The following is a 99027-nucleotide window of genomic DNA, read 5'->3' on the forward strand; positions in this document are numbered from 1 at the left end:
CCAGCGTGGTAGGAGTCCGTTAACTTGTTCCGAGTTGAATGCACCAATTAAGCTAAAAGCTTCGGCCATAAATGCAGAAAATCCGGGTAATCCAAGCGAGGCAAAAAAGGCAATCATCACAAAAGCAGTGAACTGAGGCATTATTTCAGCCAAGCCACTAAAATTTGCAATTTCACGATCATGCACACGCTCATAGATCATTCCTACTAAAAAGAAAAGCATGGCTGATAAAGCACCGTGGCTAATCATTTGAAGCATCGCACCACTAATCCCTTCGCTGGTAGATGATGCGATACCTAAAAGTACAAAGCCCATGTGAGATACCGAAGAATAAGCGATTAAGCGCTTTAAGTCAGTCTGAGCTAAGGCATTTAAAGCTCCATAAAGTATCGAAATCACACCAATTAGTCCGATCCACCATGCCGATTGCATAGCTGCATCCGGGAAAATACTAAAGCAAATTCTAATAATTCCGTAGCCACCAACCTTTAATAATAATCCAGCAAGAATAATAGAAACAGGTGTAGGTGCTTCCACGTGAGCATCGGGTAGCCAAGTGTGGAGGGGAACAATCGGAACCTTTATAGAAAAGGCAATAAATAAAACGATGAAAGCTAATAAACGAGCTGACATGCCAAATAGATTATTATCAGCTAGAGCAGAGAAAATGGAGCCATCTGCGTAATTTGCAGGATCCATCATCAAAATCATGTTAAAGGTATGATTTCCATTAACAGGGTCAGAAACTGAAAAATAAAGGCCTATAATGACCAATAGCATGAATACAGATCCAAAAAGCGTATATAAAAAGAATTTTATAGCAGCATATTCTCTTTTAACACCACCCCAAATCCCGATAAGGAAATACAGAGGCAGCAGCATTAATTCATAAAAAATATAGAAAAGGAAGAAATCCAAGGCACAGAAAACACCAATAACAGCGGTATTTAAAAGAAGAAATAATGAAAAATACGCTTTTAATTTAGTTTTTATTTCCCAAGAGGCTAGCGTTGCAACGAAGGTAACAAGTGCTGAAAGAATTAAAAATGGCATCGAAATACCATCAATCCCTAGAAAATAATCTATCTCTAACTTACCGATGGTGCCGAGATCTAAACGAATCCACGATAGCTTTTCTACCCATTGGAATTGAGACTCCTTATTTATTCCTGCATTTATGGGAGAACTATTAAAGTTAAAATAGATAAAAAGGCTTAATATAAACTGAATCAAACTTACTCCGAGAGTAATATATTTAAACTGATTTTGAATCCGATTGGGAAGTATCAAAATCAGCAATGCAGCTATAAGCGGTAAAAAAATCAAAAATGATAACATATCTAATTGTTCCCCCCCGAAAAAGCTATAGCAGTGATTAATAATTTGCTTAAGGTCATAAAAAATAAGTTAAAATGAAAAATGAGATCAATAGCAAGAGCATTGTTGTTAAATACTGTTGCAATTTACCGCTTTGAGTCTTTTTTGCTAGTCGGCCGATAAGCTTAGCCAGACTTCCTGTAGCATTTACTAAGCCATCAATTAGGTTTTTATCAATCCATGAACTAATTAATGACAGCAATCTGACCAAAAAAGCTGATTTTAAAACTAAGGCGTCAATAACCTTTTGATCAAACCAATAAGATATTTTTGAAAGTTTTTCAACATTTGCGATGAAAACCAAACTATATAATTCATTTAGATACCATTCACGCTTTGAAAAACGATAAAAAATACCTTTTCCAAAACCGTTAAAATTATCCCTCTTTACATAAAGTGAATAGGATAAAACTATTAAAACAAGCGTTCCAAATGTTAAAATAATTGGAATAATCGAATGAAAAAGCTCATTTTTTTGAATATTAAAGCTCGGAAATACATTCATAATCCAAGAATTTTCTGAAGAAAAAGGATTAACCGAAAAAACTAAAAACAAACAAAAAAATGCAAGGACCACTAAAACGTAGGTCATTTTTTTAGAAGGATCTTTTATTTCCTGAACTTGTTCTAAACTTAATAAGTTAGATTTTACAAAAAATACTTTAAAGAGCAATCTGCTAATATAAAAAACTGTTAGCCAGCTGGTTAATACCATTAAATATGGCAATATTTGGGATAAAGCATTTCTGTTTTCTGCCCATTCAAATGCAGAAACAATGATAGCATCTTTTGAAAGATAAGCAGAAGTAAATGGGAGTCCGATAAGTGCTGCAGATGCCAAACACATAGCCCAAAAAGTAAGGGGCATACTTTTTCGGAGTCCGCCCATCATTCGAATATCCTGATAATCAAAATCTAAGCCTATTTTATCGCGGTAATGATGAAGCTGATGAATTATTGATCCAGCTGCCAAAAATAAGAGGCACTTAAAGAAAGCATGAGTTGTTAAATGAAAAATGCTTTGAGAATAAGCACCAATGCCCATTGCCATGACCATAAATCCTAATTGAGAGATGGTAGAATAAGCTAAAATACGTTTGATGTTGTTTTGAGTTAGAGCAATAGTTGCAGCCATAAATGCCGTAATAGCACCTATAAACACCATCATATTTAAAACAAAGGGATCGAAAACTGGATAAACTCTAGCAATTAAAAATACACCTGCGGCAACCATAGTGGCAGCATGAATGAGTGAGGAGACAGACGTTGGGCCTTCCATTGCATCCGGTAGCCAAGTATGAAGAGGGAATTGAGCAGATTTAGCCATGGCCCCCATAAAAAAACCTATTCCTGCAATAGTAAGCCATATTTCAGAGATTTGCTGCGTACCAAATATCCAAAGATTATCCTTAATTACTGAGGCATTAAATAGTCCATCTTCACCAAAAAGAATAGAGATATCAAGAGTATGAAATTGACTGAAAATGATCATTATCCCGAGCAAGAAGCCAATATCCCCTATTCGGTTCATTACAAAGGCCTTTTTTGCCGCTTGAGATGCTTCATGTTTAGTAAACCAAAATCCTATCAATAAAAATGAGGAAAAACCAACAAGCTCCCAAAATAAATAAATCAACAAGAGATTATCTGAAATGGAGAGGGCGAGCATTGAAAAACAAAAAAGACCCAAATAAGCCCAATATCGGTGAATATTGGGATCGTTTTTCATGTATGAGCGAGAATAAATATGTACTAAGACAGAAATTCCTGAAACTAGACTGATCATCAGCAAGGAAAGATTATTCAGCAAAACACCAGCTGTAAACTGAATTTCGCCAATTAAAAACCAATTTAATTGATAATGAACTGGTGCCTTATTCCAAATTAAGGAAACTAAATAAATAGAAAGTATAAAAGCAATAGAAATATTAGCAAGAGCTAGATTTCCTCCCCCACCCTTTTTTCCGAAAATTATTATGATGAAGGATAACAAGGGCAATAAAATCAATACAATTGAAAGTAAAGCAGCAAATCCTGAAAACTCTAGTCCAGCCATCTTAATTTCTCAGATTATCAATTTTTGAAGGATCAATTGTTTTAAAGTGTTTATACACATTTAAAATAATTGCTAAAGCCACTGCCACACCTGCGGCGGCTAGAACTATTGCGAATAGTGCGAACATTTGTCCACCACCATTTATTTTATCATACTTTCCAAAAGCTACAAAATTCAAAATAGCGGCATTTATCATAAATTCAATGCCAATTAGCACTTGAATTGCATTCTTTTTGGTTAATACAGCATATAAACCAATAGAAAAGAGGCAGGCACCAATGATTAAAAAGTGTGATAATGGTATCATATCTTTTTATCCTTTCTAGCCAAATGCGCGGCTCCAACGAGTGCCATCATTAAAAAAACCGACAATATTTCAAAAGGAAGTAAGTAAAAAGTCATACTTTGAATACCGATTAAATGAATCGTATTTTCATTTTTAGAAATCGGGCTGCCTGATTTAATCCATTCCAATTGAGAAAAATCTCGCTCCGTAAATATTTGAAGCAAAATAAATAAGAATGCTAGCGAAATAAAAATTCCGACATAATGCTTGACTTTAAATACCCTTTTTGCTGGCTCCATGGCATTTAAAAGTTCTTTATTGGAGAGCATAAATGCAAATAGCATTAATACCAAGACACCTCCTGCATAAAGTACTACTTGCGTTAATGCAATAAAATCAGCTAGTGCAAACACGTAAATTGCTGCCAGTGAAAATAGAGTAACGAAAAACAAAAATATACTCCTAACTAAATTCCGACTTGTCACTACGATGAGTGCTGAAAGTAGCAATAAAGCAGCAAAAAAATAGAATATCACTTGTTCAGCGTTCATTTCTAATTGTTTTTAGGAGTGATGATTGCCTGTTTTGCAGCAAGTCGTTCAGCATTGAGTTTTTCAAGTGCTAATCTCTTTTCATTAGCTTCTTCAGCAGTCATATCCGAAAATTTATAAGTCATTTCACTGAGATCGGTCATACTTCTATCATAAGTATCGGTCATAACAATACATTCTGTGGGACAAACGACGGTGCACAAACCACAGTACATACATTTTGCCATATCGATATCAAACTTCGCAGCATATAATCTTTTGGTAGTACCATCAGAGGTTTTGCCAATTGCTTCGGTAGATTTAATACTTTTAATATCAATACAATCAACAGGGCAGACTTTTGCGCAGAGGTCACAAACAATACAGTCGTCCATTTCTACATCCAATTGATAGCGTCCAACATCTGGTACTGGCAATTTTACATGCGGATATTGAATGGTGTTTATACCAGAATTTTGAGCAAAGTAATTAGGATCAGAGATAGCCTTCACATTTCTGCTTTCTGTAGCAGCAAAGATATGACCTAGCGTTAATCTTAAGCCTTTAATAACTGTTTTAAATACATTAATTACTGTTTCTACCATTCTCTTTGGCTTAAAATTAAAGCCTTTATAATTAATTATTTCAATCCTTTTACATCATTGTTAATCGCCAAATACCGGAGATGAACAAACACAAAAAAGCGAGTGGGGTTAATACTTTCCAACAAAAACTCATCAATTGATCCACTCGAAGGCGTGGTAGAGTCCATCTTAACCAGATTTGAACTGCTACAACAGTTAATGTCTTTAGCAAAATCCAAAAAATGCCCCAAGCCATACCTGTTGTCCAACTTGCTAAAGGTAACTTATAAATATTGGGCAGCGGACTATTCCAACCGCCAAGGAAGAGTACTACGCCTATCATCCCGACTAAAAACATCATGGAATATTCGGCTAAGAATATAAAGGCAAATCTCAACCCTGAATATTCAATATGAAAGCCACCAACAAGTTCCGATTCAGCTTCAGGGATATCAAATGGTGCGCGATTACATTCAGCTAGAGATGCAATGAAATAAATGATGTAGGCTAAAATAAGATGTGGAGCTTGAAAAATATTCCAAGCTAAAAATCCGCCAAGCTCCTTCACCTCCCAAATACCGAAAAATTTAACAGATTCTAATGATAAAATACCTTGTTTAATCGTGATTTCTTGAAGATTTAACGATTGAGAGATCATAACAACCGATAAAAGAGATATGCCTGCAGGGATTTCATAAGAAACCATTTGGGCTACCGAACGCATAGAACCAAGCAAAGCATATTTATTGTTTGAACCCCAACCTGCCATTAAAATACCAAGTGTTTCAACAGATAGAATGGCAAAAATATAGAAAAGTCCGAGGTTTAATGACGCAGGTACAAGTCCCGGAGCCCATGGCAATGCCGCAAAGCCTAAATAAACCGAGACAAAAATAATGATTGGAGCTAGTACAAAGAGAAATTTATCAGCTGCTTTAGGGATAATAAATTCCTTTTGAAGCATTTTAAGAATATCTGCAAATGACTGGAGTGAGCCATATTTACCTACTTCCATTGGACCCAAACGATCTTGAATAAAAGCAGATATTTTACGCTCTGAATAGACAGCAAACAAGGTAAATAGGGCAGTAAACACAAATAATGCACTAGCAACCAAGATGTATGTCAGGTAGAAATTCAATTTGTAGCTTTTGTATATGCAAACTTACATAATCTGCGTAAAAATGCAGTGTATTTCATATATAAAACTTAATCCCAGATAGGTTTATAAGACAAATGTATTTTTTCACCAAAAAACAAGCGTGTACTACTTGCAAAAGAAGGGGTATAATCTGAAATATAAAATTGATGTTTCTTTACTGGGCCAGCATTTAAAAGTTCAAGGGCAGTTAAACGTTCTTTTAAATGTTCTGCAACAATTTCAGCTGTATTAATTATTTCAACCTTTCCTTTATAGAAAGCCTTTATTTCTGGCTTAATTAGAGGATAATGTGTACAAGCTAAAATCAGGCTATCAATCTTTTTTAATTTTGATGATGATAGATATGAGTTAATTACCGTATTACTGATGGTATTATTAAAAAATCCTTCCTCAATCATTGGTGCCAATAAAGGTGTGGCTAGGGAAGAAACTTGAATTTCAGGATTTATAGCTTTAAACTTTTTTGCGTAAATATCAGAACGAATGGTTGATTTTGTTCCAATTACACCAATTCGACCATGATTAGGTGAATTTGCGAGTAAATTAACTACAGGATCAATTACATTCACAATTGGAACTTTATCTCCCAAAAAGTGAACAAGTTCATGATAAGCATGCGCAGAAGCCGTGTTGCAGGCGATTAAAATCAGTTTGCAGTTTTTATCAAGCAAAAATTTAGCAATTTTAAGGCTATAGAATTTAATTGCTTCTGGCGACTTATCCCCATAAGGCATGTGGGCTGTATCTCCAAAGTAAATTAATTGCTCTTTGGGAAGAATCTTACGAATGGCATTAGCCACTGTTAATCCCCCGATGCCAGAATCAAAAATCCCAATAGGTAGTGCTGAACTCATATTTCAAAATTAAGATAATATTTTAAACCTAACACGAATAGAATTAGAATTAGCACAATCAAAATTCGGACAAAAAAAATGCGAAGCTAAAAGCTTCGCATTTTAATTAGAATCATTCTAATTATTTTGCTGCAGGTGTAGCTGCAATACCCAATTTAGTTTTAACAATAGCAATGATATCTTCACCACCGTCAAAGTAAATAACTCCTGGCTGTGATACATCAAATATGTATGCGAAACCCTTTTCTTTTGCAACAACTTTAACCGCATCTTCTGCTTTCTTAAAAACGGGCTGATAAAGTTCTGTACGTTTAGCAGTCAATTCTTCTTGAGCCTTTTCTTGAGCGTCAGTTATACGTTTCTCAAGATCTTGAATTGTACCACCAAGCGTTGTTAATTCTTTCTCAAGAACAGCTCTATTAGCCTCACTTAGAGTTTTGTATTTCTCTTCATAAGTAGTAACTAATTTTTGACGCTCTGCTCCCATCAACTCAAGAGATGTTTGCTTAGCTTTCGCATATGTTTGAAAACTTGCATCTGCAGCCTTCATTTCTGGCATTGCTTGTAATAAATCCGCAGAATTAATATGACCAAATTTTTGCTGTGCATTTGCCGCATTTACTGAAAGTATCATTCCTACTGCAAGCACTCCTATTTTTAATAGATTTTTCATTGTTTTTTTATAGTCTGTTTTTGTTTATGATTAGTGAGATCTTATTTATTTGCACCCGGCTTATAACCAAGTTTTGTTATTACTTCATTACTTTTATCTAAACGCGGATTTGCATACAATAGCGTAATCTCGCTGTTTTTATCAAATACCATATCCAATTGTTGTGCATCGGCAATTGCTTGTATTGCTTTTGAAACACGATCTTGAATAGGTTTAATCAATTTTGATCGGACTTGAAAAAGTTCACCTTCAAAACCAAACTTTAATCGTTGGTATTCTTTTGCTTCTTGTTCTTTCTGTACTATTTCATCTTCGCGTTTTTTACGCATTTCAGGGTTTAGTAATACTTGATCAGCCTGGTAGGCTTTAAACATGTCTTCAATATTAGCAAATTTTATATCAATCTCTTTCTGCCATTGCTCAGATAATGCATCAAGCTGCTTTTGTGCAGAATTATACTCTGGAATATGTTTCAAAATATAGTCACTATCAACATAAGCGAACCGTTGTGCATATCCTCCTAAACTTGAAAGAACCAATAATAATGCGATTATAACGATTTTTTTCATTTGTATATAATTATTTTGCTAAACCTAGAATTTTTGAACTCAAAATCCAAAAAAGGCTTGAGCAATTTAAGATTTATTTTTCTGATTTTCTATTTGTCGCAATTAGATAAATTAATTGAAACCTCCATTAATCGCTTGAGATATACTAAACGTAAAAGGATTTCTTCCATTGTCTGGTAAGCCAGGAATTTTATCAAAGGCAAAGCCATAATCAATTCCTAGTAATCCGAATATAGGAAGGAATACCCTAGCACCAACACCAGCGGTTCTTCGAATATTAAATGGTGCAAAATCTCTAAATCTATTCCATGTATTTCCACCTTCAGCAAAAGCAAGAACAAAAATTGTTGCACTCTGGCTAGCCGTAATTGGGTGTCTTAACTCTAATACATATTTATTAAAAATCGGACTACCTGAACCTTGTGCAATTCTAGGATCTGCACCAGCAGGAATAACTGAATTATTAGCATATCCACGCATAGCAATAATCTCAGAACCTTGTAGGAAGTCAAAGCCCTGCATTCCATCACCACCAAGCTTAAATCGCTCGAATGCCGACTGACCAACAGCTTGATTATAAACACCAAGGAATCCAAATTGAGCTTGTGCTTTTAATATTAATTTACCATAAATTCTTTGGAACCATTGAGATTCAAACTTCCATTTATGATATTCAGTAAAACGATATTTTTCTTTGTCGGTAGCAATAGCATAATTTGTTTTGTTAAACAAAGAATAAGGAGGAGTAGCCTGAATTGTTAATTTTAAATTGGAACCTGAAGTTGGAAAAATTGGAACATCCACTGAACTTCTACTAATCTCTTGAGTTAAATTGAAGTTATATGAGTTACCTGTTGAAAATATAAACTGATTATAATTATTTAAAACATATTGCTGCAAGTTGATTGATGTATTAGCTTGAAAATAATCATCAGGCCATTTTAAACGTTGTCCGCGTGAAAAAGTCAAACCATTTAATCTAATCTTCTGCTGATTTATATCATTATTTCTTAAGCCATTAGACTGAAGTGATGTAAATGCACTAATTCCGAAATAGATAGGTTTTTTACCTCCTAACCAAGGTTCAGAAAATGAAAAACTATAAGATTGATAAAATTTACCGTTGGTTTGACCTCTAATACTCAATTTTTGTCCATCTCCTTTAGGAAGTGGCTTCCATGCACTCTTGTTGAACAAATTCCTTGCCGAAAAATTATTAAAAGTTAATCCGAGTGTACCAACCACTCGACCACCACCAAATCCACCTGATAATTCAATCTGATCGGATGGCTTTTCTACCACATTATATTCAATATCTACCGTACCATCACTTGGATTTATATTAATAGGCTTTGGATCTGTCTTAGTATCATCAAAATTACCTAATTGGGCAATTTCACGGGTACTTCTAACAATTAATTCTTTAGAAAACTTCTGTCCTGGCTTGGTACGAATCTCTCTAAGAATAACCTTATCATTGGTTAATTCGTTACCCTTAACCATAATCTTATTAATAGTGTACTGCGGACCTTCGTACAAACGAATTTCAAGATCTATGGTGTCACCATAAATTTTAGTTTGCACCGGATCAATATTAAAGGTAAGATAACCATCATTCAAATAAAGAGAAGAAACATCATCCCCCCCAGGACTACTTGATAATTTCTTATCTAATTTCTTTTCACTAAAAACCTCTCCTTTTTTAATGGAAAGAATGGCATCTAATATTTTAGTTGAATATTTAGCATTTCCCGCCCAAGTAACATTTCCGAAATAATATTTAGGACCTTCGTATAGGTCGATCTTTATACCAATGGTATTATCACCAGTTCTAAAGGTCGTATCTTTTAATATTTCAGCGTCGCGATAGCCTTTCTCATGCATTTTTGAAATCATGGACAACTTATCTTCATCATATTTATTTTGAAGAAACTTTCCTGATCCAAATACTTTATAAATGGCCTTTTGCTTAGTCTTTTTTAGATATTTTTTAAGAGCGGCACTTTTAAAGTCCTTGTTCCCTGTAAAAGTAATATCACTGATTTTTACACGATCATTTTTATCAACTTTGATATCCAAAATCATGTTATTTGCTTCAGAAGTGTCTTTTCGTTGGGTAATAGTTACGTCTGTAAATAAAAAGCCCTTTTCATTAAAATGCTTTTTAATGATATCCGTTGTAGTTTTTAAAAGGTTTTCATTTACAACTTTACCGGTTTTATCATTTAATTTCTCGTTTACATCTGTTACTTCACCCTTTTTTAATCCTAAAAGTTCAATTTTAGTTAATCGAGGACGTTCTACTACAGCAATTTCAAAAAATACGGTATCCGACCTTATTTCGGCGATATTTAATTTTACATCATCAAAAAGACCTTGAGCCCATAAATTTTTAACTGCATTAGAAGTAGCATCACCTGGAACTGTAATACGATCACCTTTTGTAAGTTTTGAAATGGTAATCAATACATCCTTGTCCAAGAATTCAGTACCAATTACGCTTGTACCTCCGATAACCAATTCTTGAGGGTTAAGGTAACTTAATTCGGAATTTGACGTAGTTCTAGTAGGTGTTGGTGTTCCAGTTCGCCCAAACTGAGCCATTGCAGAAGTACCAGATATTAGTAGGAAAAATAATATTAGAATGCGGTTCATTTGTTGTATTTAACGGTGCTAAAATAAGCTAATCGCTTGTTAAAAAGTGTTAAAAGTGAAATTAATTCAACTGCTCACTAATCATTCCAAAGCGTCGTTCACGTTTTTGAAAGTCAATAACAGCCTCAAAGAGGTCCTCCCGCCTGAAATCAGGCCATAATTTTGAAGTGAAATATAATTCAGAATAAGCTATTTGCCATAACATATAATTACTAATTCGGTGTTCACCACTAGTTCGAATCATCAATTCAGGATCTGGCATGTCTCCCGTATTTAAATGAGTCGAAAAAAGCTCTTCGGTGATGTCATCTGCGTTTAATTCACCATCCCTTACCTTAATTGCAATCGTCTTGGCTGCTTCGGTAATTTCCCACCTCGAGCTATAACTTAAAGCTAATGTTAAGGTACAATTGGTATTTCCCGAGGTTTTTTCGATTGCCTCTTGTAGTTGACGAAAACATCTTTCTGGTAATGAACTTAAATTCCCAATAGCATTTAATCGAACACCATTTTCCATTAATGTTTTTGTCTCCTTACTAATAGTAGAAACCAATAATTCCATAAGAGCCATTACTTCAAGCTTAGGACGGTTCCAATTTTCAGTGGAAAAAGCATAAAGAGTTAGATATTTAATTCCAAGCTGAACAGCCCCCTCAACGGTATCGCGAACAGCTAAAACACCATTTTGATGCCCAAAAACACGCAACTTTCCCTTCTCCTTGGCCCAACGTCCATTTCCATCCATTATCACTGCCAAATGCTTTGGCAAACGGTTTTTATCTATCTGATCAAGTAAACTCATCGAATCATTTTAACGTAAAAAATGGAATAATTTTACAAAACAAAAACAATTTGATTTGTAAAAATTAAAAGCCTTGAAAGAAAATTGTTCCAAAATTTCGAAATGCAAAGTTATGACTAAATTATGTTATTCCACTACAAGAAATTAAAAGAGAATGATAGTTAGTAAATGAACAATATTTTTCCCACAATAATAAACCCATCCATAAAAAACGTTCTATTTTAAATTTATTATCTCAAATTAAAAAGTAGGACATTGAATCGGCACAAAAGTAAAGCTAAGAGTTATTCCAGCAAACATGTAGGTGTCGCGTGGTCTAAAATCGCCTCTTTGCGTTCCTGGAACACCAATTTTTGGGAAATATGATCGATCAGACAATGCTTGAGATATCGGAGTCTTAATAGGTATAACGCTAAAATCAGGATATCTACCACTAATATCATCCAAATAATCAGTAAATGCCGTACGATAGCCAATTTCTCCTATAATATTAAAATTACCTGCAATATTATACTTTACACCCAAACCATAAGGAATACTAATAGTCCTATTTTTATAGGTATAGTTTTCAGTTTCTGCTAGTCTAAGCGATACCTCTTCACCAGAATGTTTAGTCATGGGTTCAAAAGAAAGTGTGGCTATACCTGTAAATACATAGGGACTAAATCTCTTATTCCCGTAACTATACATATCTCCGGCCAAATATTTAAAGAAATTAAATTCAACTTGCATAGATAACTCTGAAACCTTAGAATAAAAATTTAAATTCCGGTCTCTTTGATAGGGATTTGTTGATTTAGCATCATCACCTTGAATCTTTCCACTCATGTAAGCAAGCTTTGCCGACCAATAGCCGTCAAAATTTCTTTTAAACTGAGCTCCATGGGCAAAATCAGTAAATTTTTGCGGCCGAATAGGATTTATATCTCCCATATAACCGGAACTACCCACAAAAGCACCTACTTCCCATGTTTGTGCTGATGCAGAAGTGCTTATTAAAAAAAAGAAAACAATAAATATCAATCTATGCATGTATTACAAGCTAGCATTAGTAATTTCTGGTATCAATTCCCCAAAGTAATTTATTCCTTAACGTAGATAAATAATTTTCATTATTTAGCCTAATTAAATTGATTCCAAAGTCGGCCTTTCTTACACTAACTTTTATAGAAGTATCAATTACTTCAGTTCTAGAATCACATGTAAGTAGATATTTAGAACTTCTACCTTCTATTTCAAAGGAAAGCACATTAGTATCCGATAAAACAATTGGTCTAACATTAAGATTATGTGGCGAAATTGGGGTCACCACCATATTGCCAGATCTAGGAAAAACAATTGGTCCGCCACAACTTAAAGAATAGGCAGTAGAGCCCGTTGGAGTTGCCACAATTAGTCCATCTGCCCAGTAGGAGTTTAAAAAATCACCATTCAAATAGGCATGTACAATCATCATTGCAGAAGTATCTCGCTTATGAATAGTAACATCATTTAATGCGAAATTTTCATTGCCAAATAAATTGAGTTCCGATTCAATGCAAAGCTGTACACGTTTGTCTAATGTAAACTCCTTGTTTATCAAACTTTTAATCGCAGAAGCGATTTCATCTTTGTTGATACTCGCCAAAAAGCCTAATCTGCCAAAATTAATACCAATTACAGGAATATTTGAATCACGAATGAGAGTAACTGTATCGAGTAATGTACCATCACCACCGAGACTAATCATAACATCGACTTTAGATGAAATAAGATCTTGATAATTTTGATACAGGTGAAGTTTTTGGGCTGAATGTATTTTACCTGTGATAAACTGATTGTATTTATCATGTACATAGACTTCAATATCATTATCTGCTAGGATATTGAAAATCTGTTGAACATGTGGTAAAACAGTGTTATTGAATTGCCTGCCGTAAATTGCAATCTTCATATTGAATTATTAAATATCGAGGTAATTCATTAACTGATCATACCTATCGGATGTACCATCGTGAGATTTGATATCGTTAAAAGTAGCCTTAACCACATAATTATACCTTAAAAAAGAAGCGATAATAGATGATATTTCAGTCCTATTCAGCTTTAGAGTAATTTCAAGCCTTGTAGAATCAGGGAATGACTCAACAAAAGAACTTAAAATTTGGGCATTATCAGATTCTACAATTTGGGCAATATGAGATAATGAATTGTTTCTATTATCAACCTCAAGTACAATTATTCCCCCGGGCTCCTTTGCAGAAGTAAGGGTAGCGAAATGCTCTATGATTGTATTGATAGATATTACTCCTTTGTAATTTTTATTCGCATCAAGAACAGGCAATAAACTTAATTTTTGTTCATAAAAAAGGCGAATTACATCATAAATATGCTGCTCTTCATATACAAAGGGACTGTAAAGAGACAAACTAAGCGCAGCTACAGGAAGAGCATGATCATGAACTTCAAGGATATCATGATCAGATACAAGACCCATATATTGCTTATTATCAACTATAGGCATATGGTTTACACGAAACTCGGCCATCTTATCAATAAGGTTCTGAATAGAATCAGAAGACCTTACTGGTGTAATAGCTACAGATATGAGTTCGTGAGCATACATAGTATTAATTTAATAAATACGATCCAAAAACTTTTTTAAGTACGCATTAAATTCAATTGGTCTTTCCATCATAGGAGCATGACCGCATTTTTCAACCCAATTTAGTTCTGAATCAGGCAAAAGTTGATTAAATTCTACCGCCACTTCCGGTGGTGTAATTCTATCGTCTTTACCCCAAATTAAACAGACTGGGACTTTAATTTTGTGAATATCATTAGACATATTATGTCTAATCGCTGATTTGGCCATAGCCAAAATCTTAATTACTTTAATCCTATCATTTACCGTTTTATAAACTTCATCAACAAGTTCCTTTGTTGCAATTGCCGGATCATAAAAGGTAAATTCAACTTTGCTTTTAATAAAATCATAATCCTCTCTTTTTGGAAAAGATCCGCCAAAAGCATTCTCGTACAAACCTGAGCTTCCTGTTAAAACCAAAGATTTTACCTCTTCTGGATGATTTAAGGTATAAATTAAACCTACATGTCCTCCCAATGAATTACCTAAAACGGTGATATTCTTTAGTTTTTTATATTTTACAAATTTATGAACAAATTTTGCCAGCGATTTAACCCCTGTGCTTATAAGTGGTAAGTCATACAATGGTAATAATGGAATAATTACGCGGTAATCTTTCTTAAATTCATTAACCACATCGGTCCAATTGCTAAGTGCACCCATCAAACCATGAAGTAGTATTAGCACTTCGCCCTCACCCTCATCAATATATTTAAACCCGTTTTCTTCTTTTATCGAGAATTCCATAGAATTATTAAGTACATGTTTGATGCTAAGATATAAGTCTATATCTTAATTTTGCATAAAATTAAATTTTATACTAAAAACAGATTTAATTTAATTAATTACCTAATAGTTCTTTTACAACTTCAGAAATTGTTTTTCCGTCTGCTTTACCTGCTAATTCCTTGTTAACCAAGCCCATTACCCTGCCCATATCCTTCATACTTGTAGCTCCTGTACGGGTTACAACCTCCTTAATATAGAAAATTATAGCATCACGATCCATTTGCTTTGGAAGGTAGGCCTCAATGACCTGCAATTCCTCATTTTCGATTTCAAAGAGATCGGGACGATTTTGCGCTTGATAAATATCTGCCGACTCCTTACGTTGCTTTACAAGCTTTTGAAGAACTTTAATTTCCATTTCTTCAGAAACCCCTTCTTCTGCACCTTTTTCTGTTTTTGCAAGCAATAAGGCCGCTTTAATGGCTCTTAATCCACGAAGCTTAGCACTGTCCTTATTCAGCATCGCTGCCTTTATATCTTGATCAATTGTTTGTTGAAGAGACATTAAATAAATGATTTAATAATTGGTTAGTTTTTTTTCAAAATTACACAATCCTATTTACATGACTACATAATATACAAATTTACCGATATTATTGTAGTATAAATGTAAAATCGGTTATTATTCCCTCAATAGATGTGCTGTATTAGCTTGTGCTGTAGGCATAACCAGCATATCGTTGATATTTACATGTGGTGGCCTAGAGGCTACAAACCAAATCGTTTCTGCTATATCTTGCGCATGAAGGGGTTCAAAACCTTCATAAACCTTCTTTGCACGTTCTTTATCGCCATGGAACCTAACTTCAGAAAACTCAGTCTCAACTGCTCCAGGATGAATTGCTGTTACCTTAATTTTGTAAGGTAAAAGGTCTATACGCATAGCCTTATTCAATGAATCAACCGCATGCTTAGTTGCACAATAAACATTACCATTTTGATAAGTCTCTTTACCTGCAATTGACCCAATATTAATGATATGCCCCGATCCATTTTTTATCATCCAATTAGAAACTATTTTGGTGACGAATAATAATCCCTTAATATTAGTATCTATCATTATCTCCCAATCTCTTGTGCTTCCTGAATTAATTGGATCTAAACCTTGGGATAAACCGGCATTATTGATCAAAACATCTACTTTTTTCCAATCATCCGTTAAGCTTTCAAGCTTAGCTACATCTTCCTTAATTTGAACATCCATGGTAATGGTATTTACACGGATTCCAAATTCGGACACTAACTGCCTAGCTAATGCGTCTAAACGCTCAGTTCTTCTTCCCGTGAGAATAAGATCATATTTTTTATCGGCAAAAAGACGAGCACAAGCCTCGCCGATTCCAGCAGTTGCACCAGTGATTAAAGCTATTTTTGACATAATATTTAAAATTCTAAATTAACAATTTCCATCAAAAGCTATTCAAAAAACAAACTGAACTGAATATTTCTTATAAAAAGCTTATCAATGGGAGCAACATATGGGTTCGCCAATCTATCTGAGTCCAATAAAACACTTTTCCTTGTCTGAGAGAATTTTATTTCAGGCGACATTTTAAAGAATTCAAAATATAAATCAAAGCCGATACCTACTTCGTACCAAAGATTATTTTTAGTGTTTTTCAGAAATTTTGCTTCAGCAATTAAGTTGGAGTCATCTCTTTTCTTTTTAGAGATAATATCTAAACTGTACTTAGCCCCACCAATTACGTAGGCTCTAAAATTTCTTCTACGGTCGGATTTTAATTTTATACCCAAGGGAAGGTCAATCATTGTGCCCTGAACAATACGCTGAGTAGAAAAATCAGAGTTTTCATACTCATAATTTACAACAGCATCCGAAAAAATCATTCCTGGAGTAAATCGTAAATTCGCATTTGTACCTAATTTAAGATCAGAAACAAAGCCTAAACCAAAGCCCTGTGTGGGGGTAGAGCTTAAGCTAACAAGGGGACTAGCAATTAATGGATTTACAGGATTGGGTAATAGATCTCGCCATTCAGATAACTTCTGAATTTTAAACTCAGATGATACATATTTAAAATGGAATCCAAAATTCACTCTTTGTAAATCTACTCCCCCTCCATATGCTTCTTGGGCAGATAATTTAAAAGACGAAAGAAAGAAAAAAAACAGAAAAAGTACCTTTATTTTCATTTAACACCCGTATAAATTGAACAGATACCAAACGTTAAAGGACGAAATTTGGTATTTTGATAGCCAACTTTCTGCATGAGCATATTGAAATTTTCTCCATCTGGAAAGGATGCTACCGATTCTGGAAGATAAGTATATGCGCTGCTATCTTTGGAAAAAATCCGCCCAATAGTTGGCGTAACATATTTAAAATAGAAATTATAGGCCTGCTTCACCGGAAAAACCTTGGGTTTTGAGAATTCAAGAATTACTACTTTACCTCCCGGCTTCAATACCCGTAGCATATCGCTTAAGCCCTTTTCTAAATTTTCAAAATTTCGAACTCCAAAAGCAACTGTCACCGCATCAAAAGTATCATTATCAAATAATAACTTCTCAGAATCGCCTAAACGAACCTCAAACTTTTCATGCATTTTACGCTTTTTGATTTTATCTCTAGCGATACTGAGCATGCCATCCGAAATATCAACCCCAATTATTTTTTCAGGATTAAGTGTTTTTATTGCCTCAAAAGCCAAATCACCAGTCCCCGTAGCTACATCAAGAATCAATGCAGGTTTGTTTGTTAAAAGCTCTTTAATGGCTATTTTTCTCCAGATCATATCGATTCCTAGAGACAAAAAATGGTTCAGAAAATCATAAGTTCCTGAAATATTATTGAACATGCTTGCTACTTGCTCTTTTTTAGTAGCATCAGAATCCTGATAAGGCCGTACAGTTTTAGACATGCACAAAGATAATGGATTCAAGCTTGAGATAATAAAGCTATTATACCTTTTCGGAAGAAAACAAATAAAAATGACCTGCAAACGATTGAATTACAGCTTCAGACTTTAAACATTGCTTCATTATTCTAACTTTGCACTATGATCATAAAAAGCGCAGAATTTCAATGCAGTAATACTAGGACAGATAAGTTACCACCTCCTGAATTACCGGAATATGCCTTTATTGGCCGCTCAAACGTAGGAAAATCTTCCCTAATAAATATGCTTGTCCAGAAAAAAGGCCTTGCAAAAACATCCCAAACACCCGGCAAAACGCAATTAATTAATCATTTTTTAATTAACGATAATTGGCAATTAGTCGATCTTCCGGGATATGGTTATGCAAAAACCTCTAGAAGTAATCGTGGTGAATGGCAAAAATTCATAAGTTATTACCTCAGAAACAGAGAAAATTTGCAATGCGTATTTGTTTTGGTTGATAGCCGACTAGATCCTCAAAAAATTGATATTGAATTTTGTTCTTGGCTTGGCGAGAATGGATTACCTTTTCAGATAATTTTTACAAAATCCGACAAGCAATCCAAAGTTAAGACAGATCAAAGTGTAGCAAAATTCAGAAAATCACTCTTAGAGATATTTGAAGAGGTTCCTACACACTATGTCACTTCCTCAGAAACTCAACAAGGACGTGATGAAATATTAAGTTTTATTAGCGATTTAAATAAGTCCTTTACCCGTTAAAAGCTTTAAAAAGCCCAAATCAATTCATTAATTTTGCCTTCCAGATCAATTAAACACTGAATTGTTGATGAAAAAATATTTTTCTTTAGTATTGTTTGCACATACCATTTTTGCGATGCCATTTGCATTTATTGGGTTTTTTCTTGCTATTTCTAGTACTGAGCAGGAATTTAACTGGTTAAAACTCCTTTTGATGGTATTATGCATGGTTTTTGCACGAAATGCAGCCATGGCTTATAATCGCTACTTGGATAAAGACATTGATGCTCAAAATCCTAGAACTGCTATTCGCGATATCCCATCTGGAAAAATTAAACCAAATGAAGCCCTGATTTTTACCATTATTAATAGCATACTTTTTATTCTTACAACACTATTCATAAACAAAATCTGCTTTTATTTGTCGCCCGTAGCACTTGCAGTAGTACTTGGCTATAGTTATACCAAACGATTTACACCATTATGCCACCTTGTATTAGGTTTAGGACTCGCACTGGCACCAATCGGAGCTTATTTAGTTGTTGCAGGCGAATTTGCTATGCTACCCATTTATTTTTCTCTTGCAGTTTTGTGTTGGGTAAGTGGGTTTGACATCATTTATGCACTTCAGGATGAGGAGTTTGACCGTAAAAATAATCTAAACTCCATCCCCGCATGGCTAGGCAAAGAAAAAGCCTTAAAGGTCTCATCTATTCTTCATGTTCTTGCGGTTGTATTTGTAGCCCTACCCTATTTCAATTCAAATTTATCATGGTTTTACCTTGCTGGAGTATTGTTTTTTGCCCTTTTATTAATTTATCAACACAGCTTGGTTAAACCTAACGACCTTTCGAAAGTAGACCGTGCATTTTTTACAAGCAATGGCATTGCATCTGTGATTTTTGCAAGCTTCTTTTTATTAGACACTTACCTTCGTAATCAATTTTAATATGAACGATCTAAAGATTTCCAAAAAAACAAGAAACTATATCCCTGATGGCCTAACAATTGATTGGGATAGTCTTGAACCCATATTCAATGAATTACAGACAAGAAATATCCAGTCTGTAACCGAGCTTGAGCAATGGCTATTAGACCGGAGTGAACTTGAGGCAGCTTTAGAAGAAGATTTTGCTTGGAGGTACATCCGCATGACCTGCGATACAACCGATGAAAAACTATTAAATGATTTCCAATACTTTGCAACTGAAATTGAGCCTAAAATTGCTCCAATTAACAATGAGTTGAATAAGAAATTCATTAATTGCGCGCATACTGCCGAATTAGATCAAAAAAAGTACTTTGTTTATACTCGTGGGATAAAAAAAGCCCTTGAATTATTTAGGGAGGAAAACATTCCCCTTCTGACACAAATCCAAGTAGAGCAGCAAAAATATCAAGGAATTACGGGCTCCATGTCTGTAACACTTAATAATCAAGAGTACACATTAGAACAAGCTGCTGTTTTCTTAAAAGATACGGATAGATCGGTGCGACAATCGGCATGGGAGGCCATTACAGCCCGCAGGTTGAAAGATAAGGTCCAATTGGATGAATTATTCAACAGTTTACTAAAGCTGCGTCACCAAGTCGCGCTCAATGCTGGCTTCGAAAATTTTAGAGATTATATGTTTCAGGCTTTAGGCCGCTTCGATTATAATCCCAAAGATTGCTTTAATTTTCATGAAGCTATTGAAAAAGAAATTGTTCCAATTTTAAAGGAGCAAGCTGAAAATCGGCGACAAGCCTTAGGATTAAGCAGCTTAAAGCCTTGGGATATGGAGGTTGACACATCCGGTAAGGCTGCTCTAAAACCATTTAAAAATGGCGATGAACTGATTGATAAATCAATTAAATGTTTCCAAGGATTGAGTCAATATATTGGCGAAAGACTCGAAATAATGAAAGCAAATGGCTTTTTCGATGTAGATAGCCGTAAAGGAAAAGCACCAGGTGGATATAATTATCCATTGGCAGAAAGTGGAGCTCCTTTTATTTTCATGAATTCTGCAGGTACTTTCCGCGATTTAACCACCATGGTGCATGAGGGCGGCCATGCCATTCATACTTTTATAACTGCTGATCTTGAGTTAAATGATTTTAAACATACGCCTTCTGAGGTTGCAGAATTAGCTTCAATGAGTATGGAGTTAATCTCTATGGATAATTGGGATGTTTATTTCGAAAAGCCTGAGGATTTAAAAAGAGCAAAGAAAGATCAATTAAAAGATGTGTTAAAAACACTTCCTTGGGTTGCCGTGGTTGATCAGTTCCAGCATTGGATTTATACCCATCCAGAGCATAGTAATGAAGAACGCGAGCAAGCATGGACAAATATATTTGAAACCTTCGGCAAAAATTTTAGCGATTGGTCTGAACATCCCGAAGCTCTCGAAAACCTATGGCAAAAACAACTCCATATTTTTGAGGTCCCATTTTACTATATAGAATATGGAATCGCTCAACTTGGAGCTATTGCTGTTTGGAAAAACTATAAAGAAGATCCTGCTAAAGGACTTTCCATGTATTTAGATGCCTTAAAATTAGGTTATACCAAAACGATAAAAGAAATTTACGAAACTGCAGGAATTGAATTTAATTTTAGTGCAGATTATGTAAAAGAATTAGCCGATTTTGTAAAATCTGAGCTTAAAAAGTTAGAATAAAGATAAATCAAACAAAATAAAAGAAGAATCCATCAATCAATATTTCTCAGAATGTACATTCCAAAAAAATATTTTTTATGTTTGGTTCTCTAAACGAACAATTTCAATAAATTATGGCATTAAACCTGTTTCGCAAAAAATCTATTGAGCTAATCATGAGAGACCGTAAAGCCGGTTTTTCGGATGCAGAAACTGAAGCAGATGGATTAAAACGGGTTCTTAACGTAAAGGATCTTACTTTAATGGGTATTGCCGCTGTAATTGGGGCGGGAATTTTCTCTACAATTGGTAATGCGGCCTTTCAGGGCGGACCAGGAGTTAGTATTTTATTCATTGTTACGGCTATAACCTGTGGCTTTTCTGCGCTTTGCTATGCAGAGTTTGCATCTAGAATTCCGGTTGCTGGTAGTGCCTATACCTATGCTTATGCATCCTTCGGCGAACTTATTGCCTGGATTATTGGCTGGGATCTTTTAATGGAATATGCCATTGGAAATATCGCTGTAGCGATATCATGGAGTGAATATTTTACAAATTTACTTAAAGGATTTAACATTCATATTCCGGCCTACTTAACCATGGATTATTTGTCGGCTTCAAAAGCCCATGCAGAATTTGTGGCAGCGGGATCAAACCTCAGCGGGATGAGTGAAAAAGCAAGATTTGCGGTTCAAGCTTGGGCAGATGCTCCTGGTAGTGGAAGTTTTAAGTTCATCGCTGATATTCCTGCACTTGCCATTGTCTTTTTCATTACTTACCTCGTTTATATTGGAATCAAAGAGACTAAAAGAGCAACAAATGCCATGGTAATTCTTAAAGTAGGAGTTGTTATTGCTGTTATTCTATTAGGATTTTTCTATGTAAAACCTGCCAATTGGGATCCTTTTATGCCAAATGGATTTGCAGGTATGATGAAAGGTGTTTCTGGAGTATTTTTTGCCTATATCGGTTTCGATGCCATCTCAACCACAGCCGAAGAATGTAAAAACCCACAACGCGATCTTCCAAAAGGGATGATTTACTCCCTCATTATCTGTACAGTACTCTATATCCTAGTGGCATTAGTCTTAACAGGAATGGTAAGTTATAAAGAATTGCAAGTGGAAGATCCATTAGCTTTTGTATTCCAAAATGTAGGTCTAGAAAACATCAGTTATATCATTTCCATTAGCGCAGTTATTGCTACAGCGAGTGTATTGTTGATTTTCCAAATGGGGCAACCTCGTATCTGGATGGCAATGAGTCGCGATGGTTTATTACCTAAAAAATTCTCAAGCATTCACCCAAAATATAAAACACCTTGGTTTGCAACACTTGTAACCGGTGCCGTTGTGGCTATTCCAGCCTTGTTTATGAATTTAACAGAGGTAACTGATTTAACTAGCATTGGAACCCTATTTGCCTTTGTTTTGGTATGTGCAGGGGTGCTTTTACTTCCCAAAGAAGATGCCGAAGAATCAAAGCATAAACGTTTCAGAATTCCTTATATTAATTCAAAATTAATAGTCCCAGCCTTATTTATTGCGCTATTCATTACCTTTAGAAATGATATTTTTGCCTTATTTGAATATAATGGTGATTGGCATGTTTACAAAGATAAACTACCTTATTTCTTATTCATTCTGGCAGCAATAATCATGTCTGTGCTGTCATTTACTAAAAACTTATCTCTAATTCCTGTTTTGGGGATGTTAAGTTGCTTATATCTCATGACAGAATTAGGTTATACCAATTGGCTGAGATTTTTATTGTGGCTGGGATTAGGATTGGTAATTTACTTCTCTTACTCTTACCATAAAAGCAATCTGAATAAAAAAGAGGTTTAATTATTGATAATTTACTAAAGAAAAAAGACGATTCCGTATTGGAGATCGTCTTTTTTGTTTTAGCATCGAGCTTCAGAATAATTAAATAGTGTATCTTTAACAGATACAATTTTAAATACATTTAACTTAATAAAAATATAATTTCTTTTAAAATAATTTTACAATCCCTTGCATGAAAAAAATTACTTTCGCAATACTTCTGTTTTTAACTTCCATATCCGCTTTTACCCAAAATAAGTACTCGATTAAAGGATCTGTCCTAGATACAGCTTCTGGAGTACCTTTGGTAAACACGAGTATTGCAGTTTTAAATGCTAAGGATTCTACACTTATAAAATTTGCACGTGCTACATCAAACGGCAGTTTTACTTTAAACAACCTTAAATCTGGACAGTTTATTCTTTTAGTAACTTATCCTGATTATGCAGATTATGTAGAAAGTTTTAAGTTAGACAGCATCAAACCTGAAAAAGATTTCGGTAAGCTAAAAATGATTTTGAAAGCCAGGCTTTTAGAAGAAGTAATTGTTAAAGGTAAAGCAGCGCAAATGACTATTAAAGGAGACACAACCGAATTTAATGCGGCAGCTTTCAATATTGAAGCTAACTCGAAGGTTGAAGACTTACTTAAGCAATTACCTGGAATACAAGTAGATAGAGATGGAAAGATTACCGCACACGGTCAGAAGATAAATAAGGTATTGGTTGATGGTGAAGAATTTTTTGGTGATGACCCTACCCTAGTTACGAAAAATATTCGTGGCGACATGGTAGATAAAGTGCAGTTATTTGATAAGAAAAGCGATCAAGCTACATTTACTGGAATAGATGATGGTGAACGTACTAAAACAATCAATATCAAATTAAAAGAAGGTAAAAATCAGGGATATTTTGGGAAAGTGGATGTTGGATCAGGAAGCGATAAATTTTATCAAGGGCAGGCAATGCTCAATGTTTTCAAAGAAAAACAGAAATTTTCTGCCTATGGCACACTTGCAAATACGGCAAAAACAGGATTAGGCTGGGAAGAAAATAGCAAATTGGGTAATCCAAACATACAGGTAACTGAGGGTGCAATTATGTTTACTTCTAGTGAAGATGATTTCCTCGAATCATTTGATGGAAGATTTAATGGGGAAGGAATTCCTGTAACACGTAGTGGCGGACTTCATTATGATAACAAATGGAAAGATGATAAATATTCAATCAACTTAAACTACAAAACTGGATCAATTAATATTTCGGGAGATAAAAATTCATTAAATCAAAATAACCTACCAACGGGCATTATCAATAATAATTCGAATCAAGATTTTGATAATTCTATGTTCAGGCAAAAACTGGATGCGATATTTACAGTAAAGCTAGATACCACTTCTGATTTAAAAATAACAATGGATGGCACCATAAAAAACAGTCAAACCAATAATAATTATCTTTCTTCAGGTTTTAGAGACAATGGCATATCAATCAATAATAGTAATAGGACATTAAGCAATGATACGGATCAAAAACTATTCAAAAGCAGTTTTTTATGGACTAAAAAACTAAAAAAGAAGGGACGTACCTTATCACTTTCGTTTGGTCAAAATTATGATGAAGACGATGCCACTGGCTTTTTATACTCCAAAAACAATTTCTTCAATAGTCTTGGCGCAATTGATAGCACTCAGATAGTCGACCAATACAAAACAAATTTCAGTAAAAACTCGGGCTTTAATTCTAATATTACTTACTCAGAACCACTTTCGAAATCATTATCTATTGTTTTTAATTATGGATTAAACTTAAACAATAGCATTTCGGATAGAAAATCGTTCAATAAATCACAAAATGGGAAATTTGATATTTTAGATACTGAATTTAGTAATGACTTTAAGCTCGATCAAAAATCTAATCTTGCAGGAGCAATCTTCAATTTAAAAAAGGGTAAAAGCATAGTCAATTTCGGCACTCGCTTAAGTGCTGTAGATTTTAAACAAACAGACCAAAGTACTGGAAACATTTTCCAACGAGATTTTATTAATTGGTTGCCCCAAGCATCTTTCAAACATAATTTTTCAAGCCAAAAATCTTTTGAACTTCGATATAATGGCTCAACAAATCAACCAACACTTAATCAAATACAGCCCATTAAGGTAAATACAGATCCATTAAATATAAGGATTGGTAATCCTAATTTAAAACCTTCATTTAGAAATAGTATTAACATAAATTACTATTCATACAAGGTACTTAGCGACCAATCAATTTTCATTAGCGGAAACTATTCCTTTATTAATCAAGATATTGTAAATAATACAATTACTGATGCTGCTGGAAAAAGTACATTTCAGGCAAGTAATTTGAAAGGTAAAAATCCTGGAAATTTAAGTTTATATGCAGATTACAATCAAAAAATTCCAGGGACAGAGTTTAATGTTGGAGTAAATTTAAATTCCAATTTTAACACTTATTTCAATTTTATTAATGATGTTTTAAATAAAACAAGATCCAATACTATCAATCCTGGACTTTCATTATCGAGACGAACCGAGAAAAAAATAGAGTTTTACTTTAATATTGGTCCAGAATATATTACCAATGAATCATCATTACAAAAACAAATTAATAATAGTGGTTGGGGTGCTAATTCATGGTTTGAGCTCACTGTTTTTTTGCCTAACAAATTCAAAATCAATTCTCACGCAGAATATAAGTATCAGCAAAAAACTCAAACCTTCACCCAAGACTTTAATCGCTTAATTTGGAATACAGATATTTCTAGAAGCTTTTTAAAAGATGAAAGTTTAAAATTAACGCTAAGTGCCAACGATTTATTGAATCAAAACACTGGATTTGACCGATTTGCAAATGGCAATATGTTTGGCCAGAATAGCTTTACCACAATAAAAAGATTTTTCATGTTTTCACTCTCCTATGATTTAAATCAAATGGGTGGTGGTTCTAAAAATTAAAAGATGATGAAAAAAAACACTCTATTTTCAATCCTTATTCTGATGCTAGTTCTAGCAAACTCAGTATTTGCTCAACATGCACGATTTACCACTGAAGGTTCAATAGAATTTGAAAAGAGCGTCAATATGCACGCTTTAATCAAAAAAAACATGAATAAGGATAATGAGTTTTATTATGTGCCTGCTTTTGAAGAATACAAAAAAACTCAAACTCAATTCAAGATTTTAAAAAGTACACTCGTCTTTAATAAAGACAAAACTCTATTTAGTCCTGAACCTGTAGATCTAAATACACGTACCTGGTTTAGTGACATTCCTGCATCAACTCAAAATAATATCATTTACACTGACCTTATTTCAGGTACCAGTATTGTTCAAAAAACTGTTTTTGAAGAGACTTTCTTGGTTTCAGATAGCACACGGAAAATTAACTGGAAAATCACTTCAGAAACACGCGAAATTGCAGGTTATAATTGCCGCAGAGCTAATGCAATAATTATGGATTCAATTTATGTTGTTGCTTTTTATACGGATGAAATTCCTGTATCTGGCGGACCAGAATCATTTACAGGACTGCCTGGAATGATTTTAGGGGTGGCTATGCCTTATGAAAATATAAGTTGGTTTGCTAAACAAGTATTTGATAAACCCATGGCAGCAAGTGCTATTATAGCACCCAAAAAAGGCAAACCTATTGATAATAAAGGACTTCTATCAACACTAAACAAAGTACTGAAAAGCTGGGGCACCTATGCCCAAAATTCACTGAAATCCTTTTTGCTTTAAATTTTATAAAATAGAAACTTATAAGATGTTTATAAATGCAAAAAGACGCTTTAAGCGTCTTTTTGCATTTGATACCAATAATTTAAGTCAATCGAGTTAACTCACTCGTATCTTGACTGGAAATCATTAAAGGTACTCTTTCAATAGTTACAAAGCTGATATCTAATCCAAATCCACGTTCTTCAGAAAGCGAGAACTTCTTTAAAATAAAATAATAATCCATTATAAACTTATCCCAAAAGCTCAACACATTTGATTTGGATAAGACTTTCTCTAGTACAACGAACCTGAAATCGCCAATAATTTTATATTTATTTAGAGAGGTATATTTACTTGTGATATCCACCTCGCCATTTTTAACGAGATCTTCAACCACTTTTCTAAACAATACATTTATCTGCTGCTCCACACGGAAACCTAGCTTAAAATCAATTCTAATGAGCTTATTTGGAATCAATGCCTCCACTTTATAATCTCTTGTAAAAGGCTCATCGGTAACATCAACGTGTACTATCCAATAAACATCCGCTCTTTTGGGCTGTTTCTGAAGAATAGAATACATTATTTTCGATTCTATTTCAGAATTAAAGTTTGAGCTAGTTAAGTAAACTAGTTGAGATGCATATTTAGGTACTGTTTCATCCTCACTCAATTCGGTAAGAATTGGGTAGTAGGAGTCAATCTCAACAAATTTCACGAAACGGTTTTTAATTTTCCTTGCTGAATACCAAGCCCACATCACAGAAAGCAATAATGAAGCTAACAGAAGTGTAAACCATCCTCCATGAAGGAATTTAGCCATATTAGCCACTAAAAATGCTAATTCAATTATTCCATAAATGGAAACAAAAATTACAATGAGGTAATTTGGAAACTTCTTACGATGGAGAAATGTTGCAACAAGTATAGTGGTCATTAAAAAGGTAAGATTTATGGCTAAACCATAAGCACCTTCCATATTTTGAGATTCGCGGAAGATTAAAACAACAATAATACATCCTATCCATAATAAAATATTGATGGAAGGAACATATAATTGACCCTTTTGATTACTAGGATAATTAATTTTAACCTTTGGCCATAGGTTAAGTCGTACAGCCTCAGAAATAAGGGTAAATGAACCGGAAATCATGGCCTGACTAGCGATAATCGCTGCAGCGGTAGCAATACTAATTCCGGCGATAAGGAACCATTCTGGCATAATGCTGAAAAATGGATTATCTCCAGGACTAAGCGTACTTCCCTGATGCTGCCATAGCCATACACCCTGACCGAAATAGTTCAAAAGCAGACATAGCTTAACATAAATCCAACTAATTCGAATATTGGGACGGCCACAATGACCTAAATCGGAATATAAAGCTTCTGCTCCTGTTGTACATAAAAATACAGCACCGAGAATAAATAAAGCACTTGGGTTAGTTGATAATAAAGCATAAGCATAATAGGGACTTACCGCTTTTAATATCTCAGGAAACTGAATAAGGTAGAAACTTCCTAAAACAGCCATCATGGTAAACCAAACGAACATAATGGGTCCGAATGCTTTTCCAACTATAAAAGTTCCAAACTGCTGTATTAAAAACAACAAGGAAATAATGGCGATAACAATAGGAACGGTTGGGATGTCTTTATAAAAAATTCGCAAACCCTCAATGGCTGCAGAAACAGTAATTGGTGGGGTAATCATGCCATCTGCCAGCAAAGCGGAACCTCCAATCATGGCCGGAATTACTAGCCATTTACCCTTTTTCTTAACCAAAGAATAAAGTGATAGAATACCTCCCTCACCTTTATTATCTGCACGTAATGTTATAATTACATATTTTATTGTGGTTTGCAGAGTTAATGTCCAAAATATACAAGACAAACCGCCTAAAATCAGGTCGGTAGTAATGATTCGATCAGAAATAATTGCTTTAAATACATATAATGGTGAGGTTCCAATATCACCATAAATAATACCTAAACTAATTAATAAACCTGCTGCAGATAGCTTGTGGAGATTTTTATTATTCGACACTACAATTCAATTTTGGGTACAAAAGTAATTTTTTTAAATAATTTTACAACTGTATGAATAATACATTGATTTTCAATCTTTTTTTTTATAATTTTAAAGGACTGTTAATTCTTTGGAAGAAACAGAATTATTACGTTAAAAATTGTTAAAAAAGGGCTAATTACTCGCAAAAAAGCTAAAAATGGATTACCTTTACACTTTCAAACATTCTTGCGTATGATAAACGTCTACTTGCGATCTTTTGTTGCATCAATTGTACTAAGCCTTATGCTTGGTATGAATGCTTATGCTAACAACTTTTCACAAGTTCCTAGACCAGATTCTACAAAAGTTAAACAAAAGGTATCCACAAAAATCACAGATACCCGACTTAACAAACCTGCTTACCTAAAAAATGGTGTAAAAGTTAATTTTATTCCATTTAAACCGGCTAAGGATAGCTTTTTTATGAACAATAAGTTCATGGGCACACCAAAAGCTAGCCTCAACGACAAGGTTTTAAATAATGTTAAGGTCTACCCCAACCCAATTTCTGATCAATTAAATTTAAGCTTTAATGTCAGCAAAGAGGCAACAGTGACCGTAAAAATCATGGATGTACTTGGAAATGAGATCACTACACTCCTTTCCGAACGTATCGCAGCTGGCGATCAAAATAAACCATTTCAAATTGCTTCGCGAATTACAAGTGGATTCTATTTCATACGCGTAAGTGTAGGCTCAGAAGTAATCACGAAAAGAATCTCTGTACTTTAATATTTTTTACCTTCTTTTTGCTCCGTATTTCTATATTCGCTGTATGAAAATAATTGCTATTGGTCGTAATTACGCCGAACATGCCAAAGAATTAAATAATCCTGTTCCAACAGTGCCGGTAATCTTCATGAAACCCGACACAGCAATTTTAAAGGATAATAAACCATTTTACCATCCTGAATTTTCAAGCGATATTCATCATGAAATTGAGCTTGTTCTAAAAATATCAAAAGAAGGTAAACACATTGCCGAAAAATTTGCAGGAAATTATTTCGAGGAAATTGGTCTAGGTATTGATTTTACTGCTCGTGATATTCAACAAAAGCATAAAGAAAAAGGACTACCTTGGGAACTAGCTAAAGCATTTGATCATTCTGCGCCTATTAGCAAATTTATTCCGAAATCAAATTTCAAAGACCTAAACCAATTAAATATCAGGCTCGACCTAAATGGCAAGACTGTCCAAAATGGGAATACTAGAGATTTACTTTTTTCGTATGAATATATCATTTCCTTTGTTTCTAAATATTTCACATTAAAAAAAGGCGACCTCATATTTACAGGAACTCCACAAGGTGTTGGGAAAGTTAATATCGGCGATCATTTGGCAGGTTATTTGGAAGATGAAAAATTATTGGATTTTGATATCCGATAAGATTAAATAATGATAAGACGATCCCTAGGCATTTTACTTTTACTCATAAGCAATCTCGCATTTAGTCAGGTTGAGCAGAATAAATACCCTTTAAACTATTTTAGAGCGCCTCTTGATCTTATTCCTATAATTTCTGGGAACTTTGGTGAAATACGATCAAATCATTTTCACTCAGGATTAGATTTCAAAACAAATCAGCGAGAAGGTTATCCAGTTTACGCAGTTTCGGATGGATTTATCTCTAGAATTAGAGTACAAATTGGTGGCGGCGGGAATGCTGTTTATATCAATCACCCAAATGGTTTTACATCCGTTTATATGCATTTACGCAATTATAACGAACGAATAAGCCAAGTTTTAAAATCTTACCAGTATAAAGTTGAAAAATTCGATGTTGATTTTCCACTTCTGCCGCTAGAAATTCCAGTTAAAAAAGGTGAAATAATTGCCTATTCAGGAAATACAGGTGGATCTAGCGGTCCGCACCTTCATTTTGAACTTCGCAATACTAAAACCGAAGAAACAATAAATCCCCAATTATTTGGAATGCGCATACCTGATAAAGTAAAACCTAGCATTTCGGGGCTTTACCTTTATCATACCAATGAAAAAGCATTTAGTGAGCATACTCCGAAGCAATATTTTCCAGTATTGGGAAGTGCGGGAAAATATCAGCTTTCAGGACAAAATATCATTAAAATAAGTGGCGAATCTGGCTTCGGAATAGTAACAAATGATAAAAACTCGGCCTCAGAAAATATTAATGGCCCCTATTCCATCGAACTTTTTGTAGATGAAAAATTAATCTACTCCTCTGTTTGGGAAAAGTTTTCGTTTGATCATTCACGTGGCATAAATTCACATATTGACTACCCTGAAATTATTTTAACTGGAAGGAAAATACAAAAAAGTTTTGTCGAGCCCGGAAATGAATTAACTATTTACAAAACATTGATTAATGGAGGGTTAATAAAAATAAATGACCAAAATATTCATACTGGGAAATATATAGTTCGGGATATTGCAGGCAATGAAAGTGAATTAAACTTTAAATTCCAATCCGACCCTAGCTTGAAAAAGATAGAAAAACCAATTTCAGGCAAGAAAATGGCTTTTAACCAAATAAATAAATTTGACACAACAGGTTTGAGCATTTCAATGCCTTTAAAAACATTGTTCAATGATCTCAATTTTGTTTATAAAACTTCTGCCAAGCCATTAGGTGCCTACTCACCGATTCATCATGTTCATAATCGATTAATTCCGATAAATGGATCATATCAACTATCAATAAAAGTAGATGATAGTTTGCCTCCACATTTAAGAAGTAAAGCTTTAATTGTAAATACGCGTAAAAGCTCTGTGGGCGGAAATTATATAAATGGTTTTATTAAGGCAGAACTAAAAAATTTCGATAGTTTTTATGTAAGTATAGATACCATTTCACCTAAAATTATCCCATTAAATATCAGCAATGGGGCTAATTTAGCAGGTACTTCAAAAATACAATTCAAAATATCCGATAATTTATCGGGAGTAGACAGCTTTAGTGCATTATTAGACGGACGCTGGGTTTTAATGGAATACGACTCTAAAACAGGCTCATTATGGCATCGTTTTGATGACTCAATTGTTAAGGGAAAGCATGATTTTCAGCTTATAGTGAGCGACAAGAAAAATAATACGGCCATGTTTCATGCTGTATTTTATAAGTAGTAGAAATATTCCCAAGACAATATTTATTTTACTAATTTTATCCCAACAAAAGCACAGCAAAATGAGTGAATTAATCGAAGGTCAAAAAGCACCAGATTTTTCAGCAAAAGACCAAAACGGCAATAAAATTAGCCTGAGCGACTTTGCAGGTAAAAACATCATTCTATACTTCTATCCTAAGGATGACACTCCAGGTTGTACGGCCGAAGCATGCAGCTTCAGAGATAACTATGAATCTTTACTTTCCCAAGGGTTCGTTGTCTTAGGGGTAAGTACTGACGATGAAAAATCGCATACAAAATTTATTAATAAACATAATTTACCTTTCTCATTAATTGCAGATACTGAAAAAGAAATTGTTGAAGCTTATGGTGTTTGGGTAGAGAAGAACATGTATGGAAAAAAATACATGGGTATTGCTCGTAAAACATTTATTATCGACAAAAACGGATTAATCTTAAAAATCATTGATAAGGTTGATACCAAAAATTCATCTGCCCAAGTTTTAGAGCTGGTAAAATAAATTATTCCAATAAATAGAAAATACAAATATCAAGGCTAATCAAAAAGCCAATAATCAATAAATATGACTCCAGACATTGATAAATTAACAAAAGTTGCCTCACAAGTTCGTAGAGATATCGTTAGAATGGTACATGCCTGCCAATCAGGACATCCAGGTGGTTCACTTGGTTGTGCCGATTATTTGGTAGCTCTTTATTTCCATACCCTAAAGCACAATACTAAATTCAGCATGGATGGACATGATGAAGACCTTTTCTTTTTATCTAATGGTCATATTTCTCCTGTTTGGTATAGCGTTCTTGCCCGTTCTGGATATTTTGAAGTTTCTGAATTGGCAACATTTAGAAAACTAAATACTAGATTACAAGGTCATCCAACAACTCATGAAAAACTACCAGGAGTCCGCGTTGCTTCGGGTTCATTAGGACAGGGCATGTCGGTTGCTATTGGTGCTGCACTTGCAAAAAAGGCAAATAATGACAGCCGATTGGTATTTTCATTACATGGTGATGGCGAACTACAAGAAGGTCAAATCTGGGAGTCGGCAATGTATGCAAGTCACAATAAAGTAGATAACCTAATTTCAACAATTGATGTTAACGGACAGCAAATTGATGGTCCGACAGATAAAATCTTATCGCTAGGCAATTTAAGAGAAAAATGGGAAGCTTTTGGCTGGGAAGTTTTAGAAATGAGTGGAAATGATATGTCGGATGTGATTCGTGTGCTCGACTTGGCTATTTCAAAAACTTCAAAAGGAAAGCCAATCATGATTTTAATGCAAACGATGATGGGTAATGGCGTAGACTTTATGATGCACACACACAAATGGCATGGAAGTGCGCCAAATGATGCGCAATTAGCAAGTGCCTTAGCTCAGTTAGAAGAAACTTTAGGCGATTATTAATATCCCACAAAAAAGATCAAAAGAAATTAAATTTATTTATGCCTGATTTTGATCAGGAAATGTTTTTTATATGAAAAAATACACGTACACCGAGAAAAAAGATACACGTTCAGGTTTTGGAGCAGGCTTATTAGAAGCTGGTAAAAAGAATGATCAAGTTGTTGCCCTATGTGCAGATTTGATTGGCTCATTAAAAATGGATGCTTTTATCGCGGAATTTCCTGATCGCTTTTATCAAGTGGGTATTGCTGAAGCAAACATGATGGGTATTGCTGCGGGTTTAACTATTGGTGGCAAAATTCCATTTACAGGAACATTTGCCAATTTCTCAACAGGACGCGTGTACGATCAAATAAGACAATCTATTGCCTATTCTGATAAAAACGTTAAAATTTGTGCTTCGCATGCTGGATTAACGCTAGGTGAAGATGGTGCTACTCATCAGATTTTAGAAGATATTGGCATGATGAAAATGCTTCCTGGAATGGTTGTTATCAATCCATGTGATTATAACCAAACCAAAGCAGCAACCATGGCAATTGCTGATTATCACGGACCTGTTTACTTAAGATTTGGACGGCCAGCCGTTCCTGTTTTCACTGATCCCGATCAAAAATTTGAAATCGGTAAAGCATGGATGGTTAATGAAGGTACAGATGTGAGCATTTTTGCAACTGGGCACCTTGTGTGGTCGGCAATTGAAGCCGGAGAAAAACTTGCTGAAGAAGGAATTAATGTTGAAATAATAAATATTCATACCATTAAACCTTTGGATGCAGAAGCAGTCTTAAAGTCGGTAGCCAAAACAGGATGTGTAGTTAGTGCTGAAGAGCATAACCGCATTGGTGGATTAGGAGACAGTATTGCACAGCTTTTAGCGACAAACAATCCGGTGCCTCAAGAATATGTAGCTGTAAACGACAGCTTCGGTGAGAGTGGAACACCAGATCAGCTCATGAAAAAGTATGGTCTAGATACTGAAGATATCATCAAAGCGGTTAAAAAAGTTATCAAACGTAAGTAAGATAATTCTACATGAGTCCGGGCCATAATTAAAGATATGCAGGTTGAGGATTCAGAAATCTTAGATAAATTCGCTCGAGAAAGCTCTCGTAATGAAGCTTTTTCCTTGTTACTTAAGAAGTATCAAGAAAAAATTTATTGGCATATCCGTAGGATGGTTTTAGACCATGATGATGCCGATGATCTCGTGCAAGATGTTTTTATTAAAGTTTGGAAAAACCTTGCCAATTTTCGTAGTGATTCTCAACTTTATACCTGGATTTACCGCATAGCAAGTAATGAATGTATTACTTTCTTGAATCGTAAAAAATTAAGAAATAGCATTTCTCTTGAAGATTCTGAAGGACAATACCTACTTGAGACATTAGCTGAAAGCCCTTATTTTGACGGCGACAAAGCCCAAATGAAGCTCCAAAAAGCGTTGCTTAGTCTGCCCGAAAAGCAAAGATTAGTATTTAACATGAAATACTTTGACGACTTAAAATATGATGAAATTTCTGATATTTTAGGAACAAGTGTAGGTGCTCTAAAAGCTTCCTTTCACATTGCAGTAAAAAAAATCGAACATATTTTATTAAACTCAGATTAAACCTTTCTAAGTAAAAAGTATCAAATGGATATGAAGTTATATGATTCAGACAGAGAATGGGAAAAGGAAGCTCCTACACTTGCCGTAATGGAAAAAGTGAACCCTTTTACTGTTCCTTCAAAATATTTTGATTCTCTATCTGAAACATTGCATTCAAAAAACCTTATCGAATCAGTTCGATTTGAAAATGAAGAAGAGTTTAGCACTCCGAAAGGATATTTTAAAGAATTAGAAAAACACATAAAAACAAAAAAAGCTCTTGAAAACAGTCTAAATTTGCTTAAAACAAGTGGTTTAAACACTCCAAAAGATTATTTCTCTGATTTGAGTCAGAAAATTGAAGCTAAAATCAAGCAGCAGGATATATCTAGAAAGAAAAGCATTTTCAAATCATGGATAAGTTATTCAGCAGCTGCTTGTATTACCATGATCATAGGATCTGTAGTTTATTTTAATCTTAAATCAGATAGCATTGCTAGAGATTTATCAAATATTCCAGATCAAGAGATCATCAACTACCTTCAAATTCACAGTACGGTAAGCGATAATCAATTTATCATTGAAAATTTAAGCGATGATGGACTACAACAAGTATCAAACGATGTTTCAGCCGAAGAAATAGAACAATACATAAATAATAACACACTATGAACGCGAGAATTATGAAAAGATTAAGTGTTATCATTTTCATTTTAATGCTAAGTACTTCCCTATTTGCTCAATCAAAAAGTGAACGTTATGAGCAAATAGAAACAATTAAAGTGGCCTTTATAACCAAAAAACTAGATTTAAGTTCTGAAGAAGCTCAAAAATTTTGGCCTATTTACAATAATTACCAAAAGGAATTAATGCTCTTGATGAAGAAAAGAAGAGAAGAAAGGCTGCGAACAGACATTGAACCTAACGATAAAATCAATTTAGACCTATCTTACGAAAGTAAAATGCTTGATCTAAAGAAAAAATATAAAAAACTTTATTCAAAGGCCATTCCTGCAGAAAAAATATTACTTCTTTACCAAGCAGAACGTGAGTTTAGAGAGCATTTAATTAAACAATTAAATCATCGACGAAAACCGACGAGCAAATAAATACACAAATCAGCTAAATATTAAAGCCGAATTCCAAGATGCTTTAAAATTGTGTATTTTTGCATATGCTTAGTCCGCGACAGCTTTTCCTACTCAATACTGCACAAACATCTCCTTCGCCACGCCTTTTAGAAATTGAGCGAGCAGAGGGCATGTATCTATATGATTTCAAGGGTAAAAGCTATATGGATCTTGTTTCAGGATTTGCAGTTAGTAATACTGGGCACAGGCATCCAAAGGTTATTCAAGCCATTAAAGATCAAGCGGATAAATACCTGCACCTCACCGTATATGGCGAATATATCCAATCGCCGCAGATTAAATTTGCAAGTAAATTAGCTTCTATCCTACCCAGTACTCTTAGCTCTATTTATTTCGTAAATTCTGGAGCAGAAGCTACCGAGGGAGCCATGAAGCTGGCAAAACGATATACAGGGAGAGCTGAGATTATTGCTTGTAAAAATTCTTATCACGGAAGTACACAAGGCGCGCTTAGCGTGATGGGTAATGAAGAATATAAACAAGCTTACAGGCCACTATTACCGGGTATCCGATTCATAGAATTCAATAGTTTGATTGATCTCGCAAGCATTAACACAGATACAGCGGCTGTAATTATGGAGACCATTCAAGGTGAAGCTGGGGTAATTGTTCCCGATGTAAATTATATGCAAAGTTTAAGAAAGCGATGCGATGAGACTGGAACATTACTGATTTTAGATGAAATTCAATCTGGATTTGGCCGTACCGGGAAATTATTCGCCTTTGAACATTATGACATAAAACCTGACATTTTACTTTTAGCCAAAGGAATGGGCGGAGGAATGCCTATAGGAGCTTTTGTTTCAAGCATTGAGATAATGAGCGTTCTGAAGGAAAATCCAATCCTAGGTCATATAACCACCTTTGGAGGGCATCCAGTTAGCTGTGCAGCCGGATTGGCCAATTTAGAGGTAATTTTAGAGGAAAAACTTTTTGAAGATGTAGCTAGAAAAGAGTCCCTTTTCAAAAAACACTTACAGCACCCTGAAATTAAGGAAATTAGAGGCAAGGGACTTATGTTAAGCATTCAGCTAACAAGCTTTAAACAAGTGGAAAAAGTAAGCAGAAAATGTGTTGAAAATGGGATCATTATTGATTGGTTTTTACATTGCGATACGGCTATGCGCATAGCACCACCCTTAATAATCACTGATAATGAGATTATTAAAGCATGCGAAACTATCATCGAAGCGATAGAATATTATCAGTCGAATTAAGCCTGATTTTCATCAATCCCTACATTAATATTAAAATCCGTACCTTTGCAGAAATATAAAATTGCTGGCATATTTAGCAGCAATGTAAAATCAATACATGTCATTCGAAGAATTAAACCTAATTGAGCCCATTTTAAAGGCTTTAAAAACAGAGGGTTATACAAACCCCACTCCCATTCAGGAACAATCAATACCCATCATATTAGAACGTAAAGACCTATTAGGCTGTGCTCAAACCGGTACTGGGAAAACTGCCGCATTTGCAATTCCTATCCTACAAATTTTAGAAGGAGGAAAAATATATGATAAAGGACCAAGAGCAATTAAATGTTTAATTTTAACTCCAACGCGCGAGCTAGCTATACAAATTGGCGATAGCTTTACAGCTTATGGTCGGCATACAGGCATGAAACATGCCGTTATTTTTGGTGGTGTTTCACAAGGGTCGCAGGTGGCTGCCTTAAAATCAGGAGTTGATATCCTTATTGCTACTCCAGGTAGATTATTGGACTTGATCAATCAAAAATTTGTTCAATTGCATTATCTCAAAATTTTTGTGTTAGATGAAGCCGACCGCATGCTAGACATGGGTTTTATTCATGATGTTAAAAAGCTGATCACAAAGATTCCACAGAAACGGCAAACTTTGTTTTTCTCGGCAACCATGCCCGATGAAATACAAAAACTAGCAAACACCATTTTAGTGAACCCCGAAAAAGTGGAGGTTACACCTGTTTCAAGTACTGCCGATACTATTGATCAATCTCTGTTTTTTGTCGAGAAAAACGATAAGAAAAAACTATTGATCCATATCCTTAATGATAAAAACATTAAGTCTGCACTAATTTTTAGCAGAACTAAACATGGTGCCGATAAAATAACCAAAGACCTAGTAAAGGCAGGAATTAAAACTGAAGCGATACACGGTAATAAATCACAAAATGCCCGCCAGAAGGCATTATCGAACTTTAAAAGCGGACAAATAAAGGCATTAATTGCCACGGATATTGCAGCGAGGGGAATTGATATCGATGAACTTTCACACGTAATCAATTATGAATTACCCAATGTACCTGAAACCTATGTTCACCGTATTGGACGTACCGGACGTGCGGGATCAAGTGGTATTGCCTATTCTTTTTGCGATGAAGAGGAAATGGAATATTTAAAAGATATCCAGAAATTAATCGGTAAAGAGATACCAGTAATTGATGATCAACCCTATCACATGCGTGGAGCTGCATATATCATGAGTCAATCTACCAAGAAAAAAGGTGGTTCGGCAAAAAAAGGTAAGGCATCATCAGGAGCTGCACCCATGAGTGGAAGTCCGAATAGAAGATTCGGTAATAAAAGAAGATAAAATCTTAAAAATGCCCCGAATAATTCGGGGCATTTTTTATTTTGAAAGGCCCTTAAACATGAGTTCAGCAAGCATTTGATTCCCTGCTTGGTTTAAATGAACACGATCTGATGTTAAAATACCCGACTCCTTATTTTGAGGATTATTAGCTAGGTTATACTCTAAAAAAGACTTACGGATATCAATTAAGCCGCATCCATAAGATTTTGCCAATTTACGTATCATCTCGCTATAGCGATTTAAATCGCCATCCAATTGATTAGTAAAATCTGTTTTCTCACCAATAACTGCCGGAGTACAAACAATAACTTTAATACCTGAACTTTGCAGCTTTTTGATAATTGCTGAATAAAAAGCAACAAATTTATCTGGATCGGTACCTGTCTGACTGCTTTGTTTATGCCATACATCATTCACACCGATATAAATAACAACAATATCTGGTTTCTTATCTAAAACATCCTCTTGTAATCGCAAATAAAGATCATAAATCTTATTACCACCAATTCCAGAACCAATAAGCTCATAATTAGGTGCAGCAGCTTGCTTTATTTTTTCTTGCATGATAGAGATATAACCGCCTGGCTTAACACCAGCCTCCGTAATGGAATCTCCAAAGAAAATTACTTTAGGAGCTTTTTGAATTTGCATGCTAGTCAACAAAATCAGGATTGAGATTGAAAGAATTATTTTTTTCATACTGTTAATTTTAATGTTTGAAAATACAAAAAATGAAATTTAAAGGCTCTATTTTTATCAAATTATCAATTTTGAAATTTATATCATTTTAGCACGCTTTATTAAATAAGAGTGTAAAATCTGATAAAATCCAGAGTGAATATCCGCATCAATAAAATCAATTTTATATTGTGCACATTTCAATTTAATCTCTTTATGATAAGAATTTACTACATCAAGGTATGATTCACGAACAGTACTAGGATTAATTTTGAGTTCCTCACCACTTTCAATATCTATAAAATTATAAGGACGATTTTCAAAATTAAAATCGAGTTCCATTTTATGATCTAGCACATTGAACAAGATTATTTCATGTTTATTATGCTTTAAATGCTGTAATGAATCAAAAATCTTATTGAGCCCATCTTCAGATTCCCCATCGAGCATATCACTAAAAATAATGACGAGCGAACGCTTATGAATTTGTTCTGCTATTTGATGTAATGCAGAAGCTACATCTGTTTTACTACCATTTTCATTTCGATTCATCAGCTTTTCCAATTCAGAAAATAGATATTTTTGATGTGCTGTGGTCGATTTAGCAGTGCTTGTAAGCTCCAAATGATCAGAAAAATAACTTAGCCCAAATGCATCTCTTTGCTTCTTTAACAGATACATTAGGGAGGCTGAAGCATAAACAGAGAACAAAAGTTTATTGAATTTCTTGTCGGGATAAAACATGGAGGAGGAAACATCCAACACAATCTGACATCTCAAATTGGTCTCTTCTTCAAAACGTTTCACAAATAGTTTATCTGTTCTTCCAAACAATTTCCAATCAATATTTTTTACTGAATCACCAGCATTATAAAGTCGATGCTCAGCAAATTCAACAGAGAAACCATGAAAAGGACTTTTATGCAAACCTGTGATAAAGCCCTCTACAACCTGCTGAGAAAGCAATTCTAAATTGCCAAAATCTTGAAGTTCTTTATAATTTGAGAGTTGGGATTGCATGTTCTAAAATAATACAAATTCAGATCAAAATGGCTTTAATATTTCAACAATAAATGAATAAATAATTAAAAACAGAATAAATATTCTTTATTTACTACTGATTTATTAAAAAAGATTTAACTTCGAATTTAGACTTTGCTAAAAAAGAGTTCAATCTACAAAACAATTATACAACAACATTAAATAATCAAAATATGATTAATAAATTTAGTGCTACATTATTTACGGCCCTCGTAATACTATCGTTTTCGTCAAGTGCCCAATTAAAAGACTTAAACTTTGAAGAAGTTTTTAATAAACCTGTTAAAGACATTCTTAATCCCATGCCTATTTATAGAGGTTGGGCAGATAATACCAATTATATTGAGTATAGAATGGAAGGCCAACAAAGCAAGCCATATACTGTTGATGTTCGCACTGGCGCGGCGGTTCAATCGGCACCAGCTCAAGTAAATGAGGCCACTGTAAGAATTAAAAACAATGATATTTTTTATAAGGATGCACTCGGTAATGAAAAACAATTAACGAGAGATAGCGTTTTGGAGAAAAACCCAACACTATCTCCCGACGGAAGCCAAGTAGCCTTTACAAAAAGAAATGATCTTTACTCGATAAATATCAACTCTGGAGTAGAAACTAGATATACAAATGATGGATCAGACTTAATTTACAATGGATGGGCCTCATGGGTTTACTATGAAGAAATCCTTGGTCGCTCAACACGTTATAAAGCATTTTGGTGGAGTCCGGATAGTAAGCGCATTGCATTTATGCGTTTCGATGATTCTAAAGTCCCAGTTTTCCCAATTTATAATTCAAGCGGGCAACAGGGTTTCCTTGAAAACACGAGGTATCCAAAAGCAGGAGATAAAAATCCTGAAGTTAAAATGGGATTGGTTAATTTAGGATCTCAGGGTATAGTTTGGGCAGATTTCGATGAGAAAAACGATCAATATTTTGGAACTCCATTTTGGATGGCCGATAGCAAAACTTTATGGATGCAATGGATGAATCGCGATCAAAATAAGTTGATTATTTACAGTGTGAATCCTGTTGATGGTGCTAAAAGAATAATCCATGAAGAAACCCAAAAAACATGGGTAGATTGGTTTGATGGAATGTATTTCTTAAAAAATGGTAGTGGCTTCATCTTAAAAAGCGACAAAAGTGGCTGGGGGCATTTTTACTATTATGACTTAGAGGGAAAATTAAAGAAGCAATTGACCTCTGGTTTTTGGCGTGTCGCACAATTATTATTAGTTGATGAGAAGGCTCAGGAAATCTATTTTACAGCTAGACAAGAGAGTTCGGCGAGACATGATCTTTACAGGGTAAGTTTAAAAGGGACTGAGGAGCCAGTAAGATTAACCTTCGGTAATTACGATCATCAGATTAATCTTTCACCAGATGGAAAATATTTCATCACAACTTATTCGAATTTAAGTACTGCTCCAAAATCAGCACTTCTAGATAATAAAGGAAACATTATCCGTGAGCTTGCTGATTCAAAAGGAAGTGCATATGATTCTTACAAACTCCCTAAAACGGAACTTAGTTACTATAAAACGCGTGATGGCCTTGAACTACCGATGACCGTTACTTTACCACTAAATTTTGATCCGTCAAAAAAATATCCAGTATGGATTTCAATTTACGGTGGCCCTGATGCTGGTACTGTATACGATCGTTGGAAGAGTCCGCTAGGCCAGAACTACTGGTGGGCTAAGGAAGGAGTTATTCAGGTTGCAATTGATAATCGTAGCTCTGGACACTTAGGTAAAACAGGCATGGACTTCATTTACCGCAATATGGGTAAATATGAAATTGAAGATTATATGGATGCCGCTTTATTACTAAAATCAAAGCCTTATGTAGATGGTAGCAAGATTGGCATTACCGGAGGAAGCTTTGGTGGTTATATGACGGCAATGGCTTTAACTTACGGCGCTGATGTATTTACACATGGTATTGCTAACTATTCTGTTACAGATTGGGCTTTATATGACACGCATTACACCGAACGCTTCATGGGAACACCACAGAACAATGCAGAGGGATATCGCATTACATCGCCTATGACCTATGCTGATAAGCTTAAGGGAAGTTTACGAATTGTGCATGGTACAATGGATGATAATGTTCACATGCAAAACAGCATTCAACTGATAGATAAGCTTCAAGACTTGAATAAGAATTTTGAATTTATGTTATACCCAGGTGAGCGCCATGGTTGGGGAGGTAAAAAAGCAAGACATAGCAATCAAGAAAATGTACGTTATATCTATAAAAACTTGCTTGAAAAACCAATTCCGGCAGAATATTTACAATATTGGAAATAGTTATAAAAAATAGATCAAAATTAGAAGATCAAAAAAAAGCTCCTGCAGGCAATCTGAAGGAGCTTTTTTATTTAAGGATATATATTTTAAGCCAATTGCTTCGTTAACTTCTCAGCTAAAACAGATTTTGGAACAGCACCAATTTGCTTGTCAACAATTTCTCCATTCTTAAAGAAAAGAAGAGCTGGAATATTACGAATTCCGAATTGCATTGAAATGCCTGGATTGTTATCCACATTTACTTTACCAACAACTGCCTTTCCTTCGTACTCTTTTGCAAGTTCTTCAACAACTGGACCTACCATACGGCAAGGACCACACCATTCTGCCCAAAAATCAACTAGGACAGGTTTATCAGATTTAAGGACTAATTCCTCAAAGTTTGCATCTGTTAATTCTAATGCCATAATAATAAATTTACGTGTTTATAATTCAAATATAGTATTCAATATTCTTGCCACAAATATTTGTGCCAATGTGACATTAATTCAACTTATAGCGAACTCCTATCATTTTTGAGATTTCATCCAAAAATTCATTACTCGGATTGATTCTCACCGTTTTAGAGGGCATCTCAAGTATGGTTTCTTCCTCATAATCCATCACCATAAATTTTAATTGACAGTTTCTATTCTCATTCTGTTCGGTATTTAGCCTAATAATTTCATCCATTTTATTAATGAATGTATTAGACAATTCAGTAAGGGGTACTTGTATTGTCAGACTTTTTGACATTTTATCCCTCAATTCTGAAAGTAATACAATGCTATTTACCTTAAACTCCCAATTATCTTTTTGCTTAAACCTTTCTGTAACTAGTCCGCGAACCTGTAAAAACAGCCCCACCTCAAGATATTGCTTTAACTTAATATAATCTTCACCAAAAAGTGCAATTTCAAATGTTTCACCATAATCTTCAAACATGAAAGTCCCGAAAGGCTTACCCGTTTTAGTAGTACCATGCCTACAAGCAGAAACTAGTCCGCCGATAATTAAATCACGATTACTAATTTTCTTAAACTCTTCTTGGTCTTCAGGTTGTATTTCAGTCCCCTTCATTCGATTCACCAAACTCAAATGCCTTACTTGATGAGAGCAGAAATGATCCAACTCAAACTTATAATTATCTAATGGATGGCCAGTAAGGTAAATCCCAATCGATTCCTTTTCATATTTCAACTTTTCAATCAAGCCCCATTCTTCACATTCAGGCATTTGAGGTTCTGATATCTCCGCATCATTTGTCCCACCAAATAATGAAGCCTGAGAGGAATTTAAGCTATTTTGAAAATCATTACTGTATTTTATTAAACGTTCTATCCCGTTATAAAAACTACCGTCAGGTTTAAAGAAAAAAGATGATCTATTATGACCAAAACAATCAAATGCTCCACCATAAACCAAATTTTCATATACTCTTTTACTTACTGCTCTTGAGTTAGAACGACGAGCAAAATCATAAATACTTTGATAAAGTCCGTTTTCATTACGTTCTTCAACAATACTTTCAACTGCCTTATCTCCCACTCCTTTCATTCCCGACATCCCAAAACGAACTTCACCTTTTTTATTTACGGTAAAACTCAATTCTGATTCATTAATATCCGGACCTAAAACTGAAATTCCCATCTGTTTACACTCTTCCATGAAGAATGATATTTTTTCGATGTTATTCTGATTATTGAGTACGGCCGCCATGTATTCGGACGGGTAATTAGCTTTTAAATAAGCTGTTTGATAAGCTACAAAAGCATAACACGTGGAGTGTGATTTATTGAATGCATACTGCGCGAAAGCTTCCCAATCAGTCCATACCTTCTCTGCAATTTTACTATCATGACCATTAGCACTACAGCCATCCATGAATTGGGCTTTCATTTTGTTTAGCACTTCAATTTGCTTCTTTCCCATTGCCTTACGCAACACGTCGGCATCACCCTTACTGAAACCAGCAAGCTTTTGGGATAAAAGCATCACCTGCTCTTGATATACGGTGATACCATAGGTTTCTTCGAGGTGCTCCTGCATATCCAGCAAATCGTAAGTAACCTCCTCACGACCATGTTTACGGGAAATAAACTTAGGAATATATTCAATTGGCCCTGGACGATAAAGCGCATTCATCGCAATCAAATCCTCAAATTTATCTGGCTTTAAATCACGTAGATACATTTGCATACCATCACTTTCAAATTGGAAAGTCCCATTGGTATCTCCTCTTTGATAAAGTTCAAATGTTTTAGGATCCTCTAATGAAATATAATCAATATCAATATCTACACCATGATTCTGCTTTATCAAACGCAAAGCATCCTTAATAATGGTCAGGGTTTTTAGTCCCAAAAAGTCCATCTTAATTACACCCGCATCCTCAATTACTCGTCCATCAAACTGAGTAACCAATAAATCTGATTCTTTAGATGTAGCAACAGGAATGATATCTGTTAAATCATAAGGAGCAATAATAATTCCGGCAGCATGAACTCCCACATTTCTTACAGAGCCTTCCAAAACCATTGCTTCTCTTAATACTTCAGACTGAAGGGTTTTCCCATCATCAAGAATTTTACGAAGAGTTTTTATATTTTCAAAATCTTCAGGATTTTGCTCCTTTTTAACCGTATCAATTGGGGCAGTCATCACCTGAACAAGGTTTGTTCCAGGGCGGTCTGGGACAAGCTTTGCAAGCATATTTGATTCAGCTAAAGGCAAATCTAACACCCTAGCAACATCTTTTATACTTGATTTAGCAGCCATCGATCCATAAGTAATAATCTGCGCTACTTGATTTTTACCATATTTATCAACCACATAATCGATTACTTTTTGTCGGCCCGCATCATCAAAGTCCGTATCAATATCGGGCATCGACTTACGATCGGGATTTAGAAAACGCTCAAAAAGTAAGTTGTATTTTATGGGATCAATATTGGTAATTCCGATACAATAAGCTACAACAGAGCCGGCAGCAGAGCCCCTTCCGGGACCAATGAACACGCCTAGATCACGACCTGCACGGATAAAATCGGCCACAATTAGGAAATATCCGGCAAAACCCATGGTGCGTATGGTGAAGAGCTCAAAGTTTAGGCGTTCTTCAACCTCCGGACTAATATCCTTGTAACGTTCTTTTGCACCTTTGAACGTAATATCTTTTAGGTATTCCCATTGATTAAGATTATCAGATTCCGGACCCGAGTGTATCTTAAACTCATTTGGAATAGGGAAATTGGGAAGCATGATATCACGCTTTAGCTGAAGATGCTCAACCTTATCTACAATTTCATTGGTATTATCTAATGATTCAGGCAAATCATGGAAGACTTGTCCCATTTCCGCCTGACTTTTAAAGAAAAATTGATCATTTGGAAAACCAAAGCGATAGCCTTTCCCACCTTCTTCATCAGTAGCAATTGGCGTACTTTTCATGTCTCCAGTATTCACACATAATAAAATATCATGTGCATTTGCATCTTGCTGATCAACATAATGCGAATCATTAGAGCAAATTACTTTTACATTATACTTTTTGGCAAATTTCAGGAGTACAGCATTAACAGTCTCCTGCTCAGGAATATCATGTCGCTGAAGCTCGATGTAAAAGTCCTCACCGAACAAATCAAGCCACCATTTAAATTCAGTTTCACCTTCCTCCTCTCCTTTTTTAAGAATAGTTTGTGGCACGGAAGCACCTAAACAGCAGGTAGTTGCTATTAAGCCTTCATGATATTGGAGAATTAGCTCCTTATCAATTCTGGGCCATTTACTGTATAAACCTTCAATATATCCAAGAGAGCATAGTTTTACCAGATTTTTATATCCCTGGGCATTTTTAGCGAGAAGCAATTGATGATGCCGAATATCACGCTTATCTTTAGTAAATTGCTTTACATGCCTATCATTAACCACATAAAATTCACAACCAACAATAGGTTTTACACCATGTTTACCTGCTTCGGCAACAAACTTAAACACACCAAACATATTTCCATGATCAGTGATAGCCATAGCTTTCATTCCGTCGGCTTTTGCTTTTTTGAAAAGACGCGAAATATCGGCGGCACCATCCAAAAGTGAAAATTGAGTATGTACGTGCAGGTGCGAAAAATCAGGCATAAAATTTTATTAGGATGAATCTCAAATTTACAAATCTTTTGAGCCTCTAGAAGGGGTGTTGAAAATTAAAATAGGAATTTTTTAATTGAAAAATAACGGTAAAACAATAATGATTTCTCCCAAAAAGACTTAAAAGATATAATATAACGATTTTTTAGTTAAAAAGCAAGGAAATAGAGGTAAATTTTGGAAAATTAGTCAAGGAAAATGGCAAAGAATTTCATAAAAAAGATTGAATTCTCTATCTTCGGGCTATAATTTAATTCAATCAAAAAATTGTTAAAAGAATTGAATTTTACTGTGTTGAAATGATATTTATTTGCATCACAGGATGATCTTGATCTCAAATTTAAATAAATCATAAAATGAAAATTACAGTTGTAGGAGCCGGTGCCGTAGGAGCTACTTGTGCTGATAACATCGCTAGAAAAGAACTAGCTGAAGAACTTATTTTATTAGACATCAGAGAAGGTTTTGCCGAAGGAAAAGCAATCGATATGATGCAAACTTCTGCATTATTGGGTTTTGACACAAAAATCAAAGGGGTTACCAATGATTATGTTGCTACTGCCGACTCAGAAGTTGTGGTTATCACTTCAGGTTTACCACGTAAGCCGGGGATGACAAGAGAAGAGCTAATTGGCACCAATGCTAACATTGTTAAAAGTGTTACTGAAAACATCCTAAAGCATTCTCCAAATACAATTATTATCGTGGTTTCAAATCCGATGGATACCATGAATTACCTAACCCTTAAGACTTCAGGTCTTCCTAAAAATAAGATCTTAGGAATGGGTGGAGCATTAGATTCGGCAAGATTTAAGTATTATTTAAGTGTTGAACTTGGTTGTTCGCCTGCCGATTTAAATGCGGTAGTTATTGGTGGCCATGGTGATACCACAATGATTCCTTTAATCAATCATGCTACTTGGAATAGCATCCCTGTTACTCAGCTTTTATCAAAAGAGCAGCAAGAGCGTGTAGTTTCTTCTACCATGGTTGGTGGTGCTACCTTAACAAAACTAATTGGAACATCCGCATGGTATGCTCCAGGTGCTGGTACTGCTGCAATGGTTGAGAGCATTGTTCGTGATGAAAAGAAACTTATTTCTTGCGGTGTAGCTTTAGATGGAGAATATGGCCAAAAAGATATCTCATTGGTAGTTCCAGTAATTTTAGGAAAAAATGGATGGGAGAAAATCCTAGACTTTAAGCTAACAGATGCTGAGCAAGCTGAATTCAACAAAAGTGCAGATGCAGTAAGAGCGATGAACGCAGTTTTAAAAGAAGATAATCATATCTAATATTGCTATTTAAATGGCATATAAAACAGTTCCTTTAGAACTAATAAATTTAAATGACGACGGCTTCCACCTCTTGGTGGAAGTTGTTGTTTTTGGGCAATCCTTTAATGCTGTACTCGATACAGGAGCTTCAAAAACTGTTTTTGATAAGGAAACAATTGAAACATTTAGCAAAAGTGGCGAATTAATGGCATCTGATAGAGTTTCTACCGGACTTGGAGCTAATAATATGGAAAGCCATTCCATTATCCTTCCCACTCTAAAGATTGGGAAGATGAAATTAAAAAATTTTGAAGCTGCCGTGCTTGATTTAACTACGATTAAACAAGCCTATTCTAGTCTTAACTTACCTCCGATTATTGGAGTTATTGGTGGCGATATTTTAAATAGTCATCAGGCAATAATAAATTATAGAAAACTGAAGTTGAAGCTTTTCAAATAATTGATTGTACAATCTAAAACTGAAAAAGCCATTTCCAAAATTTAAAACATAAAAAAGCCCTTCAATAAAATTGAAGGGCTTTTTCTATTCTAAAGACTCGAATTAAATATCTATTCTAGCATATTTAGAGTTCTTCTCGATAAAGTCACGTCTAGGACCAACATCATCACCCATTAACATGGAGAAAATATGATCACATTCAGCAGCATTTTCAATTGTTACTTTTCTTAAAGTACGGGTTTCCGGATTTAGAGTAGTATCCCATAATTGCTCTGCGTTCATCTCTCCAAGACCTTTATAACGCTGAATATTAACACTTTCTTCTTTACCAGCACCTTTCAAAGCTTGTACTGCAGCATCACGCTGATCATCATTCCAAGCATACTGAAACTCTTTACCTTTTTTCACCATGTAAAGTGGTGGAGCTGCAATATAGATATAACCAAATTCAATTAATGGCTTCATATATCTAAAGAAGAAGGTCAAAATCAATGTGGTAATGTGAGAACCGTCTACGTCAGCATCGGTCATGATAATGATTCTATGATAACGCAACTTCTCCATGTTGAGTGCTTTGGCATCTTCAGCAGTACCAATACTCACTCCCATAGCTGTAAACATATTCTTGATCTCATCATTTTCGTAGATCTTATGTTCCATTGCCTTTTCAACGTTCAAGATCTTACCTTTTAATGGAAGAATAGCTTGGAAATTACGATCACGACCTTGTTTTGCCGTACCACCTGCCGAATCTCCCTCGACTAAGTAAAGCTCACATGCTGCAGGATCATTATTTGCACAATCAGCTAGCTTACCAGGTAATCCTGAACCACCCATAACCGTTTTACGCTGAACCATCTCACGTGCTTTACGTGCGGCGGCTCTAGCTGTAGCAGCTAAAATTACCTTGTTCACGATCATTTTAGCCTCACGTGGATTTTCTTCAAGGTAATCACCAAGAATCTCACCAACAGCAACATCTACAGCACCCATTACCTCATTATTTCCTAATTTGGTTTTGGTTTGCCCCTCAAATTGTGGCTCCTGAACTTTTACTGAAATAACAGCAGTTAATCCCTCTCTAAAATCATCCCCTGTAATTTCAATCTTCATGTTCTTCAACATGCCAGATTTCTCAGCATAAGCCTTAAGGGTACGAGTTAAACCACGACGGAATCCAGCAACGTGCGTTCCTCCCTCATGAGTATTAATATTATTTACATAAGAATGAACATTCTCAGTATAGGTATCATTATATTGAAGAGCTAACTCCACTGGAATACCTTGCTTAATTCCCTCTACATAAATAGGCTCCGGAATTATTGAAGTACGAGTACCATCAAGATATTTTACAAACTCTTTTAAACCACCTTCAGAAAAGAATTCTTCAAATAAGAATGTACCATCATCAGTAGTTTCACGCTCATCAGTTAAAGATAGACGAATCCCTTTATTTAGATAGGCTAACTCACGTAAACGTGCAGCAAGAGTATCAAATTTATATTCAGTAGTAAGCGTAAAGATTTCAGGATCAGGCTGAAAAGTAACTGTTGTACCTGTTTTTTCGCTTTCACCAATAACCTTTACATCGTATTGAGGTTTTCCGCAAGAGTATTCTTGTTGGAAAGTTTTTCCCTCACGTTGAACTACAACTTTAAGAGCTGTAGAAAGTGCATTCACACAACTTACCCCTACCCCGTGCAAACCACCAGAAACCTTGTAGGTATCCTTATCAAATTTACCACCGGCGTGAAGAACAGTCATTACCACTTCAAGTGCCGATCTTTTTTCCTTGGTGTGCATAGCGGTAGGAATACCGCGACCATTATCTGTAACTGTTATTGAATTTCCATTGTGAATGGTCACCTTTATATCAGAACAATAACCGGCCAGAGCCTCATCAATTGAATTGTCAACAACCTCATATACAAGGTGATGCAATCCCTTAAATCCGGTATCACCAATATACATTGATGGGCGCTTTCTTACCGCTTCCAGGCCTTCAAGTACCTGTATATTATCCGCCGAATAATTAGATCTGTCTTCTGTTTCTTCGCTCATAGTTTCTTATTACAACAAAGATCAAAAATAACCATTTTAGATGGAATTTATTGCATTGTTGATAAAATTACACCTTAGTCCCAATTCTTAGTCTATGCTTAAATTAAATGGTTGAGAAAATGGTTTGAAAGTTTATATTTGTTTAAATTTTTATAAAAATCATGAAGAAATTAATAACAAACATTAGTAAAATAGCAGCAATTTTAGCCATTACAGCAATTGTTGTTTCATGCAACAAAGAACAATCTAAAACTGCAAGCTCTACAACTAGCACTTCAGCAAGCACGTTAGACGTAGTCTATGTAAATTCAGACTCACTTTTAACCAATTATGAATATTTCAAGGCTGTTCAGAAAACTTTTGAAGAGAAATCTAAAAAAGCACAGGCAGATCTTCAAGCTAAAGGTGCAGCATTTCAACGTGAGGTTGCTGCGTATCAACAGAATGCAGGAAGTTTAAGTGCAGATCAACGTGCTTCAACTGAAGAGCGTTTGGCTAGAAAACAACAAGAATTGGCTACTTACAATCAAAATGCTGGCAATGCTTTAGCTAATGAAGAAGCTACAGAAAACGAAAAACTTTATAATAAAGTTGCTGATTTCTTAAAAGTACATGCGAAAGAAAAGGGTTATAAAATTGTTTTAACCTATTCAAAATCTAACCCTGCAGTTTTATATGCTGATGAAAGCTTAGATGTTACCCAAGAAGTACTTAAAGGCTTAAACGCTGAATACAATAAAAACAAAAAATAAAATTCTATCACATTTGAATTGAAAACCTCGGTTATTTACCGGGGTTTTTTTGTTTAAATTGCAAAAACAATCAAATTGTTAATCTTGGGGCTTATGTTATGGAGATTTAAACAAATCAATCAAACCAGCCCTCTTGTAGATCATCAATCTCTCTGCGATCTCTTTTGGTTGGTCGCCCGGTTCCTCTATCTCGACTTAAAGTAGGGCTATGAAACATCGACTTATAGGCCGGAGTATCTTCAACTGGGGTTAAATCTTTATAAAAATTTACTGCTGTTTTAGCATCTACCCTTCTTTCCAACAATCCAACAACCTCAATTACCTTTTTATCACTACCTTTTTGAACGGTATAAACTTCCCCTATTTTGACGATATGTGAAGCCTTTAAGTTTTGTCCGTTTAATTTTATCCTACCAGCTTTACAAGCTTCGGTCGAAATACTTCTTGTTTTAAAGGCACGTATAGCCCATAAATATTTATCAATACGTAATTTTTCGGAATCAGACATATTGCAAAATTACATAAGAATTGACTGATTAATACAAAAATTGGCATAAATTCCTTTAATTTGTATATAAATTATATTATGACTAGCGAATTAAAAAAACTGATAGAAAGTGCATGGGATGACCGCAATCTCATCAATTTTAAGGAATACAAAGAAGCTATCGAGCAAGTAATTTTACATCTCGATAAAGGTGAAATCAGAGTTGCTGAACAAATTGGTGATCGTTGGCATGTAAACGACTGGATTAAAAAAGCTGTAATTCTTTATTTTCCAATCAGAGAAATGAAGGAAATTGAAGTGGGGCCATTTGTGTTTCACGATAAAATGAAACTAAAAACAGATTATAAGGAAAATGGAGTAAGAGTTGTTCCTCATGGAATTGCCCGCTATGGCGCCTTTCTTGCTAGAGGAGTAATCATGATGCCTTCATATGTAAATATTGGTGCTTATGTTGACGAAGGTACCATGGTAGATACTTGGGCAACCGTTGGTTCATGTGCACAAATTGGAAAACACGTTCATTTAAGTGGCGGTGTTGGCATAGGAGGTGTTTTAGAGCCTATACAAGCCTCTCCAGTTATTATTGAGGATAATTGCTTCATCGGATCTAGAGCTATTGTTGTAGAGGGCGTACACGTTGAAAAAGAAGCTGTTTTAGGTGCTAATGTTGTACTTACAGCATCGACAAAAATCATCGATGTAACTGGTGATGAGCCAATTGAATATAAAGGAGTAGTTCCAGCACGTTCAGTTGTTATACCTGGATCTTACGCAAAGAAATTCCCTGCTGGCGAATATCAAGTCCCATGTGCCCTTATAATCGGCAAAAGGAAAGAATCAACAGATAAGAAAACATCTCTAAATGATGCATTGAGAGATAATAATGTGGCAGTATAAGCCTTAAATAAGCTCTTTTAATTAGAAGGGATGAAAAATCATCCTTTCTAATTTCAGAACAAGAATATGAAAATAGGATTCGACGGTAAACGTATCATACAGAATTTTACTGGTTTAGGAAACTATAGCAGATTTATTATCGATATTCTGGCCGAATATTATCCAAGCAATCAATACTCGATTTTTGCACCCTCTCATCCAAAAAATAAATTAAGTTTTTCAAAATCAGCATTCCTTAGCTTTCACCATCCCAAAAAGCAATTTTTAAAAACTTTTTGGAGAAGTTTTAGCATAGTTAAAGATCTGAAAAATGAAAAAATTGATATTTTTCACGGACTAAGCAATGAAATTCCTTTCGGACTACAAAAAGCGAATATAGCATCAGTAGTTACAATTCATGATTTAATTTTTTATAGATATCCTCACTATTATCCATGGTTTGATAGGAAAATATATGAGTTTAAGGTGCGTTATGCATGTAAGCATGTCGACAAAATTATTGCCGTTAGTGAGCAAACAAAGCGCGATTTAATACATTTTTTAAGTGTAGATGATTCAAAGATTGAAGTCATTTATCAAAATTGTAATCCTCAATTCAATATACAGCTAAGTGAGGATGAGAAATATAAAATCAAAAACGTTTATCAACTGCCTGACCTGTATTTATTAAATGTAGGTAGTATCGAAACACGTAAGAATGCTTTATTGATTGTCAAAGCTTTAAAGGAGATTGATTCCAATATCCATTTAGTAATTATCGGAAAAGATACCCCTTATTCACAAAATCTGAAAGATTATATTGAAGTAAATGGTCTAAAAAACAGAGTTCATTTTCTAAAAAGTGTCTCATTTAGTGACTTACCTGGGATATATCAGCAGGCAAAGATTTTTATCTACCCATCTGAATTTGAAGGCTTTGGAATTCCGATCGTGGAAGCTTTAAGCTCTGGAGTACCCGTAATTGCAGCTAAGGGATCCTGCTTAGAGGAGGCTGGTGGAATAGGAAGCATTTATATTGATCCCAAAAATCACATTGAATTAGCCGATCAAATAAAAATTGTACTAAGTGACAAAGAATTAAGAGAAAATATGGTTCGATTAGGATTTGAGCACATCAAAAAGTTCACGAATCAAAATATTGCTGAAAAATTAATCAAACTTTACCAAAAAATATCTAAATGCTAAGAGACGAAGTAAATAAAGCTTTAGAAATACTAAAAAACGGAGGTTTAATTCTTTACCCAACCGATACTATTTGGGGAATTGGATGTGATGCAACAAATGCAGAAGCTGTTGAGAAGATTTTTAAACTCAAAGGTAGATCAGAGGAAAAAAGCATGATTGTTTTATTAGAAAACGACAATAAGCTTCAAAGTTATGTAAGAGAGGTGCCTGAAATTGCTTATGACCTTATTGAATATGCTGAAAATCCATTAACAATAATTTATTCTGGAGCGAAAAATCTAGCAACAAATGTTATCACTAAGGATGGCAGTATAGGCATAAGGATTGTAAAGCATGATTTTTGTGAGCAATTAATACAAAGATTTAAAAAACCTATCATTTCCACATCGGCAAATGTTAGTGGCGAAGCTTCACCTGCCAATTTTAGCGAAATAAGTGATACCATAAAGCAAGGGGTTGATTATGTGGTTGATTGGGAGCAGGATAGCATGACAAAAAAGAAATCATCAACCATTATGAAACTCGAACCTGGAGGTTTATTTTCATTCATTAGAAAATAAGTGTTTAATCAGAATTTTAGCATTAATTTTTAATAAAAATTGCAATAATATGTAGTCCTTTGCGGATGAAATTAAGGCTTGATAAATCTGGCCTATCGATCCCCATCTCCTATCATAGAGATACGATCCATAATTTATGAAAGAACATTTACAACATCCCATATTTAAAAAACTTAGCATTCTAGCTGAAGAATCGAAGACCGAAATATATGTCATTGGGGGCTTTGTAAGAGACCTTTTTCTCAATAGACCATCTAAAGATATCGATATACTGGTTATTGGAAATGGAATTCAATTTGCTGAGGCAGCTGGCAAATTATTGCATACTAAAGTCTCAGTTTTTAAAAACTTTGGAACAGCCATGCTAAAATATGACGATCTCGAAATAGAGTTTGTTGGTGCCAGAAAAGAGTCTTATCGTGCCGAATCTCGAAAACCAATTGTTGAGAATGGTACACTTGAAGATGACCAAAAACGTCGTGATTTTAGCATAAATGCAATGGCATTGGGATTAAACAAGGATAATTTTGGGATTCTTTTAGATCCATTTGAAGGAATTCATGATCTTAACAATAAACTTATACGTACACCTTTAAATCCGATTGAAACTTTTTCTGATGATCCTCTGAGAATGTTAAGGGCAATAAGATTTGCTACTCAACTAAATTTCACAATTCATCAAGAGGCTATTGAGGCAATCAAAAAGAACTGTAACAGGATTAAAATTGTCTCGCCCGAAAGAATTACGGATGAACTGAATAAAATTATTCTGGCAACAAAACCTTCTACAGGTTTCATTTATTTGTTTGATACGGGACTCTTACGTGAGATATTCCCACAAATGGCTGATCTTCATGGTGTAGACATTATTGATGGAAAAGGACATAAAGACAATTTTTATCATACCCTACAAGTTTTAGATAATTTATCAGAAAATACTAATGACCTTTGGCTGAGATGGGCTGCCATTTTACATGATATTGCCAAACCTGCTACAAAACGCTTTGAGCCTGGCCATGGATGGACATTTCATGGGCATGAAGACCGTGGAGCGCGGATGGTGCCTAAAATATTTGCACAGCTCAAGCTCCCTTTAAATGAAAAGATGAAGTTGGTACAGAAGTTGGTACAATTACACTTGAGGCCAATAGTTTTAGCTCAAGACGTGGTTACCGACTCTGCAGTGAGACGTTTATTATTCGAAGCTGGAGAAGAAATAGATAGCTTAATGTTACTATGCAATGCTGATGTAACCACAAAAAACGAATATAAAGTAAAGAAATACCGTCGTAATTTTGATCTTGTAAAACAAAAATTAAAGGATGTAGAGGAAAGTGATCAGCTTAGAAACTGGCAACCTCCTGTTAGTGGTGAAGACATTATGAAGGCTTTTAATTTAAGCGCAGGCAAAAGTGTTGGAATCATTAAAAATCAAATTAGAGAAGCCATTCTTGAAGGAGAAATAAAAAACTCAAGAGAGGAGGCTTATGAATTTATGATACAAAAAGGCAGAGATCTCGGACTAATTCCAATTGAGTAAATAAAGATTAACACAAAATTTCAATAAAAATCACAAACTTCTTTTCAAATAGTATTTTTGTAAAATATTTAGAATAAAAAAATGGCAATTTATAGATTTAAGGTTTCTTTTGAGGACTATGATGATATTGAGAGAGATATAGATATCAAATCAAATCAGACATTTGAAGACCTCCATCGTGCTATCCACCAATCAACAGGATATAATCCTGAATTATCGTCCTCATTTTATGTGAGTAATGATCAATGGAAAAAAAGCGAAGAAATTGCCTTCCTACCCAACCAACGCAAAATAAACAATGGTGTAGCTAGCATGGAAAACTCCAAGCTAAGTAATTTTATAGATGATCCTCATCAAAAGTTCTATTATACCTATAATTTCGATAGACCATATGATTTTCATGTTGAACTAGTTAAAATCCTTCTTGAAGAGGAATCAGGAAAGACCTATCCATGCGTATTTAGAAGTCTTGGAGAAGCACCCAAAATGGCGGGAAGCATCATTATACCTCCGGTGGCAAAAGCAGCTATTTCTGATGATTTTGATTTCCTAAATGAACTAGATTTTCAACCAGAAGACACAGAAGATCTAGAAGAGATGACTGAAATGGGTATAAATAGTGCATCTGAAGATGAAGAAGATGAAAAAGATGAATTCATGGATGAGTTTTCTGATGATGATTCTTATGATTCTGAAGATATCCAAAAGGACGATTATTAATATCTAATCGCCAAATAGCGCTTTACCAATGAATAAAACACTAATTATAATTGCAGGTCCTACTGCAATTGGTAAAACAGCATTGGCGATTAAATTAGCTCAACACTATAAAACGGAGATAATTTCTGCCGATTCAAGGCAGTTTTACAAGGAAATGAGCATTGGTACTGCCAAGCCATCGATAGAAGAGCTAAAAGCTGCAAAGCATCATCTAATCGATAGTCATTCCGTTTTGAATCAATTCAATGCAGGCGATTTTGAAAATGAATCCATAAAAATAATTAATGAATTATTTATTAATCATAATGAAGTTATTATGGTTGGTGGCTCCGGTTTATTCATAAATGCCGTTTGTTATGGCTTTGATCCCCTACCCGTAGCATCTGAGGAAGTGAGAGAAAAATTGAATAAACAATTCGAAGAAAATGGAATCACTTTTCTACAAGATAAATTAAAGTCCATTGATCCTGAATATTTTGCTCAAGTAGATAGAAATAACCCACAACGAATAATTAGGGCTTTAGAAGTCTACGAAAGTACAGGTAAGACATTTTCATCATTACGTACTAATAACAAAAAACAAAGGCCATTTAATATTATTAAAATCGGCTTAAATAGCGATCGGGAAGAATTATATCAGCGGATAAATTTACGTGTAGATGAAATGGTTAAAAATGGTTTGTTTGAAGAAGTTGAAAGCCTAAAAACTTACCAGCATTTAAATGCCTTAAATACCGTAGGTTATTCAGAAATATTTGATTTCTTGGATGGTAAATGTAGTCGTGAAGAGGCTATCGAAAAGATAAAACAAAATACCAGAAGATTTGCTAAAAGGCAATTAACTTGGTTCAATAAATCAGATGATATTAAATGGTTTAATCCAAATCAATTTGAGGCTATTATTCAGTATCTGAATTCCATCCATTAGAATCTTGAACCCTCGGTGCGAAAAAGTTAAAGAATAAGAAAAGAAAAGATATCGTACTGATTATCTGAAGCATAACTAATATTTTACCCGTCTCGTTTATTGGATAAAAATCGCCATAACCAATAGTAACTCCTGTTATAAAGCTAAAATACAATGCATCTACCCAGCTGTTAATGGGCATATTAAGATAATTTCCTGCAGCATATATCACTCCAAAAGAGGCTATCAATTCAAAGAAATTAAAAAATAATAGAATAACAGACCTGTTAATCAGTTTCTCTCTATTATGCTCTGGTAAAAAAATCTTATAGAAAACATACAAAAAAGTCTCTAAAAGCAGATAAATATTGAAAATATATAGCCATTGATGGTGCCAAACACTATAGTAAAGCATAATAAATGGCAATATTGTTTTAAAAACAATATATAATTCAGTATAAATCTTTCTTGATTGAATAGTCAGGTTTCTGGTCAGCACTTTAATATAAATTCCAGGAAATAGAAGCTTAGAAGTAACTAAAAACAATCGGAATAAGCGCTCAATACCAAAATCTTGATAATGAGAATTCTCCCATACATTTTTAATTTCTTTGAAGTAATGGCTTGAGGGAGGCGATTTGACCTTATCACGATCCTGAGTTCCAAAAACCAATTTCTTGAAATGTTTTCTCAATTAAGCTTGTGCTGTTGGTCCTCCAAAATTCATTGGAATACCAGGTTGACCTTCATTTATTTTAATACGACCATTAATAGCCTCAAATTTTTCTATATTCTCTTCAAGAGCAATTAAAAATCGTTTTGCATGCTCTGGGGTTAGAACAATTCTTGATTTCACGCGTGCTTTAGGCACCCCAGGCATTACCCTAATAAAATCTAAAACAAATTCGGTGTTAGAATGTGTGATTACAGCTAGATTTGAGTAAATTCCTTCTGCAACCTCTTCAGAAAGCTCAATATTTAATTGATTATCGATATTATTTTCTTCCATAGTATAAAGTTATGAATTATGGACCTATTTTTTGTAAAATAAAAAAGTCCTTCTTTTTCAGAAGGACTTTTTTATTAAAATTAATGAGGATTAAGCCTCTACTTCTTCTTGTTTAGAAGCTAGTAATTTATCGTATTCTTCTTGAGAACCAACGATGATACGCTCGTACTGACGTAATCCAGTTCCTGAAGGAATTAGGTGACCAACGATCACATTCTCTTTCAAGCCTAATAGATTATCACGCTTTCCGCTGATTGCTGCCTCATTCAATACTTTGGTAGTTTCCTGGAAGGAAGCCGCAGAGATGAACGATTTAGTTCCTAATGAAGCACGGGTAATACCCTGCAACATTTGGCTTGAAGTAGCTGCGATAGCATCACGAGTTTCAACAAGCTTCATATCCTTACGCTTAAGAACTGAATTTTCATCTCTTAATTTACGTACAGAAATAATTTGACCAGGTTTCAAATTAGTAGATTCACCTGGATCAACTACCACTCGTTTATCATAGATTTCATCATTTTCTAATTGGAAATCCCAACGATCAACCAATTCCTTTTCAAGGAAACGAGTATCACCGGCATCTTCAATCATAACTTTCTGCATCATCTGGTGAACGATAGTCTCGAAGTGTTTATCATTAATCTTCACACCTTGCAAACGGTAAACTTCCTGAATACCATTAACTAAGTATTCTTGAACTGCTGCTGGTCCTTTGATTGACAAGATATCAGCAGGAGAAATTGAACCATCAGACAATGGCATACCTGCTTTTACGAAGTCGTTATCTTGTACAAGGATGTGCTTAGACAATGGTACAAGGTATTTCTTAACTTGACCATCTTTCGACTCGATAGACATTTCACGATTACCACGCTTAACACCACCTAAGGTTACAACACCATCGATTTCTGTTACAACAGCTGGATTTGATGGATTACGTGCTTCGAATAATTCAGTTACACGAGGTAAACCACCGGTGATATCTCTAGTTTTACCAGTTGAACGAGGAATCTTAGCAATAATCTGACCGATTTTTACTTTTTCATTCTCTTCCACTGCAATGTGAGCCCCTACTGGGATGTTATAACCTTTGATACCATTACCTTTTTTATCCGCTACACGAATAACAGGGTTTTTGGTTTTATCACGAGTGTCAATAATAACTTTTTCTCTGTGTCCAGTTTGCTCATCCGATTCTTCACGGAAGGTAACACCCTCAATGATTGCTTCAAATTCAGCTTTACCTTCAAATTCAGAGATAATAACCGCATTATATGGATCCCAGCTACAAATTTTGTCGCCTTTAGAAATCTTAGCTCCATCCTTAACGTACAGATATGCACCATAAGGAATGTTATTCGACATGATCATTTTGTTAGTACCTGGCTCAACGATACGGAATTCACCTGAACGTCCTAAAACAACCTCAAGAGTTCCTTCTGGAGTTTCGTGACTTACAGTTCTAACGTTTTCAAACTCAATAACACCATCAAACTTAGCATTGATTTGTGATTCAGCAGCAATGTTAGATGCAGTACCACCCACGTGGAAGGTACGTAATGTTAACTGTGTTCCTGGCTCCCCAATAGATTGAGCAGCAATTACACCAACAGCCTCACCCATTTGCACACGCTTACCTGTTGCAAGGTTACGTCCGTAGCAAAGAGCACAAACACCACGCTTACTTTCGCAAGTAAGTACTGAACGAATCTCAATTCCCTCAAGAGGTGAATTTTCAATTTTTACAGCAACATCTTCCTCAATATCTTCACCAGCAGAAACTAATAATTCATTAGTTAGTGGATCATATACATCATGTAAGCTGGTTCTACCTAAAATTCTGTCGTATAAAGGTTCAACAATATCTTCATTATCCTTTAATGCAGTGGTATAGATTCCTCTTAGTGTGCCACAATCAGGCTCACCCACGATCATATCTTGGGCAACATCATGTAAACGACGAGTTAAGTAACCAGCATCGGCAGTCTTTAATGCTGTATCCGCCAAACCTTTACGAGCACCGTGTGTAGAGATAAAGTACTCTAATACAGATAGTCCCTCTTTAAAGTTCGATAAGATAGGGTTTTCAATAATTTCACCACCTGAACCAGATTTTTGAGGCTTAGCCATCAAACCACGCATTCCGCAAAGCTGACGAATCTGCTCCTTAGAACCACGAGCTCCAGAGTCAAGCATCATATAAACCGAATTGAAGCCTTGATTATCGCTCGAAAGCTGGTTCATCACATTGGCTGTAAGTCGGTTATTGATACGAGTCCAGATATCAATAATTTGATTGTAACGCTCGTTGTTGGTAATGAATCCCATATTATAGTTATTCATTACTTCTTCAACTTCCTTGGTTGCCTGCTCAATTAAGTGCGACTTTTCTGCAGGAATGTTTAGATCCTGAAGGTTGAATGAAAGACCACCTTGGAATGCCATTTGGAAACCTAATTCCTTGATATCATCAAGAAACTGTGCTGCACGTGCCATACCAGTGTTTTTTACAACATCACCAATAATGTCACGAAGAGATTTCTTAGTAAGCAATTCATTGATATAACCTACTTCTTCTGGAACTCTTTGATTAAAGAGAACACGTCCAACAGTAGTTTCAATAATTTTCTTAACTAAACTTCCATCTTTTTCTTTTACAAAACCCTTAACCTTGATAAAGGCATGAAGGTCAATTTTACGCTCATTATAAGCGATAATAACCTCTTCAGGAGAATAGAAAGTTTGATCTTGACCTAATACAACACGAGTTTCATCAGTTCTACGGCCTTTAGTAATATAGTAAAGACCCAAAACCATGTCTTGTGAAGGTACTGTGATTGGAGTACCATTTGCAGGGTTTAAGATATTATGTGATGCAAGCATTAACATTTGGGCTTCCAAAATTGCTGCATTACCTAATGGTAAATGCACCGCCATCTGGTCACCGTCAAAATCCGCATTAAATGCCGTACATACTAATGGGTGTAATTGAATTGCTTTACCTTCCACCAATTTCGGTTGGAAAGACTGAATACCTAAACGGTGTAATGTAGGAGCACGGTTTAATAAAACTGGGTGACCTTTCAATACATTCTCTAGAATATCCCAAACGATTGGATCTTTACGATCTACAATCTTTTTAGCAGATTTTACAGTTTTAACCACTCCTCTTTCAATCATTTTACGAATGATGAATGGTTTGAACAGCTCGGCTGCCATATCTTTAGGTAAACCGCACTCATGCAATTTCAAGTTCGGACCCACAACAATTACGGAACGTGCTGAATAATCCACACGCTTACCTAATAAGTTTTGACGGAAACGACCTTGCTTACCTTTCAGAATATCTGAAAGAGATTTTAATGCACGATTACCTTCAGTTTTAACAGCATTTACTTTACGTGAATTGTCGAATAATGAATCTACAGATTCCTGAAGCATACGCTTCTCGTTACGTAAAATTACCTCTGGAGCCTTAATCTCAATCAAACGCTTCAAACGGTTATTACGAATAATAACACGACGGTAAAGATCATTTAAATCTGAAGTAGCGAAACGACCACCTTCCAATGGAACTAATGGACGTAATTCTGGTGGAATAACCGGAACGATTTTAACAATCATCCACTCCGGACTATTCTCAATTCTTGTATTTGCACCACGGAAAGCTTCAACAACCTGAAGTCGTTTTAAAGCCTCTGTTTTACGTTGCTGTGATGTTTCAGTATCAGCTTGATGACGAAGATCATAAGATTGCTGATCAAGGTCTAAGCGACCTAAAAGATCCTGCAATGCCTCAGCACCCATCTTAGCAATGAATTTCTGAGGGTCATTATCATCCAGATATTGGTTTTCCTTTGGTAAGGTATCTAGGATATCTAAATACTCTTCTTCTGTAAGGAAGTCCATTTTTTGAATACCATCAGCCTCTTTCAAGCCTGGTTGAATTACTACATAACGCTCGTAGTAAATGATTAAATCAAGCTTTTTAGTAGGTAAACCTAATAAATAACCAATTTTATTCGGTAATGAACGGAAATACCAAATGTGTGCTACAGGAACCACAAGATTAATGTGTCCCATACGCTCACGACGTACTTTCTTTTCAGTTACTTCAACACCACAACGATCGCAGACAATACCTTTATAACGAATACGCTTGTATTTTCCGCAATGACATTCGTAATCCTTCACGGGACCGAAAATACGCTCGCAGAATAAGCCATCACGCTCAGGTTTGTAAGTCCGGTAGTTGATAGTTTCCGGCTTTAACACTTCACCACTTGAACGCTCCAAAATAGATTCTGGAGAAGCCAAACTAATGGTTATCGAAGTGAAATTACTTTTAATTTTATTATCTTTCTTGTAAGACATATCTCTTTATAAGTTTAAAGATGAAAGCTGAAAACGAAATTTAATACGGTATTTCACGTTTTTTAAATTCCCCTTTCGGCTCTCTTCTTAATTAGTCTAATGTGATATCTAAACCTAAACCTCTTAATTCATGAACCAATACGTTGAATGATTCTGGAACTGATGGAGTTGGAAGATTTTCACCTTTTACAATTGCTTCGTAGGTTTTTGCACGTCCTACAACATCATCCGACTTAACAGTAAGGATTTCCTGAAGGATGTTAGCAGCACCGAATGCCTCTAGAGCCCAAACCTCCATCTCACCAAAACGCTGACCACCAAACTGAGCTTTACCACCCAATGGTTGTTGTGTAATCAATGAATATGGACCGATTGAACGTGCGTGCATCTTATCATCAACCATGTGACCTAATTTCAACATGTAGATAATACCTACTGTTGTTTGTTGGTCAAAACGATCTCCAGTTAAACCATTGTATAAATATGTTCTTCCTGATTTAGGGATACCTGCTTTTTCAACCCATTCTTCAACTTCATCATGAGATGCACCATCGAAAATTGGAGTCGCGAACTTCATTCCAAGTTCTTTACCAGCCCATCCTAAAACAGTCTCATAAATTTGTCCAAGGTTCATACGTGAAGGTACACCAAGTGGGTTAAGAACGATATCTACTGGAGTTCCATCTTCAAGGAATGGCATGTCTTCATCGCGAACGATTCTAGCCACAATACCCTTGTTTCCGTGACGTCCAGCCATCTTATCTCCAACTTTCAGTTTACGCTTTTTAGCTACATAAACTTTAGCCATTTGAACAATTCCTGATGGAAGCTCATCTCCTACACTAATTGCGAACTTATCGCGCTTATATGCTCCAAGCTCTTCATTCAACTTGATGTTGTAATTGTGAAGAGTTTGTTTGATTAACTCATTTTTATCCTCGTCTGTTGTCCACTTGGTAGGGTTAACATTAGCATATTCAAGCTCAGTTAAAATCTTTTGGGTGAATTTAACACCTTTAGCAACTAAAAGCTCTTTATAAACATTGTAAACTCCTTGTGATGTTTTACCATTCACAATGGTGAACAATTTCTCAATTAAGGTATCTTTCAATTCCTTAACTGCTTTGTTATGCTTAGCATCTAACTTCTCAATAAGAGCTTTCTCTTCTTGTTTAGTTGTTTTCTTAGCACGTGAGAATAATTTAGTATCAATTACTACTCCATGAATTGATGGAGGAGTTTTTAGAGAAGCATCTTTTACATCACCTGCTTTGTCGCCAAAGATTGCACGTAAAAGTTTTTCTTCAGGCGATGGATCAGACTCACCCTTAGGAGTGATTTTACCGATCAAAATATCACCTTCTTTAATCTCGGCTCCAACACGGATAATTCCGTTTTCGTCAAGATCTTTAGTTGCTTCTTCAGAAACGTTAGGAATATCTGGTGTCAATTCTTCCTCACCACGTTTTGTATCACGAACTTCTAATTCAAATTCTTCAATATGTAAAGAAGTGAAAATATCCTGTGAAACAACACGCTCAGAGATTACAATCGCATCCTCAAAGTTAAATCCTTGCCAAGGCATGAATGCAACTTTCAGGTTTCTACCTAAAGCTAATTCACCATCCTGTGTAGCATAACCTTCACAAAGAACTTGTCCTTTTTCAACTTTTTGGCCTTTCTTAACGATAGGTTTAAGGTTGATACAAGTACTCTGGTTAGTTTTCTTAAACTTAATTAAGCGATATGATTTTACTTCTCCCTCAAAAGATACAAGAACATCATCCTCATTTCTTTCGTAACGGATACGAATTTCATTAGCATCAACGTATTCAACAACACCTTTTCCTTCAGCATTGATTAGAGTACGTGAATCACGTGCCACACGACCTTCAAGTCCGGTTCCAACTATTGGCGCCTCAGGGCGTAACAATGGAACAGCTTGACGTTGCATGTTTGATCCCATCAAAGCACGGTTAGCATCATCATGCTCCAAGAAAGGAATCAATGACGCTGCAATAGAGGTGATTTGATTAGGAGCGATATCCATTAAATCTAATTTCTTAGGCTCAATAATTGGAAAATCACCCTCATAACGTGCTTTTACACTTGGGGTTTCAAAATTACCTTTATCATCGTAAACCGCATTAGCCTGACCAATAGTTTTACCTTCTTCATCTTCGGCAGAAAGATAAATTACAGGTTCTTCAACTACTACACGACCATTTTCAACCTTACGATAAGGAGTTTCAATAAATCCAAGATTATTAATCTTAGCGTGAACACAAAGAGAAGAAATCAAACCAATGTTTGGTCCCTCTGGTGTTTCAATAGTACATAAACGACCGTAGTGAGTATAGTGAACGTCACGAACCTCAAAACCTGCACGCTCACGTGAAAGTCCGCCAGGGCCTAATGCCGAAAGACGACGCTTGTGCGTAATCTCTGCAAGAGGATTGGTTTGATCCATGAACTGTGATAACTGATTTGTTCCGAAGAAAGAGTTAATCACAGAAGAAAGTGTACGTGCATTAATAAGGTCAGTTGGTGTAAATACCTCGTTATCACGAATATTCATTCTTTCACGAATGGTACGAGCCATACGTGCAAGACCCACACCAAACTGAGCATATAATTGCTCACCAACGGTACGAACGCGACGGTTTGATAAGTGATCAATATCATCCACCTCTGCTTTAGAGTTGATTAATTTAATCAAATATTTAACTATGGCGATAATATCTTGCTTTGTTAAGACTTTTGTCTCAACAGGCGTAGTTAATTTAAGCTTACGATTAATTCTGTAGCGACCTACATCACCAAGATCATATCTTTTATCAGAGAAGAATAAACGATCAATGATACCACGAGCTGTTTCTTCATCAGGTGGTTCAGCGTTACGTAATTGACGATAGATATGCTCTACCGCTTCCTTCTCAGAGTTAGAAGTATCTTTTTGTAAGGTATTATATATAATGGTATAATCACCGCTGTTTACAGCATCCTCTTTAGTAAGGATAATTGTCTTTACACCAGCTTCGATGATCATATCGATATGTTCGTCTTCTAAAACGGTTTCACGCTCCATGATGATCTCATTACGATCAATTGAAACAACTTCACCAGTATCCTCATCAACAAAATCTTCGACCCATTTCTTGAGCACTCTAGCTGCAAGTTTACGGCCTACGGCTTTTTTCAAGCCTGATTTGCTAACTTTAACTTCATCCGCTAATTCGAATAGTTCAAGGATGTCTTTATCAGAATCATAACCAATTGCACGTAATAATGTGGTAACTGGAAACTTCTTCTTACGATCGATATATGCATACATGACGTTATTTACGTCGGTTGCAAATTCAATCCAAGATCCTTTAAAAGGAATTACACGGGCTGAATACAATTTAGTTCCATTTGTATGACGGCTCTGACCGAAGAATACTCCTGGTGAACGGTGTAATTGAGAAACGATTACACGCTCAGCACCATTTATAACAAAAGTTCCTTTAGGAGTCATATAAGGGATTGTACCCAAATAAACATCCTGAACTATTGTTTCAAAATCTTCGTGTTCTGCATCATTACAAGATAAGCGAAGCTTTGCTTTTAATGGAACACTGTAAGTTAATCCACGCTCTATACATTCATGTATATCATAACGTGGGGGATCAATGAAATAATCAAGAAATTCTAATACGAAAATGTTTCTTGAGTCAGAGATCGGAAAGTTTTCAGAGAAAACTTTAAACAAACCTTCTTGATGACGGTTGTCGGAAGTAGTTTCAAGCTGAAAAAATTCCCTGAAAGATTGCAGTTGAACATCCAGGAAATCAGGATAATCCATCACATGCTTACTGGTAGCAAAATTTACTCTTTCGGTGTGCTTAATTTTGTTTGCCAAGGGATTGAGAATTTAGTTTAGTAAATAAACTTCGACCTTTTACGCCAAAAATACGGCAATGTAGGTCATACATTTAAATGGGTATTATACAAATGGAAATAGACCCCGACGAAAATCGGGGTCTAAACCATAATTTATGAGTTAAGAATTACTTAATCTCAACAGTAGCTCCAGCTTCTTCTAACTGCTTTTTCAAAGCTTCTGCTTCAGCTTTATCAACACCAGTCTTAACTTCTTTTGGTGCTCCGTCAACTAAATCTTTAGCTTCTTTCAAACCTAGGCCAGTAAGATCTTTTACAAGCTTAACAACACCTAATTTAGAACCACCAGCATCTTTCAAGATTACATCGAAAGATGTTTGCTCAGCTGCTGCTGCTGGTGCATCACCACCACCACCTACTGCTGCTACAGCTACTGCTGCTGCTGCAGGCTCAATACCATACTCATCTTTAAGAATTTGAGCTAATTCGTTAACTTCTTTTACTGTTAAGTTTACTAATTGCTCAGCAAACGATTTTAAATCTGCCATTTTATTTTAATTTTAAAATTTCAATACTTTAATAATTTATTCGAACTTGTAGGTGTTCGTTAACCTCTTTCTTGTAATGTTTTAACAATTCCTGCCAATTTATTACCACCAGACTGTAAGCCTGAAATAACATTTTTAGCTGGAGATTGTAGCAATGCAATAATATCTGCAACCAATTGCTCCTTAGATTTAAGGTTAACTAGCGCATCTAATTGATTGTCGCCAATGAATACTGCAGAATCAATATATGCAGCTTTCAGTACAGGCTTATCACCAGATTTTCTCAATTGCTTGATCAACTTAGCCGGAGCATTAGCTGTCTTACAAAATAAAAGTGATGAAGATCCTTTAAGTACATCAAACATTTCGCTAAAATCACCTTCAGAGGCTTCCATAGCCTTTCTGATAAGCTTATTTTTAGCAACTTGCATTTTGATACCACTCTCGAAACATTTGCGGCGAATATCATTTACTTTTGCTACAGACAGGTTTGCAGTGTCGGTAATATAAAAATTACCATACTCAGCAATCGTCTCTGTTAAAGCAAGAACAACTTCGTGTTTTTCTTCTTTTCTCATGATTAGATTCCCGCTACTGATTTAGTTTCAATTTCGATTCCCGGACTCATTGTTGAAGAGATATGAATACTCTTGAAATAAGTTCCCTTTGCTGCTGATGGTTTTAATTTTGATATGGTTTGAAGTACTTCAAGCGCATTCTCATAAATTTTCTCAGCATCAAATGATACCTTTCCGATCGAAGTATGGATGATTCCTGTTTTGTCAACTTTGAAATCAATCTTACCACCTTTAACATCGGTAACTGCTTTACCCACATCTTGGGTAACTGTTCCCGACTTAGGATTAGGCATAAGGTTACGCGGACCTAAAACTCGGCCGAGTTTACCTACTTTAGCCATAACACTAGGCATGGTAATAATGATATCAACGTCAGTCCATCCACCCTCTATTTTGGCAATATATTCATCTAAACCAACAAAATCTGCTCCAGCTGCTTTAGCCTCTGCTTCCTTATCAGGAGTACAAAGTACTAAAACGCGGACAGTTTTACCGGTTCCATGAGGTAGTGTAGCAATACCCCTAACCATTTGATTCGCTTTACGTGGATCTACGCCTAAACGTATATCCAAATCAACCGATGCATCAAATTTGGTAGTGGTAATATCCTTTACTAAAGCCGAAGCTTGAGTTAAAGTATATGCTTTACCATCCTCAATTTTTGAATGTGCCAATTTTTGATTTTTTGTTAATCTAGCCACTTCTTAAACTGATTTTGTATAATTAATTGTTCCAGGGTGCATCACCGCTAACGGTAATTCCCATACTGCGTGCTGTTCCTGCAACCATTTTCATGGCTGACTCGACAGTAAATGCATTCAAGTCGGTCATTTTATCTTTGGCAATGCTCTCAACCTGATCCCAGCTAACGCTAGAAACCTTTTTACGGTTAGGCTCGGCAGAACCACTCTTTAAACCTGTTGCATCCAATAATTGGATAGCTACTGGTGGAGTTTTAATGATAAAATCAAATGACTTGTCTACATAGACAGTGATTACAACCGGTAAAACTTTACCAGGCTTATCTTGGGTACGTGCATTGAATTGCTTGCAAAACTCCATGATATTCACACCTTTTGCTCCCAATGCGGGACCAACTGGTGGAGATGGATTAGCAGCGCCGCCCTTGATCTGTAACTTTATTAAAGCACCGACTTCTTTTGCCATTTTAATTTATTTGTTTTTAACTCAATGTTCGTAGTGGAAGCTATGTAACATTTAAGATTTTTATTAGATGTGAGATATGAGATGTGAGATATGAGATATGAGATTTGAAAAATTTTAATTCGCAAGTCTATCGTCTCAAATCTAAGGTCTCAAATCACATTTTTATTCCTTTTCAACCTGCATATAATTCAACTCAAGTGGTGTTCTTCTACCGAAGATTTTAACCATTACCTTAAGTTTCTTCTTCTCTTCATTTACCTCTTCAATAACACCGGTAAACCCGCTAAATGGCCCATCCATTACCTTTACATTCTCACCAACATAGTAAGGAACATTCATTGATTCACCTTGTTCGGCCATCTCATCAACCTTACCAAGGATACGGTTAACTTCTGCAGCTCTCATTGGAACAGCATTGCCACCCTTATCACCAAGAAATCCTATTACACTGTTGATACCTTTAATAACATGCTCTAATTCACCATCTAAAGCAGCCTCAATTAGAACATATCCAGGATAAAAATTGCGTTCTTTAGCAATTTTCTTTCCTTCTTTCATCTGGTAGTACTTTTCCATAGGAATCAATACTTGAGGTAATAGATGTGAAATACCTAAACGGTTCACTTCAGCCTCTAAATACTGCTTGACCTTCTTTTCCTTGCCACTAACAGCACGTACTACATACCACTTTAATTGATCGCTCATTTGCTTTAATTATGCAAGAGATTTATAAAACATCTTCAACGCATTACCAGCAGTCTCATCCATAGCTAAAATCACTAGTGAAATTATTATCGATGCTATCAATACCAATACAGCTGAATTTTGTAACTCAACCCAAGTAGGCCATGTAACCTTCTGGGTCATTTCTGTATATGATTCTTTTAAAAATTCTACTACGTTAGCCATTTTACATTTAGCGTAAGCACGGGAACAAGGATTCGAACCCTGATCAAAGGTTTTGGAGACCTCTATTCTACCATTGAACTATTCCCGTTTATTATTTAAAAAGTTTACATTAAGGCATATAAACCAAGCCCGTGTATTATAAGAAAACATAAGTCCACAAAGGGACTTATGTTATCGAATTAACCTTATAAGAAATTGCTTATTTTACAATTTCAGTAACCTGTCCGGCACCTACAGTTCTACCACCCTCACGGATAGCGAAACGAAGTCCTTTTTCCATTGCGATTGCGTTAATCAATTTAACATTGATTGTAACGTTATCACCTGGCATAACCATTTCTACACCTTCAGCAAGAGTGATCTCACCAGTAACGTCTGTAGTACGGAAATAGAATTGTGGACGATATTTGTTAAAGAATGGAGTATGACGTCCACCTTCTGCTTTTGACAATACGTAGATTTCAGCTTTGAAATCAGTGTGAGGAGTTACAGAACCTGGCTTACAGATAACCATACCACGACGGATATCAGTCTTCTCAATACCACGTAATAATAATCCTACGTTATCACCAGCTTCACCTCTATCTAAGATCTTACGGAACATCTCAACACCTGTAACAACAGATTTTAAGTTTTCAGCACCCATACCTAAGATATCAACTTGCTCACTTGAGTTAATAACACCTCTTTCAATACGTCCTGTTGCTACAGTACCACGACCAGTGATCGAGAATACGTCTTCAACCGGCATAAGGAAAGGAAGTTCAGTTAAACGTGGAGGAATTGGTACGTAGTTATCTACAGCTTCCATTAACTCCATAATTTTACCAACCCATTTTGGATCTCCATTTAATCCACCTAATGCAGAACCCTGAATTACAGGAATATCATCACCAGGGAATTCGTAGAAGCTTAATAATTCACGAATTTCCATCTCTACTAATTCAAGTAATTCTGGATCGTCAACCATATCAACTTTGTTCATAAAAACAACTAATGAAGGTACACCTACCTGACGTGCAAGAAGGATGTGTTCACGAGTTTGTGGCATCGGACCATCAGTAGCAGCTACTACGATGATAGCACCATCCATTTGAGCAGCACCAGTAACCATGTTCTTCACATAATCCGCGTGACCTGGACAGTCAACGTGAGCATAGTGACGGTTAGCCGTTGAATACTCCACGTGTGCAGTATTAATGGTGATACCTCTTTCTTTTTCTTCTGGAGCTGAGTCAATTGAATCAAATGAACGTGCTTCAGAAAGGCCTGCATCAGATAACACCTTAGTGATAGCTGCTGTAAGTGTAGTTTTACCGTGGTCAACGTGACCTATAGTACCGATATTTAAATGCGGTTTACTGCGGTCAAATTTTTCTTTTGCCATTTTGTTTTATACTAATTGTTAGGTTAATTTTATTATTGTTTTATTTTTAAATACAATGCTGAGCCAACGATGGGACTTGAACCCATGACCTCTTCCTTACCAAGGAAGTGCTCTACCGCTGAGCTACGTCGGCTTTTTAATTAGCTCAATTTTTTTATGCTCAATGATAAATGTTTCAAATAGCATCCAAAAATGAGCGGAAGACGAGGTTCGAACTCGCGACCTATAGCTTGGAAGGCTATCGCTCTACCAACTGAGCTACTTCCGCTTATTATAAACATACCAGCTAATTGCTAATAAGCAAATTAGGTGTGGGGGGGGAAGGATTCGAACCTTCGAAACCGAAGTAACGGATTTACAGTCCGTCCCATTTGACCGCTCTGGAACCCCCCCAACATTATAGAGCCTCCTATCGGAATCGAACCAATGACCTACTGATTACAAGTCAGTTGCTCTACCAGCTGAGCTAAGGAGGCATAATGTTATTAAACCTATTCTTTATAATTTAAAAGAACCAATCGTGACAAAAATTTTTATCATTTAATGACAAGCCTCTCTGAAACGGAATGCAAATCTACGAAAATTTGCAGTAGGACAAAATTTTTTGCAAAAAAAAATCGGCAGTATTTAAAACTGCCGAAAAAGTACCTTATTATTAGGTATTTATGAATAAAAAAAAATTAAAAATTTTCATCCGACAAACTCAATGCCTTCAAATTATTGACATGAGAACGAACTTTTTCCTTATGTTTCTCTAATTGTCGCCTTAAAGATTCTACCGCTTTATCCGTTGCTTCCTCAAAAGTTTTACATTGCTCTTTCGCAAAAAGATCATTTCCAGGTATAGATAATTTAATCTCAGAAATCTTATTGGCCTCATCCTCCGTCTTCTCTAGCCTCAAATAAACATCCCCACTTATAATCTGATCAAAAAACTGATCTAGCTTATCTGCCTTCTTCTGAATAAAATCCAACAACTTAACGTCAGCTGTAAAATGGATCGATTGTACTCTGATTTTCATTTTGCCTCCTTTTTAATTTAAGATTAACACAATTTAATGAATATAAAGCGCTTTTCAGTATTAAAATTGTAATATTTATAATAATCTGCTTATTAGGCTTTTGGATGTGCTTGCTTATAAATCGACTTTAATTTTTCAACTGAATTGTGGGTGTAAACTTGAGTTGCCGCCAGACTTGAATGACCTAATAACTCTTTTATCGCATTTAAATCTGCTCCCCTATTTAATAAAGTTGTGGCAAAACTATGTCTTAATATATGCGGACTTTTCTTATCCTGGGTAGAGATAAATGATAAAATTGAATTAACAACACGATAAATGAATTTCGGATATACCGCCTTTCCATCATTGGTAACAATCAAACTTGAAGATTTAATATTAAAATCTTGATTGTTTTTTAAAACTTGATAATCTGCTATTAAACTGGCCAAAACCTTGCTTATGGGAATAATTCTTTCCTTATTTCTTTTCCCTAAAACCTTGATTTGGTTTTCATAAATATTAACATCTTCATTAGATAAGCTCACTAATTCCGACAAACGCATGCCTGTTCCATATAAAAGCTCTAATATCAAGCGATTACGATAACCTTCAAAATCATCACTAAACACATTATCAGCATCTAATAAGGAATCCATTTTTTGCTCGGTTATAACAACAGGTAACCTTTTGGGGATTTTAGGGGCTTTAACGTGTAGCATCGGACTGCTGTTTATTAGTCCCTCACGTTGTAAAAATTTATAAAAAGATCTTAGGCTAGATATCTTACGATTGATAGATTTCGGCTCAATTCCATTATCCATCAAGCTAACAATCCATGTTCGAACCTGTTGATGCGAAATCGAAAGTAAGTCGGGTTCAATCGAATTTATAAACTCAGAAAATTGATAAAGATCTTTTTTATAGGCAATTACGGTATTTGGAGAAAACCGTTTTTCGAATTGCAAGTACCGTATAAATCGCTCAATAAACATCAAAAACTATTTGCATATCCAATGTTTGAATATACAAATAGTTTCCGAATTTATATGCTAAAGAGAAATTAAACTGTTTCGATGTTTAATCCCTGCTTGTAAATAGCTTTTTTAACTTGCGTACGACGGGTGATTGATTTCTTCTCGTATGCCTGGCGGCTACGAAGTTCTCTTAATACACCGGTTTTTTCGAACTTCTTTTTAAAGCGCTTAAGTGCTTTATCCAATGATTCGCCGTCTTTTACATTAATAATAATCATAATTTAAAGATACCCCCTTTCGGTTTCGAAATGCAAAAGTATGAATAAAATTGATTAATTAAAATTTAATCCAATAAAAAACGCTCAAAATCATAGCTTTAACGAACAAAACAATAACTCAATTAAACTATCTCAATATTTCTCTTGAAATAACCAGTTTTTGAATCTCGGAAGTCCCCTCACCTATAGTACACAACTTTGAATCTCTATAGAATTTTTCTACCGGAAAATCTTTGGTATAACCATATCCGCCAAAAATCTGCACAGCCTCTGTAGCCGTCCTAACACAAACTTCAGAAGCATAATATTTAGCCATAGCCGACTGCTTGGTAACATTTTTACCTCTATTTTTTAAATCAGCTGCCTGCATAATTAAAAGTTCTGCCGCCTCAATTTCTGTGGCCATATCAGCCAGTTTAAAAGATATTCCTTGGAAACTCGAAATCGGCTGACCAAATTGATAACGCTCTTTAGAATAATTAATCGCAGCAGTTAAAGCCCCTTTTGCCATTCCTAAGGATAAAGCTGCGATAGAAATTCGACCACCATCTAAAATATACATCGCTTGTTTGAAACCCTCGCCTACATTACCTAATAAATTCTCTTTTGGAACTCGACAGTTATCAAATATCAATTCGGTAGTTTCTGAAGCTCGCATCCCAAGCTTATTTTCTTTTTTACCGTGAGTAAAACCTGGAGTACCTTTTTCAATTACCAAAGCAGAAATGCCTTTAGAATCACCCTTCTCCCCTGTTCTAACCATCACAACGGCAACATTTCCCGATTTTCCATGGGTTATCCAGTTTTTAGAACCATTAACTACATAATGATCACCATCCAGAACAGCCGTAGTATTCATACCCATCGCATCAGAGCCTGTATTAGCCTCAGTGAGTCCCCATGCCCCTATCCATTCCGCACTAGCCAATTTAGGCAACCACTTTAGTTTTTGCTCTTCATTTCCGAAGGCCATGATATGACCGGTGCATAATGAATTATGTGCTGCAACTGATAATCCGATTGATCCACATACTTTGGAGATTTCTGAAATTACATGTACATACTCAAAATAGCCTAATCCGGAACCACCGTATTCTTCAGGGACTAGGACGCCCATCAGTCCTAATTCTCCCAATTTTTTGAATGTTTCAATAGGAAATGTTTGAGCTTCATCCCATTCCATCACATGGGGACGGATATGTTTTTCAGTAAAATCGCGTACCATATCGATAATCATCAACTGATTTTCGGTTTGGTTGAAATTCATCCCATTAAAATCTTGACTAATATTTGCTTGCATAAATAATTGGTTTTTTTGCAAGTATAACAATTAGAAAGCCAGATTTTTATGATAAAAACGATAGCTAAAAGTAGAACGAATCGGTTTCCGGTTCAATTTACATCAATAGGATTAATCAATTAGGAATTTAACGATAAATGATAATTAATAGGATACGAGAGAAATAATATTATTTGACACTAATTTGAGTTTTTCCTTTGCATTTAGAAAATCAAGGCTGATTACAAAGGCATAAGCGGCAACTTCACCGTCTAATTTCTGGACAAGGCGTGTAGCGGCGCTTACAGTACCTCCAGTAGCAAGAAGGTCGTCGTGGACCAAAACCCTTTGCCCAGGACTAATCGCGTCTTCATGAAGCTCTAGAATGGCTGAGCCATATTCTAATTCGCAGGGTTCTTCAATGGTTGTAAAAGGCAATTTCCCTTTTTTACGAATAGGAACAAAGGGGATTTGTAATCTATTCGCTAGCATTAATCCAAATAAAAAGCCTCTACTTTCAATTCCAGCAACCACATCTATTTTAATCCCTTCCAATTGCTTAACAAATTCATCAATTACTTCTGAACATAATTGAGCATCTTTTAAAATGGGAGTTATATCCTTAAAAACAATTCCAGGTTTTGGAAAATCGGCAATATCGCGAATAGCAGAATCGAGCTTTTTATTAATCATAATTTAAAATGCAAAGTATGGTTCAATTTTACGGATAATTTCTTCATTGAGAACCACAATTTTCTTTAAATCATCAATCGTTTTAAAATTACCATGCTGACGGCGGTATTGAATAAGAGCATTAATCTGTTTATAAGACAAATATGGCTGCTTTTTAAATTGCTCGAAAGTGGCAGTATTAACATTAATTTTTTGGATTAAATCGGCATCTACTCTTATCTGATCTTTAATTTGAGAGAATTTGATAGAATCTATTCCATAGACTTCTTGCAATTGATCCAACTTATAAAAGCCTCCTAATCTATTTCTAAAGCGGATAATTCGAGAGGCAAAGGATGGACCTATACCACGGATCTTTAAAAGCGTGACAGAATCTGCAGCGTTAATTTCAATTACTGGAAATTGCGATTTTAAATTAGGGTGAGCAGCCTTCGAAAAGGCAATTTCCCTGGCGAATTTACGCTCAGATTTAATCTCTGCAATACGAATATAAGGCTCCAGCAATTGATATTGGGATTCAGGTATCGAATAAATCCGCTTCAAATCTTCTTTTTTAAAAAATTTACCGCCTTTATTTACATAATTTCGCAGCACCTTGATTTGTTTGTCGGAAAGTCCCAGTTGTGCCCATTCACTATCTGAAATTCTATTTGGATCAAATTTGAAATATTGAATTTTAGTAATATTTAATTTGACATCATCTCCTAAGTTTAATTGAGAAGCATTTTTAAAAGATTCAGCTTCCCTTTTAAAGTTCTCAAAGTCATAACTTGGGACTTTAGCGAGCCTTTTAAAAACCCAGGGACTAGCTAAGACTATGATTATCAATGCAACAAGGAGAAAAACACCATTCAACTCCTTCTTAGAAAAACTTAAAAATGATTTTAAAAAAGTAATAATACCCTGCATATTTTTAAAATTAAAATTTAAAAAATAGCTGTCCTTTTGAGTACCAGAGTCTTAATTTCTGGCATTGGGGGTATCTAAAGAGAAACAGATTACATAAAGATAATCATAAAATAATTAATTTTGCGTTAAAGGACATTAATATCAGGAAATGAAAATTATCAATAAACAGGAGTTCGCTGAAGCAACCAAGTTAAATAAATTTTACATGCCGGGCTTAGCATCCTTATTGATGGAAATAATGAAGATTAATGAAGTGAATGATGTTTTTGAGAAAGCAGAACATCTTCAGGGAATGGCATTCATAGATAAAATCTTAAATATTATAGGGGTTTCAATTGAATTTGATGAGACTGAATTGAAGCACTTCCCAAAGGAAGGTGGTTTTATTGTAGTCGCAAATCATCCTTATGGCGGTATTGAAGGCTTAATACTACTAAAGATTATGAGTTTAGTCAGACCCGACTCAAAGCTCATGGCTAATTTCTTGCTTAAAAAAATTCCGAATCTCTCCGAATCATTCATTGCTGTAAATCCGTTTGAGAATATTGAAAATAGTTCTAGCATAAGCGGAATAAAAACCACTATTCAACTGCTAAAATCGGGTGTCCCAATTGGAATATTCCCTGCCGGAGAGGTTTCAACTTATAAAACTAAAATTCAAAAAGTAACGGATAAACCTTGGAACCCCGTAGTTGGAAAATTGATAGAAAAGGTGAAGGTACCAGTTGTTCCTATTTATTTCCATGGCAATAACGGACTGTTATTCAATTTATTAGCTATGCTTCACCCTACACTTAGGACAGCAAAATTGCCTTCAGAGCTATTTAATAAGCAAGGTCAGACTATAAAATTAAGAATAGGAAAAGCGATTAACCCCTCAAAATTACCATTCAACACTAATTCCGCGAAACTTTTAGATTTTGTAAGAGCAAAAACCTATGCTTTAGGGTCGGGACTAGAAGATGAAAAAAACATTTTTTCTCCAAAGAACTTATTTAAGATTAAGAGTACTCCGGAAACAATTATCAAAGAGTTACCTGTAGAAGTATTAGAGAAAGAAATTTCTAAACTTGAAGAACAAAAAATTTGTACTGAAGGCAATTATGAAGTTTATATCTGTTCTGCATCTGGAATACCTAATTTGATAAAAGAAATTGGCCGATTAAGAGAAAAAACGTTTAGAGAGATTGGCGAAGGGACCAATAAAGCCTTTGATCTTGATAAATATGATATAAATTATCATCATCTATTTATTTGGGATAAGGAATCAAAACTACTTGTAGGTGCATATAGAATTGGTAAGGGAGATGAACTATTTTTCAGCAGTGGTAAAAAAGGTTTTTATATCAGTGAGCTATTTAAAATAAAAAGAGAGTTTTACCCCATTTTAAACCAAAGTCTTGAATTGGGACGATCATGGATACGAAAGGAATACCAACAAAAGCCACTTCCACTTTTCTTATTATGGAGAGGGGTACTTCAATTTGTTTCTAAAAACTCGAATTATAAATACCTTATCGGACCAGTTAGTATTAGTAATATCTTTTCCAAGCTTTCAAAGTCATTAATTGTAGATTTTATCCTTAAGAACAATTATGATTATGAATTAGCCAATTATGTTAAGCCTAGGAAGAAATTCAGGCTAGATTTTTCCAAAATAGACAAAGATTTACTTAATGAAGCTGGCGAAACGATACAAGATTTAGATACCTTGATTTCGGATATCGAAAGAAGTAATATGAGATTTCCAGTTTTATTAAGAAAGTACCTTTCTTTAAATGCGAAGATTATAAGTTTTAATATTGATCCTAAATTTTCGGATTGTTTAGACGGATTTATGGTTTTAGATTTAGACTCAGTGCCCAAAGAATTAAAGGCGAAGGTGGGCGGAAATCTTATAGATTAATTGATCTTCAAGATGATCTCGTAAAATTTATGAGATAATATTTAACAGCTAATTTCAAACATCAACCTTTAATATACGAAGAAAAAATCACATTTCAAAGAAAAATCGGCAGAAACCGATTAAACAAAAAATACCCGCCTAGGCGGGTATTTTGATAAAGGCAATACAAATATTTAATTATTAATAACCACTAGCACCCTTAGTGAAGTTAAAGTTAGTCCAGCCTGCCATCCAATTAGTAGCTCCAAACGCACCACGGTAAGTAGTAGCAGTGAAGAAGCTATTTGACAAATCACCCGCAAATGCAGCACCTGTTAATGCAGGTGAGCCTGTTTGTGGTAACATGTTAGGAATAGCTAAATTGAAAGGGTCTGTTAATTTTGCATCAGCAGTTGCTGAAAGAGTAATAGTAGCACTTGCCTCAGCTTTTGCCTTAACAGCATCTGCTGTTGAACCAGTCACCGCTACACCAGAAATTCTGTAAGTAGAGGCATTAGCATGCAATAGATTATTTTTGAATTCTGAAGTTGGATTAGTACCAACAAAACTATTATAAGTAGCATCAGACTCAAGCGAAAGTCCGCCTTTCATCCAACCAATTAAAACCGAATTATTTAAAACAAATGTTGAAGATCTTCTAAACCTGTTTGCAAAATTATGGTTCTTAGAAGAAGTATTATCAGCATTTGGACCTATAAAAGTAAAGTTTGAAAGTATAGGACGAGTAGTTGGAGTAGCAGTTGTTCCTGTGCCATCATTATCGCACTCAATTCCATTTCCTGTATCTCCACCATCAATAAAGGAAGGATCTCTTAGCGTAACACCAAATTGAATTTTACCTCTGTAACCAAAATCGAAATCAAAATCATCATCAGCGGTAGCATAAGCGACTAGATATTTAGCATTTACTGTCCCACCAAAAATTTCGAATGCATCATCATTACCATAAGCAACTTGCACATACTCAATTGTAGTACCTGAACCTACACCGCCTAAAGTAAGACCGTTAATTTCAGAGTTTGGTTGAGAAGCAATACCCGCGAACTCAATACGTACATATTTTAATGTTCCAGAGTTATCATTATCTACAGTTCCACCAAAGTTTTTACCTACACCACCTTCAATAGTTGGCTCAGTAGAACGATTAGTAGTTGCTTTACCAAGAATTACAATACCACCCCAATCTCCAGGATTACGTTGCCCAACAGCTTTACCAGAGGTAAATACAACAGGTTTTGAAGCGGTTCCAAGTGCATTAATTTTAGCACCTCTTTCAATGATTAAAGCACCTTTATCGGCAACATCACTTTTAATGATTGCACCTGCAGCGATATTAATTTCACTTCCATCTTCAAAGTAAACATAACCTTTTAATGTAAATGTACCTTCTGGAACATTCAAGATAGTGTTCTTGTAGACACCTGAAATAACTGCTCCATTTTGGAGAGTCAATGTTTGTTTACCATTTGTAGGTTCAGTTGGAGTAGTACTGTCCTTTTGACATGCAGCTGCTAATACAGTTAAAGCAAGGATTAATGTTTTCAGTTTAAATGATTTCATGGTCTTGTTTTATTTTTTTTTATAAAAGTAAAAGACTAATGTTAGCTCAATTTTAAGCTTACATTAAATGTGATACCTACTTTTTATTGTTTTTATTTAAGCCAATGTTATATGAAAAAGAAAGAGAAACGTTTGTTCCTAGCCTAGAAGAATTGATTAGACGATCTATTCCAGCACCTTCGTAAGCCTGTTTAGTATTCCCCTCATTGTTTTGGTAGAAAACAGTTGATTGATTTAATATATCCCCAATGTTAAGTTTAACTTCAGCACGAGATTTTAAAACTCTTTTGCTGATTTGAAGATCTATTACATCACGCGCGTTTTCATAAATATCTCCATAGCCTTGATATCCAACAAGGAAAATACGTTGACCAACACGGTTATAAACCGAAGTAAATGTAAGTTCAGTTTTAGGTGAGAAATACTGGAAACCAGCATTAATCAAATAAGGCGACTGACCCTGTAGAGGTCTGTCAATACCTTCACCAAGTACTTTAGATTTAATATAGGAAGCATTAGCAAATGCCGTTAAGTTTGATAACCAGGCTTGATTGCCTAAAAAATCAAGTTTTTTACGAATATCTAATTCAAATCCTATAGAACTAGCTGAATTAGCATTTAGGTAATTTATACCTCTTACAACTGGAGTAGAATTTGAATTTACGCGTTGCTCAATTGGATCATTAAAGTTTTTATAGAATGCAGAAACGGTGAAGGTCTCGCCTGCTGAAGGGTAAACTTCATAACGTAAATCAGCATTTACAATTTTTGCACGTTTAAGTGCCGGATTTCCAGTAACTGAAGTCTGACTAATGAAATCATAATAATTAAACAAAGCAAGCTCTCTAAATTCAGGTCTAGAAACAGTTTGAGACCCCGATAATCGAACATTTGACTTTTCATTTAATTTATATGTCAAGTTTAATGAAGGCAGGATATCAAGATTATCTTGTTTGGCAGCAACAGCCTGACCGGAAAAGTCAATTGCATTTAATGTTTGTGTAAAAGCCTCAATTCTAGCACCATATGAAAGTCTGAATTTTTCACCAAGCTTATTATCCAACATCAAGAAACCGGCATTTAAATCAGAATTTGCATTATAGTTATCGGTATTATTTGTAAAATCGTTTAAGATATATCCATTTTCTCCGATATTTTTAGGAGCAAAAATTTGATCTTTAGGTAAACTACTTACAGAATTTTCAAAAACAGAAGGACCAACGAAAAGGTAATTGAAAATACGTGCATTGAATTCACGTTCCTTCATTTGTTTTAAAACACCTAATTTCAAGGTAGCTTGCTGATTAAACAGATCTAAAGGAATTGAAAGCGAGGTTTGACCACCAAAAGTATTTTCTTGCAAATCAGAGAAGAGTCTTCTAGTATTTCTATCAATTAATCTAAATGGTTCAGTTGAGCCCAATGAACGGCGATAATCCATAGATCGTTGATCTGGTTGGTCACGTTCAACACGAGAATAGTTAAGGTTCCAGTTTAATTTCAATTGTTTTTCACCAATCTGATGCTCACCTTCTAATTGTGAGTTCAATAAACTTTTTTGAGTTAAATCAGACACATTTAGACGAACATCTTGAATATTATCTGTTGTAAAACCTGTACGAGATGTATAATTATCTTCAAAACCCTGATTATACATTGTTTTGAACGCAAACTTGTTTGAACCTTTAACCAAGGCAAAGTTTGCTAGTAAACCTAAATTAGTGCTGAATTTAAAAACATCCTCATCATACTCATAAAATGGTGTCCCAGAAAATTCATAATCTTTTCTTTCAGCAATAGCCATATTTTGTGAGTTTCTGTATGAAACAGATAAAATACTACCAAAAGAACCACCGTTTTTTAAATCGGTTCTATTTCCCCAGGTAATTTGGTGATTTTGAGAAGGAATAGCAGGTGAAACAACTTCGCCATAAGCGTTTTTAAGCTGAGAAGAGAATTTGGCTTTTTCTGCCGTAGATAGCGGATTATATGCTTGGAATGAAGCAGGAAAGCCAGTTGGCAAACTTCGACTTCCATCATCAAAGCCTAAAAAATCATATTTATTTCTTGAGTTTGAAGTAAAATCTTTAAAAGTAGACTGACTATTATAGCCGGTGCTAACAGATATATTTAAGAAGTTTTCTTCAGGTACATCACGTGTAATAACTTGAATAACACCACCAGCAAAATCTCCTGGAAGATCCGCAGAAGCTGTTTTATTAACAACGATACGATCAATTAAATTAGCTGGAATAATATCAAAAGAAAATGCCTTACGATCAGGTTCTGATGAAGGAAGCACTGCATTATTCAAAATAGATGAATTATATCTATCGGCTAAACCACGAATAATTACAAACTTATTGTCTTGGATACTTGCTCCACTCACACGCTTTAGCACTTCGGAAGTATTGCGGTCTGGAGTTCTTCTAATTAACTCGGAGGTGATACCACTAGAAATACTAATATTATTTTTCTGCTGTGCGTACAAAGCACTGATACTTTCTTGTCTCACAGTAGCCGTAATTACAACTTCTTGAAGAGCAAGAGAAGAAGCTTCTTCCATTATTACATCTACATTGGTAGTTTTTCCAGAAAGAACCTCAATATCAGTAACATTCTTGGTTTGGTAACCTACGTAAGAAAAGGTTAAGCTATATTTTCCTGGAGTAAGATTCCCAAGAGTAAACCTACCTTCAACATCTGTTGAAGCACCTAAATTTGCGCCAGTAATTTTTACGGTAAGTCCGATTAAAGTCTCTCCAGTTTTGGAGTCGGTTACTTTTCCTGAAATTTTACCATTTTGTTGGGCTTGAAGAGCTTGTGTACCTAAAATTAACAAGAAGAAAAAGCCGAAGATTCTGATTAAATTGTTGTGTTTCAATTGTCGAAGTTTTAATTTCAACAAAAGTATTAGCACAATGTTAACTCAGGATTGCATTAGTATTATCCGTGAATTACTAATACATCAACTCAATGTAAAGTATGTTAAGTAAATATTAAGAGAATTGTAATTAATGGAATTTCAAGAGGATGAAAAAATAAAATTAGTATTTGATTTTAACTTTCTTCAAAACAAAGTGTAAAAGCCAAATTGGACCTATTAATAAAAATTTGAGATCATCAAGAAAGGATGGTTTTTTACCTTCAATTTTATGCCCAATAAATTGACCAATCCATGCTAAAACGAAAATGCCAAGGCATACTTCCCACATTTGAGGCCATCCTGCTGTGTTATGCATTTTCTCAAGAGTAACGATTCCTGCCGAGAAAAACATGATTAATAAAAGCATAAAATAAGACAAAACAGGAGATAACTTATAGTAGTAGTAAATGGAGAAAGCAATTAAAAACGATGCCCAATTAACATAGCCATTATACTTTCCAAGAAGTTCTATGTGTGGAAATGGAATAGCCCAAATTAAACCGAATAAACTAAAAACAATTGATGGAACACAAATCCAGTGAATAATTTCATTGGTATGATTTTGATGACTTTCTGAATATTTATCGAAGTAAACGTCAACTAGGCGAGATTGAGCTTGATTTTGCATGTTTAAATATACGAAGAATTAAATAAATGAAAATTTTGATAAAAAATATGCCGGACAAAATGCCCAGCATATCAATTTTAAATTATGGAAATTTATTTCGCGTAAGAAACAGACCTTGTTTCACGAATTACAGTCACTTTAATTTGACCTGGATAAGTCATTTCTGTTTGAATTCGGTTAGAAATATCTGCAGCAAGAATTTCTGCAGCTGCATCGGTAATTCTTTCACTTTCAACAACCACCCTTAACTCTCTACCCGCTTGAATAGCGAATGTTTTTTCAACTCCTGGATAAGAAAGTGCCAATGATTCAAGCTCTTTCAATCTACGGATATAACTTTCAACCACTTCACGTCTAGCACCTGGTCTAGCACCTGAAATGGCATCACAAGCCTGAATAATTGGGGAGATCATGGAAGTCATTTCCACTTCATCATGGTGCGCTCCAATTGCATTACAAACCTCAGGATGCTCTTTATATTTTTCAGCAAGCTGCATACCTAAAATTGCGTGTGGCAATTCTGGATTATCATCAGGCACCTTACCAATATCGTGTAGTAGTCCGGCACGCTTAGCTAATTTTACGTTCAATCCCAATTCTGCAGCCATAGTTGCACAGAAATTGGCAACTTCACGTGAGTGTTGAAGTAGATTTTGGCCGTAAGATGAACGATAACGCATTCTTCCAACCATTCTAATTAGCTCAGGATGAAGTCCGTGAATACCAAGGTCGATTACCGTACGTTCGCCGATTTCAACAATCTCATCTTCAATCTGTTTTTTAGTCTTAGCAACAACCTCCTCAATTCTGGCAGGATGAATACGACCGTCTGTTACTAATCGGTGTAAGGCTAAACGTGCAATTTCACGTCTAACAGGATCAAATCCAGAAAGAATAATTGCTTCAGGAGTATCATCCACAATAATTTCAATTCCTGTAGCAGCTTCAAGCGCGCGGATATTTCTACCTTCACGACCAATTACTCTACCCTTAATTTCATCATTTTCAATATTGAAAATAGAAACTGTATTTTCGATTGCACTTTCAGTAGCAGTACGCTGAATAGTCTGAATAACAACCTTTTTAGCTTCCTTACTAGCAGTTAATTTAGCCTCATCAACAATATCCTTAATCTGAATCATTGCTTGTGTACGAGCCTCTTCGCGCAATGAATCAATTAATTGATTTTTTGCGTCTTCAGCAGATAAACCAGCAATACTTTCCATTTTTTGAATATGTTGCCCTTTTAGAACATCAATATCTTCTTGTTTCTTTTTTGCTAATTCAATTTGCTTTTCAAGATTGGCCTTAACATTCGTTAATTCATCTTCTTTTCTTGTAAGATTTTCAATCTTTTGATTGAGCGATTGCTCCTTTTGTTTGATTGAATTTTCACGTTGGTTGATCGTGTTATTTTTCGAATTTATTTCCTGCTCATGATCAGCCTTCATCTGTAGAAATTTCTCTCTAGCCTCAAGCAGCTTATCTTTTCTTAAAATTTCTGCATTAGTTTCTGCATCCTTAAGAATCTTTTTCGCTTTATTTTGAGCATTTATTTCTTGATTACGAAACAAGCTGCGAAGTAAAAACCTTCCTATAACCACCCCTGAAGCAAGTCCGATGAATATGTAGAGTACTATTTGTATTATGTTCATAATTGTTTTAGGTATAAAAAACGTATTAAATTTTTTAGATTCCTGTATTGTATTAATAGCAGAATTAAAAAACCAAATTAATGCCGAAGCAATTGAATGGGATAATCTAACAATGCGTATTAAGTCTTAATTAGTGAATGTAAAAATTTAAACGAGTCAAATTTTTTAATGCTCTTTTAAAGAACGATATTACTTAGAAAAAAAGTCGGTAAGCAGTTGATCTAATTGATAAACCTTCTCTGTAACATCTGCATCTTCATTCATTACCCTAGTTTCAGCCTTTAAAGTGGCTGTAGCATAATGTAAAACACACATGGATAACAAGTCCTGCTTATCCCGAACCGCATAATTTTCTTGGTATTCTTTTATACGGTCATTAATTATCTTGGCTGCCCTTCTAATCACTTCCTCTTCTTCCGTGTTCACCTTTAAAGGATAAACTCGATCAGCAATATTTATTTTTATAGAGATTTCTCCCATTTGAGCTTATTTCACTATTACTACTTTTTGAGTAATACAATACACTTATCTATTTCGCGTACAAAATCGGTAATTTTTTGCTTTATGTCAAAAGTTTTTTCATTAAGACCTAAATCAGTTGCCTGAATACCCTCCAATGAACGAGCCAATGTTAATACTCTTAACTTTTCTTCCAAATCAATTTTTAGCTGTGAATGATGGTTAACTTTATGTTTTAACTGATCATTCTCTTGCTTTAATAAGTCATTCTCCTCCTGCAAAGCAGTGCAAAGCTCAATTAGTCTGCCTGTTTTGTCAATTACCTTACTAAGCTGATTCGCAACTGCCATTTGTAAAATTAAAAAAATGAATGCCCTGATTAAGCTATAAAATTTTTAAATAAATGATGTACACATTATCAAATGTATAAAATCTTGAGAATTATTTAATATAATAGAAAATATTTTAATTGTAAATTAATTACTCTTTGATTTTAAAAACAATGTACAAATTTAAGCAAAATTAAAGCTGAAAACAGCAGCCTAATATGAATAGAATTTCATACTATTTTCTGATCTCTGCTCCTGCCTGCTTCTCGAAATTAATAATCAACTTCTGCATAAATGCCTCAATTTGCTTATCAGTAAGCGTTTTTTCATCATCTTGAATTACAAAACTGAGTGCATATGATTTTTTACCTTCTGGAAGCTTATCTCCAAGGTACACATCAAACACATTCACCTCCTTCAACAGACTTTTATCAGTTTTTAAGGCTATTTGCTTTAATTGGTCGAATGTAATATCCTTGTTTAATAACATGGATAAGTCGCGGCGTACAGCTGGAAATTTAGAAACTTCGGTATAGGCAATTTTATTGTTTCTAACCGACTTCACTATAAGATCCCAATCAAAATCTGCGTAAAACACCTCTGCATTAATATCTAACTTTTTTAATGCTTTTTTAGAAACAGTACCAAAATCAACTAAAACTTTTTCTCCTTTACGATAAGAAACTCCTGAAGATAAATCTGGATTGGAAGTCTCAACTGACGTTAAACCCTTAATATTTAGGCGATTAACAAGCAAATCAACGAGTGATTTTATATTATAAAAACCAAGCGGATTAGATTTAGATGCCCAATGTTCGGCATGCTTAGCGCCCGTTAAGAAAATTGAAAGTCTTTGATTTTCTTTATAAGACTCATTTTCAAGGCTATAAACCTTACCAAACTCATATAATTTCAAATCCGAATTTCTACGATTTTGATTATAAGAAATAGCTTCCAATCCAGAAAAAAGCAAATTTTGACGCATTACGTCTAAATCGCTACTTAAAGGATTCAAAATTTTAACAGCTAAATCAGGCTGTGCCGAATATGCTAATTTGGTTAGTGAGTTACTTAAAATCTCAAAAAATCCATTTGAACTTAATAAATCAGCACATTGATTTTGTAAAACCTCTTTATCAGGTTTTTGCGAAGTATTTAAAGATGCGCGGATTTGAGTAGGAATTTCAATATTATTATAACCATGAATTCTTAGTATTTCCTCAATAATATCCACTTCGCGAGTAACGTCAACTTTAAATGCTGGAACCTCCAATTTCATTCCCTCTTGATCTTGCGCCACTATTTTTATTCCTAGACCACTTAAAGTAGCTTTTATCTCTTCTTTTGCTATCTCTTTACCAATTAAACGTGTTACATTTTTAAATGATATTTCAACCTCAAAAGCTTTGGCAGGAACAGGATAAATATCTGATACGGAAGATGAAATTTGTCCGCCACCAAGCTCTTGAATAAGCAAAGCAGCACGTTTTAATGCGATTACAGTCATTTCAGGATCTGTACCACGCTCAAACCTAAATGAGGCATCTGTTTTTAACCCATGACGCTTAGAGGTCTTACGCACCGATACCGCATCAAACCAAGCGCTTTCTAAAAATATTTTGGTACTTGTATCTTTAACACCTGATGATTTACCACCAAAAACACCAGCAATACACATGGGTTCATTCGCATTGCAAATCATTAAATCATCAGAAGATAATTTACGTTCTACATCATCTAATGTGGTAAATATAGTCCCCTCAGCACATTTTTTAACAATAACCTTCTGTCCGGCAATAGCATCCGCATCAAAGGCATGTAGCGGCTGACCTAGCTCATGGAGTACAAAATTAGTCACATCTACTACATTGTTGATGGGTCTAATTCCGATGGCGTTTAATTTATCCTTTAGCCACTCTGGCGATTCTTTAACCGTAATCCCACTAATACTTACTGAGGAGTATCGGCGACAAGCGTCTTGATCTTGAATTTCAACAGGAATGACTAATTCTTGATTCTCAACTTTAAAGCTTGAGATATCAGGCATTGTTATTTCTAAATTTAGGTAGGCTGCTAAATCGCGGGCAACACCTAAATGAGAGGCTGCATCGGCACGATTTGGTGTTAAGCCAATTTCAAAGACAAAATCATCTTCTAATTTAAAGTATGAGCTTGCAGCTAATCCAATTTTAGCATCTGCATCTAATTCAATAATTCCTGCATGATCATGACCTAAACCTATTTCATCTTCAGCACAAATCATCCCTTCCGAAACTTCACCTCTAATTTTTGATTTAGAAATCTTAAAAGGCTCACCAGTAGTCGGGTAAATGGTTGTATTAACTGTCGCAACCACTACCTTCTGGCCTGCAGCCACATTATTTGCTCCACAAACAATTTGAAGATCTTCGCCCAATCCAACATCAACCTTAGTTACCTTTAGTCGGTCTGCATTGGGATGCTGTGCACATTCTTTCACATAGCCTATCACCAGACCTTCTAAACCGCCCGGAATTGACTGAACCTTTTCAAGGCTCTCAACTTCCAAACCGATATTGGTTAATATTAAGGATAATTCTTCGGGAGTTTTATTCGTATTGATGAATTGCTGCAGCCACTTATAGGAGATCTTCATGTTCTAAAAATGATAAAAAACAAAGATATAAAGAGATATGATATTTGAGATAGGAAAATAGAACAGTTATTGCTTTAATTGATATTTTCTTTGAGCCTAATCCAAAATTCCCTCATCGGCAAAACTTAAAAAACCATGATCAGTGATGATGAGGTGGTCAAGGACAGGAATATCTAAAAACCTGCCTGCAGAGCGTAATTTACGGGTTAAATCTAAATCTGCCTGACTAGGTTTCAAATTTCCTGAGGGATGATTATGCGCTAAAATGACAGATGCTGCATGATTTTCGAGGGCTGTATTGAAAATAATTTTAGGATCCGCAATTGTTCCTGCTTGTCCGCCCTTACTTATTAAATGACTCGAAGTAATTTTATTGGCTCGGTTTAGCACAATAATCCAAAATTCTTCGTGGTTGAGATCTCTAAAGCGAGAAGCAATAGAATCATAAACATCGATACTTGTTGATACTTGAACTTTTTCGCGACTAAGAGTATCTTTTCTTCGGCGCCCTAATTCGAGTGCTGCAATAATAGAAATTGCTTTTGCTTCACCAATACCCTTGAATTTAGAAAGCTCGGCAATGCTTAAACGGGCAAGCTGATTCAGATCGTTATCACAAGCATGTAAAATACGTTTACTTAAATCTACTGCACTCTCATTACGACTTCCAGAACCAATTAAAATGGCAATTAGCTCGGCATCGCTAAGGCTGCGCCTGCCTTGAAGGACTAATTTCTCTCTTGGGCGATCCTCTTCAGCCCATGCTTTAATCGTTATTTTATGCTCATAATTTGTCATGAGCTAAACATATAGAAATGTATAAAACTAAAAAAGGGGTTCCGATTAAACGGAACCCCTTTTTTAGTAAACGGTCTTTTCAGATTATTTTAAACCATTAACAAGCTTAGTCAATTTTGACTTATTGTTAGATGCTTTATTCTTGTGTATGATATTCTTTTTCGCTAAACGATCTAACATAGAGATCACTTTGCTTAAAAGTGGTGTAGCTTCTGATTTATCAGTAGTTAAACGTAATCTTTTAATTGCTGATCTAGTGGTTTTCGCTTGATAGCGATTACGTAAACGCTTAGCTGCGTTTGATCTAATTCTTTTTATCGATGATTTATGATTTGCCATTTCTTAAGCTTATTATTCCGTCCTTCTTTTAAGGACTGCAAATATATGCTGATTATTTCAATTTTCAAAGTATAATCAAAAAAAAGCGATTTTGATTTTAAAGTGGTGGCAAAATCCTTGATAAAGAACAATTTAGCATCCGAATTTTAAATGATAAATAGCATTTTAAATCATCAAATCAGTCTAAGGGACCGTTTAATCACTAACATGACCGCTTAATAAAATTATTTGAAGCTAAATTTAGACTAGCCTAAATTGTTTGAAATAAATTCAATACAATGAAAAGGATTATAATTTTAGTTTCCATTGTTTTTATGGGCCTAATATTTACTTCATGGGGCTTTTTTGCCCATCAAAAGATCAACAGACTAGCTGTATTTACTTTACCGAGTGACATGATCCGCTTTTACAAGAATAATATCGCCTATATAACAGAACATGCTGTAGATCCAGATAAGCGCCGTTATGCAGATACTGCAGAGGCTCCCCGACATTTTATTGATGCCGATCGCTATGGTAAAAAGCCTTTTGATAGCATCCCTAGAAAATGGAAGGATGCAGAGCTGAAGTTTGGAGCAAAGACCTTACAGGAAAATGGAATAGTGCCATGGCAAATTGAAAGGACTTATTATTCCTTAGTCAAAGCCTTTCAATTGCGTGATTCGATTCGGATATTAAGAGCATCGGCAGACCTTGGTCATTATATTTCGGATGCTCATGTGCCCTTACATACCACAGAGAATTATAATGGACAACTTAGTGGTCAGACAGGCATTCATGGTTTTTGGGAAAGTAGATTACCCGAATTATTTTCTAAAGATTATGACTTTATTGTTGGAAGGGCACAATACATTGATAATCCACTAGAAACAGCCTGGGAAATAGTTCAAGGCTCCCACTCCTACCTTGATTCTGTATTGATAATAGAGGCAAGCTTGAGTAAAAAAATATCATCCGACCGTAAATTCAGTTATAGCGAACGTAATGGGCGTGTAGAACGTCAATATTCAGAAGCATTTTCTGCTGCCTATCATAAAGCATTAAATAATATGGTAGAAAAGCGAATGCGGGCTTCAATACTACTGACTGGCAGCTATTGGTATAGCGCATGGGTAGATGCTGGTCAGCCGAAGTTGAGTAATTTTAAAGCTAGCGAATTGAGTGCTGAAGAAAAGAGAAAACAGCAAAAAGTGCAGGAGCTTTATCAAAAAGGAAAAATTATTGGCAGAGAAGAAAACTAATTACTCTTCTCTCCCATTGATTTTTTTGCTTTAATTGCGGCAATAATTGCAGGCAATAGAGTTAAAACAATGATTACCAGCATCACATAAGTGAAATTTTCCTTAATAATAGGAATATTACCAAAAATGAAACCCATACCTAAAAAGCTAATAATCCAAGCAAGGGCTCCAACTACGTTATAATAAGTAAAAAGGGCAAAATTCATTTTACCAATTCCGGCAACAAAGGGTGCAAAAGTTCTGAAAATTGGCATAAAGCGACTAAATATTAACATATTACCTCCTTTTTTATTGAAGTAATCCTTTGTTTTATTATAATATTCAACTTTAAGAACACGATTGCCAGGTTTAAAGACTTTGGGACCTAAAAAATTACCAAGGAAGTAATTTACTGTATTTCCGCTAATACCTGCAGCTATGAGCAATAGTCCCATTATGTAGATATTTAATCCCGTATCCCCCTTCGCAATTAATGCCCCAACAGCAAATAATAATGAGTCGCCAGGCAGGAATGGAGTTACCACAAAACCTGTTTCTGCAAAAATTATAAGGAATAAGATCAAATAAGTCCAAGTACTGTAATCGCTCACAATTTGGACTAGATATTTATCAATATTTAAAAGAAAATCGATGATACTACTTAAAATTTCCAAAGTTTTTAATTAAAAAGAGTGTAAAGGGCCTGTCCAATAGCAATAATTGAGCAGGAAAAAATGTGCATTATGAATTAGATCTTAGACTTATATCTCTCCTTAATTACTTCAATAATAGGTGGAAGTATAGAAAGAAAAATGATACCAAAAATAACATAGGTAAAGTTATTCTTGATAATCGGGAGTCCGCCGAAAAAATAGCCTATAAACAAGAATGAGACTACCCAGAAAATAGCCCCTGAAACATTGTAGAGAGCAAATCTAGAATAACTCATTGTTCCGATTCCGGCTACAAAAGGTGCAAAAGTTCTGATAATAGGAACGAAGCGGGCATAAATAATGGTTTTGCCGCCATGTTTCTCGTAAAATGCTTGAGTTTTATCTAGATATTCTTTTTTAAGCAATTTATACTTGCCGCTAAAAGCTATCGGACCCACGTAATTACCTATATGATAGTTAACTAGATCGCCTGTAATAGCCGCAATAATTAGCAAAATACACATCAAATAGATATTTAATCCACTATCAGGATTAGCAATAATTGCGCCAGCGGCAAATAATAAAGAGTCGCCAGGCAAGAATGGAGTAACAACGAAACCTGTTTCAGCAAAAATTATTAAAAACAGAATTAAATAGGTCCAGGTACGATATTCCTGAACAATTTCAATTAAGTGCTTATCAATGTGAAGGATAAAATCTAAAAGTTGCTGTATTAGTTCCAATTTGCTCGTAAAATATTGTGCAAAAATAGAAAATTTGGCCGATAAAGACCTGAATTTTCTACTTAAATTGCTTTTAAATTATTAAAAGGAAGATTAATAGCCAATTTTAAAACCCGCAAAAGGATCTATTTTTTGGAATTAGGTCAAAAAAATAGCCCGAAGGTTATTCGAGCTATTTTTAAATAATATATTGGTTAATTATTAGGCATAATTATTTAACATCACAGGCATCACCAACATCAATACATCTTCTGCTTCATCGTGAGTTTGAGGCATTAATAATCCAGCACGGTTAGGGCTGCTCATTTCAAGCAATACTTCTTCCCCACTAAGATTATTTAACATCTCTATTAAGAATTTAGCATTGAAGCCAATCTCCATATCTTCACCTTCATACTGACAATTCAAACGCTCGTGAGCTTCATTTGAGAAATCCACATCCTCTGAAGAGATATTTAATTCGCTACCAGTAATTTTCAAACGTACTTGATGCGTAGTTTTATTGGCAAAAATAACCACACGACGAAGGCAATTTAAGAATAAGGCCCTGTCGAGGATTAATTTATTAGGGTTATTAGTAGGAATAACTGCCTCATAATCAGGGTAACGCTCATCAATTAACCTACAAATCAAGTTAATATTACCAAATCTAAAGAAAGCGCTGGTGCTATTGTACTCAACAGCAACACTTACATCATCAGAAGGAAGTGAAGCTTTAAGCAAAGTCAAGGCCTTTTTAGGAAGAATAAAATTTGATGGAGATTCAGATTTTGTATCTAAACGGCGGTATCTCACTAATTTATGAGCATCAGTTGCAACGAATGTTATGTGCTGCGGACTTAACTGGCAGTAAACGCCGGTCATTGCAGGACGTAATTCATCGCTACTTACTGCGAACAATGTTTTATTGATTGCTTCTGCTAAAACTGAAGCTGGCATTGCCACAGATGAAGGATTTTCAACTACTGGAATTTTAGGAAAATCCTCACCATTCTCGCCACTTAACTTATACTTTCCATCGCCAGCGTTAATCTCAATAGCAAATGTTTTATCATCTACAGAAAAAGAGATTGGCTGATCAGGTAAGGTTTTAAGTGTTTCCAGAAGAATTTTAGATGGAATAGCCACCTTACCATCTTCTTTTGACTCAACAGCAAGAGATGTGGTCATGCTGGTCTGCAAATCAGTAGCAGAGACAGTGAGCATACCATCCTTAATTTCAAACAAGAAATTTTCAAGGATTGGCAATACCGTGCTGCTACTCGAAGCGCCGTTAACAGCTTGTAGCTGTTTTAATAATGTGGAAGTTGAAACTATAAATCTCATATTCAAATATCTGAAAAACAATAATAGTAAAGCTTTTTAGTTTTCCTAAACAGCTTAATTAACCCTTAAAACAAAGATTGTTAATTTTTAAAGTCCAAAAATAAACAATTTAACGTGTATACTTTCTAATACGGTAGTAATGTTGAAAAATACCAGATAAAAATATAACAAATAATGGTAAAACTATATTAATTAGCTGCCAAAAAGTTTTTTCCTGTCTAATTTTTGCTCGATCAAGTAATCGCAATTTTATTTCTTTGTTTCTTAATCCAATAATTCCGGAGTCATCTACTAGATAATCGACTGTATTGAGCAAGAAACTTTTATTGGCATATTGCTGATCAGGCATAAAACGATCAAACCCTAAAGGATAAGGCGAGCCATCGCTTTTATTGACCTGATTCTTGAAAAAATCGCCATCGGAAAGGACCATCATTTTGGTGGCTTTACTGTTTTCTGGGATTTTAATATTGCTTAAAATCCCTTCTGGCACTGGTCGATTTTTAAAATTCGATGGAAATACACCCTCCAAAAGCACCGCTACGGGCATTGGTGCACTTTGAAATTGTGCCGGATCGGGCTCTTGCTCCACCATTTGTAAAGAGAGCATTGTTGGTGCTTTCACATTTTTACTAAACGGAGAAGAAGCAAGAATAACCTCTGCACGTACATTTTTCACTGAAATCAAATCGATGGTACTCGAAAATTCGGATTTAATCCCATCTAAATTTTTAACAATTGGGTGATTGGAAATTGGGACAAATATTGGGTAAAACAACCAAGGCAATGGCTGAATTTGCGATTGTCCGCCTACTTCACCCACATTCAAAGGAATTTGAGCAGCATTCATGTCTGCAATCAAATCATAATTCAAACGAACACCATATTTGAATAAAATATCATCCAAATCTAGCTTTTTTGGGAAGGCTAATTGTTCTGCAGCACCTCGTAAACTATCAAGGTCGGCGCTAACCTGATCTAAGGACCAAATTAAGCGACCACCATTCATTACGAAATAATCAATTTTATATTTTTCGGCTTCCGAGAAGGCCGTTTCAGGCTTAGCGATCACCAAAACCTTTAATTTATCCAATCCCTCAAAAGGAATAGTTTTTAAATCAACTCTTCCGACTTCATAACTATCACCTAAAGATTGAAGAGCATCATTCAGCTGTAAATCATTCAATTCACCATGCCCCTCAGTAAAGCCAATTCGGATGGAACTACCAGCAGTTAACCTCTTAATAGCACTTGCAAAGGCATATTCTAAATTTTGAATGGAATTGTTTAGAACTTCTTCGGGACTAACACCAGCTTTAGTTTGCAATAGTTTAACAGGAGTTTGAATACCCTTGTAAGTAATTAAAGCAACAGGATAGATTAATTTTTGAGACATCCCATCTTCAGTTTTCACACTGAGTTGAGTGGGTTCAATTCCCATTTCGAGTAAACGCTGATAAGCTTCCTCTTGAGATTTTTGATCACCCGACAATGGAATTACGAAATCAAATTGAAGGTTTTTACCCGCATAGGAATCAAAATCTCGCAAAAGATCTTCAGTAGAGTTCCTCAGACGCTTAAATCCGGCAGGAAATTCACCCTCCAAATAAACCGTAATCTGGACTTGATCTTTCAAATCCTTTAAAATGTTTTTTGTAATGGGCGAAAGTGTATAGCGCTTTTCGGCAGTAAAATCGAATCGCGTAAAAAACTCAGATGCAAGCACATTTAACAGAATGATTGCTGCGATAAATAGCGCAAGATTGCGCAAATCCATTTTTCTTTGATTTACCATTTTCTGCTCCCCAATTTAGTTTTGGTGAATACTAAAAACAGAGCAGAAAAGCTCAAGAAATAGATTAGATCGCGGGTATCTAAGACCCCCCTACTCAGCGATTGATAATGCTCATTGATACCCAAAGCAGTCAAAATACTGGCCATTCCCTGCAATGAAATAATGGAGCTAATGGAATCGAAGCCACTAAATGAAAAATAACTAAGTACAACAGCCAATGTGAAAGAAATAATTTGATTTTTCCCCAAGGAGGAACAAAATAAACCAATAGCAGTAAATGCTGATGCTAGTAAAATTAATCCGATATAAGAACCGATTACCGCCCCAGTATCAATGTTTCCTTGAGTAACTCCCAGCTGATAAACACTAATATAATAAATGATTGTAGGAATAAGGGTGATGATAACAATGGATAAACAAGCCAAGAATTTACCTAAAACGATATCCCAATCGCTTAAAGGGCGAGTAGCGAGGAGCTCAAAAGTACCATCTTTCTTTTCTTCGGCCAATGAGCGCATGCTAATGGCAGGAATTAAAAAGATGAATAAGTATGGAGCGATATTGAAAAAACTGTCTAAACCGGCATATCCATAATCCAGAATACTCGAGTCGGGAAAAACCCAGAGGAATAATCCTGTAACCAGCAGAAATGCTGCCATGGTCATATAGGCAACCAATGAGGTGAAGAAAGCGCTTAATTCTTTAAAAAAAATACTGATCACTTATGATTAATTTATTTGCAAAATTCGTTTTAATTGTGTATATTAAAGTACAATTGAAGCTGTGAGCTCAATAAAAATATCCTCAAGGCTTTTATTTCCATGCTTTTTTCTTAGCTCAGCTAATTGATCATCGGCAACAATTTTACCCTGATTGATAATGATTACCTGTTCACAAATGGCCTCTACCTCCTGCATAATATGAGTAGATAAAATAACCGTTTTAGATTTGGCAAGATCTTTAATCAACGATCTAATTGTTATCACCTGATTGGGGTCAAGTCCAGAAGTTGGCTCATCCAAAATCAAAACCTTCGGATCCGCAAAAATCGCTTGGGCAAGTCCCACACGCTGACGATAACCCTTCGAAAGTGCCCCTAATTTCTTGTTCTGCTCATCCCCTAATCCGCAAAGCTCAATAACTTCATCAATACGTTTATCAATGTGCTGTGTTTTATGAATCGACCCAATAAAAGCGAGCGATTCACGAACATACATATCTAGGTATAGTGGATTATGTTCTGGGAGATAGCCTATGTTTCTGCGCACCTCCATCGAGTTAGTCCTAACATCATAACCACATACATGAGCACTGCCCGAAGACTGTGGAATAAAACAGGTAAGAATCTTCATGGTGGTAGATTTCCCTGCACCATTGGGTCCCAAAAAGCCTAAAACACTACCTGGAGAGGCATTGAAGGAAATTCCATCAATTGCCTTTTGAGTGCCATAGCTTTTACAAAGATCTTTTACTTCAATGCTCATGTGGCAAAGTTAATAATTAATAATAATCGATTTTTAAGCCTCTTGGATATTTTAAATAATTTTAGTATATTAAGGAATATACCTAAAAAAGAAGCTTTTGAAGCTTATAAGGTAAAAATATCCGATAAAATTAATTTCCTATACTATCTTTGCACTGTTATGAGCAAAAACAACGACGAACTTTTCAAGAATGTAGTTTCCCACACGAAGGAATATGGATTTGTATTCCAATCAAGTGAAATATATGATGGTTTAAGTGCTGTATATGATTACGGGCAGCTTGGATCAGAGCTAAAGAATAATATCAAGACCTATTGGTGGAAGAGCATGGTACAGATGAACGAGAATATCGTTGGTATCGACTCAGCCATCTTTATGCATCCTAAAATTTGGAAAGCCAGCGGACACGTAGATGGTTTCGCGGATCCAATGATTGATAATAAAGACTCCAAAAAACGTTATCGTGCCGATAATCTTATAGAAGATAAAATTGCACGTTATATTAAAGACGGTAAAACAGAAAAAGCAGAAGACTTGCAAAATGCAATGGATAAAGCGCTAGAAGCTGATAATTTACCTGCTTTAAAAGAATTAATTGAGCAGCATGAAATTGTTTGTCCTGTTTCAGGAACTAGAAACTGGACCGATGTAAGACAGTTTAACTTGATGTTCTCCACGCAAATGGGTGCTATGGCAGAGGGTTCTGACGAGGTTTATCTTCGTCCCGAGACTGCTCAAGGTATATTTGTTAATTTCCTGAATGTTCAAAAATCAGGAAGAATGCGTATTCCTTTCGGGATTGCACAAATTGGTAAAGCTTTTCGTAATGAGGTAATTGCACGTCAGTTTATCATGCGTATGCGCGAATTTGAGCAGATGGAGATGCAATTTTTCGTGAAACCCGGTACAGAAATGGAATGGTATAATCATTGGAAAGAATCGAGATTAAAATGGCATTTAGCCGTTGGTACGCCAAAAGATAAATATCGTTTCCACGACCATGTTAAATTAGCTCATTATGCTAATGCAGCAGTGGATATCGAATTTGAATTCCCATTTGGCTTTAAAGAGGTTGAAGGAATACATAGCCGCACAGATTTCGATTTGAGTCAGCATGAGAAATTCTCAAACAAGAAACTTCAATATTTTGACACAGTTGAGAATAAAAATTATGTGCCATATGTAATTGAAACATCTATCGGTTTAGACAGAATGTTCCTTTTAACGCTTTGCAATGCTTATGAGGAGCAAGATTTAAGTACTGAAGAAAAGCAAGATTCGAGAACAGTATTACACTTGCATCCATGCTTAGCGCCAGTAAAAGCTGCGGTATTCCCTCTAACTAAAAAAGATGGCTTACCAGAAAAAGCAAGAGAAATTATGGATCTTTTGAAACTGGACTTCAACTTACAGTATGATGAGAAAGATTCGATTGGAAAAAGATATCGTCGTCAGGATGCGATTGGAACACCAATTTGTATTACTGTTGATCATCAAACATTAGAAGACAATACGGTAACTATCCGTCATAGAGATAGCATGGAGCAAGAACGCGTAAATGCAAGTGATCTTGAGACAATTATCGGGAAATTAGTGAGCTGGAAGAACCTATTGTCTTAGGGTAATTGGATGGTGGCTGGTACGGTTACAACACCGACCAGAGTAGCGTTTTATTTAATATAAATATTTAGCATTTTACACGTAGGGACAGGTCGCGACCTGTCCTTTTTAATGCAAAAATATATAATAAAACAGGTCGCGACCTGTCCTTTTTTAATGCAAAAATATACAATAAAACAGGTCGCGACCTGTCCTTTTTTAATGCAAAAATATACAATAAAACAG

General features: G+C 35.2%; 88 protein-coding genes and 5 tRNA genes (1 of these 93 cut by a window edge). 30 read left to right on the forward strand and 63 right to left on the reverse strand.

The genetic code is table 11. From position 1 onward, the window contains the following. From QZ136_RS09340 to ubiE, 19 genes are all read right to left on the reverse strand, one after another. Nucleotides 1–1338: the 5' portion of an NADH-quinone oxidoreductase subunit M gene (locus QZ136_RS09340; RefSeq protein WP_291402738.1), read on the reverse strand. The gene continues 258 nt to the left of window position 1, outside the view; the window shows 1338 of its 1596 coding nt (coding positions 1–1338); the start codon lies at nucleotides 1336–1338; the stop codon falls past the left edge of the window. 55 nt (nucleotides 1339–1393) lie between these two features. Beyond that, entirely contained in the window at nucleotides 1394–3433 is a 2040-nt protein-coding gene (nuoL, locus tag QZ136_RS09345; RefSeq protein ID WP_291402740.1) for an NADH-quinone oxidoreductase subunit L, read from the reverse strand. 1 nt (nucleotide 3434) lies between these two features. Further along, a complete protein-coding gene (gene nuoK, locus QZ136_RS09350; RefSeq protein ID WP_291402742.1) occupies nucleotides 3435–3740 on the reverse strand; it encodes an NADH-quinone oxidoreductase subunit NuoK in 306 nt (101 codons plus the stop codon). Next, the gene (locus tag QZ136_RS09355) at nucleotides 3737–4270 is read right to left on the reverse strand and encodes an NADH-quinone oxidoreductase subunit J (RefSeq protein ID WP_291402744.1); all 534 of its coding nucleotides are present in this window, start codon (nucleotides 4268–4270) and stop codon (nucleotides 3737–3739) included. The genes nuoK and QZ136_RS09355 overlap by 4 nt, the downstream gene beginning before the upstream one ends. Before the next feature lie 2 nt (nucleotides 4271–4272). Then, complete coding sequence (locus QZ136_RS09360) at nucleotides 4273–4854, reverse strand: 4Fe-4S binding protein (protein WP_291402746.1); 582 nt, start codon at nucleotides 4852–4854, stop codon at nucleotides 4273–4275. A 49-nt stretch (nucleotides 4855–4903) separates the two neighbouring features. Next, the gene (nuoH, locus tag QZ136_RS09365) at nucleotides 4904–5974 is read right to left on the reverse strand and encodes an NADH-quinone oxidoreductase subunit NuoH (protein ID WP_291402748.1); all 1071 of its coding nucleotides are present in this window, start codon (nucleotides 5972–5974) and stop codon (nucleotides 4904–4906) included. A 68-nt stretch (nucleotides 5975–6042) separates the two neighbouring features. Then, the gene (gene murI, locus QZ136_RS09370; protein WP_291402750.1) at nucleotides 6043–6849 is read right to left on the reverse strand and encodes a glutamate racemase; all 807 of its coding nucleotides are present in this window, start codon (nucleotides 6847–6849) and stop codon (nucleotides 6043–6045) included. 121 nt (nucleotides 6850–6970) lie between these two features. Further along, nucleotides 6971–7522 carry an OmpH family outer membrane protein gene (locus QZ136_RS09375; RefSeq protein ID WP_291402752.1) on the reverse strand — a complete coding sequence of 184 codons (552 nt, stop codon included), beginning with the start codon at nucleotides 7520–7522 and terminating at the stop codon, nucleotides 6971–6973. A gap of 41 nt (nucleotides 7523–7563) precedes the next feature. After that, nucleotides 7564–8091, reverse strand: a complete 528-nt coding sequence (locus QZ136_RS09380) for an OmpH family outer membrane protein (RefSeq protein WP_291402754.1) — start codon at nucleotides 8089–8091, stop codon at nucleotides 7564–7566. A gap of 111 nt (nucleotides 8092–8202) precedes the next feature. Further along, on the reverse strand, nucleotides 8203–10695 hold the full coding sequence (locus QZ136_RS09385) for a POTRA domain-containing protein (RefSeq protein ID WP_291402935.1): 2493 nt from the start codon (nucleotides 10693–10695) through the stop codon (nucleotides 8203–8205). 112 nt (nucleotides 10696–10807) lie between these two features. Continuing rightward, nucleotides 10808–11548 carry an isoprenyl transferase gene (locus tag QZ136_RS09390; protein WP_291402757.1) on the reverse strand — a complete coding sequence of 247 codons (741 nt, stop codon included), beginning with the start codon at nucleotides 11546–11548 and terminating at the stop codon, nucleotides 10808–10810. Between the two features lie 240 nt (nucleotides 11549–11788). Further along, the gene (locus QZ136_RS09395) at nucleotides 11789–12580 is read right to left on the reverse strand and encodes a DUF6089 family protein (protein ID WP_291402760.1); all 792 of its coding nucleotides are present in this window, start codon (nucleotides 12578–12580) and stop codon (nucleotides 11789–11791) included. Nucleotides 12581–12596: 16 nt separating this feature from the next. Next, nucleotides 12597–13481, reverse strand: a complete 885-nt coding sequence (locus tag QZ136_RS09400) for an NAD kinase (protein ID WP_291402762.1) — start codon at nucleotides 13479–13481, stop codon at nucleotides 12597–12599. A 9-nt stretch (nucleotides 13482–13490) separates the two neighbouring features. Then, nucleotides 13491–14153: a CBS domain-containing protein gene (locus tag QZ136_RS09405; protein WP_291402764.1), complete on the reverse strand. Its 663-nt coding sequence runs from the start codon at nucleotides 14151–14153 to the stop codon at nucleotides 13491–13493. A 9-nt stretch (nucleotides 14154–14162) separates the two neighbouring features. Then, a complete protein-coding gene (locus QZ136_RS09410; protein ID WP_291402766.1) occupies nucleotides 14163–14921 on the reverse strand; it encodes an alpha/beta hydrolase in 759 nt (252 codons plus the stop codon). 94 nt (nucleotides 14922–15015) lie between these two features. After that, a complete protein-coding gene (locus QZ136_RS09415; protein ID WP_291402768.1) occupies nucleotides 15016–15468 on the reverse strand; it encodes a GatB/YqeY domain-containing protein in 453 nt (150 codons plus the stop codon). Between the two features lie 117 nt (nucleotides 15469–15585). After that, nucleotides 15586–16341, reverse strand: coding sequence for an SDR family NAD(P)-dependent oxidoreductase (locus QZ136_RS09420; RefSeq protein WP_291402770.1), 756 nt, complete (start codon nucleotides 16339–16341; stop codon nucleotides 15586–15588). A gap of 38 nt (nucleotides 16342–16379) precedes the next feature. Next, on the reverse strand, nucleotides 16380–17117 hold the full coding sequence (locus tag QZ136_RS09425; RefSeq protein ID WP_291402771.1) for an outer membrane beta-barrel protein: 738 nt from the start codon (nucleotides 17115–17117) through the stop codon (nucleotides 16380–16382). Beyond that, nucleotides 17114–17845 (reverse strand): bifunctional demethylmenaquinone methyltransferase/2-methoxy-6-polyprenyl-1,4-benzoquinol methylase UbiE, encoded by a 732-nt coding sequence (gene ubiE / locus QZ136_RS09430; protein WP_291402773.1) that lies wholly within the window; start codon nucleotides 17843–17845, stop codon nucleotides 17114–17116. The genes QZ136_RS09425 and ubiE overlap by 4 nt, the downstream gene beginning before the upstream one ends. Nucleotides 17846–17983: 138 nt before the next feature. On the opposite strand from ubiE, the gene yihA reads away from it, so the two are divergent. From yihA to QZ136_RS09460, 6 genes are all read left to right on the forward strand, one after another. Continuing rightward, nucleotides 17984–18586: a ribosome biogenesis GTP-binding protein YihA/YsxC gene (yihA, locus tag QZ136_RS09435; RefSeq protein ID WP_291402775.1), complete on the forward strand. Its 603-nt coding sequence runs from the start codon at nucleotides 17984–17986 to the stop codon at nucleotides 18584–18586. Nucleotides 18587–18653: 67 nt separating this feature from the next. Continuing rightward, nucleotides 18654–19514, forward strand: coding sequence for a 4-hydroxybenzoate octaprenyltransferase (locus tag QZ136_RS09440; RefSeq protein WP_291402777.1), 861 nt, complete (start codon nucleotides 18654–18656; stop codon nucleotides 19512–19514). A 1-nt stretch (nucleotide 19515) separates the two neighbouring features. After that, nucleotides 19516–21231, forward strand: coding sequence for a M3 family oligoendopeptidase (locus QZ136_RS09445; protein ID WP_291402779.1), 1716 nt, complete (start codon nucleotides 19516–19518; stop codon nucleotides 21229–21231). A 113-nt stretch (nucleotides 21232–21344) separates the two neighbouring features. Continuing rightward, nucleotides 21345–23057: an amino acid permease gene (locus tag QZ136_RS09450; protein ID WP_291402781.1), complete on the forward strand. Its 1713-nt coding sequence runs from the start codon at nucleotides 21345–21347 to the stop codon at nucleotides 23055–23057. A 172-nt stretch (nucleotides 23058–23229) separates the two neighbouring features. Continuing rightward, nucleotides 23230–26013: an outer membrane beta-barrel family protein gene (locus tag QZ136_RS09455; RefSeq protein WP_291402783.1), complete on the forward strand. Its 2784-nt coding sequence runs from the start codon at nucleotides 23230–23232 to the stop codon at nucleotides 26011–26013. 3 nt (nucleotides 26014–26016) lie between these two features. Continuing rightward, nucleotides 26017–26799, forward strand: coding sequence for a GLPGLI family protein (locus QZ136_RS09460; protein WP_291402785.1), 783 nt, complete (start codon nucleotides 26017–26019; stop codon nucleotides 26797–26799). 82 nt (nucleotides 26800–26881) lie between these two features. Here the strand turns inward: QZ136_RS09460 and QZ136_RS09465 are convergent, their stop codons facing one another. Continuing rightward, nucleotides 26882–28822: a KUP/HAK/KT family potassium transporter gene (locus QZ136_RS09465; RefSeq protein WP_291402787.1), complete on the reverse strand. Its 1941-nt coding sequence runs from the start codon at nucleotides 28820–28822 to the stop codon at nucleotides 26882–26884. A gap of 216 nt (nucleotides 28823–29038) precedes the next feature. On the opposite strand from QZ136_RS09465, the gene QZ136_RS09470 reads away from it, so the two are divergent. The 11 genes from QZ136_RS09470 to QZ136_RS09520 all read left to right on the forward strand — a co-directional run bounded on the left by QZ136_RS09470 (nucleotide 29039) and on the right by QZ136_RS09520 (nucleotide 38703). Beyond that, nucleotides 29039–29578, forward strand: a complete 540-nt coding sequence (locus tag QZ136_RS09470) for a T9SS type A sorting domain-containing protein (protein ID WP_291402789.1) — start codon at nucleotides 29039–29041, stop codon at nucleotides 29576–29578. 43 nt (nucleotides 29579–29621) lie between these two features. Next, nucleotides 29622–30233, forward strand: a complete 612-nt coding sequence (locus QZ136_RS09475; protein ID WP_291402791.1) for a fumarylacetoacetate hydrolase family protein — start codon at nucleotides 29622–29624, stop codon at nucleotides 30231–30233. A 9-nt stretch (nucleotides 30234–30242) separates the two neighbouring features. Further along, entirely contained in the window at nucleotides 30243–31949 is a 1707-nt protein-coding gene (locus QZ136_RS09480) for a M23 family metallopeptidase (RefSeq protein WP_291402793.1), read from the forward strand. Between the two features lie 61 nt (nucleotides 31950–32010). Next, nucleotides 32011–32472 carry a thioredoxin-dependent thiol peroxidase gene (bcp, locus tag QZ136_RS09485; RefSeq protein ID WP_291402795.1) on the forward strand — a complete coding sequence of 154 codons (462 nt, stop codon included), beginning with the start codon at nucleotides 32011–32013 and terminating at the stop codon, nucleotides 32470–32472. Between the two features lie 63 nt (nucleotides 32473–32535). Beyond that, a complete protein-coding gene (locus QZ136_RS09490) occupies nucleotides 32536–33381 on the forward strand; it encodes a transketolase (RefSeq protein ID WP_291402796.1) in 846 nt (281 codons plus the stop codon). Nucleotides 33382–33451: 70 nt separating this feature from the next. Continuing rightward, nucleotides 33452–34405, forward strand: a complete 954-nt coding sequence (locus QZ136_RS09495) for a transketolase C-terminal domain-containing protein (RefSeq protein ID WP_291402798.1) — start codon at nucleotides 33452–33454, stop codon at nucleotides 34403–34405. Between the two features lie 36 nt (nucleotides 34406–34441). Then, a complete protein-coding gene (locus tag QZ136_RS09500) occupies nucleotides 34442–34993 on the forward strand; it encodes a sigma-70 family RNA polymerase sigma factor (RefSeq protein WP_291402800.1) in 552 nt (183 codons plus the stop codon). A gap of 24 nt (nucleotides 34994–35017) precedes the next feature. Next, entirely contained in the window at nucleotides 35018–35644 is a 627-nt protein-coding gene (locus tag QZ136_RS09505) for a hypothetical protein (protein WP_291402802.1), read from the forward strand. Nucleotides 35645–35655: 11 nt separating this feature from the next. Beyond that, nucleotides 35656–36081: a hypothetical protein gene (locus tag QZ136_RS09510; RefSeq protein ID WP_291402804.1), complete on the forward strand. Its 426-nt coding sequence runs from the start codon at nucleotides 35656–35658 to the stop codon at nucleotides 36079–36081. A gap of 65 nt (nucleotides 36082–36146) precedes the next feature. Next, nucleotides 36147–37340 (forward strand): aspartate aminotransferase family protein, encoded by a 1194-nt coding sequence (locus tag QZ136_RS09515; protein ID WP_291402806.1) that lies wholly within the window; start codon nucleotides 36147–36149, stop codon nucleotides 37338–37340. Between the two features lie 97 nt (nucleotides 37341–37437). Continuing rightward, nucleotides 37438–38703, forward strand: coding sequence for a DEAD/DEAH box helicase (locus tag QZ136_RS09520; RefSeq protein ID WP_291402808.1), 1266 nt, complete (start codon nucleotides 37438–37440; stop codon nucleotides 38701–38703). A gap of 36 nt (nucleotides 38704–38739) precedes the next feature. Here QZ136_RS09520 and QZ136_RS09525 read toward each other — a convergent pair whose 3' ends face one another. Further along, complete coding sequence (locus QZ136_RS09525; RefSeq protein WP_291402811.1) at nucleotides 38740–39402, reverse strand: SGNH/GDSL hydrolase family protein; 663 nt, start codon at nucleotides 39400–39402, stop codon at nucleotides 38740–38742. 78 nt (nucleotides 39403–39480) lie between these two features. After that, complete coding sequence (locus QZ136_RS09530) at nucleotides 39481–40401, reverse strand: DUF58 domain-containing protein (RefSeq protein ID WP_291402813.1); 921 nt, start codon at nucleotides 40399–40401, stop codon at nucleotides 39481–39483. Between the two features lie 194 nt (nucleotides 40402–40595). Between QZ136_RS09530 and QZ136_RS09535 the strand changes: the two genes are divergently transcribed. Beyond that, the gene (locus QZ136_RS09535; protein ID WP_291402815.1) at nucleotides 40596–42740 is read left to right on the forward strand and encodes a S9 family peptidase; all 2145 of its coding nucleotides are present in this window, start codon (nucleotides 40596–40598) and stop codon (nucleotides 42738–42740) included. An 86-nt stretch (nucleotides 42741–42826) separates the two neighbouring features. Here QZ136_RS09535 and trxA read toward each other — a convergent pair whose 3' ends face one another. Together trxA and dnaE are read right to left on the reverse strand one after the other, a co-directional pair. After that, nucleotides 42827–43147 (reverse strand): thioredoxin, encoded by a 321-nt coding sequence (gene trxA / locus QZ136_RS09540; protein WP_291402817.1) that lies wholly within the window; start codon nucleotides 43145–43147, stop codon nucleotides 42827–42829. A 76-nt stretch (nucleotides 43148–43223) separates the two neighbouring features. After that, a complete protein-coding gene (gene dnaE / locus QZ136_RS09545; protein ID WP_291402819.1) occupies nucleotides 43224–46856 on the reverse strand; it encodes a DNA polymerase III subunit alpha in 3633 nt (1210 codons plus the stop codon). A 365-nt stretch (nucleotides 46857–47221) separates the two neighbouring features. On the opposite strand from dnaE, the gene mdh reads away from it, so the two are divergent. Together mdh and QZ136_RS09555 are read left to right on the forward strand one after the other, a co-directional pair. Further along, nucleotides 47222–48160 (forward strand): malate dehydrogenase, encoded by a 939-nt coding sequence (gene mdh / locus QZ136_RS09550; RefSeq protein WP_291402821.1) that lies wholly within the window; start codon nucleotides 47222–47224, stop codon nucleotides 48158–48160. A gap of 13 nt (nucleotides 48161–48173) precedes the next feature. Beyond that, a complete protein-coding gene (locus QZ136_RS09555; RefSeq protein WP_291402823.1) occupies nucleotides 48174–48602 on the forward strand; it encodes a retropepsin-like aspartic protease in 429 nt (142 codons plus the stop codon). A 102-nt stretch (nucleotides 48603–48704) separates the two neighbouring features. Here the strand turns inward: QZ136_RS09555 and gyrB are convergent, their stop codons facing one another. After that, nucleotides 48705–50663, reverse strand: coding sequence for a DNA topoisomerase (ATP-hydrolyzing) subunit B (gene gyrB, locus QZ136_RS09560; protein WP_291402825.1), 1959 nt, complete (start codon nucleotides 50661–50663; stop codon nucleotides 48705–48707). 161 nt (nucleotides 50664–50824) lie between these two features. Here gyrB and QZ136_RS09565 point away from each other — a divergent pair, with 161 nt between their 5' ends. Then, nucleotides 50825–51415, forward strand: coding sequence for an OmpH family outer membrane protein (locus QZ136_RS09565; RefSeq protein WP_291402827.1), 591 nt, complete (start codon nucleotides 50825–50827; stop codon nucleotides 51413–51415). Nucleotides 51416–51530: 115 nt separating this feature from the next. Here the strand turns inward: QZ136_RS09565 and QZ136_RS09570 are convergent, their stop codons facing one another. Then, entirely contained in the window at nucleotides 51531–51923 is a 393-nt protein-coding gene (locus tag QZ136_RS09570; RefSeq protein WP_291402829.1) for an RNA-binding S4 domain-containing protein, read from the reverse strand. A 78-nt stretch (nucleotides 51924–52001) separates the two neighbouring features. Between QZ136_RS09570 and QZ136_RS09575 the strand changes: the two genes are divergently transcribed. From QZ136_RS09575 to miaA, 6 genes are all read left to right on the forward strand, one after another. Then, nucleotides 52002–52820 carry a 2,3,4,5-tetrahydropyridine-2,6-dicarboxylate N-succinyltransferase gene (locus QZ136_RS09575; protein ID WP_291402832.1) on the forward strand — a complete coding sequence of 273 codons (819 nt, stop codon included), beginning with the start codon at nucleotides 52002–52004 and terminating at the stop codon, nucleotides 52818–52820. Nucleotides 52821–52886: 66 nt separating this feature from the next. Beyond that, nucleotides 52887–54005, forward strand: coding sequence for a glycosyltransferase family 1 protein (locus tag QZ136_RS09580; protein ID WP_291402834.1), 1119 nt, complete (start codon nucleotides 52887–52889; stop codon nucleotides 54003–54005). Beyond that, nucleotides 53999–54565, forward strand: coding sequence for an L-threonylcarbamoyladenylate synthase (locus QZ136_RS09585; protein ID WP_291402837.1), 567 nt, complete (start codon nucleotides 53999–54001; stop codon nucleotides 54563–54565). The genes QZ136_RS09580 and QZ136_RS09585 overlap by 7 nt, the downstream gene beginning before the upstream one ends. Nucleotides 54566–54701: 136 nt before the next feature. After that, nucleotides 54702–56105, forward strand: coding sequence for an HD domain-containing protein (locus QZ136_RS09590; RefSeq protein WP_291402839.1), 1404 nt, complete (start codon nucleotides 54702–54704; stop codon nucleotides 56103–56105). Nucleotides 56106–56186: 81 nt separating this feature from the next. Next, nucleotides 56187–56825, forward strand: coding sequence for a hypothetical protein (locus QZ136_RS09595; protein ID WP_291402840.1), 639 nt, complete (start codon nucleotides 56187–56189; stop codon nucleotides 56823–56825). Between the two features lie 28 nt (nucleotides 56826–56853). Next, complete coding sequence (gene miaA / locus QZ136_RS09600; protein WP_291402842.1) at nucleotides 56854–57753, forward strand: tRNA (adenosine(37)-N6)-dimethylallyltransferase MiaA; 900 nt, start codon at nucleotides 56854–56856, stop codon at nucleotides 57751–57753. On the opposite strand, the gene QZ136_RS09605 is transcribed toward miaA, so the two are convergent. The 22 genes from QZ136_RS09605 to QZ136_RS09710 form a co-directional block, all read right to left on the reverse strand. Further along, a complete protein-coding gene (locus QZ136_RS09605; RefSeq protein ID WP_291402844.1) occupies nucleotides 57725–58426 on the reverse strand; it encodes an ion channel in 702 nt (233 codons plus the stop codon). The genes miaA and QZ136_RS09605 overlap by 29 nt on opposite strands. Then, nucleotides 58427–58741: a DUF3467 domain-containing protein gene (locus tag QZ136_RS09610; protein WP_291402846.1), complete on the reverse strand. Its 315-nt coding sequence runs from the start codon at nucleotides 58739–58741 to the stop codon at nucleotides 58427–58429. It lies immediately after the preceding gene. A 90-nt stretch (nucleotides 58742–58831) separates the two neighbouring features. Then, the gene (gene rpoC / locus QZ136_RS09615; RefSeq protein ID WP_291402849.1) at nucleotides 58832–63118 is read right to left on the reverse strand and encodes a DNA-directed RNA polymerase subunit beta'; all 4287 of its coding nucleotides are present in this window, start codon (nucleotides 63116–63118) and stop codon (nucleotides 58832–58834) included. A gap of 91 nt (nucleotides 63119–63209) precedes the next feature. Continuing rightward, nucleotides 63210–67019: a DNA-directed RNA polymerase subunit beta gene (gene rpoB, locus QZ136_RS09620; RefSeq protein WP_291402850.1), complete on the reverse strand. Its 3810-nt coding sequence runs from the start codon at nucleotides 67017–67019 to the stop codon at nucleotides 63210–63212. A gap of 148 nt (nucleotides 67020–67167) precedes the next feature. Beyond that, entirely contained in the window at nucleotides 67168–67548 is a 381-nt protein-coding gene (gene rplL / locus QZ136_RS09625) for a 50S ribosomal protein L7/L12 (RefSeq protein ID WP_291402852.1), read from the reverse strand. Between the two features lie 59 nt (nucleotides 67549–67607). Continuing rightward, a complete protein-coding gene (gene rplJ / locus QZ136_RS09630; protein WP_291402854.1) occupies nucleotides 67608–68126 on the reverse strand; it encodes a 50S ribosomal protein L10 in 519 nt (172 codons plus the stop codon). A 2-nt stretch (nucleotides 68127–68128) separates the two neighbouring features. Continuing rightward, a complete protein-coding gene (gene rplA, locus QZ136_RS09635; RefSeq protein ID WP_291402856.1) occupies nucleotides 68129–68827 on the reverse strand; it encodes a 50S ribosomal protein L1 in 699 nt (232 codons plus the stop codon). Between the two features lie 22 nt (nucleotides 68828–68849). After that, nucleotides 68850–69293, reverse strand: coding sequence for a 50S ribosomal protein L11 (gene rplK / locus QZ136_RS09640; protein ID WP_090700873.1), 444 nt, complete (start codon nucleotides 69291–69293; stop codon nucleotides 68850–68852). A 162-nt stretch (nucleotides 69294–69455) separates the two neighbouring features. Further along, nucleotides 69456–69998 carry a transcription termination/antitermination protein NusG gene (nusG, locus tag QZ136_RS09645; protein WP_291402861.1) on the reverse strand — a complete coding sequence of 181 codons (543 nt, stop codon included), beginning with the start codon at nucleotides 69996–69998 and terminating at the stop codon, nucleotides 69456–69458. 9 nt (nucleotides 69999–70007) lie between these two features. Beyond that, complete coding sequence (secE, locus tag QZ136_RS09650) at nucleotides 70008–70202, reverse strand: preprotein translocase subunit SecE (RefSeq protein ID WP_291402866.1); 195 nt, start codon at nucleotides 70200–70202, stop codon at nucleotides 70008–70010. 17 nt (nucleotides 70203–70219) lie between these two features. After that, nucleotides 70220–70290 (reverse strand) — tRNA-Trp (locus QZ136_RS09655). 111 nt (nucleotides 70291–70401) lie between these two features. Next, nucleotides 70402–71589, reverse strand: a complete 1188-nt coding sequence (gene tuf / locus QZ136_RS09660; RefSeq protein ID WP_291402868.1) for an elongation factor Tu — start codon at nucleotides 71587–71589, stop codon at nucleotides 70402–70404. A 61-nt stretch (nucleotides 71590–71650) separates the two neighbouring features. Beyond that, nucleotides 71651–71722: transfer RNA gene (locus QZ136_RS09665), tRNA-Thr, on the reverse strand. Nucleotides 71723–71784: 62 nt separating this feature from the next. Further along, nucleotides 71785–71857 (reverse strand) — tRNA-Gly (locus QZ136_RS09670). Between the two features lie 44 nt (nucleotides 71858–71901). Continuing rightward, a tRNA-Tyr gene (locus QZ136_RS09675) sits at nucleotides 71902–71982 on the reverse strand. Between the two features lie 10 nt (nucleotides 71983–71992). After that, a tRNA-Thr gene (locus QZ136_RS09680) sits at nucleotides 71993–72065 on the reverse strand. Between the two features lie 204 nt (nucleotides 72066–72269). Beyond that, on the reverse strand, nucleotides 72270–72611 hold the full coding sequence (gene raiA, locus QZ136_RS09685; RefSeq protein WP_291402870.1) for a ribosome-associated translation inhibitor RaiA: 342 nt from the start codon (nucleotides 72609–72611) through the stop codon (nucleotides 72270–72272). A gap of 92 nt (nucleotides 72612–72703) precedes the next feature. Beyond that, entirely contained in the window at nucleotides 72704–73558 is an 855-nt protein-coding gene (locus tag QZ136_RS09690; protein WP_363245154.1) for a tyrosine-type recombinase/integrase, read from the reverse strand. A gap of 95 nt (nucleotides 73559–73653) precedes the next feature. Then, nucleotides 73654–73845, reverse strand: coding sequence for a 30S ribosomal protein S21 (gene rpsU, locus QZ136_RS09695; RefSeq protein WP_090700886.1), 192 nt, complete (start codon nucleotides 73843–73845; stop codon nucleotides 73654–73656). Between the two features lie 127 nt (nucleotides 73846–73972). Continuing rightward, nucleotides 73973–75112 carry an acyl-CoA dehydrogenase gene (locus QZ136_RS09700; protein ID WP_363245166.1) on the reverse strand — a complete coding sequence of 380 codons (1140 nt, stop codon included), beginning with the start codon at nucleotides 75110–75112 and terminating at the stop codon, nucleotides 73973–73975. Nucleotides 75113–75289: 177 nt separating this feature from the next. Then, nucleotides 75290–75817 carry an adenine phosphoribosyltransferase gene (locus tag QZ136_RS09705; protein ID WP_291402877.1) on the reverse strand — a complete coding sequence of 176 codons (528 nt, stop codon included), beginning with the start codon at nucleotides 75815–75817 and terminating at the stop codon, nucleotides 75290–75292. 3 nt (nucleotides 75818–75820) lie between these two features. Further along, nucleotides 75821–76726: a helix-hairpin-helix domain-containing protein gene (locus tag QZ136_RS09710; RefSeq protein WP_291402879.1), complete on the reverse strand. Its 906-nt coding sequence runs from the start codon at nucleotides 76724–76726 to the stop codon at nucleotides 75821–75823. Nucleotides 76727–76874: 148 nt separating this feature from the next. On the opposite strand from QZ136_RS09710, the gene QZ136_RS09715 reads away from it, so the two are divergent. Then, on the forward strand, nucleotides 76875–78632 hold the full coding sequence (locus tag QZ136_RS09715) for a GNAT family N-acyltransferase (RefSeq protein ID WP_291402881.1): 1758 nt from the start codon (nucleotides 76875–76877) through the stop codon (nucleotides 78630–78632). Between the two features lie 180 nt (nucleotides 78633–78812). On the opposite strand, the gene QZ136_RS09720 is transcribed toward QZ136_RS09715, so the two are convergent. From QZ136_RS09720 to rpsT, 9 genes are all read right to left on the reverse strand, one after another. Continuing rightward, nucleotides 78813–80192, reverse strand: a complete 1380-nt coding sequence (locus QZ136_RS09720; RefSeq protein ID WP_291402883.1) for a hypothetical protein — start codon at nucleotides 80190–80192, stop codon at nucleotides 78813–78815. Between the two features lie 76 nt (nucleotides 80193–80268). Continuing rightward, nucleotides 80269–83076 carry a TonB-dependent receptor gene (locus tag QZ136_RS09725; RefSeq protein ID WP_291402886.1) on the reverse strand — a complete coding sequence of 936 codons (2808 nt, stop codon included), beginning with the start codon at nucleotides 83074–83076 and terminating at the stop codon, nucleotides 80269–80271. Nucleotides 83077–83239: 163 nt separating this feature from the next. Then, nucleotides 83240–83746 (reverse strand): Mpo1-like protein, encoded by a 507-nt coding sequence (locus QZ136_RS09730; protein WP_291402889.1) that lies wholly within the window; start codon nucleotides 83744–83746, stop codon nucleotides 83240–83242. Nucleotides 83747–83838: 92 nt separating this feature from the next. Then, a complete protein-coding gene (gene rny / locus QZ136_RS09735; RefSeq protein ID WP_291402891.1) occupies nucleotides 83839–85401 on the reverse strand; it encodes a ribonuclease Y in 1563 nt (520 codons plus the stop codon). A gap of 189 nt (nucleotides 85402–85590) precedes the next feature. After that, nucleotides 85591–85881: a cell division protein ZapA gene (locus QZ136_RS09740; protein WP_291402892.1), complete on the reverse strand. Its 291-nt coding sequence runs from the start codon at nucleotides 85879–85881 to the stop codon at nucleotides 85591–85593. 20 nt (nucleotides 85882–85901) lie between these two features. Next, a complete protein-coding gene (locus QZ136_RS09745) occupies nucleotides 85902–86210 on the reverse strand; it encodes a hypothetical protein (RefSeq protein ID WP_291402894.1) in 309 nt (102 codons plus the stop codon). Between the two features lie 214 nt (nucleotides 86211–86424). Next, on the reverse strand, nucleotides 86425–88824 hold the full coding sequence (gene pheT / locus QZ136_RS09750; RefSeq protein WP_291402895.1) for a phenylalanine--tRNA ligase subunit beta: 2400 nt from the start codon (nucleotides 88822–88824) through the stop codon (nucleotides 86425–86427). A 96-nt stretch (nucleotides 88825–88920) separates the two neighbouring features. Beyond that, a complete protein-coding gene (gene radC / locus QZ136_RS09755) occupies nucleotides 88921–89622 on the reverse strand; it encodes a DNA repair protein RadC (protein ID WP_291402897.1) in 702 nt (233 codons plus the stop codon). 84 nt (nucleotides 89623–89706) lie between these two features. Further along, on the reverse strand, nucleotides 89707–89961 hold the full coding sequence (gene rpsT / locus QZ136_RS09760; RefSeq protein ID WP_291402899.1) for a 30S ribosomal protein S20: 255 nt from the start codon (nucleotides 89959–89961) through the stop codon (nucleotides 89707–89709). A gap of 278 nt (nucleotides 89962–90239) precedes the next feature. Here rpsT and QZ136_RS09765 point away from each other — a divergent pair, with 278 nt between their 5' ends. Continuing rightward, the gene (locus tag QZ136_RS09765) at nucleotides 90240–91202 is read left to right on the forward strand and encodes a zinc dependent phospholipase C family protein (protein ID WP_291402901.1); all 963 of its coding nucleotides are present in this window, start codon (nucleotides 90240–90242) and stop codon (nucleotides 91200–91202) included. Here QZ136_RS09765 and QZ136_RS09770 read toward each other — a convergent pair. From QZ136_RS09770 to QZ136_RS09795, 6 genes are all read right to left on the reverse strand, one after another. After that, nucleotides 91199–91855, reverse strand: coding sequence for a VTT domain-containing protein (locus QZ136_RS09770; protein WP_291402903.1), 657 nt, complete (start codon nucleotides 91853–91855; stop codon nucleotides 91199–91201). The two genes, QZ136_RS09765 and QZ136_RS09770, sit on opposite strands and share 4 nt — an antisense overlap. Nucleotides 91856–91929: 74 nt before the next feature. After that, nucleotides 91930–92577, reverse strand: a complete 648-nt coding sequence (locus QZ136_RS09775; protein WP_291402905.1) for a DedA family protein — start codon at nucleotides 92575–92577, stop codon at nucleotides 91930–91932. A gap of 201 nt (nucleotides 92578–92778) precedes the next feature. Then, nucleotides 92779–93903 carry a DNA polymerase III subunit beta gene (gene dnaN, locus QZ136_RS09780; protein ID WP_291402907.1) on the reverse strand — a complete coding sequence of 375 codons (1125 nt, stop codon included), beginning with the start codon at nucleotides 93901–93903 and terminating at the stop codon, nucleotides 92779–92781. A gap of 109 nt (nucleotides 93904–94012) precedes the next feature. Next, on the reverse strand, nucleotides 94013–95680 hold the full coding sequence (gldG, locus tag QZ136_RS09785) for a gliding motility-associated ABC transporter substrate-binding protein GldG (protein WP_291402909.1): 1668 nt from the start codon (nucleotides 95678–95680) through the stop codon (nucleotides 94013–94015). 11 nt (nucleotides 95681–95691) lie between these two features. Continuing rightward, complete coding sequence (gene gldF / locus QZ136_RS09790; protein ID WP_291402912.1) at nucleotides 95692–96420, reverse strand: gliding motility-associated ABC transporter permease subunit GldF; 729 nt, start codon at nucleotides 96418–96420, stop codon at nucleotides 95692–95694. 42 nt (nucleotides 96421–96462) lie between these two features. Beyond that, complete coding sequence (locus QZ136_RS09795) at nucleotides 96463–97182, reverse strand: ATP-binding cassette domain-containing protein (protein ID WP_291402914.1); 720 nt, start codon at nucleotides 97180–97182, stop codon at nucleotides 96463–96465. Nucleotides 97183–97341: 159 nt separating this feature from the next. On the opposite strand from QZ136_RS09795, the gene QZ136_RS09800 reads away from it, so the two are divergent. Next, the gene (locus QZ136_RS09800; protein ID WP_291402915.1) at nucleotides 97342–98802 is read left to right on the forward strand and encodes a glycine--tRNA ligase; all 1461 of its coding nucleotides are present in this window, start codon (nucleotides 97342–97344) and stop codon (nucleotides 98800–98802) included. The last annotated feature ends 225 nt before the right edge of the window (nucleotides 98803–99027 follow it).

Source organism: Daejeonella sp. (assembly GCF_017495225.1).
Taxonomy (GTDB): domain Bacteria; phylum Bacteroidota; class Bacteroidia; order Sphingobacteriales; family Sphingobacteriaceae; genus Daejeonella.

Excerpts from the sequence above, each read along its gene's own strand:
- QZ136_RS09375 (WP_291402752.1), bottom strand. The coding sequence starts at position 7,522 with ATGAAAAATCTATTAAAAATAGGAGTGCTTGCAGTAGGAATGATACTT.
- QZ136_RS09460 (WP_291402785.1), top strand. The coding sequence starts at position 26,017 with ATGATGAAAAAAAACACTCTATTTTCAATCCTTATTCTGATGCTAGTT.
- secE (WP_291402866.1), bottom strand. The coding sequence starts at position 70,202 with ATGGCTAACGTAGTAGAATTTTTAAAAGAATCATATACAGAAATGACC.
- QZ136_RS09715 (WP_291402881.1), top strand. The coding sequence starts at position 76,875 with ATGAAAATTATCAATAAACAGGAGTTCGCTGAAGCAACCAAGTTAAAT.
- QZ136_RS09705 (WP_291402877.1), bottom strand. The coding sequence starts at position 75,817 with ATGATTAATAAAAAGCTCGATTCTGCTATTCGCGATATTGCCGATTTT.
- QZ136_RS09515 (WP_291402806.1), top strand. The coding sequence starts at position 36,147 with ATGCTTAGTCCGCGACAGCTTTTCCTACTCAATACTGCACAAACATCT.
- QZ136_RS09525 (WP_291402811.1), bottom strand. The coding sequence starts at position 39,402 with ATGAAAAAAATAATTCTTTCAATCTCAATCCTGATTTTGTTGACTAGC.
- QZ136_RS09800 (WP_291402915.1), top strand. The coding sequence starts at position 97,342 with ATGAGCAAAAACAACGACGAACTTTTCAAGAATGTAGTTTCCCACACG.
- QZ136_RS09610 (WP_291402846.1), bottom strand. The coding sequence starts at position 58,741 with ATGGAAGAAAATAATATCGATAATCAATTAAATATTGAGCTTTCTGAA.
- QZ136_RS09740 (WP_291402892.1), bottom strand. The coding sequence starts at position 85,881 with ATGGGAGAAATCTCTATAAAAATAAATATTGCTGATCGAGTTTATCCT.
- dnaN (WP_291402907.1), bottom strand. The coding sequence starts at position 93,903 with ATGAGATTTATAGTTTCAACTTCCACATTATTAAAACAGCTACAAGCT.
- QZ136_RS09385 (WP_291402935.1), bottom strand. The coding sequence starts at position 10,695 with ATGGCTCAGTTTGGGCGAACTGGAACACCAACACCTACTAGAACTACG.
- QZ136_RS09580 (WP_291402834.1), top strand. The coding sequence starts at position 52,887 with ATGAAAATAGGATTCGACGGTAAACGTATCATACAGAATTTTACTGGT.
- QZ136_RS09450 (WP_291402781.1), top strand. The coding sequence starts at position 21,345 with ATGGCATTAAACCTGTTTCGCAAAAAATCTATTGAGCTAATCATGAGA.
- mdh (WP_291402821.1), top strand. The coding sequence starts at position 47,222 with ATGAAAATTACAGTTGTAGGAGCCGGTGCCGTAGGAGCTACTTGTGCT.
- QZ136_RS09410 (WP_291402766.1), bottom strand. The coding sequence starts at position 14,921 with ATGGAATTCTCGATAAAAGAAGAAAACGGGTTTAAATATATTGATGAG.
- radC (WP_291402897.1), bottom strand. The coding sequence starts at position 89,622 with ATGACAAATTATGAGCATAAAATAACGATTAAAGCATGGGCTGAAGAG.
- QZ136_RS09700 (WP_363245166.1), bottom strand. The coding sequence starts at position 75,112 with ATGAATTTCAACCAAACCGAAAATCAGTTGATGATTATCGATATGGTA.
- QZ136_RS09390 (WP_291402757.1), bottom strand. The coding sequence starts at position 11,548 with ATGAGTTTACTTGATCAGATAGATAAAAACCGTTTGCCAAAGCATTTG.
- QZ136_RS09590 (WP_291402839.1), top strand. The coding sequence starts at position 54,702 with ATGAAAGAACATTTACAACATCCCATATTTAAAAAACTTAGCATTCTA.
- QZ136_RS09420 (WP_291402770.1), bottom strand. The coding sequence starts at position 16,341 with ATGTCAAAAATAGCTTTAATCACTGGTGCAACTGCTGGAATCGGCGAG.
- QZ136_RS09425 (WP_291402771.1), bottom strand. The coding sequence starts at position 17,117 with ATGAAAATAAAGGTACTTTTTCTGTTTTTTTTCTTTCTTTCGTCTTTT.
- QZ136_RS09570 (WP_291402829.1), bottom strand. The coding sequence starts at position 51,923 with ATGTCTGATTCCGAAAAATTACGTATTGATAAATATTTATGGGCTATA.
- bcp (WP_291402795.1), top strand. The coding sequence starts at position 32,011 with ATGAGTGAATTAATCGAAGGTCAAAAAGCACCAGATTTTTCAGCAAAA.
- QZ136_RS09505 (WP_291402802.1), top strand. The coding sequence starts at position 35,018 with ATGGATATGAAGTTATATGATTCAGACAGAGAATGGGAAAAGGAAGCT.
- miaA (WP_291402842.1), top strand. The coding sequence starts at position 56,854 with ATGAATAAAACACTAATTATAATTGCAGGTCCTACTGCAATTGGTAAA.
- QZ136_RS09795 (WP_291402914.1), bottom strand. The coding sequence starts at position 97,182 with ATGAGCATTGAAGTAAAAGATCTTTGTAAAAGCTATGGCACTCAAAAG.
- QZ136_RS09395 (WP_291402760.1), bottom strand. The coding sequence starts at position 12,580 with ATGCATAGATTGATATTTATTGTTTTCTTTTTTTTAATAAGCACTTCT.
- QZ136_RS09400 (WP_291402762.1), bottom strand. The coding sequence starts at position 13,481 with ATGAAGATTGCAATTTACGGCAGGCAATTCAATAACACTGTTTTACCA.
- QZ136_RS09595 (WP_291402840.1), top strand. The coding sequence starts at position 56,187 with ATGGCAATTTATAGATTTAAGGTTTCTTTTGAGGACTATGATGATATT.
- nusG (WP_291402861.1), bottom strand. The coding sequence starts at position 69,998 with ATGAGCGATCAATTAAAGTGGTATGTAGTACGTGCTGTTAGTGGCAAG.
- QZ136_RS09565 (WP_291402827.1), top strand. The coding sequence starts at position 50,825 with ATGAAGAAATTAATAACAAACATTAGTAAAATAGCAGCAATTTTAGCC.
- rpoC (WP_291402849.1), bottom strand. The coding sequence starts at position 63,118 with ATGTCTTACAAGAAAGATAATAAAATTAAAAGTAATTTCACTTCGATA.
- QZ136_RS09445 (WP_291402779.1), top strand. The coding sequence starts at position 19,516 with ATGAACGATCTAAAGATTTCCAAAAAAACAAGAAACTATATCCCTGAT.
- rpsU (WP_090700886.1), bottom strand. The coding sequence starts at position 73,845 with ATGATTATTATTAATGTAAAAGACGGCGAATCATTGGATAAAGCACTT.
- QZ136_RS09480 (WP_291402793.1), top strand. The coding sequence starts at position 30,243 with ATGATAAGACGATCCCTAGGCATTTTACTTTTACTCATAAGCAATCTC.
- dnaE (WP_291402819.1), bottom strand. The coding sequence starts at position 46,856 with ATGCCTGATTTTTCGCACCTGCACGTACATACTCAATTTTCACTTTTG.
- murI (WP_291402750.1), bottom strand. The coding sequence starts at position 6,849 with ATGAGTTCAGCACTACCTATTGGGATTTTTGATTCTGGCATCGGGGGA.
- QZ136_RS09355 (WP_291402744.1), bottom strand. The coding sequence starts at position 4,270 with ATGAACGCTGAACAAGTGATATTCTATTTTTTTGCTGCTTTATTGCTA.
- QZ136_RS09730 (WP_291402889.1), bottom strand. The coding sequence starts at position 83,746 with ATGCAAAATCAAGCTCAATCTCGCCTAGTTGACGTTTACTTCGATAAA.
- gldG (WP_291402909.1), bottom strand. The coding sequence starts at position 95,680 with ATGGATTTGCGCAATCTTGCGCTATTTATCGCAGCAATCATTCTGTTA.
- QZ136_RS09530 (WP_291402813.1), bottom strand. The coding sequence starts at position 40,401 with ATGCAATCCCAACTCTCAAATTATAAAGAACTTCAAGATTTTGGCAAT.
- QZ136_RS09535 (WP_291402815.1), top strand. The coding sequence starts at position 40,596 with ATGATTAATAAATTTAGTGCTACATTATTTACGGCCCTCGTAATACTA.
- ubiE (WP_291402773.1), bottom strand. The coding sequence starts at position 17,845 with ATGTCTAAAACTGTACGGCCTTATCAGGATTCTGATGCTACTAAAAAA.
- QZ136_RS09405 (WP_291402764.1), bottom strand. The coding sequence starts at position 14,153 with ATGTATGCTCACGAACTCATATCTGTAGCTATTACACCAGTAAGGTCT.
- QZ136_RS09765 (WP_291402901.1), top strand. The coding sequence starts at position 90,240 with ATGAAAAGGATTATAATTTTAGTTTCCATTGTTTTTATGGGCCTAATA.
- rny (WP_291402891.1), bottom strand. The coding sequence starts at position 85,401 with ATGAACATAATACAAATAGTACTCTACATATTCATCGGACTTGCTTCA.
- QZ136_RS09475 (WP_291402791.1), top strand. The coding sequence starts at position 29,622 with ATGAAAATAATTGCTATTGGTCGTAATTACGCCGAACATGCCAAAGAA.
- yihA (WP_291402775.1), top strand. The coding sequence starts at position 17,984 with ATGATCATAAAAAGCGCAGAATTTCAATGCAGTAATACTAGGACAGAT.
- rplJ (WP_291402854.1), bottom strand. The coding sequence starts at position 68,126 with ATGAGAAAAGAAGAAAAACACGAAGTTGTTCTTGCTTTAACAGAGACG.
- QZ136_RS09440 (WP_291402777.1), top strand. The coding sequence starts at position 18,654 with ATGAAAAAATATTTTTCTTTAGTATTGTTTGCACATACCATTTTTGCG.
- QZ136_RS09380 (WP_291402754.1), bottom strand. The coding sequence starts at position 8,091 with ATGAAAAAAATCGTTATAATCGCATTATTATTGGTTCTTTCAAGTTTA.
- QZ136_RS09490 (WP_291402796.1), top strand. The coding sequence starts at position 32,536 with ATGACTCCAGACATTGATAAATTAACAAAAGTTGCCTCACAAGTTCGT.
- gyrB (WP_291402825.1), bottom strand. The coding sequence starts at position 50,663 with ATGAGCGAAGAAACAGAAGACAGATCTAATTATTCGGCGGATAATATA.
- QZ136_RS09520 (WP_291402808.1), top strand. The coding sequence starts at position 37,438 with ATGTCATTCGAAGAATTAAACCTAATTGAGCCCATTTTAAAGGCTTTA.
- pheT (WP_291402895.1), bottom strand. The coding sequence starts at position 88,824 with ATGAAGATCTCCTATAAGTGGCTGCAGCAATTCATCAATACGAATAAA.
- QZ136_RS09555 (WP_291402823.1), top strand. The coding sequence starts at position 48,174 with ATGGCATATAAAACAGTTCCTTTAGAACTAATAAATTTAAATGACGAC.
- QZ136_RS09710 (WP_291402879.1), bottom strand. The coding sequence starts at position 76,726 with ATGCAGGGTATTATTACTTTTTTAAAATCATTTTTAAGTTTTTCTAAG.
- QZ136_RS09720 (WP_291402883.1), bottom strand. The coding sequence starts at position 80,192 with ATGAAATCATTTAAACTGAAAACATTAATCCTTGCTTTAACTGTATTA.
- raiA (WP_291402870.1), bottom strand. The coding sequence starts at position 72,611 with ATGAAAATCAGAGTACAATCGATCCATTTTACAGCTGACGTTAAGTTG.
- rpsT (WP_291402899.1), bottom strand. The coding sequence starts at position 89,961 with ATGGCAAATCATAAATCATCGATAAAAAGAATTAGATCAAACGCAGCT.
- QZ136_RS09575 (WP_291402832.1), top strand. The coding sequence starts at position 52,002 with ATGACTAGCGAATTAAAAAAACTGATAGAAAGTGCATGGGATGACCGC.
- QZ136_RS09495 (WP_291402798.1), top strand. The coding sequence starts at position 33,452 with ATGAAAAAATACACGTACACCGAGAAAAAAGATACACGTTCAGGTTTT.
- QZ136_RS09745 (WP_291402894.1), bottom strand. The coding sequence starts at position 86,210 with ATGGCAGTTGCGAATCAGCTTAGTAAGGTAATTGACAAAACAGGCAGA.
- QZ136_RS09360 (WP_291402746.1), bottom strand. The coding sequence starts at position 4,854 with ATGGTAGAAACAGTAATTAATGTATTTAAAACAGTTATTAAAGGCTTA.
- QZ136_RS09415 (WP_291402768.1), bottom strand. The coding sequence starts at position 15,468 with ATGTCTCTTCAACAAACAATTGATCAAGATATAAAGGCAGCGATGCTG.
- QZ136_RS09585 (WP_291402837.1), top strand. The coding sequence starts at position 53,999 with ATGCTAAGAGACGAAGTAAATAAAGCTTTAGAAATACTAAAAAACGGA.
- tuf (WP_291402868.1), bottom strand. The coding sequence starts at position 71,589 with ATGGCAAAAGAAAAATTTGACCGCAGTAAACCGCATTTAAATATCGGT.
- QZ136_RS09510 (WP_291402804.1), top strand. The coding sequence starts at position 35,656 with ATGAAAAGATTAAGTGTTATCATTTTCATTTTAATGCTAAGTACTTCC.
- trxA (WP_291402817.1), bottom strand. The coding sequence starts at position 43,147 with ATGGCATTAGAATTAACAGATGCAAACTTTGAGGAATTAGTCCTTAAA.
- rplL (WP_291402852.1), bottom strand. The coding sequence starts at position 67,548 with ATGGCAGATTTAAAATCGTTTGCTGAGCAATTAGTAAACTTAACAGTA.
- QZ136_RS09470 (WP_291402789.1), top strand. The coding sequence starts at position 29,039 with ATGATAAACGTCTACTTGCGATCTTTTGTTGCATCAATTGTACTAAGC.
- rplK (WP_090700873.1), bottom strand. The coding sequence starts at position 69,293 with ATGGCAAAAGAAGTCGGTGCTTTAATAAAGTTACAGATCAAGGGCGGC.
- QZ136_RS09500 (WP_291402800.1), top strand. The coding sequence starts at position 34,442 with ATGCAGGTTGAGGATTCAGAAATCTTAGATAAATTCGCTCGAGAAAGC.
- nuoL (WP_291402740.1), bottom strand. The coding sequence starts at position 3,433 with ATGGCTGGACTAGAGTTTTCAGGATTTGCTGCTTTACTTTCAATTGTA.
- QZ136_RS09455 (WP_291402783.1), top strand. The coding sequence starts at position 23,230 with ATGAAAAAAATTACTTTCGCAATACTTCTGTTTTTAACTTCCATATCC.
- nuoK (WP_291402742.1), bottom strand. The coding sequence starts at position 3,740 with ATGATACCATTATCACACTTTTTAATCATTGGTGCCTGCCTCTTTTCT.